The following is a 104,297-nucleotide window of genomic DNA, read 5'->3' as shown; positions in this document are numbered from 1 at the left end:
TCCTCGGAAGGCCTCGGCCACTATCCGGGCACCGACGCGCCGCGCCCTCCCACCACGGCTGCTGCGTCGCCTACACCCTCATCTGGGAAGAGCCCTTGAAGTGGAGCAGATGGTGGTCGTTGCTGTTCGTGCTCGTACTGTTCCTGCCGAATGCCCTGGTGACCCAGTTTCAGCTGGTGCTGCGTTTGAGCTTGTACGACAGCCGGCTGGGCTACATTCTCATGGTCGGTGTAGGCGTCGGGGTCGGCCCTCTGCTCTTCAGCGGCTACGTGAAGTCGATCCCCTTTGAACTGGACGAGGCGGCGGCTCTCGATGGCGTCGGCTACTGGCGCTATCTCACGAGGTTCGTTCTCCCGTTGTCACGTCCTGCGCTCACCACAGTCTTCATCCTCCAAGCCGTGTGGATCTGGAACGAGATCATCCTGGCAACCGTCCTGCTGTCGGATCAGTCCAAATTCCCAGTCACCGTCGGGCTGTTCGCATTCAAGGGCACCTACTCCAACCAGTGGCCGCTCCTTGCCGCCGCAACGTTCATCGTGGCCGCACCCCTCATGCTCGGCTATGTGTTTATCCAGCGCTATCTCGTCAACGGAGTCACCGGGGCAGTCAAGGGCTGAACCCGAGATTCAGTTCGGTCATCGAAAGGAACCACATGTCAGCCACCGCGAGGCCTTGCGACAAGCGCCTCATCAGCACCCGCGTGCCGTACCGCATGACGCGTATGGGCATCATCATGGAGCCCGAAGTCGGCAACCCTCGCGAGGAGGAGGGGGTGTTGAACCCCGCGTGCGGTCGCGACTCCGAAGGAAACGTGATTCTGTTCCCGCGCCTGGTTGCCAGGGGGGACTGGTCCACGATCGGGACGGCAAGGCTGATCGTGACCGATGGGATCCCGGTCGGCGTTCAACGCACCGGCTTGGCACTCGAGCCCGAGCGCGGGTGGGAACACGGCGAGCACCATGGCGGGGTTGAGGATCCGCGGATCAGCTGGATCGAATCGCTCGGTGTGCACGTGATGACTTACGTGGCCTTCGGCCCCACCGGTCCACGGCCCGCGCTGGCCGTCTCGAGTGACCTGCGTACCTGGCGACGCCTGGGGCCGATTCTGTTCGACTATGTCGACGAACTGGACTCCGATCTCAACTTGTTCCCCAACAAGGACGCCGTGTTCTTTCCCGGTGTGGTGCCCGGTCCTCACGGCCAGCCGAGCTACGCCCTGCTGCACCGACCCATGTGGGAGATGAGCTTTGTGCGGGGTGATCCGACTCCGCCGATTCCGGCGGGGCTGCCTGACGATCGTGCCGGGATCTGGATCTCCTACATACCGGCCGACGCCGCCCAGGCGGACGTTCGCGCGCTGACGCGCCCTGGTGCCCACCGCTGGCTTGCCGGCCCGGAGTTCTCATGGGAGGAACTGAAGATCGGTGCCGGGCCGGCTCCCATCCGGATCGAAGAGGGATGGCTGCTGATCCATCATGGTGTCACCGGGAAGATCGAAGGGGACAGCTTCCAGCCCCAGCAGGCCGTTCGCTACTGTGCAGGAGCGATGATCCTTGACGCCGAGGACCCGAGCAAGGTTGTTGCCAGGACCTCCTCGCCCTTGCTCGCGCCGGAGACCTCGAACGAGACCGATGGCACCGTGGCAAATGTCGTGTTCCCCACAGCTGTGGAGAACATCGGAGGTCAGGACTTCGTCTTCTACGGCATGGCGGACTCGCGGATCGGCGTGGCCCGTCTCGACCGGTTGCCGTGAGCGGGCACACGGGGACGAGGCGATCAATGACGTACAAGCTGGCCCTGTTCGATCTCGACGACACTTTGGCGCCGTCGAAGAGTCCAGTGCCTCCCCAGATCATCGGCTGAGGTTGACCCCGGATTCCGGACAGGTGGTTGTTTGGTCAGGCGGCCTTCAGGGCCGTCTGGTGGGCCTGAAGGGCGTGGTCGTGGAGGGTGTGGGTGAGTGTGCGCGTCGAGGTGTCGGAGAGGTAGCGGCGTTCGCCGTAGCTCCATTCCTCGTGCTGCTCTTGGAGGAGGGCAGCGATGAGGCGGGTCACGGAGTCGCGGTCGGGAAAGATCTGGACCACGTCGGCGCGGCGTTTGATCTCCCGGTTGAGCCGCTCGATGGGGTTGTTGGACCAGACCTTCTGCCAGTGCTCGCAGGGTGACGGTGCGAAGCCGGTGCGGTCGGGTTCGGCGGTCTCGAGCATGGCGGCGATCTGCGGGAACGGGCTGCGGAGACTGTCGGTGACGGCTTTGTACTGGGCCAGCACGGTCTCCGAGGTGGTCTGCGCGAAGGTCGTCGAGATCGGTGCGTTGACGGGTTTGGAGGGGGCGGAGCCGATCTTCTGGGTGGCGGTGCGGGCGAAATGGTCCCGGCATCTTTGCCATCCTGCGCCGGGCAGGATCGCCTTGACGGCGGCTTTCAGGCCGGCATGCGCATCGGGCGTGACCAAAGTGACGCCGAGCGGGTCGGCGTCGCTGGCGACCTTCAACCTGCGGTCAGGCAGATCGCGGAGGAACTCGGTCCAGAAGTCCGTGGTCTGCGCGTCACCGAGCGCCATCCCGAGGATCTCTCGGCGCCCGTCGCTGGAGACGCTCGTGGCCACGACAAGTGCCTCGGACACGACGCGGCCGCGGTGGCGGACGTCGAGGTAGGTGGCACCCAGGACCAGGTGCGGGAACCAGGTGTGATCGATCCGCCGGTGCAGGAAGTCATGGACAGCTTCGTCGATCTCGGCGCAGATCCGCGGCACTGTGGAGCGGGAGATGCCGGTGCCGTTGCGGCGCGTCGTCCGCTCCGGGGGTGCGCTGGTAACGGCTGGACCCGATCCTCGCCGTCGCTTCAGCGTTGATCGGGCCTGCAGCCCGGCCTGCAGCATCCGGCGGAACACGTCCGAATGGGCGCGGTCGGGATCGGCGAGGACTTCGCTGATCAGGGGTGTCAATCCAGACTGGTTGTGGGTCATCGTGGGATCACTTCTTTGCTTCCTGGCGCACACAACAGGTCTCTCACGGCGGCCCCGGCGTCAACGACGACGAGGACCCCGCAGGAAGTAACACCACGCCATGGGACTCACCCCTGAGCGATGTGGTGCTGGTTCGGGAATGGTGTTGTCCCGATGAGTGCGGTGGGTGGTTCGTGCACACAGTGCGGGTGACTTCCGCACAGGGCGGATGTCTCCGGGAAGGAACAGCAATGATCAATTCTCAAGCCACCTGGTTCTGCTCGAGTCGCGGAGTCGGCACGCCTGCTCATCTGGCAGTGGCATCCAGATCCGGCGAGCCTGCCGGATCCTTGCACGAGGCGGTGGGCGTCACGCCGGATATCCGATCTGCTGGGCTGCCAAACCAACAGTCGCGGTGCACTGGCCGCGTGAGGCGCGCGTACGAGCGGGGAATGGCCACCGCGGAATACGCCGTCGGGATCCTCGCGGCCGTTGCACTGGCTCTCGTCCTGCTGAGGATCATCACGGACAACAGCTTCTTCAGCAGGCTGCTGCGCCTCGTGTTGGACATCCTCCAGCGTGTCGGGGCAATGATCGGCTCCTGAGGAAGTCCGTCCCCATCCACTACGCAGCCCAGCGAACTGGTGGGTCCGCTGCTCATCGAGGCGGCGGATCCACCAGTCACGGATAAGCACCCGTAGTGACCCGGACAGGAGAGGGGCCGCACACTGTGCGCCTCGCATGGACTGCGTACCCATCGGGAGGGGCAGTGCAGTGAGGGACTCGTCGGGTGAGGCAGTGCAGTGTGGGGTGAGGCAGTGCAGTGTGGGGTGGGGAGCAGTGAGGGGAATGGGGAGCAGGCAGGGAGGGGAGCCAGCCGTGAAGGAGCAGGAAGTGGGCACCGAGAAGCTCGAACGGGCCTGCGCGAGGGCGCGGCCTGTCTCGAGAGGTGGGCAGTCGGTGGGAATGCGCCGAGCCACTGCGAGTACGAGCCGGGCGTGGTGCCAGTGCCGTCAAGATGCCGAGAGCACCAGGAGCTGCGGCCACTGTCCGTGCGGCTCGTCCTCCCGACGGTTCGCCGGCGAACAGCGGGGGATGGTGACGGCTGAACTCGCCGTCGGGATACTGTGCGCAGCCCTTGTCGCGGGGATGCTGTGCTGGGTACTCGCGCTCATTGGCCTGCGCATCACCTGCCAGGACGCCGCGGCGCAGGTGGCGCGGCAGATCGCCCGGGGAGATCGGCAGGCAGCTCAGCGCGCCAGCGATGGAGTTCCCGATGCCGAGGTGAGCATCGAGACGGCTGGCGATGACATCCGCGTCACTGTCCGTGCGCGGGCCAGCTGGGGCGCGCTCGGCCCGGTCAGCGTCCAGGCCGTGGCGCAGGTAACCGCCGAGCCAGGCACGGGTGGGCCCGATGACGGCCCATAGGAGAACCATCGCGCGGCGCTCGCCACGCAGCGGTCAGCCCGGCACCGGTCAGTCGGGCACAGGCGAGCGTGGCTCGGGCTCGGCACTCGCAGCGGGGGTGGTGGTGTGCATCGGCGTCACCGCGTTCTGGGCCGGTCTGTTCGGGGCCTGGATCGGGTGCTCGCACCACGCACGCTCGGCCGCCGACCTCACCGCCCTGGCTGCCGCCCATGCCTATGCGCGGGGAGCCGAGCCCTGTCCAGAAGCTATCCGGATAGCCCGCTCCAACGCGGCGAGTCTTCACCGGTGCTCACTCACAGTGGGCGGCCAATGGCAGCCCGGGGATCGGCCGGCCGAGGAGTTCATCATCGAGGTCACGGTCGAGGTGCCGCTGGCGCCGCACGTGCCGGGGGCCCCGCAGTCACTGCAGGGGCGCGCCACAGCCGGGCGTGCAGATCTACGAGAGGGCTGAGGCCGCTTGACTCGGTCTGGAGCACGCGAGATCAATTGCGCCCCAGCACGGCAGCCAGCAGCGTGCGGCCCGCATCTTTGTCGAGATGCTGATTGGCATTCCCGCACTTGGGCGAGACGATGCAGGCAGGGCAGCCGTTCGCGCACGAGCAGTTCGTGAGCCGGTCCAGGGTGGCTCCCATCCACCGGTCGGCCACCTCGAAGCCGCGTCTGGCGAAGCCTGAGCCGCCCGGCTGGCCATCGTGCACGATGACGGTGCACGCGCCCGTATCGGGGTGGACCACCATCGACACGCCGCCGATGTCCCAGCGGTCGCACGGCGCGAAGGCCGGCAGCAGCCCGATGGCGGTGTGCTCCACGGCGTGGGCGGCGTTGCCAAGATCCACTGCGGTCATCTCCAGACGGCGGGCGAGCTGGTGCGGAACTGTCCACCACACACCCTTCGTGACCATCGTGTGCACCGGCAGGTCCAGCGGGTTCTCGTCCCACACCTGTCCGCTCCACTCGTCGCGGCGCAGATAGCCGATCACCTGGGTGCTCAGCTCGATGTCTCCGACGCTCATGCGCGTACATCCGAAGGCCTGGTGGGCGTCCTCGCGCATGAGATGCGCCTGGGTGAGGGTCCGGGGCTGAGTGACATAGCCGGGACGCTCGCGGTGCACGAGCGCCTGGCGCTGGTCGGGCAGCATCTCGTCGACCAGGTAGTGCTCACCCTGGTGGAGGTACACGGCACCGGGGAACACCGTGCGATCCGCGTCCTCCAAGCTCACCTGACCGATCACCGTGCCGGGCCCGTCCTCCACGATGTCCAGCGGCTTGCCGCCGGTTCCCCTGAGGTCAATGGCGTCCACCGCGCGTTCGGGCCTGGGCCAGAACCAGCCTGTCGGGCGCCTGCGCAGCAGCCCTGCGGCGCACAGCCCATCGCACAGGCCGGCCATCGATGGCCCGAACCAGCGGGAGTCCTGGGACGCCAACGGCGACTCCTGCGCCGCAGCAGCGAGCTGGGGCCCCAGCACATGAGGGTTGTGCGGGAACAACACGGTCTTCTCCACCGGCGCACGGAAGATGAGATCCGGGTGGTCGAACAAATAGGCATCGAGCGGATCGTCTCGCTGGAAGATCACCACGAGCGCGTCGTGATCGCCACGACCTGCCCTTCCAGCCTGCTGCCACATCGCGGCCAAGGTGCCTGGGAAACCGCAGATGAGCACGGCGTCCATGCCCGTGATGTCCACGCCCAGCTCCAGCGCATTGGTCGCGCAGACCCCTCGCACGCTCCCGTTCTGCAGATCCTGCTCGATCATTCGGCGGTCCTGCGCCAGATAACCCGAACGGTAGGAGCGGATGGCGCTCGCGCTGTGCAGCAACTCCCGGGCGCGCACAGCCATCACCTCCGAACCTGCCCGGCTGGCCACGAACGCGATCGTCTGGCACCCGGCGTCCACGAGGCGTGCCATGAGCCGGGCAGATTCCGTGCCGGTCTCTGTCTGGGGGCGCCACAGCACCACGTCGCGCGCCGGGTGGGGCGAGGTGTCCTCGTCCACGACCGCCACCGCGCCGTCCTCGCCGATGAGCGCGGCGCCCGAGGCGCCGGCCTCGGAGGCGGTTGCCGACGAGATGACGAAGACCGGATCGGCCCCGTAGAGGGCGCACAACCGGCGCAGTCTGCGCAGCACGCATGCGACCTGCGCGCCGAAGACCCCCCGATAGCGATGGGCTTCGTCCACCACCACGACGCCCAGGCTGCCCAGCAGCCGCGACCACCTGGCATGGTGCGGGAGGATCGAGTGGTGCAGCATGTCAGGGTTGGTCAGCACGAAACTGGCCTGCTCCCGGGCGAGCCGGCGTTCGGCCGGGTCGCTGTCGCCGTCCAGGGCGGACACCTGCCACCCTGCCGGGCCAAGGGAGCGCGCCACCCGCTGCTGGTCGTGGGCGAGAGCCTTGGTCGGGGCCAGATACAGGGCGGTTGGGCGGGCGGACAGGCCCAGCGCCGCCCGAGCACTCAACTGGCGCTGCCGGGAGGGGGCCGATGCTCGCCGGTTCGCGCCTGGCTGGGTGGCGCCGAGGGTGGCGCATGGCTGGATGGCGCCGAGGGTGGCGGCCATGATGGGCATGAGATAGCCAAGCGTCTTGCCCGAGGCGGTGGGCGTGCACACCGCCACGTGCCGGTGGTCGTGCACGAGTTCGGCCACCCGCACCTGGTGCAGCCACGGCCGCTCGATACCTCCCGAACGGATCGACTCGACGCATCGGCTCGGCAACCAGCGCGGCCAGGGCGCCTGCTGGCCCGCGACGGCGGCGCGGTGATCGACATGGACCACCGCAGGGTCCCGCGCCAGCCACTCGGGTATCGCCACCCTCCCATTCTGCACGCCGTTATTGTTCACATGTTCTATTTCTCCGCCGGTGATCGGCTGCCCGGACATCCCGTTCCGGGACCGGATCGCCCTCAGTCGTGTCACAGTGGGCTCATGGCGACCAAGACCCACGTGGCGAGACTGCGCGATGACCTCGAGCGCGCCGGCTATTGTGAGCAGGCAATGCGTGAGCGGCTCGGGCCGGAGGGCCATGCCGGCCTGACACGCAACTGCACCGTTCCCGGGCTCAGCCGGCTCGGCGCGGACGACGATCCCCTGGCCCTGCTCATCAAGCTCTTCCCACTGCAGCAGACGGTGCCACGTCAAGCCCTGGACGATGTGCTCGACGTGACCGCGCTGCTCGAGGCCGGCATCCTGGGGCCGGCACGCCCCTCGCCGAGCGCAACCGAACAGCTGCGCGCCCTCGTCGACGTGCGCCCGATTGCCTTCGAGGACGAGCTCGGCGCATGGTCGGGCTGGGTGGCCGCCGACCCGGTTCCCGGCATGGACCACACCACGACACGCACCCGGCCCGACTATGTCCTGAGCGTCAGCCCCGCGTCCATCTCGCTGGCCCAGCTGACCATTCCCGACCGCCTGGGCAGTGCGCTGGACCTGGGCACCGGCTGCGGAATCCAGGCTCTTCACCTGGCCCGGCACTGTGCCAGGGTGGTGGCCACTGATCTCAACCCCCGAGCTGTCCGGATGGCCCAGCTCACCGCACAGCTCAATCGCCTCGACGTCGATGTGCGGGCCGGAAGCCTCTACGAGCCGGTCAGCGACGAGCGCTTCGAACTCATCGTCAGCAATCCGCCCTATGTCATGAGCCCCCCGGTTCCCGAGGACAGCCGGCTCGCCTATCGCGAGGCTGGCTTCGAGGGCGACGGCCTGGTGCGAGCGGTGGTGCGCGGCGCCGTTGCTCGCCTTGCCCCCACAGGCACACTCCAGGTGCTGGCGAACTGGGCAGAGAGTCCTCAGCGCAGCTGGCAGGAGAGGCTCGCTGCATGGGTCCCGGACACCGGATACCAGCTGTGGGTCGTGCAGCGCGAGCGACTCGACATATACCAGTACATCGAGTTGTGGCTCACCGATGCCGGCCTGGACGGTGACCCCAGCTGGGCGCGCCGCTACCAGGAGTGGCTCGACTACTTCGAGTCGCTGGACATCACCGGCGTGGGAATGGGCTGGATCATGCTCCGCAACAGCGGCGTTGGCCCCACCGAGGTGACCATCGAACAGTGGCCCTACCAGATCGCTTCGCCCGTCGGTCCCGCTGTCTCGCGTGAGCTGCGCGCCCGCCGCTTTCTTCACGAGGACGCCGAGGAGCTGTGGGCCAGACGCTTCCGGATCAGCCCCGAAGTCATCCAGGAGAGCGTCTCGCAGCCCGGCGCGGCCGACCCGAGCCACATCGTCCTGAGGCAAAGGGCCGGCCTGCAACGCGCCATGCAGGTGGACACGGCCCTGGCCGGTGTGCTCGGTGCCTGTGACGGCGAACTGACCCTGGGGACAATCCTCGATGCCGTGGCCCGGCTGCTCGGCGAGGAGGCGTCGGCGCTGCGCGCGCGACTGCTGCCTGAGTTGCGTCGGGCCCTCGCCCAGGGCTATCTGCTCGACCCGGCAGCGTAGGCGTCCTGCCGCCAGTTGGATCCCCGCGCGGATGAGTTCTCCCGCCAATGCGCTAGCGTGGGGCGCTGATCGGCCAACGGCGCACCGGCCGGACGCATGGCACGGGGCGCTAGCATCTGGGCGACCGGGCGAGGCAGACCCGATACCCGGATCGGCCGACGGCCAGACCGCAGCAGCTCTACCATCCACAATGCGCAGCTCCAACCCATCGAAGGACAACCGTGGTACACACTCCGCGCCGACTCGTCATCGTCGAGTCACCGACGAAGGCGACGAAGATCGCCGGCTATCTCGGCGCCGGATACACCGTGGAGTCGAGCCGCGGTCACGTACGTGACCTGCCGACCAGCGCCTCGGAGATCCCGGCGAAGTACAAGGGTCAGGGCTGGGCTCGGACAGGGATCGATGTCGATGCTGATTTCTCCCCGATCTACGTCGTGAGTGCCGACAAGAAGGCCACCATCCGGCAGCTGAAGGCGGATCTCAAGGACGCCGACGAGCTCTTCCTCGCCACTGACGGCGACCGCGAGGGCGAGGCCATCGCCTGGCATCTGCTCCAGGAACTCAAGCCGAAGATTCCGGTCAAGCGGATGGTCTTCCACGAGATCACCCCCCAGGCGATCCGTGAGGCCGTCGAGCATCCGCGCGCCTTGGATGAGGACCTCGTGAAGGCCCAGGAGACCCGGCGCATCCTCGACCGGCTCTATGGCTATGAAGTGAGCCCTGTGCTGTGGAAGAAGGTCATGCCCCGGCTCTCGGCCGGTCGTGTCCAGTCCGTTGCCACTCGCCTCGTGGTCGACCGCGAACGTGAGCGAATGGCCTTCCGGGCAGCCGACTACTGGGACATCGAGGCCATCCTGGACGCCGGCGAGAAGGCCGATCCGCGCCAGTTCGGAGCCCGGCTGGTCAGCCTCGACGGCCAGCGCATCGCCCAGGGCGCCAGTTTCGATGCCAAGGGCGAGACCAAGCAGGACGTCATCGTCCTCGGCGAGGCGGCCGCCAGAGCTTTGGCTGCCGCGCTGGAATCCGCCGCCTTCGTCGTCAACACCGTGGACTCCAAGCCCTACAGCCGCCGCCCGGCGGCGCCCTTCCGGACCACCACCTTGCAGCAGGAGGCCGGTCGCAAGCTCGGGTTCACCACGGATCGCACGATGAGGGTGGCTCAGGAGCTCTACGAGGACGGCTTCATCACCTATATGCGGACCGACTCCGTGACGCTGTCCGATCAGGCCATCGCTGCAGCGCGAGACGCCGTGGGCCGGCTCTACGGAGCTGACTACCTGCCCGCCGAGCCGCGCATCTACACGAGCAAGGTGAAGAACGCCCAGGAGGCCCACGAAGCCATCCGCCCCGCAGGTGAGCATTTCCGCACCCCAGCGCAGACCGGCCTGGCACACGAGAAGTTCCGGCTCTACGAGCTGATCTGGCAGCGCACCGTGGCCTCCCAGATGGCCGACGCCCGCGGCGAGCAGGCCAGCATCCGCATCGAGGCCACCACGGCCCGCCGAGTCGCCCTCGACGGTCTCACCGCAGAGCCGGTGCGCACCGCGCAATTCAGCGCATCGGGGCGTACCATCACCTTCCCGGGCTTCCTGCGAGCCTACGTGGAATCCACCGACGAGCCGGGGGAGAGTTCCACCCGTCTGCCGCGGCTGGCACCCGAGCAGGCCTTGCAGGTCGCCGCGCTCAACCCCGACGGGCATCGCACCAAGCCCCCGGCCCGTTTCACCGAGCCCAGCCTGGTGGCCAAGCTCGAAGAGCTTGACATCGGCCGGCCGTCCACCTACGCCTCGATCATCCGCACCATCACCAGCCGCGACTACGTCTTCAAGAAGGGCACTGCGCTGGTGCCGACCTGGCTGGCCTTCGCGGTCACCCGGCTGCTCGAGACGCACTTCACATCGCTGGTGAACTACGACTTCACCGCCGAGCTGGAGGAGCGGCTCGATCAGATCGCCCGCGGCGGCGCCGACCGGCTGCAGGTGCTGCAGTCCTTCTACTTCGGGCAGCCGGACGCCGATGGGCACGAGGGCCTGCACGAGCTCGTCAATTCGCTGGGTGATATCGACGCCAAGGCGTTGTCCACCTTCCCGCTGGGGGATCTCGACTCGGGCATCTGCGTGCGAGTAGGGCGCTATGGCACCTATGTCGAGGACGAGCAGGAGCATCGGGCGAACGTCCCCGAGGACCTTCCCCCCGACGAGCTGACCGTCGACGTCGCCCGCGAGCTGCTGGCGCACTCCGGGACGGACGAACGCGAACTGGGTCTGGATCCCGACAGCCATCTGGCCATCGCGGTACGTGCCGGGCGCTATGGCCCCTATGTCACCGAGGTCTTCCCCGAGGACGAGCCGCCGACGAAGAAGCACAAGCCGCGCACTGCGAGCCTATTGCGGACAATGGACCCCGCCACGGTGAGCCTGGACGATGCCCTCAAGCTCTTGGCGCTGCCGCGGGTGGTCGGAGGTGAGGGTGAGGATCAGATCACTGCCCAGAACGGGCGCTACGGCCCCTATCTGAAGAAAGGCAATGACACCCGTTCGCTGGGTGCGGAGGCCGAGATCTTCACCGTCAGCTACGAGCAGGCCCAGGAGCTGTTCGCCCAGCCCAAGAAGCGCGGACGCCAGGCCGCTGCACCCTTGCGCGAGCTCGGCGAGGACCCGTCCACTGGCAAGCCTGTCGTGGTGAAGGACGGCCGGTTCGGCCCCTATGTCACCGATGGCGAGACGAACGCCACCCTGCGCAAGACCGACTCCGTCGAGCAGATGACCATGGAGAGGGCCGCCGAACTGCTCGCCGAGAAGCGTGCCAAGGGACCAGCACCTGCCCGGCGGAGCGCGCGGCGCACCCCCGCCACGGCGAAGAAGTCCGGCGCCGCTACGACCGCTGCCACCAAGGGCACTGCAAAGAAGAGCACCACAAAGAAGGGCACCGCGAAGACGAGCGTTGCTACGAAGAGCACCACGAAGAAGAGCACTGCTACGAAGGTGGCTACGAAGCGCACCGCCGCCGGTGCCGCCTCGACAGCCGCGAGCGGGAGCGACTAGGCCTCCGCACGGCGTCCACCTCTGGCACTGACACTCGAGGAGCAGACATGGCAAAGCAGCCGGTGACCGGGTACTTCGCGATGCCGTGGCATGTCGAGATGCCCATAGCCCCGGCTGGCAGCCCGTCTTTCGGACAGCTCGTCTGCAAGGACGAGGGGGTGCCCCGGCAGCTGAGCGTCGAACTTCTCGACACCCCTGACGAGCGGCTACGACGCTGCGGCGTGAGATTCGCCTGTACCACCGCGGATGCGAGGGTCGGATGGTTCGTGTGGGCGGCCGGCTGGCAGCCGTGGATCCCTGCTGAGAGGTCTGCCAGCCTCAGCTCGGATGCCGAGATGCCCGACGAAGTGGCGGAGATGGTGCGCCCGTTCGTGCGAGGGGCCGCGCTGTCGCCGAGGACCCGGATCGTCAGGCTCCGCAGCCGCTATGTACTTCAAGACCTCGACGGACAGTGCCTGGCGCGAATCCTCGATGACCGGATCACGCTGAGGCGAGAGGGAGAGAGCGCCAGCCGGGTGCGGGAGATGACGCTGGACACCACTGGTCTGGGGCCGGCACGCCGGCAGGGCCTGGTCGCTGGGCTCGAGGCCGCTGGCGCCACGCCGATCGCTGCGCTGTCCGAGCTGTTCTCCTGCCTCGAGAAGGCCGCACCGCTGCCCGCCGCGCCGAAGGACGCACCCGAGGAGGCAACGCTCGCGCAGTTCGTCGAGGCCCTGTTCGCCAGTCACCTGCACGCATTGCTGGTGGCTGCACTCACCGTGCGCAGCGGAGTCGTCGCCACCACCACCCCGCTCGTGGAAGCGCTCACGAGTCTTCGGGCCGCGCTGCTCGGACTGCGCGGCGTACTCGTGGAGGACTGGCGCGCCGCGCAGCTGGCGGTGAGCAAGACCCTGCTCGGCCTGGGCGTTGGCGAGGTGGACTTTCGCGGTGACTTCCAGAGGCTGGCCGACGCGCTCGACCAGGCATCTCTGCATGCTCCAGTCGAGATGGACCCTGCCACGAGGGCCTCGGCGCTGCTGGGCCAGCGGGTACGGCAGTCGGTGGAGCGACTCGATGCGTCCGCCGCCCGGGCGCTGTCCGAGCAAGGAGGTGCACAGGACTGGATCGTTGCGCTGGACAGCGCCCGTATCGCCTTGTCGCGCGCCGAGCTGGCTCATGCCTTCCTTCCGCACGGCGCGCGAACGCTGCGGGCCCTGGCAAAGATCGTCGCTCTGCTGGCCTGTGCGGCGCCGGGCAGCCCCGAGCCCTCACCTGCCCGGCTTGCTCAGCTCAGCCCACAGGAGGCCTTCGGATTGGGGCAGGCGGTGGAACGAAGCTTCGGCGCGGGGCAGGCTGGGCGCGAGCGGTTCCGTGAGCAGTGGGCCCACCGGCGGTCCCAGCTCGCCAGGAGCCTGACGAGAGAGGACACCAGGCACCGATGACTTCCACGACTGGGCATCCCGGCTGGTTCGTCGTCTTCGAGGGCGGTGACGGCGTGGGGAAGTCGACCCACGTACAGCTTGCCGCCCAGGCCCTGTCCAAGGCCGGCGTCGACCATCTGGTCACCCGAGAGCCAGGCGGAAGCCGGCTTGGCGAACGCATCCGCGAGCTGCTCCTCGACCCGGCCACCGGCTTCGTCGCGCCACGCGCCGAAGCCCTGATGTACGCGGCGGACAAGGCCCAACATCTCCACGACGTGGTGCTTCCGGCACTGCGGCGCGGCGCTGTGGTGATCTGCGACCGCTATCTCGACTCGATGATTGCCTACCAGGGAGCCGGAAGGGTGCTTGATGTCGACGATATCCGCGGGCTGGGACAGTGGGCAACGGAAGGCCTGCGCCCGGATCTCACGGTATTGCTCGACGTGGACCCACGTGAGGCGCTCGCCGACAAGCAGGCCAAGGATCGGCTCGAAGCCGAGGACAGCGCATTCCATGCCCGCGTCAGGCAGGGCTTCCTCGATCTGGCTGCCGAAGATCCGCAGTCCTATCTCGTGCTGGCGGGGCGAAGGCCCAAGGAGGAGACCGCCGCGGACATCCGTGCCGCCCTGGGACGCCTGGGCGTGCCCGGCCTGGGCTGCGGCCCGGCCGATGTGTCACACCAAGCTGGCAGTATTGCTCCCGGAGCCGGTGGCTCCGAGAGTTGACATTTCCCGTCCGGAGGGAGCCGGCGATGACAGCGCAGACGAGCGGCCTTGCTCCGGTGCAGGGGGCCGGTCCCGGTGAGCCGCTGGCCGGTGTGTGGCGCGAGCTGGTCGGCCAGCAGCCGGCTGTCGCCACACTGCGGCGCGCCGTCGCGGGCGATGCGCACTCGATGACCCACGCCTGGCTCGTCACCGGGCCGCCGGGGTCGGGGCGCAGCAACGCCGCCAAGGCCTTCGCGGCGGCCCTGCAGTGTGCCCGAGGCGGCTGCGGCAGCTGCACGGATTGCCGGACCAGCTTGTCGGGTGCCCACCCCGATGTCACCCTCGTGCGCACCGAGATGCTGTCCATCGGAGTCGACGAGGTCAGGGATCTGGTGCGCAAGGCCGCCATGAGCCCCACACTCGGACGCTGGCAGGTGATCGTCGTCGAGGATGCGGACCGCATCACCGACAGAGGCGCCGACGCGCTGCTCAAGAGCATCGAGGAGCCGCCGGTGCGCACGGTGTGGATTCTGTGCGCTCCTGCGCCCGACGATGTGGTGGTGACAATCCGCTCCCGTTGTCGTCAGCTGGGCCTGCGCACTCCTCGCGACGAGGACGTGGTGAGCCTGCTCGTGGAGCGCGATCACATCGATCCGGCGATGGCCCAGTACGCCGCACGAGCGGCCCAGGGGCACATCGGGCGAGCCAGGGTGCTGGCGCGCAGCGAGGCGGCCCGCAACGACCGGCATCGGGTTCTGCAGGTGCCGAGCAGGCTGTCGAGCCTGGGTTCCTGTCTCCAGCTTGCTGCCGAGCTCGTGGACCAGGCCGAGCAGGAGGCTGCCCGGATCAGCGGCGAACTCGACGCGAAGGAGCGCACCGCGCTCGAGGACGCGCTCGGCATGCGGACCAAGGGGGCACGGCCCCGCAACGCAGGGGCTGCCCTCAAGGACATGGAGGACCAGCAGAAAGCCCGTGGCAAGCGATTACGCCGCGACGCCGTCGACCGCTGCCTCACCGAGCTGACTACCTGGTATCGGGACGTGCTTGCCGTGCAATGCCATGGCGTCGACCCCACCGACCTGCACTCGGCCACCGGATGGCGCGAGCTGGGGCTCGATGGTCGGCGCGTGCGAGTGGTCGGACTGATCAATGCCGACATGCGCGAGGAGGTCGCTCGGGCGGCCCGGTCGTCCACACCGGAGCAGACGGTCCGCTGCCTGGACGCGATCCTCGAATGCCGCGCCGCTCTCGAATCGAATGTGCCCCCGCTGCTCGCAATGGAGTCATTGCTCATCCAGCTGGCGGGGCTGGGGTGATGAACTGGGGCCCGACTCCGGCATAGGATCAGCCCGATCGGTGTGTCAGTGCTGTTGGCGGCGCGCTCGAACAGGAAAGATGGCGGTTGTGGAGCCATGGCCACTCGATGGCCGCACTTCGAAAGGACATGCCTGTGAGTACGACTGACAGAACCGAGAGCTTGTACGACTCCCCGAGCAGCCCTGTGGACGCCGATGAGGCATCATCCCAGCAATCGATACCTCAGCAGTCGATTCCAGAAGCGGTCAGGGACTCGGCACATCCCGTGCAGGCGCCTTCCATCGTCCAGGCTCCCGTCGATCAGGCTCCGTCCGGGCCTGCGACCGCTGCGCAGCGTAGCCCTGACGTGCCGATGCCCGCATCACAACCCAGCGCGCCACAGGCCTCGCCCCGTGACTTCGCACCAGGGGAACCGGCGCCGACCCCGCCGACACAACCCTCTGCCTTCTCGACACCCGAGCGTCATGGCGGCCCCTCGCACGGCCAGCCGAGCGATGCCGGCGGCCCCCTTGGATGGCCCGGCGCTCACCAGCTGGGGCACGGATCCTATGACCGCCCCGATGCGCCGCACATTTCCGGTACTCCGCGCCGTGCAGCGCACAGTGTGAGCTTCAATGAGCCGGTGGGCCCGCAGGCTCAGGTCCGAGATGAGGACGCCGCGGAGCCAGCCCAGGGCCAGGTGACGGCTGCCAGCGCCGTCCAGGAGGGCGAGCGGGTACAGGCGACTGCGAGGTCCGAGCAGACCCGGCCCCTTCCGGGGCCCGAGCAGACCCGGCCCCTTCCGGGGCCTGCGGAGCAGGAGGTCGCCCGCCCCGAGGCGCAACAGCGCGAGGCGGGCCAGCGCGAGGCCGAACAGCGCGAGGCCGAACAACGGGCTCGCGAGAGAGCCGAACGTGATCGGCGGCTGGGGACCGTGCATCCCGAGGAGCAGCAAGCGGATGTCGTGGCCCCTACGATCCCCAAGCCCACCACCGACCGGTTCGCCGGTTCGGTCGGCTTGTTCGTGCTGCGGCTGGTCACTGCGGCTCTGGTCGGCGTATACGGGTTCCAGGCACTCACGCAGCGTCAGCCCGTGATCGACACGGTCGCCCGGATCGGTGTCCCGCAGGCCAATCTGGTCTCCTGGGGCTTCGCGGGCCTGTTGCTGCTCGTGGCACTCATGGTCTTGTTCGGCTTCGGCACACGGGTGGCCGGCTTCGTGATGGCCGCACTCGCTGTTGTCTCGCTCGTCTTCGTCAAGTGGGGTGCCTTCAACCCCTTCCGTGCCGGGCAGGCGGGTTTCTCCGGCGACATCGACCTGCTCCTGGTGGGTATCGGCTGGGCCCTGCTGTTCGTCGGCGCCGGCGGATGGTCTCTTGATGCCGGGATGCGCCGCTCGCGGGCCAAGAGCAAGCTCGACAACGGGCTGTGAGACCCCGGCTCGGTGGTTCTGGGCACAATTCGCCGCGCAGCAGGGTGACCGGTATAGTGAACCCGCTGCCCAACGGCATGCCGTCTTAGCTCAGTCGGTAGAGCGACGCTCTCGTAAAGCGTAGGTCTCGGGTTCGATTCCCGAAGACGGCTCCATTGTCCTGCCGGTCAGGAGTCGCTCACCCGCGTCAGTCGCTGGCCCGGTGCCCATCGGGCGAAGGAGAAGCATGGTCACTCAGGAATCAGGACCCGTCCAGATTGCGCATCTCGACCCGGTGACGGGCTGCGGTCCGAGGTTGACCACTGCCGCAGGCCAGCTCACCGTTGGGATGGACGGCCTAGACGATCTCGTGTTCTCGATCGGCGATGCGCGCGAGCAGATCGGCCTCCTCACGGAGTATCGCACTCAGGTGACCACCCCAGATGGCGTGGACACGGAGTACCGCGGCATTCTCCTGCGCTGCCTCGACGGCCGCGCTCACGTCTGGCTCACCAACGTGCCCGCCGATGTCGTCGTATACCGCCACGAGGATGTCGTGCAGTTCTGCGAGCAGGCGGGACTCAGGCACGACGAGATGCGGTTCGACTACGCAGCGCTGCTGCGGATCAGCGCCAAGGCCCGGCGCGTGGGGCACGGCACCGGCCAGGTTTCCCGCTACGCCGAGAGCCTGGGACGAGCCGGTAGCGCATTCATCGTGCTCGGTACGTTGCTGGCCTTCTCCGCTCTGGCGCTGGGATTGATTCCGCATCCCACCAACGCGCCCGGACCGATCGCCGCCGTGGCTGTCGGCTTCATTGTCGTGGTCTTCGGCTTCAGCTGGCTGGGACTCAGGCTTGCCGCCCGCCCAGTAGCCCGCCGTCGCGCCACGCTCTGGGTCGGTGCGGCCGTCGTGGCGCTCATTGTCACGATCGCCTGCGGGTTCGCCGGCGTGCATCTCGCCGCTCTCAATGTGCTCGCCACCTGCCTGATACCTGCGGGCGTGTTCCTGTGGCTGATCGGTATACCGCTGCTCCCGTGGTCCCTCGACGCGATCGCCCCCACCGATCCGCAGAGCCCTACCGGCCGGTCCTGAACCGAGCCGGGCCCTCCCAGGAGTAGTCCTCCCCGGCACCGGGCGCGCTCGTACCGCAAGTAAGGTGTGGACCGTGATCCAGATGGTTCGAGGTCCTAGGGGGCACTGTGCTTGATTGCGTGATCGTCGGTGCGGGATTCGCCGGTCTCAGCGTGGCGACCGAACTCGCACGGCGGGGCGAGCAGCTCGTGGTCCTCGAGGCCCGTGACAGGGTCGGCGGGCGTGTGGCCAGTGTCACTCTCAGTCAGGGCGAAGTCGTCGATATGGGGGGCCAGTGGATCTCGCCCAGCCATGACCGGATGCTCGAGCTCGTGGCGGCTGCGGGCCTCACCACGGTCCCGGCCAATCCTGGCAAGCTCACCGTTGTACGTCATGGTCAGATCCGGGCCGTTGAGGGCTCGGCCATGAGCGCACAGTACGGTTCCCCGTTCTCCATCGCCGATCTCGGGCAGGGCCTCATGCGCCTGCGTCGGCTCTCGGATCGGGCTGCCAGTGACCTGGCCTGGTCCCAGGCGAATGCCACGTGGCTCGACCAGACCATCGACCAGTGGATCGACTCGAATCTGCGCACCCCCTCCGGGCGCCGGGACATCCGTGCCGCCATGAAAGCCGTCTTCGAGAGCTCTCTCGACAAGACCACGCTGCGCCAGGCACTGGTCAAAGTGCGCGAGGGCATCGACATGGAGAATCTCATCGCCGCCAATGGCGACATCGGCCAGGTGCGTGTGCCCGGTGGCCTGTGGCAGGTGTGCCATGGGATTGCCGAGGGGCTGGGGGATCGCGTGCGCTACAACCAGGTGGTCTCCGCGGTGCACCAGCGCGGTGAGACGGTCACCGTCATCACCGCGGACGGTCAGCGTCATGAGGCGCGGAGCGCCGTGATCGCCCTGCCGCCATGGCTGGCGCAGGGCATCGAATACTCCCCCTCGCTGGAATCGTGGCGTGGCGAGACGGTGAAAAAGACCTCACCGGGCAATGTCATCAAGTGCTGCCTGGTCTACCAGCGGCCGTGGTGGCGTGACGAGGGCCTGTCCGGCCAGATGAGTGCGGACGAGGGTCCCGTCCGCGTCACCTTCGACGTGACCGATGATCCCTCGGGTCGCGGCATCCTCACCGGCTTCTTCGAAGGCGGCGAGGCCTCCATGCTCACAAAGTTCTCCAAGAGCATGCGCGAACGGGTCTTCAAGGACGCGATGGTCTCGGTCTTCGGTGAGCAGGCCGCCCGGCCGGTCGAATACGTCGACTGCGATTGGGGTGCCGAGCCCTTCACGAAGGGCAGCCATGGGGCGCACTTCGCGCCGGGCGTGTGGAGTGTCACCGGTCAGAAGCTCGCCGCGCCCTTCGGGCGCGTGGAGTTCGCCGGTGCCGAATATGCCTCGAAGTTCAACGGCTACGTCGAGGGTGCGGTGCGTCGTGGTGCCGAGGTCGCCGCATCGGTCGCACGTACGCTGCACGGCTGAGCAGTGCATCTGGCGCCACTGGCCCTGCTCGGGTACCCCGACCGGGACGTGAACTGGGCCCCGTCCGAGTACCCGGACGGGGCCCAGCCTCCAAATCACCGGTGGATTACAGGGCGGCCTCTCCCCGCTCACCGGTCCTGATCCGCACGACGTCCTCCACCGGGGAGGACCAGACCTTGCCGTCACCCTCGGCTCCGGTCCGAGCGGCCTCGACGATGGCGTCGATGATGGCGTCGACCTCGGCATCGGCGGCCAGGATTTCGATGCGTACCTTGGCGATGAACTCGATCGTGTACTCCGCGCCACGGTACATCTCAGTATGTCCGCGCTGGCGGCCGTGACCGCTCACCTCGGAGATCGTCAGGCCTCGTACCCCACCGAGATGTGCAAGGCGGATCTCGACATTGTCGAGCGCATTGGGCTGCAGGATTGCTGTGATGAGCTTCATGGCTCAGGCCTCCTTGCTGGCGCGTGCGCCGTCGGATCCGGTACCAACGCTGTCCTGGGGAAGCAGGATCGTGCGATTCACATGGGGGGTTGAGAAGGTGATCGGGCTCAGGTCGTAGCCGACTTCGGCGTGCTGATCGACGTCGAGACCGTTGTACTCCACGGCCTCGCTCACGCGCAGGCCGATGGTGGCCTTGAGGAGATGAGCCAGGATGAAGCTCACCAGGAACGACCATGCACCGACCGCAAGCGCTCCGACCAGCTGGCGTCCGAACTGCTCGAGCCCGCCGCCATAGAACAGGCCGTTGACACCATTGGTGAAATCGGCCTTGCAGAACAGGCCGACTGCCAGGGTGCCGATCACGCCGCCGACCAGGTGGACGCCGACGACGTCGAGGGAGTCGTCATAGCCGAGCTTGAACTTCAGCCCAATGGCGTAGGCGCAGCCGACGCCGGCCAGGATACCGATGGCGGTTGCTCCCAGCGGTGAGACGAAGGCGCAGGCCGGAGTGATGGCCACCAGGCCGGCCACGATGCCCGATGCTGCGCCGAGGCTGGTGGGGCGCCCGTCGCGCAACCGTTCAGTGACGCACCAGGCGACCATGGCGGCGCAGGTGGCCACCATCGTGTTCACCCAGGCCAGTGTGGCCGTGTAGTTGGCGCCGAGGGCCGAGCCGGCGTTGAACCCGAACCAGCCGAACCACAGGCCGGTGGCACCGAGCATCACGAGGGTGAGATTGTGGGGGCGCATCGTGCGCGTACCGAATCCGATGCGCGGCCCGAGGACGATCGCCAGCGCCAGGGCCCCGGCGCCGGCATTGATGTGGATGGCGGTGCCTCCCGCGAAGTCGAAGGCCTTGAGGGAGTTGGCGATCCAGCCGCCCTTCTCCGAGGCATAGCCATCGAAGGCGAAGACCCAGTGCGCGGCGGGGAAGTAGCACAGGATGCTCCAGCCCACCACGAACAGCGACCACGAGCCGAACTTCAGCCGGTCGGCCGGGGCGCCGGAGATGAGGGCCACTGCGATGATCGCGAAAGCCGCCTGGAAGCCTACGAATGCCAATCCCGGAATCTGGTGCCCCTCGGCTCCGAAGGCAACGTCGGCACCCAGATTGCGCAGACCGGCGAACTGGGTGACGTCGCCGATGATGCCGTGCCAGGAGTTCCCGAAGGCTTCCGAGAAGCCGAACAGAATCCACAGGACGCCGACGATCCCCATTGAGATGATCGACATCATGATCATGTTGAGGACATTCCTTGCCCTCACCATGCCGCCATAGAAGAACGCGAGGGCTGGTGTCATGAGGAGAACCAGCGCCGCGCTGATCATGACCCAGGCCGTGTCGCCTGTGTTGATTTCCAGTGCCATCATGGGAATAGCCTGCTGGGCCTGTGTTTCGGAGATGTTCGGTCCGCGTTAAGGATGTGTTACGGCGCGGTGATCACGCGCCGGACCGCCCGGCTGGGGTGGCGCCTCGAGGCGTCGGCGGGGCACTCAGCAGTGTCCGCCGTCCACGCCGCTGGCACCGAAGAAGGCCCGGGAGGCCACCGCATCTGCGGCTGCCCGCGCGTCGGCGAGATCATTCTTCTTGCCGATGACGGCGAGCGCTGCCCCCACCCGGTAGGCCCGGTCGTTCGGCACGATGGCCACCTGGCGAAGTACCGGACGGTCCGCCTCATCGGTGCCCTCCGAGGTCTTGATGAAGCTGCCGATCGTGCGACCGAAGCCGTAGGAGTGCTCGTCGTCGACGAACTGCATGCGCGAGCGGATCATGGCATCCTGGCTCGAGCACCACAGCTGGCTGGCGAAACGGGCCTGTGCACTCACCGACCAGTCGGTCTGCGCGAAGGCGGGCACGCCCTGTCGGCTGCTCGAGGTGCTCACCGTGGTGGCCCGGTCGCCGAAGCTGCGCAACACCTCGTCGGTCTTGGCGGCGGCCGCGTTGGCGTCGCCGAGGAAGCTGTTGAGGGCGTCGTCGGATGACAACGATGACTTGCTGATGCTCTTCGTGAGCATATAGGTGAAGTTGGGCGGCGGGGTGGACAGCCGATTCGCCGCCACCGCGATGGGCAGGTCGATGGTGCCCCAGGCCGGTGCGCTGGAGATCGAGCCAGCCGTCCACGTGGCGGTCAGCTGGGAGCCGACCGGGGACACCCCCGTGACGGCGATGCCGATCTGCACGTCGTAGCGGGCCTCGATGCGGGCAACCTGCGCCTGGAAGGTCTCCAGCCCAGGTCCCGATGCGGTCGGCTCGGGGGTGGCGGGGTGCTGCGGCGTCGGGCTGGGGCTCGCGGTGGTGGTCACCTCGGGGGCGGGTGCCCGCCCAGTTGAGCGGGTGGCGGCATAGCTGACGATGCTGCCCAGTACCACACCCATCACCATGAGAATCATCCACAGCGGGGCGTCCCAGATACGGCGCGCCATGGCACGCCATCTGGCATAGCCGCGTGAGGCGAGCAGCTGTTCCCAGCGCCGGTTGAGCCGGCCCCAGCGCTCGCCGCGGGGGCGGCGGATCCGGTTCTTCACTGCGCCCCTCGCGCCGAATCCAGGCGGGGCGTGCGTGGCCCCCCCAGCGGCGAGAGCGGGCTGTCACGGGGGGAGCGGGGATCGGTATAGCTGTAGGCGTCGAAATCGCCGATCTGGCTCCACGAACCGTCCAGCGAGAAGGCGGCAAGCGTTGCGGTGGGGAAGGGGGCCTGCGCCAAATCCGCCTCGAGACCAGAATGTGCCCAGGTGAATTCCGTGGCGAGCGCGGGGATTCCGGGTGCGTGGGCGATGACGAGCAGCACGTCGACGTCGTCGCTGATCTGTGCGATCCGCTGGCGCAAGGTGGTGGTCCCGCTGTTGTAGAGGGCATCGAGCACCTGCGCCGGAACCGGTGATCCGTCGGGCCTGCGCAGGCCCATGGCATCGAAGGTCTCCTGGGCCCGTGTCGCTGCCGACACCAGCGCGAGATCCACGTGGGCGTCGGCCAGCAGCACCCCGGCCGCTCGCGCTTCCTCGCGGCCACGCCGGGTCAGGGGGCGGTGCGCATCGCCACCAATCGCGGAACTCTTTGCCTGCGCATGGCGCATCAGGTACAGGGTGCGGCTCATGGCACGAGATTAGCCGGGCCAGCTGTCAGGGTGGGCGGGCTCACTGCTCCAGGAGCCTGGGCCAGCGGGCGTACCGCCACCACGATGTCGCGGCGGATTGACGCGTCCACGCGATGGGCGAAGTCGAGCCAGGGCCCGTCGTCGCGCACCTCCAGTCCGCAGGAGCTGCAGATCCTCGCCAACTCCGCGCGGTCCAGGCCATAGGTGTTCCAGCTGATCCCCAACGCCCCGCCGGGGCGCAATTGACCTGCCCACACGGGCACCGCGCGGGCGAGCAGGTCTGCGCTGGAGCGCTCGCGAGGCCCGGCGCCCCGCTCGCGGGAACGGGGCAGCGAGCTCGCCCGCGTCGAGCCGTGCACCACACCGTAGGGGGCATCGGTGACGATCGCGTCGAAGCGCCTCTTGCCGAACAGGCGCGCGCTGTCGGCGGTGTCCCCGCTGAACACGGTGAGGTCCAGCTCGGGGGCGCCGGGCACGCCGAGATGCCCGGCGGTGGTTTCGGCGGGCCTGACATGGGCGTCGAAGCGCTCGCCCAGGGTGCGTCCATCACGGCGCACCGGGGAGACCTCGGCGGAGTGCTTGAGACGCTTGCGGCGCAGATAGGCCTTGAGAAAGGCGCTGAACTGCTCCACGGCTCGCTCGTCGATCTCCACGCCGTAGGCATTCATGCCGAAGGTCCACGCCGCCAGCAAGGTGGTGCCCCGCCCCGCGAGCGGATCGAGGACCGACAGCTGCTCACGTCCGGTGCGCACCTGAGAGCTCGTCACGTGGAGCAGGAGCCGGGTGAACATTTCGTTGGTCCGGCCCTGATACTTCGGGATGGTCAGCAGGTCGGAGTCCATCACCTGCGGCTTCGGCAGTTCCACCGGACGGAGCACATCCCCGATCCGCTCGAAGGCGGCGAACGCGGCCGACTGGTGCGCCAGCAGCCCGGCGTCGACGCCGGGTCCCTCGACGTGCAGATAGTCCACTCCTGCGATGGTGAGCGCCTTCACGGTGACCAGTGGGGACGGCGCGGTCACCGCCAGCTCGGCGCAGGCCAACCGCGGGCTGGTGCCCTGGTAGACGCGATTCGCGGCGGGGGACAGCAGAAGCAGCAAGGCGGGCACCGGCCCATCCTGCCATTGCGAGTCCCCTTCCGGGTGGTGCCTCGCGCCAGCGGCCCGGCCTCAGCTCACTGCAGGTCGACCTTGAGGTGCTCGTAGGGCGTGCCCTTCGCTCGCTGATAGGAGGCTCGGATCTCCGCCTCGGCCTCCGTGCGCCCGACCCAGGAGGCGCCCTCGACGCTCTTGCCCGGCTCCAAATCCTTGTAGACAGTGAAGAAGTGCTCGATCTCGAGCATGACCATCTGCGGAACATCGTCGATGTTGTCCATATAGTCGCGCCGGGTGTCTGCCGTGGGGATGCACAGCACCTTGTCGTCGCCGCCCATCTCGTCGCGCATCTGGAACATCGCGATGGCCCGGCAGCGGATGAGGCAACCCGGGAAAGTGGGCTCTGCCACGATCACCATGGCATCCAGCGGGTCACCGTCCTCGCCGAGTGTCCCCTCGATGAAGCCGTAGTCGTAGGGGTACTGGGTGGAGGTGAACAGCGTCCGGTCGAGCCGGATGCGCCCGGTGTTGTGATCCATCTCGTACTTGTTCTTCGTGCCCCTGGGGATCTCGACCGTCATGTCGAAGGTCAGGCCGAATTGCGGCAGCCCAGTGGCGATGCGGAAATCATCGGTCACGTCGTTGCGTCCTTATGATTGGAAGCCGGGGATTGCTTGCCCCGGTGGCATGGGAAGATGGCGCTGACAATACCCGCTTGGGGAGGACGGCGTGAATTCTTCGAAGAGGCCGCGCTGGTTGCACTGGGTCATCCTTGTGATCGCCGTGGTGGTGGCAGGCGTGATCACGGCAGTTGGCTGGCGTCCGCTGGCCACCTCCTCAGGGTTGATCGTGCCGCCGGCGGCATCGACCGTGCCCGCTTCGCTGTTCAGTCGCAGCCCTTCAGCAGGCCCCGATGGCTCCGGTGCCATCTCCCCGGCTCCGGTTCCGGCCGGGTTCAGGCCTGCTTCCGCACAGAAGGTGAGCGCCGCCGTGGCTGCGGTGGGGGTGCCGCCCGAGGTCTCGCTCGTCGTGCGTGATCTCGGCTCTGGTGCCGTGCTGAGCGCCGATCGCGGTGATGACCCGGTCATCCCTGCGTCGTCGATGAAGCTCATGACCACCATCTCGCTCATCGACAAGGTGGGTCCCGACACCTCCTATCCCACCAAGGTGGTCTCGGCCCCCGACGGCGGAATCATCTTGGTCGGGGGCGGTGATCCGATGCTGGGAAGCACCGATGCCGCGTTCAAGTACGGCAGCGTGTTGCCGCCCACCCTCAAGCAGCTTGCCGACCAGACCGCCTCCGCCCTCAAGGCCGCCGGGCGCACCCAGGTGAGCCTCGGCTACGACGACTCGCTGTTCACCGGCCCGAGCCGTCACCCCGGATGGGTGCCGGACGACATGCAGTACGTCAACGACATCTCCGCGCTCATGGTCGACGAGGGGGCCGGCTCCACGACACCCTCGGCTTCAGCGGCCCAGGCCTTCGCCGACCAGCTCGGGGCGGACGGCATCGCCGTCACCGGGACCCCGAGCGCCCGCACGGCCGGCAACTCCGACACCCAGCTCGCGGCCGTCTCGTCGCTGCCCTTGTGGCAGCTGGTTCAGCAGTGTCTTCGACGCAGCGACAACACCATCGCCGAAGTGCTGTTTCGTCACCTGGCCATCGCCTACGGGCAGCCGGCCAGCTTCGAGGGCGGTGCGAGCGCATTGCACCAGGCGATGGTTTCGCTGGGGCTGTGGAGGGCCGGCGTCGTGCTCAACGACGGCTCGGGCCTTGACGAGGCCGACAGGCTCACGACCTCCGCTCTGTCGCAGGCGATCGTTCTGGCCGCAAGCCGCGACGATCTGCGCAATGTGCTCGCCGCGCTGCCGGTAGCCGCCGTGAACGGGACGCTCCAGACTCGCTTCCTCGACGCCGCCTCATTTGCCGGGGCTGGGAGGGTGCGCGCCAAGACGGGCTCGCTGGACGTGTCGGGGGCGCTCGTGGGCTATACCCCCACCGCCGACGGGGCGATGGTGGCCTTTGCGATCGTCGAACACATCACGGACAGCGATGTTCGGCCCTATCTCGACAGGCTGGCGGCGGCCCTGTCCGCCTGTCCGTGCTCTGGCTGAGCGGCGGATAGGATCGGTCTCCATGGGTTCTGCGATGCCGTGGGTCGACTGGCAGGCCGCCGTCGCCACGGCATGCCGCGTCATGCCGGCGGGCCCAGCAGCCAGCCAGGGCGAGCGGCTCGACTGCGTTGCGGATCTTCGCCAGGCAGCGGCGCATGCACCGGAGCTGGTCGCCGAAGCCGCCCGGCTGCCCAATCGCGGCGAGCAGGTTCGGGAGCTGGTGGTGGATCGCCGCGGCATCGTCGCAGCCAATGTGTCCACTGCCCAGGAGCTCTTGCGCCGGCTCGGCCTGGATGCCCGCCCGCCGGTCAGCGCCCCAGCCAGGACGGCCGGGGCGCTTCGGGGACAAGCGATCGGTGTCGTGCTCGGTGCCGTGGCCCCGCGATTGCTCGGCCAGTTCGATGCCTTCGGCCCCAGCCAGCGGCTGCTGCTGGTCGCGCCGAACATCATGGCCGTGGAACGCCAGATCGGGGCGGTGCCCAAGGACTTCCGCGCCTGGGTGGCCCTGCACGAGCAGACCCATCGTGTCCAGTTCGCCAGCGCGCCGTGGCTGCTCGACTGGTTCGTCCAGCAGCTCGCCCGCGCGATCGACGACGAGCCCCAGACAGATCTGTGGACGGGACTCGAGGCCAGGCTGACGAACTGGCGCCGAGCTCGGGCCCGGGGGATGACGTGGAGCGCACAGCTGAACAATGCGGCCTCGAGCCCGGCAACGGTCGAGGTACTGGACTCGATCGGCGCAGCGATGTCGCTGCTGGAAGGTCATGCCGATGTCATGATGGATCGCGCCGCCCTCCCGGTCGTGCCCACGCTCGCCTCGATCCGCAGCGGCTTTGATCGGCGTCGCGCCCGCAAGGGGCCTTCGAGCTGGCTCGGGCGTCTCATCGGGATGGACAGCAAGCTCGCCCAATATCGCGACGGGGCGAAGTTCTGCCGGGCTGTCATCGCATCGGGACCCGGCGAGGATCAGGGCATCGAGCTGCTCAACCGGGTCTTCGAGGCGCCGACGATGCTGCCGAGTTTCGACGAGCTGATCAATCCGGCGGATTGGATCGCCCGCGTGGGTGCCACCCGGGCGCCGTGATGTCCACGCACGCCCTCAGCCCAGCCTGCCTGGCCATCGTCCAGGCGCTGCGCCCCGTCGTACGCGAAGCCACCCAACGAGGTCTGCGCGTGCGGGTCGGCTGCTCAGGGGGACCCGACTCGCTTGCGCTGGCGGCCGGGCTGGCTCACTGGTGCCGTCACGAGAGTGCTCTGCTGGCCGGCGCCGTGGTCGTGGACCACCAGCTGCAGTTCGGCTCCGGTGAGGTCGCCAGCCGGACTGTCGCGGTGCTGGAATCCCTGGGTCTGGCCGCACGACAGGTGCAGGTGAGAGCCGATCCGGACTGTCCCGGCGGCCCCGAGGCCGCAGCCCGCGATGCCCGCTACGAGGCGCTGCGGGCCCAGGGCCCCGATGGCCGGCGCCCCGCCATCCTGCTGCTGGGTCACACCCTCGACGACCAGGCCGAGACCGTGCTGCTCGGCCTTGCCAGAGGCTCGGGGACTCGCTCGCTGGCAGGCATGGCCGCCAGCTGCGGCCAGGCCCCGCGGCTGGTTCGGCCCTTGCTCGGGCTGCGTCGCTCCCAGACCTGGCGAGCCTGCGCCGACTGGGGCCTGGATCCCTGGCAGGACCCGCAGAATGGCGACGGACGCTTCACGCGCGCACGGATCCGGGCGCGCGTGATGGACTTCCTCAGCGCCGAGCTGGGCCACGACGTCGCTCCCGCGCTGGCCCGCACCGCACAGCTGGCTCGCGCCGACGCCGATCTGCTCGACGAGATGGCCGCCGCGGAGCTGACGAAGGTGAGCCTGCCGGCTCAGGGTCCATCGGGTCTGCCCCGGCTCGACTGCGCCCTGCTCGAGGCGCGTCCTGCAGCGCTGCGGGGCCGGATCGTGCGGGCCTGGCTCGCCGGGCTCGGTGAACCTGCCCCGGATCAGGAGCGCACCGCTGCCGTGCTGCGTCTCGTGCTTGACTGGCACGGCCAGAAGGGCATCGATCTGCCCGGTGGGGCCCTGGTACGCCGTGCCGGGGACAGCCTGGAGCTCGATCCCGGCAGCCGAAGCCCCCGGCGCTGACCGGCCGGAGTTGGATTGGGCCGGTGCAATAGGCTTGGCGCTCGTGGACGCCGCTGACATCACCGCAGACCTGGAGCACGTGCTCATTCCCGCCGACAAGGTGGCCGAACGCATCGAGGAACTCGCTGCGCAGATCGATGCCGATCACGCCGGGGAGGAACTCCTCCTGGTAGGGGTGCTCAATGGCGCGATGATGGTGATGTCTGACCTCGCCAGGGCAATGAAGTCCCAGCTCACCGTCGACTGGATGGCCATCTCCTCCTATGGCTCGGGCACCCAGAGCTCGGGTGTCGTGCGCATCCTCAAGGACCTCACGACCGACATCCACGGGCGCGATGTGCTCATCGTCGAGGACATCATCGACACCGGGCTCACGCTGTCCTATCTGGTCCAGAACCTCACCAGCCGGGGTCCGCACAGTCTTCAGGTGGCCACCATGTTCCGCAAGCCCGAGGCGTTCTCATGCCCCGTCGACGTGAAATATGTCGGCTTCGACCTGCCGGACGAGTTCGTGGTCGGCTACGGGCTGGACTACGCGGGCCGCTACCGCAATCTGCGCGATGTGGCGACGCTGGCCCCCCACGTCTACAGCTGAGCGGGCCGACGGGGCGCTGGTAGTCTCGACGAGCAGCGCTGGCCGGTGCGCAGGCGCCGGACCGGCGTCATTGCGCGGATGCCTGCGTGGCATTCGCGTGACATTCGAGGGTGGCGCCGTCCGGGTGCCGGGAGTGGGTGACCAGGCCACATGCCGAGTCGGCAGAAGATCATGCGGGGGCCACTCGTGTGGGTCGCCTTGGCGCTGGTTGCGCTGCTGGTGGCAGTCAACCTTGTCGGCGTGAACGATTCCTATACCGAGATCCCCACGAGCCAGGCCGTGAGCCTCATCGACGGCACCGAGCCGATGACCGAGGTCATCCTCACTGCAGGCGATCAGACGGTGCGGATCCGGATGAATGACTCCGCCCGCACCCGCTACAAGTCGACCTATCTCGAGGCTCAGACCGGCGCCCTCGCCGATCGGCTCGACAAGAGAGTCGCCGAGGGCTCGCTCACCACCTGGAAGGCAGTGACGCCGACGCCGAGCATCTGGAGCTCGGTCGCCTACATTGCCGTCCCCGTCCTGCTCATGGCGCTCGTGCTGTGGTGGATCATGCGTTCGATGCAAGGCGGCGGCCGGGGGGTGATGGGCTTCGGGAAGTCGAAGGCCAGGATCGCGAACAAGGACACCCCCAGCACCCTCTTCTCCGATGTCGCTGGATGTGAGGAGGCCATCGAGGAACTGCGCGAGATCCGCGATTTTCTCTCCGATCCGGCCCGGTTCGAGCGTGTCGGCGCGAAGATCCCCAAGGGCGTTCTGCTCTACGGACCTCCCGGAACGGGAAAGACACTGCTTGCCCGCGCGGTGGCCGGAGAGGCAGGCGTCCCCTTCTTCTCAATGTCGGGTTCGGATTTCGTGGAGATGTTCGTCGGAGTCGGTGCTTCGCGGGTGCGCGATCTGTTCGAGCAGGCAAAGCAGGAGGCTCCGGCGATCGTCTTCATTGACGAGATCGACGCCGTCGGACGTCATCGTGGTGCCGGGACCGGGGGCGGGCACGACGAACGCGAGCAGACCCTCAACCAGCTGCTCGTCGAGATGGACGGCTTTGCGCCGAACGAGCAGGTCATCCTCATTGCCGCCACCAATCGCCCCGACGTGCTCGACCCTGCGTTGCTGCGTCCCGGGCGCTTCGACCGCCAGATACCCGTGGAGGCCCCGGACATGGCCGGGCGGCTGATGATCCTGCGCGTCCATGCCAAGGGCAAGCCAATGGCCGACGACGTCGACCTTGCCCAGATTGCCCAGCGAACTCCGGGGATGACCGGCGCCGACCTGGCCAATGTGCTCAACGAGGCGGCACTGCTCACCGCCCGGCTCGGTCTTGCGACCATCGGGCGAGCCCAGCTCGCCGAGGCGATTGACCGGGTGCTGGCCGGGCCGCAGAAGCACTCGAGGATCATGGATGAGCACGAGGTGCTCGTCACCGCCTACCACGAGGGCGGGCACGCCCTGGTGGCGGCCGCCATGCCGGGGAACGATCCGGTGCAGAAGATCACCATTCTGCCGCGCGGCAGGGCGCTCGGCTACACCATGGTCATGCCCGATTCCGACAAGTACTCGAACACCCGCAGCCAGCTGCTCGACCAGATGGCCTATATGATGGGCGGCCGGGCGGCTGAGGAGCTGGTCTTCCACGATCCGACTACCGGCGCGTCGAACGACATCGAGAAGGCCACCAAGGTGGCCCGAGCGATGATCACCCAGTACGGGATGAGCGAGCGGGTGGGCAGCGTGCAGCTCGGCTCGGGCGATTCCGAGCCCTTCTTGGGGATGGGTTACCAGCAGGGCCGCGACTATTCCGAGCGCAGCGCCGCAATTGTCGACGAAGAGATCGCCAAGCTCGTCGAGAACGCCCACCAGGAGGCCTTCGACACCCTGGTCGCCAACCGCGCGGTGCTCGACGAGCTGGTGCGACAGCTGGTGGAGCACGAGACCCTCGACCGGGCGGCGGTGGCGCGGATCTTCGCCGGTCTGACGATGCATCCGCCGCGCGGCTCCTGGACAGGTTCGCCCTCGCGTGTGCCCTCGGTGACCGGACCGATCTCGGTTCCAGCGCTGCACGCCCGGGCAAGCGCGAAGTCCTCGCCCCTTGCCCCGCCCGAGCAGCAGGGTCCCTGGCAGCCCCCGAGTTCCTGGAGCCCGCCGGCCGCTCCACCTCAGCCTTCGGCGGACAGCTGATGTGGGCCCAGGCCCCAGGACTGTCACTAGGATTGGCGTCGCGTGTCGTTTCCAGGAGGCCAAGGTGTCAGGTGTGTCGTCAACCGAGATCGACAATTCGGCCTATCTTGCTGCCGAAAGCCCCCTACCCGTCGGCTTCGATGGTGCCCGGGTGGAGGCGGCCGTCCGCGAACTGCTCATCGGCATAGGCGAGGACCCCGATCGGCAGGGGCTGCGGGAGACCCCGGCCAGAGTTGCCCGGGCGTGCGCTGAGATCTTCTCGGGACTGGGCAAGGACCCAGCACAGGTGCTGGCCAAGACCTTCGATATCTCTCATGACGAGATGGTGCTGGTGCGCGACATCAAGTTCTTCAGCACCTGTGAGCATCATCTGATGCCCTTCTTCGGCGTCGCGCACATCTGCTATATCCCCCCCAAGGACGGCCGGGTGACCGGGCTCTCGAAGCTCGCCCGGCTCGTGGAGCTGTACGCCCGGCGTCCGCAGGTCCAGGAGCGGCTGACCACCGAGATCGCCGATGCCCTCGTCGACGTTCTGCGGGCCCGCGGGGTGATGGTGGTCGTGGAATGCGAGCACCTGTGCATGACGATGCGCGGCGTGCACACTCCCAGCTCGCGGACCGTGACCAGCGCTGTGCGCGGGCAGCTGCGCGATCCGGCGACCCGTGCCGAGGCGATGGGCCTGATCAACCGCAGTCACTGAGCCGCTGTCGTCCCCGGCTCGCCGGCCGGGCACGACCCCTGCCGTACCAGGCCCGATGACCGCTAGCGTGACACCCATGTCTCATACCAGGGTCATGGGCATCGTGAATGTCACACCGGACTCCTTCAGCGATGGCGGTCTGTACATGACCCCGGACCGCGCGATCGCCCATGCGCTGGCGATGGTCCGCCAGGGCGCGGAGATTCTCGATGTCGGAGGCGAGTCAACTCGTCCGGGTGCCCGCCGGGTGGCCGAATCGGAGGAACTCCACCGGGTGTTGCCGGTGATCAAGGGCCTGCGCGCCCGCCGGGAACTCGATGCGGTGCCCGTCAGCATCGACACGGTTCGTGCCCGGGTGGCGCGCGCCGCAGTGGGGGCCGGCGCCACCATTGTCAACGATGTCTCCGGTGGACTGGTCGACGCTCAGATGTTCGGGACCGTCGCCCGGCTGGGTGTCGACTATGTCTGCCAGCATTGGCGAGGCTTCGGGGCCGACATGACTGAGCGCGCCCGCTATGGCGACGTGGTCGGCGAGGTGCACGAGGAGCTGGCCGAGAGGGTGGCCGCCGCTCGGCGCGCCGGAATACCCGCCGAGCGGATCATCGTCGATCCGGGCCTCGGCTTCGCGAAGCTGGGCGAGCAGGACTGGCAGCTGCTTGGCCACCTCGACGTCTTCACCTCGATGGGCCACCGGCTGCTCATCGGAGCGAGCCGTAAGCGCTTCCTCGGGCACCTGCTCGGCGGACGCGAGGCCCGTGAGCGTGACGCCGCAACGGCGGCCGTGTCCATGTGGTGCGCACTTCACGGAGTGTGGGCAGTGCGTACTCATGAGGTGTCGGCGCAGGTCGATGCGGTGGCCGTGGCGGAGCACCTCACCGCGATCGCGGCCCCGAATCCGCTCCCCGGCGCAGGCCTCGCGGAAAAGTCCCGGTGCCGAGGTTCGGTTCGGCGCCGATTCGGGTAGCGTGACACCCGGTGGGGCACATTGCTGGTGTGAGGAGCTGGTATGGCTGTTGCGCCCGAATCCGGTTTCGTGGTGGTTCGGCTCAGTGGAATTTCCGCAATCGGACACCACGGCGTGCTGGCGCACGAGAAGACGAACGGGCAACCATTCGTTGTCGATATCAGCATGCTCGTCGCCGAGCCGGTGAGCGACGAACTGTCGCAAACGGTTGACTATTCAAAGGCCGCCCGGGTGGCCGCCGGTATCATCGAGTCGGCACCGGTCAATCTCATCGAGACTCTCGCTGGCCGAATCGCCGAGGCCTGCCTGGGGCTTTCGCGGGTGCGTGAAGTCGAGGTGACCGTTCACAAGCCGCACGCCCCCATCGAGTTCCGCTTCGATGACGTCTCGGCAACTGTCCACAGGAGGGCCTCATGACAGCATTTTCCATCGATTCGGACACGCTGGGCGACCTGTTGCCACTCAACCAGGTGGTGCTCGGGCTCGGTTCCAATATGGGCGAACGCGTCGAGATATTGCAGGGTGCAGTCGATCTGCTGGCGGAGACGCCCAACTTCATCGTGGTGGACGTCTCGCCGATCTACCTCACCGCACCGATCGGTGACCCGGACCAGCCGGATTTCTACAATCTAGTCGTGCTGGCTGACTCGACGTTGGAGCCATTCGTCCTGCTGCAGCGCTGCCAGGCAATCGAGCAGGCCTTCGATCGTCGTCGTGATCCGGCCAGGCCCAAGGGCCCGCGCACTCTCGACATCGATATCGTCGCGGTGGGCTCTCGAAGCTGCGATACCGAGGCCTTGGTCCTGCCGCACCCGCGTGCTCACGAACGGGCGTTCGTGCTCGTTCCGTGGCTCGATGTCGAGCCCAATGCGCAGTTGCCGCAAGGCCGCGTCGCAGATCTCGTCAAGGGCTTGGATGTGGGGGGCGTGCGGCGGCTGGACACCACCATCGTCAAGCCCGGCAACGCCCTCTGAGCGAGGCCGCGCCAGGTGTTCAGGTCTGGTCGCCGGCCTCGGCTGCAGCCCGTCGGGGTGCGAACTGTCGGTGTTGCCGGCCTGTGCGGCGCCCTGGCGGCGGGAGTCCTGCTGGCGATCGTGGCCGACTTGGGGGTTGCGGCGCCCGTGACCCCAGTCGGGCTCGTGGTGCTCGTGGGGATGTGTATTGTAGTCCTGACAATGTGGGCGCGAGCCATGAAGCGGGCGGCCCCGAGCAGTCATCACGGAAACGATCCGGGCACCGCGGTGGCCGCCGTGGCCTGCGCCCAGACGGCGATGATTGCCGGCGCAGCGCTGGGCGGCTTCCACATCGTCTACGCTCTCGCGTTCGTTCGGCACCTGGATATTCCACTGCCCCGAGAAAGGGTGATTTGGGCATCGGTCACGACTCTCATGGCCGCCGCTTTTGGGTACTCGGGCAAGCTGCTGGAAAACGCCTGCAAAGGTCACGACGGTGGACCCGAGGATCCTGTCGATGACGGCAATGACGGGACCACGGGTCAATGATTCCCGGGATACCCGACTCCGTTGGGCAATGTTGGGGGACACGCCCGAAGAACCTGAGAAGGCTGTGAATCGGGCACTGCGGGTGAGTGATATAGTCTCCATTTGTTTGCTCGTGGTGGAATCTTGACTACCATTGACGAGTAACCGACACGAAACTTCTCAAGGGCGTCGGAATTGGACTTCTCGCCCAGCTGGAAAGGAATGACATGGCACGGAACGTCAAGGTCGTACTGACCGACGATGTCGACGGCAGCGACGCTACCCAAACAGTGGGCTTCGCACTCGACGGCGTCACATACGAAATCGATCTCTCCGATGAGAATGCATCGAAGCTGCGCGATGCATTGGCCGAGTGGGTGGGGCATGCTCGGCGGGTGAGCGGACGCAAGAGCTCCGGCCACCGCGCCGCAGGCGCGCCGAGCGACGCCAGCCGGATCCGCGAATGGGCGCACCAGAATGGCTACGAGGTTCCCCTTCGCGGTCGTATTCCCAAGGACATTCGCAAGGCCTACGAGGACGCGCACAAGTAGCGTGTCGGGGGGCGCCGGGACACCGGCGCCCCCTTGGCGGTCATCCGGCCTGCGCCGGGCGACCAGGGTCTCCCCGCCATGCGGGGCCTTTGCGCTGTTCTCAGGCATCCCTTGGGTGGGGCCGGGGGTCACGGACGTCCCCGCTGGCCGGGGGCGGCCCCGGGAGAGCTTGAGCTTGCGGCGAACGACCGAACAAAGGCCCGGTATGGAGCGGTTTATAGACTTGATCACGAGCGAGGGCAGACACGGCCCGACCGGGCCGGCGAGTCCTCGCTCTGGAGAGGCCACCAGGCCTGCTGTTAGGAGACCTCATGTTTGAGCGTTTTACCGACCGTGCGCGCCGGGTCATCGTGCTGGCCCAGGATGAAGCGAAGATGCTGAATCACAACTACATCGGCACCGAGCACATCCTGTTGGGTCTCATTCACGAAGGTGAAGGGGTCGCCGCCAAGGCCTTGGAGCAGATGGGTATCTCGCTGGAGGCGGTGCGCGAACAGGTCGAGGAGATCATCGGCCACGGCCAGACGCCGCCCACCGGCCACATCCCCTTCACCCCGCGCGCGAAGAAGGTGCTGGAGCTCTCGCTGCGCGAGGCGCTGCAGATGAACCACTCCTATATCGGCACCGAGCACATCCTGCTGGGGCTGATTCGCGAGGGTGAGGGCGTCGCGGCCCAGGTTCTCATCAAGCTGGGCGCCGATCTCAACCGGGTGCGCACCACGGTGCTGGCGCTCGTCTCGGGATACCAGGACGAGGGCGGGGCGCAGCCCGCGACGGCTGGTGCCCCTGAGAACAGCCCGTCCTCGGGCACGAGCAATGGGGCGCTGGACCAGTTTGGGCGCAATCTCACCCAGGCGGCCCGCGAGAACAAGCTCGATCCGGTCATCGGCCGCGAGAAGGAAATCGAGCGGGTCATGACGGTGCTCAGCCGCCGCACGAAGAACAACCCGGTACTGATCGGCGAACCCGGCGTGGGCAAGACAGCCGTCGTCGAGGGCCTGGCTCAGGCGATCGTGCGCGGCGACGTTCCGGAGACCCTGCGTGACAAGCAGATCTACACGCTCGATCTCGGTGCGCTGGTTGCGGGCTCACGATATCGCGGCGATTTCGAGGAGCGCCTCAAGAAGGTGCTCAAAGAGATCAAGAACCGCGGCGATGTCATGCTGTTCATCGACGAGTTGCACACCCTGGTCGGTGCGGGCGCAGCCGAGGGTGCCATCGATGCGGCGAGCATCCTCAAGCCGATGCTGGCCCGCGGTGAGCTGCAGACCATCGGCGCCACGACCCTCGAGGAATATCGCAAGCACATCGAGAAGGACGCCGCGCTCGAGCGGCGCTTCCAGCCCATCCAGGTGGACGAGCCATCGATCGCGCTGACGATCCAGATCCTCAAGGGCCTGCGCGACCGCTACGAGGCGCACCATCGCGTGGCTATCACCGATGAGGCGCTGTCGAGCGCCGCCAACCTGGCGGACCGCTATGTCCAGGATCGCTTCCTGCCCGACAAGGCCATCGACCTGATCGACGAGGCCGGGGCGAGGATGCGCATCGCCCGGATGACCGCGCCGCCGGACCTGCGGGAGTTCGACGAGAAGCTCGCCGCGACGAGGGCCAAGAAGGAGGCAGCGATCGATCACCAGGACTTCGAGGCTGCCGCCCGGTTGCGCGACGACGAGCGCAAGCTCATCGCGGGACGCCAGGAGCGCGAGACCTCCTGGCGCGATGGCGAGTCCGATACGCCGGCGGTGGTCGGTGAGGAGGAGATCGCCCAGGTGCTGTCCAGCACGACGGGCGTGCCGGTGGCCCGGCTCACCGAGGAGGAGTCCCAGCGGCTGCTCCACATGGAGGAGGAGCTGCACAAGCGGTACATCGGTCAGGATGAGGCGGTCAAGGCGATTTCGCGCTCGATCCGGCGCACCCGCGCCGGACTGAAGGATCCGAACCGTCCCTCGGGCTCGTTCATCTTCGCCGGTCCTTCCGGAGTCGGCAAGACAGAGCTCACCAAGGCCCTCGCAGAGTTCCTGTTCGGCGACGAGGACGCGCTCATCACGCTGGACATGTCCGAGTACTCGGAGAAGCACACGGCCAGCCGGATGTTCGGCTCCCCGCCCGGATATGTCGGCTACGAGGAGGGCGGCCAGCTCACCGAGAAGGTGCGCCGCAAGCCGTTCAGCGTCATCCTGTTCGACGAGATCGAGAAGGCGCACCCCGACATCTTCAACTCGCTGTTGCAGATCCTCGACGAGGGTCGCCTCACCGACGCGCAGGGCCGGGTCGTCGACTTCAAGAACACCGTGATCGTGATGACCACGAACCTCGGTTCTCGCGACATCAGCCGCACGGTCAACCTCGGCTTCAGCAAGGCCGGTGACTCCGCGTCGAGCTACGAGTCGATGAAGTCCAAGGTGAGCGATGAGTTGAAGCAGCACTTCCGCCCCGAGTTCCTCAACCGCGTCGACGAGGTGGTGGTCTTCCACCAGCTCAGCCAGGAGGACATCCTGCGGATCGTGGATCTCATGGTCGGTCGAATCGAGAGCCGGCTTGCCGATCGGGACATGGGTATCGAGCTCACCCCGGCGGCCAAGCAGCTGGTGGCAAAGCGTGGCTTCGACCCGGTGCTCGGTGCCCGGCCGCTGCGCCGAGCCATCCAGCGCGACATCGAAGACCCGATCAGCGAGGAAATCCTCTACGGCGAACTCAAGCCCGGGTCCATCGTGGTGGTGGACAGTGCCACAGGGGCCGATGAGAAGAGTACTGAACCCTTCACGTTCACCGGTACCCCCAAGGACACGGTGGCAGAGCCCGATCTGGCCGGACTGGCCAGCGGCGGTTCGGAGAGCACGGAGCCCAGCGGGGAGTGACCGGTCGGACCGGGGCATAGGCGCCGCTTGTCACATGGACGCGTAAGTGCCGCTGTCAGGAGGGGCCGCATCGAGGCAGGTGCGGCCCCTCTGCCATGTCCGGACGATGATGCTGCTGGGGGTTCGCCGACTGCCGGGGGCAGCTAGTGGCCCAAAGCCGTCACCACATGCCCGGTCAGCTGCCGGACCATCATGGTGGCGAAGTGCGCAGCTGGCAGGGCGGCAAGCCCGGCAAGCCCGGTCACGACGAAGGTGACCCGGACGCCTGGGGCCGTATGCACCGAGCCCTCGATCCAGGCCGCGACGAGCTGGAGGGCGCCGAAGGCGAGCCAGCAGATCCACCAGCGGCGGGTCAGATCGGTGAACTCCACCTCGTCGGCGTCGAAAAAGCCGTGCAGCTCGCGGATGTCTCGCAGCGGCCACCACCATGCCACTACCGGGATCACCCAGGCCACCATCTGCATCTGCGGGCTGCGGCGCATGTCACCTTCGGCCAGCAGGAGCCGGGCGAGACCGCGTTGCCAGGCGAGCCAGACCACGCCTGTGATGATCAGCAGCAGGCCGGTGGCGGTGGCCAGCAAGGTCCACGAGTTGTCCATGCGCGAGGTCAGTTCCTCGCCGGAAATGGTGGACGGTACCCGGGAGGCCAGCCACAGACTCATGAGGCCCGCGATCGCGCAGACCCCGGCCGTCGCCCACAGGAGCATGGGCAGCAGGCGGGCCTGCGACCACCAGGCGGAGCTGGGGCGGCCTTCCAGCGTCACGACAGCTCCCTCGAGGGCAGGGTGTTGTCACCGAGTCGGGCGAACTCCGCGAGCACCGCCCGCAGTCCCTCGACCGAGGGCTGGCCGGGGGCCGATGACAGATCCCCCAGCGAGGCGAAGGTGGCACACGAACCGAACAGATGGCCCACCACCCTGCTCGCCAGCCCGGCGGGGCCCATCGCCATGGTGAGGAACGGCACGCCGGCCACCTCGTGGTGCTGGGCGCTCGCCAGCAGGAGGCGGGCGGTATCGGCGGCGGAGTGGGCCATGACCGCCAGTTTGACGAACTGCGCGCCAGTGGACTCCAATTGGGCCAGCTCATCGACCATCCGTCCGACCTCGGGAGTACCGGTGACATCGTGGTGGGAGGCGATGACGGCCGTGCCCTGTTCACCCGCGCGCACGATGCAGCGCCGGGCTGTGCTCCGAGCAGCCTCCACATCGACCAGGTTCACTGCAGGAGAATCGGCCAGGGTCTCCACCAGGCGCAGATAGTCCTCGTCGTCACCCTCGAAGCCGCCACCCTCGTGCACCGTGCGCACGGTTGCGATGAGCGGTCGTCGGGAGGCTTCGCGCAGCATGGCTGCGGTGTGCGCCAGGTGCTGGGAATCGAACGGTTCCCCGAATGCATCGACCCGCCATTCCACCAGGTCTCCGAAGCGACCGGCCGCCAGCGCCTGGGCGCCCAGCTCCTCGGCGCCTGCGCCGATCAGGGGGACGATCACTGCCGGGGACTGTCCCTCCTGGCCCAGGATCAGCTCGTCGCGCTCGCATCTCGCCATGGCGTCCACGCTAGTGCCCGGGGACACCGCCCATCCAATGCAGCACCACGTCCGCGAGCTCGCGGGGCCGATCGCGGCGCCAGTGCTGACGCTCCTGAGCGGCCCAGCGCTGCCAGTGGGGCGTGTAATTCTCCCCGTCGCGCGCCAGCGCACGCTGCCTGCGTCGCGCCGGCGCCATCGCCAGCCACATGGTGGTGGACGCGCACTGCGCCGTGGCCGGTGTCAGTGCCCCACAGCCTTCCACGAGGAGCGGCGCCCTGGGATCGATCGGATGCCAGTCGGTGCGCCGATCGAGCTGCCAGTCCCAGCCCCAGTATCCGGGATCGGAGCCGGTGAGCAGGGCAGGCAGGGTCTCGCTTGTCTGTGCCAGGCTGTCCCAGCCCTGGTAGACGTCGTCGAGGCTCACCAGCTGCACGTTTGCCATGGCAGCCCTGCCGAGGCATGCGACCAGATCGTCGGCCAAGCTCGTCTTGCCTGCCCCGGATCCGCCGTCCAGGATCATCACTGGGCGCCGCCCGCGAGCGTCGCCAAGCAGCCGGTCGACGAGCTTGGCCATCCCGCTCGGCAGCCGCAGGCGCGGCTGGTTCACCGGGTCACCAGGCTGAATGTGCCGAAGTACAGCGAGGAGCCGATCGCCAGCGCAGCCAGTGCTGCCGTGATCACCCAGCCGATTGCGTCGGGCAGGCCCAGCCGTGAGACCCGCGCCCAGGTGCGCCGCCCTGCGGTCTGGGAGGAGAACCCACGGGCCTCCATGGCAGTGGCGAGCTTGGTGCCGCGTCGAATCGCGAAGACCAGCAGCGCGAATGCCATGGTGGCGAACCGCCGTAGCCGCCCGCTGTCGCCCAGTCCCCGGGCGCGCCGCGCCTGGGCCAGGGTGCGCCAGTCGTCCACGAACAGCCCGGCGAGCCGAAGCCCGGCGAGCGCGCCGAGCACGAAGCGGGCGGGCAGCCGGCAGATCTGGGCCAGTCCGTCGGCAGTCGCCGTGAGATCGAGGCCGCCGAGCAGCTCGACTGCGGCCACGCCCAGCGCCAGGATGCGTACCACGACGGCGATCGCCATCGTCACGGAACGCTGCGTGACCCAGATGAGGCCCCAGTGCCAGTAGACCTCGCCGCCTGGCTTGCCGTAGAGCGCCATGCTCACCGCTGCGAGCGGCGCGACGAGCAGGACCGGACGCAGGCGGCGTGCGAGCCGGCGGACCGGCACCCCGCAGGCACGGAGTATGAGCACCGTACCGACGAACATCACCGCTGCGCTCAGCCAGTCGAGCGAGATGATCACCGGAAGGGCTGCCAGCACCAGCAGAAGGAAGCGGGTGACGGGGTTGAGCCGGTCGAGGCGAGTGGCGCGTGTCGCGCTGTGCTGCCCGGCCAGCGCCGTCCGGTCCGAGATGTCGAGCGTCGTCATGCGGCGGGCTCCATGGCGACGATGTTCTCGCCGAGCAGGCGCAGATAGGCCTCATCGTGGGTGACGGAGACGATGGTGCACCCCTGCTCGAGGATCCTCGTGATGAGCGACACCAAGTCGGTCCAGGTGTTGTGGTCCTGCCCGAAGGTCGGCTCGTCGAGGAAGATGACAGCCGGACCGGTCGCCAGCACGGTCCCCACGGAGAGCCTGCGCTTCTCGCCGCCGGACAGCGTGAAGGGATTGGCGTCGGCCACCTGTTCCAGGTGAAGCTGGGCGAGCAGCTCGTCGACTCGGCGGGCGCACTCGTCATGGCTGCGGCCCAGCGCCCGAAGGCCCACTGCCAGCTCATCGCGTACTCGAGCCTCGACGAACTGGTGCTCGGGATTCTGGAAGACCGAGCCGATCCGGGTGAGCAGCTCGCGGCTGGGCCAGGTGTTCGGGCGCGCCGGGTCGAATCGGCGCCGGAGGTTTCTGGCCAGCCGCGCGGGGCGCGCCGGGCGAAGCGACGCTGCGGCCTCCACCTGACCTGCCAGTGGCTCCAGCAGCCCTGCCAGTGTCAGCGCGAGGGTCGTCTTGCCCACCCCGTTGGGGCCGGTGATGGCGGTGGACAGGCCCTCGGGGATCTGCGTGCGCACACCGGATGTGACCAGATGAGCGGGCTCGCGGCCGATCGCGAGGTCGCGGGCGGACAGGATCGCCGGCGGCGGGGTGCTGGGCACCCGGCGCCGGCGCAGATCGGAGTGTGCCCCCGGAACCCAGGCCCCGGCCCTCACCAATTCGTCGTGATGAGCAGCGAAGACCTCGGATGGCGTGCCGTCGGCCAGTAGCCCCCCGCCAGATGCCAGCACGATGACCCGGTCCACCAGCTCGGCCCAGATCCTCACCCGGTGTTCGACAACGATGAGCGTGGTGCGCCGGTCGGCGACCACCGAGGAGATCACCTCGCGCACCTCGCGCACCCCGGTCGGATCGAGATTCGCGGTCGGCTCGTCGAGACAAAGCACCCCCGGGGCGCGGTCCTCGCCGTCCTGCATGGCAAGAGCCCCGGCGATGGCGAGCCGCTGTTGCTGACCACCCGACAGCGCACTCGTCGGGTGGTCGAGCGGGAGGTCGAGGCGTACCGCGTCGAGCGCGGCACGCACGCGCGGCCAGATCTGCTCGCGCGGCACGCCGAGGTTCTCGCAGCCGAAGGCCACGTCGTCGCCGATCCGCTCGAGGATCACCTGGGAACTCGGGTCCTGCATGACCAGTCCCACCCGGCCGTGCAGCCGGCTCGGGTGCCGGCCGTCGACGAGCAGCTGGCCTTCCTCCTCGCCCTCGTCGGCCCCGCCGAGGATGCCGTTCACCGCAGACAACAGCGTGGACTTGCCGGCCCCGGATCCGCCGAGCAGCAGGACGCGCTCACCGGTCCCGATCGAGAAGCTGATCCGTCGGGTGGCCCAGCGCGTGCGGCCGGCATAGCGCCAGCCCCAGTCCTGGGCCAGTACGGCAGCTGCCTCAGTCAAGGTTCAGGCCTGCCGGCCCGATGCGAAGCGGTTCAGCGCACCGGTTTTCGCCAGGGCCTTCGTGACGATCCAGCCGAGCAGACCGGCGAGGACAGCCCCGGAGACGAGGTTCGAGACCAGGTAGATCACGTTGAAGGCAAGACCCATGGTGATGTTGGGGGTCTGGCCGATGAACAACTCGTTGGCCCACGCCCCGAATCCGGCAGCGGCTCCGGCGACGATGGCCACCGGCACCGTCCACATCCGGTAGCGCACGATGAGGAAGACGATCTCGGCACCGAGGCCCTGGAAGAAACCCGAGGTGACGGTGGTGATACCCCACTGGTTGCCGATCACCATGGAGACGACCGCGGCAAGCGTTTCGACGAACACCGCGGCGCCCGGCTTGCGGATCACCAGTGCCCCCAGCGGCCCGCCCAGAAACCAGATGCCGGACGCGATTCCGCCCAGTCCCGGAGTTAGCGCGGCCATGGCGGAGTACCAGGCGCTGCCGATGGTGTTCCAGGCCCAGAAGATGAGCCCGACGGCGACCGCGAGCACCGCCCCGACGACGATGTCGACGACCCGCCAGTGATGGGCGCCGAGCTGTACCGGGCGCGTCTCGTCGATTGCAGATGGTGTCTTTGATGACATGTGTGCCCCATTCCTTCGTTTCTGGGCACGGTGCGGGATTTCCCGCAAGAGGCCTCCCTGCGCCGGCATGATCCGGATCAGGTTCGACGGTCGAGAGCTCCTGCTCTCCTCTCAGCCCGGTGTACCGGACTCCCGTGTGCTACCTCGCGCATTCTAGTCGCGATGCGCGCGTGCGCTCGCCCCCAGCCGGTGCCCGGGATGTGTGAGGCGATTGGCGAGCTGGCCGAGCAACCACGCGGACGCGCCGGCGACGACCATCGAACCCAGCGTGGAGCCGACCCAGCCGGGTGTGTGCACTCCCGCAGCGCGACGGATCGCGGCCCACAGCGCCGACCAGCCGGGCACCGAGCCCGGCTGGATCAGTTGGTAGGCAACGAAGCCGAGGAGCCAGGCGAGCGCCGGGGGCCAGCGGAAGGTGGCTGCCGAGGAGGTGTCCCAGCGTCCCCCGCTGACCCAGAAGAAGTCCACCACCGCCACCGCGAACAGGGGGACGAAGGCCGAGCCGATGAGATACAGGAAACTCTCGTACTGGTCGAAGTCGAGCACTCCGGCAAGCGCCGTGGATACCACGCCCATGATGATGGCCGTGGTACGGCGATCGATTCCTGGCGCGATGTTGTGCACCGAGACGGCCGCGGAGTAGATGTCGGCAAAGGCATCGTCCACCTCATCGGTGAGCAGCAGGGCCACTGCGATCGCACCCGCCGGCAGGGCCATGAGCGCGCCCAGCAGGTGCGTCCCGCCCACATCCCCGCCGAGGTGTCCGACAGCCACAACGCCGAGGCAGTAGTAGCCGAAGATCGCCAGCCCGTAGCCCAGGGATGCCGAGCCGAAGGCGGCCCGCCCCGATGTCGAGTGCCGCGAGTAGTCGGCGGCCAGGGGAGCGAATGAGACGACCTGTGCGGCCGCCAGGTCGACGCCGGGCCACAACCCGGCCACCTCGTCCTGGGCGATCGGGTGGGCCGGCTGGCGCAGCACCATGACGAACAGGTAGACCGAACCGGCGATCACCAGCCACAGCATCACCGTGCGCAGGAATGTCACGGTGCCCAGCGGGCGCACCGACATCACGGTGGCCGCCGCTCCGGCCGCCACGACGAAGGGCCATCGCCAGGCCGGGCCCGCGATGGCGGCGGCGGCGCTGGAGATGACGACGATCTCCATCGTCGCCCAGCCGATGTTCTGGGCGATGTTGAGGACGGTCGGCACGATCGAGGCGCGGTGCCCGAGCATGCCCCGCAGTCCCACCATCGACGGCGTCCCCAGCCGGGCACCGATTGCCGCGGCGCCACCCAGCAGGAGGGCCGCGATGAGGGTCCCTATCGCGCAGGCGAGCAGGCCACCGGGGAGGCTGCCGACCGACTCCGTGACGAGTGCCCCGGTGAGCGGGCCGAACAGGGTGACCCCGAAGGATCCCCACATGGCACACTGTGGCCAGAAGCCGAGAACGCGTGCCGGATGGCGGGTGAGCGTCAGCGGCGCCTCGGCGCGGGCAGAGATGGCCGGCGCCGCGCGGGACGCATCGGGGAGCACGGGAGCGCCGGACACGGCTCACCACCACCGGTAGAAGTGATGGACCGGGCCACTGCCTGCGCCGATCTCCAGTTCGTCGGCGCGGCGAAGGGCCCCGGTGAGCCAGTCCTTGGCCTCGCGCACCGTGCTCGACCAGTCCTCGTGCCCAGGGCGCAGGGCTGCGATCGCGGAGCTGAGCGAGCAGCCGGTGCCGTGGGTGTTGGTCGTCTCGATGCGTGGCGCGGTGAGCACCTCCGGTGCGCGACCCGCCTGGGCCAGGACATCGCTCGATTCCGGCCCCGAACCGTGACCACCCTTGAGCAAGACGCGCGCGGCGCCCATCTCCAGGAGCCGGCTGGCCTGGTCGATCATCGACGCCAGATCCGTGGCCTGGGGCTCGTCGAGCAATACCGCCGCTTCGGGGAGGTTCGGCGTGATGAGGCCGGCTCGGGGCAGCAGTCTGCGGATCGCGTCCACGGCGTCTTCGTCGAGCAGGCGGGCGCCAGATGTGGCGACCATGACCGGGTCTACGACGATCGGCAGTCCGGGATGCTGCACAGACAAGGCGTCGAGGCCATCGGCGATAACCGAGACGAGTTCAGCTGAGGCCAGCATGCCGACCTTGACGGTGTCGATGCGCACATCGGAACGCACCGTGTCGAGCTGGAGGCGCACGAAATCCGCCGGTACCTGCATCACTGCGGCCACTCCGGTGGTGTTCTGGGCGGTGAGCGCCACGATGACGCTCATCCCGTACGCGCCAAGCGCGGAGAAGCTCTTGAGATCGGCCTGGATCCCGGCGCCGCCCGAGGGATCACTGCCGGCGATCGTCAGCGCCACCGGCACGCTCATGAGCTGCTCGCGATCAGCTGGGTGCCAGATGTCGCGGCGGCCCAGGCCTCGCGCAGCTGGCGGGTCGCGGCGCCGACATCGGGCTGGCCGCAGATGGCGCTCACTACGCTCATCCCGGAACAACCCACCGCAGCCAGGTCCGCGGCATCGCTCGCCTTGACCCCGCCGATGGCGCAGACCGGCCAGGGGCTCACGTCCACGACACGTGCAATGCGGTCGAGGCCGAGGTTGCCGGCCTCCGGCTTGGTGGCGGTGGCGTGGAGTGCCCCGACTCCCAGGTAGTCGACAACATCGTCGCCCAGGATCTGCGCCACGGCGACGTGCTCGGGGCTCTGGGCGGACAGCCCCAGGAGGGCGTCGGGACCGAGGATGCGCCGGGCCTGCCCCACCGCGAGATCGCCCTGGCCAACGTGGGCGCCCTGCGCGCCGATCGCGTCCACGAGCTCCACCCGATCGTCCACCAGCAGCGGGATCCCGCTCTCGCGAAGCACCTCGACCAGACGGCGGCCGAGGGTCACGAAGTCGTCGTCGGACAGCTCGTGGTCGCGCAGCTGGACGAGAGTGACCCCAGTGCGTGCAGCCTCGCGCACCGTGCGGATCACCGCGTCCACTCCTCCGCACTGCGCGGTGTCGGTGACCAGATAGACCGACAGGTCGAACTCAGGCCTCGACATCGTGGACCTTCGCCGCGGCCGCGAGTTCGGCGGGGGAGACCAGGCTGAGCTGGTCGAGCAGCGCCACGGCGAAGGACCCGGGGGCCCGGCTCTCGGCAGCGGCCCGCTCGGCGGCCACACACAGCAGGGATGTCGCAGCGACGGCGGCGTCGAGGGGCTCGCAGACTGCCGCGAAGGCTGCCATGAGCGCGCCCAGCGCACAGCCGACGGCAGTCACCTTGGTCATCCAGGGGTGGCCGTTGGCGGCGGAGACGACGCGCTTGCCGTCGGTGATGAGGTCGATCGGTCCGCTCACCGCAACGACACAGTGGTGCTCTGCGGCGAGCTGCTGGGCCGAGGCGAGTGCGGCGTGAGCCTCGTCGGTGCTGTCGGGGCCGCGTCCGCCCGAGGCCTCACCGGCCAGGGCGAGGATTTCCGAGGCATTGCCGCGGATGATGGTGGGATTGGCGGCCCGGAGCGTGTCGAGGGCGATCTGTCCGCGCCAGGGCAGGCTTGCGGCCACTGGGTCGAGCACCCAGGGGTGGCCGGCCGACGAGGCGCCGCTGGCGGCCTCGGTCATGGCCTGGGCAGTGTCCGGGTAGGGGGTTCCGGTGTTGACAAGGACAACATTGGCTGCTCCGGCGAACAGCCGCGCCTCGCGGGAGTTGTCCACCATGGCCGGGATCGCGCCGGCGCTGAGCAGGACGTTGGCGGTGAAGTTGGCAGCAACGATATTGGTCAGGCACTGGACCAGCGGGCTGGCTGCCCGCAGCTCGCTGAGAGCGGCATCGAGATCGATCTCGGGACCGGCGCCATGGGAGCCGGGATCCGTGAGATGGCTCACGGGCGTGGCGTGGACGTGCGACATGAAGCAAGCTCCCTTCGCCGGCATTACCCGGGCAGGTTCTGCGGTCGACGCCCGATGCGTCCTCTCAGCCCACCGTTGTGAGCTCCCGCGTGTGCCGGCCAGTATAGGCCGGGGCAGGGCTCACAGCGTGACGACTTCCCCACTGCGGTGCGCCAGCCCGTCTGCGAGGAGACCGTCCAGAGCACGGTGGGCCTGGTCGGGGTCGGCTGGCCACTGTGCCAGCAGCAGGCCGATCTGCACGCCCCCGGGAGCAGTGCGCAGCGCCTCGAGCAGGCGCCCGCGCGCCTGCCGGTCGGTGCCGGAGTATCTCTGTGCGCGCCTCGCCGGGCCGTCGTGGGCGGGACGTCCGGCCCGCAGCCAGGCACAGTGCTGCGCGGCCGGGCAGATGCCGCAGCGCGGCGCCGCGGCGGTACACACCAGGGCACCCAGCTCCATCGACGCGGCCGCCCAGCGCGATGCCGCAGCGGGGTCGGCGGGCAGCCATCGATCCGCCATGGCCCGCTCCGCGGCTGTGGTGGAGTTGGCTGGGAACTGCTGGCCGGCATCGATGCGGGCGAGCACGCGACGGACATTGGTGTCGAGCACGACGGCGCGTGCGCCGAACGCGAAGCTGGCGACAGCGGCCGCGGTGTATTCGCCGACCCCCGGCAGCGCCCGTAGTTCGGGCAGCGTGCGGGGTACCCGGCCGCCGTGCTGCTCGACGATGACGACTGCCGTGGCGTGCAGGCGCAGTGCCCGGCGCGGGTAGCCCAGGCGTCCCCAGGCGAGCACGGCCTCAGCGGGAGCGCTGGCGGCCAGTGCGGCAGGGGTGGGCCAGCGGTGCATCCATGCGCGCCAGGGCTCTATCACCCGGGCCACCGGCGTCTGCTGGGCCATGAACTCGCTCACCACGATGCCCCAGGCGGTGGTGCCTGGCTCACGCCAGGGCAGTGGGCGAGCAGAGGCGGCATACCACTGGTTCACTGCCGCGACCACCGCCGCGCGGCGCATCTCGAAGGTCTGGGACACGCGGTGAGTGTAGTGTCGAGCGCCTGAAGGAGGCTGGTGGTTGGGCCTTCTGACGCACTGTCGGTCACCCTGCGAGGCCATGGTGAGACCGGCGCAGCCGCGAGAGGGATCGGCTGGCGTCGTCTGCCGCCGGGGCTGGTTCGCCCAGGCACATCTCGCCCAGGAAAACTGTGCGAGGCAGGCAGATCCGTGCCAGCGAAGGCGAGCACGATCCTCGCAGAGAACATGCTCACCAGGAGCGCGTACACCGTGGGGCGCAAGCCCTCACACCTGGACCGTGGGGCGCAAGCCCTCACACCTGGACCGTGGGGCGCAAGCCCTCACACCTGGACCGTGGGGCGCAAGCCCTCACACCTGGACCGCCCTCATCCCCGCTGTCTGGGCCTGCCCCCGTTCGGCACGCCGCAGGTCGAGCACCCCCAGGGCCTGGGCGACGCTGGACACCTCGACCACTTCGAGATTGCGCAGTTTCGGCCGTGACGCAGTGCGGTCGCGGCTGTTCGCTGGCACGAGCGCCAGCTCGAAACCGAGCCGGTCGGCTTCGGCGACCCGGCGCTCCAACCCGGGCACCCGGCGAAGATCGCCGGCCAGGCCCACCTCGCCCATCGCGAGCACCCGCCGGGGGAAGTTGCGCTCGACTGCGGCCGAGGCCACCGCAAGAGCCACCGCGAGATCCGCGCTCGGGTCGGTTATCCGCGCCCCGCCCACCGTACTCACGTAGACGTCGTTCCTGCTCAGCGGCAGATGGGCCTTGCGCTGCAGTACAGCGAGCACCATTGCCACACGGGAGAAGTCGATCCCATTGGTCACCCTCCGGGCGGGTGTCTCGTTCGGTACCGGAGCCACGAGAGCCTGGATCTCGGACAGCAGGGGGCGGCGGCCCTCCATCGTCACGGTGACACAGGTGCCTGGCAGCGGCTCCTCATATCGGGTGATGAACAGCCCCGAGGGATCGGGCACTTCGACGATGCCGGCCTCGGCCATCTCGAAGCAACCCACCTCATCGGCTGGCCCGAAACGGTTCTTGGTGGCCCGGACCATGCGGAAACCGGAGTGCCGGTCGCCCTCGAATGCCAGCACGACATCGACGAGATGCTCGAGGGTGCGCGGTCCGGCTATCCCGCCGTCCTTCGTGACGTGGCCGACGATCACCACTGCCATGTCACGCTGCTTGGCGGTCCGCACCAGGGCGGTGGTCACCTCACGAATCTGCGTGGTGCCACCGATGATGCCCTCGGTCTGCGCCGCACCCACCGTCTGGACCGAGTCGAGCACCATGAGACTGGGGCGCACCTGCTCAATGTGTCCCAGGATCGTGCCCAGGTCGTTCTCGGCGGCCAAGTAGAGACTGTCGGCGAGCGCATTGGTGCGCGTCGCTCGAAGGCGCACCTGTGACGCGGACTCCTCGCCGGTGATGTACAGCGTGCGGCGCCCGCCGCGCGCCCATCGGGCAGCCACCTCCAGCAGCAGCGTGGACTTCCCCACTCCGGGCTCGCCTGCCAGCAGCACGACGGCACCGGGCACCAATCCGCCGCCAAGCACCCGGTCGAGCTCTTCCATGCCGGTCAGCGTGCGATCCGCCGCCTGGGTGGACACCTCGCCAATGGGCAGGGCAGCACTGTGGGGGGCAGCAATGTCGACCGCCACCCGGGATGGTGGGCCGCTGCGTTCCACGACGCTGCCCCAGGTCTGGCACTGCGGGCAGCGACCCACCCAGCGGGTGCTCGTGGCACCGCACTCGGTGCACTGGTAGTCGTCCTGCTGCTTCCTGGCCATGGCACCACGCTATCGGCGGGCGCTGACAGGAACCGGTGGCGACGCCAGCCTGGCTCAGATGCGGACGAGCCCTCTTTCGGGCGTCGCGAAGATGGCGGCGTTGATGCCTGGGTGGCCGTTCGGTGAGGTGAAATCGATCGTGACACCGTCGAAGACATCCGGCAGCTGGTGGCCGATCCACTCTTCGACGCGCTGGCGCGAGCCCGCGATCTCAAGGGCAGTCAGCGAGATGTCGCCGGGCAGTGCCGAGGGAAGCACATCTGCCGGGCTGTTCCAGGTGACGAAATAGGGCAACTGCGGATCGGTCATGAGCCCCTTGACGCCGACCTGCCGCCATTCCAGCAGTCGCCCGTCGGGGAAGTGGCGAGAACCGATGACTGCCTCGCGCTCCAGCCGGTGTTCGATCGGGCTCAGATCGTCCACCGAGATCACCCAGCCGAGCCATCCCCCGCCCACCTCGGAGCGGGCCCGCACGGCCTGTCCGTAGACGGCCTTCTCGGCCACCGGGTGGTCGAGCACTTCGGCGACCTCGATGTAGCGGCCCTGGGTCAGCGGCAGGATGTTGTTCCGGGTGCCGAAACGGGGGTGGAAGCCGCCGTCCTTGAAATCCTCACCGAGGAGTCGACCTAGTCGGCTGACTGTGGAGGCGAGGCCTTCGGGTCCAGCGGCGAACGTGAGATGGTCGACATGCATGCCGTCATTGTCTCAATCCCCATTCCGATTCGCGAAATGGGGTGCCTCAAGGGCTTGACAGGGCAGCTGGGGCCACGAATTGGGCGCCACCTTGGCGGGTCGATTACGGTTGAGGGGTGGTCAGCAAACCCCAGCTCGGTTCCGCGCACATTTCGCGTCCGGACGTGGCCCTGAGTACCTCCAGCGTCTACCCGGAGCACACCGCGGAGTGTTTCGCGATCGCCGCGGAGGCCGGCTACGACGGCGTGGAGGTGATGGTCGGCATCGACGCCGCGAGCGCCGACGTGCCCTATCTGGCACGCTTGTCCACGCAGTACACGATGCCGGTGGTGGCCATCCATGCGCCCTGCCTGCTGCTCACCCAGAATGTCTGGGGCCCTGGCCCATGGGACAAGGTGCGCCACTCATGCGCTGCGGCGATCGATCTGGGTGCCGATGTGGTCGTCCTGCACCCGCCGCTGCGATGGCAGCGCGCCTACGCGGCCGAGTTCGTCGAGGGAGTCCGCGAGATCTCCGAACAGACCGGCGTGACGGTGGCCGTGGAGAACATGTATCCGTGGCGCACGCCCGGGCGCTACTTCCAGGCCTATCTGCCCGGCTGGGATCCCACCGAACTCGACTACGACGCCCTCACCCTCGACCTGTCCCACGCTGCCACCTCGAAGCGCCAGGCGCTGGACATGGCGCGCACGTGGGGGCCCCGGCTTCGCCACGTCCACCTCACCGACGGCAGCGGCTCACCGCTGGACGAGCACCTGATGCCCGGCGAGGGTGAGCAGGACGCCTGGGGGCTGGTCGAGTACCTTGCCCGCAGCGAATACCAGGGTCATATCGTGCTGGAGGTGAACACCCGGCGCGCCGAGAACCACGACGAGCGGCTCGCGAGCCTCACCCAGGTGCTCGCCCAGACGCGCGAGCACCTGGCGCGCGCACAGCCGGAGACCCGGACCAGTGTCTGACCGGGTGATCGACCTGGCCCGCAGCGAGCGCGCCCAGCGATTCGTCACACGCTCGCCCGCCGGGCGGGAGCTGTTCCATCGCTATGTTGCCGGCGAGAGTCTCGACGAACTGCTTCTCGTGGTGGCCGAACGTCACCGCAAGGGGCTGGTGGTGAGCATCGATCCGCTCCGTGCGCCGGCCGCGACACCGCAGGAGGCCGCCGCCAGTGCACAGATCTGCGTCGATGTGCTGGGCGCCCTCGAAAAGCACGGGCTGGCAGAGGGCTCCGATCTCACTGTGAAGCTCGACGCCCTGGGCCTGTCGGGGCCGGGTCCGCGCCCGGCCGGAGCGATGGACCGGCTGCGCGCCATCTGCCGGCTCGCGGGCAACAGCGGCGCCACGGTGACAGTCGACACGCCACCCGAGGCGGGCGTCGAGCGGACCCTCGACATCGTCCGCGAACTGCGCATGGACCATCCGGGCGTCGGCGTGGAACTGCTGGCCATGTTGCGCCGAACCGAGGCGGACTGCCGGGCGCTGGCGGGCGAGGGGCTGCGGATACGGCTGAGCAAGGGGGGCTGGCGCACCAGCGACGAGCCGGCTTTCTCGAGGCGCCACGACATCGACCTCTCCTTCGTGCGCTGCCTACGGGTGCTGATGGATTCTGGGGCCCGCCCGGTGGTGGCCAGCCACGATCCGCGCCTGGTGGAGATCAGCCTCGACCTGGCCCGCCGTTTCCACCGGGGCCCCAGTGAGTGCGAATTCCAGATGCTGCTCGGCGTGCGGCCGCTGGAACAGCGGCGCCTCGCCGACATCGGGTGCACGATGCGTACCCAACTGCCCTTCGGGCCCAACTGGTACGACTACTTCCTGCGTCGGGTGCTGCAGCGTCCCGACAGTGCAGCGCTGTATGCCCGCAGCCTGGTCAGCCGGCACTGATGAGCGAGCATCTCGCACCGCTGGCGGTTCCGCACGGCGCCCGGCCGGCCACCGGGCGCTCGCACCTGGGGCTGGAGACGGTCGCCCTGCTGGCCATCTGCCTCGGCCAGTCGGCGGTCTACTCGGTGCTCTCCCTGCTGGACAAGCTGACGGCCGGGCCCCCGCTGAACCAGCAGGTCACCACCATGAACAACTCGGTCACACCCGAGCGTCCCTGGCTGGATCTGGCGTACAAGCTCACCGACTACCTATTCCTCGCCGCTCCGGTGCCCCTGGCGCTGTACCTGCTGATGAACGTCCGGCCACCGGGACGCCCACCGTGGCGGGCCATCGGCTTGGACGCACATCGGCTCGGCCGCGATGGCCTCATGGGTCTGGCGATCACCGCCGCCATCGGCATTCCCGGGCTGGGCCTGTACTTTGCCTCGCGGTCCCTGGGCATCAACACCACCGTCGCCCCGGCCAATCTCAGCGCGCACTGGTGGACGGTGCCGCTGTACGTGCTGGCCGCCTTCGCGAACGGCCTGCTCGAAGAGGTCGTCATGATCGGCTATCTGCTCACGCGCTGGCGACAGTGTGGCTGGGATCCGCGAGCGGCATCAGTGGTGAGCGCACTGATCCGCGGCAGCTATCACCTCTACCAGGGATTCGGCGGTTTTCTCGGCAATGTCGTCATGGGGCTGGCCTTCGGCTGGTACTGGCAGCGCACCCGGAGGCTGTGGCCGCTCGTCGTCGCGCACACCCTGCTCGATGTGTTCAGTTTCGTCGGCTACGCCCTGCTGAAGAGCCATCTGCCGGGCCTGTGAACGATCCGGGGTGCGGGGCCGGGCAGGCCCTGGTGCCCCATGGTGCGCACATGCCCGGCCCCCGGCCGCACAGATAGGCTGTGACCATGCATGTTGGTGTCTTTGGAGCGACTGGGCAGGTTGGTGGCGTGATGCGCACGCTGCTCGACGAGCGGAACTTTCCCGTCGAGCAGATCCGCTACTTCGCGTCGTCGCGCAGTGCCGGGCGCACGCTCGGGTGGAAGGGCACGCAGATCACGGTCGAGGACATGGCCACCGCCGATTTCTCGGGCTTGGATCTCGCCGTCTTCTCCGCCGGCAAGCAGGCCTCGCGCGAGTACGCCCCCAAGGTGGCTGCTGCCGGCGCCGTGGTTGTGGACAACTCGTCGTGCTGGCGCATGGACCCTCAGGTCCCGCTCGTGGTCAGCGAGGTGAACCCCGAGGATGCCAGGAACCCGCCGCTGGGCATCATCGCCAACCCGAACTGCACGACGATGGCTGCGATGCCGGTACTCAAGCCGCTCCACGAGGCCTTCGGGCTGACGCGTCTGGTGGTGTCCACCTACCAGGCCACCTCCGGATCGGGCCTGGCGGGCGTCAGGGCCCTGGAGGAGCAGTCGCGGCAGGCCTGCCGCGGCGATATCCACGAGCTGACCTTCCACGGTGACGCCATCGCCTATCCGAGCGATCCGGCACCCTATCTCAAGCCCATCGCCTTCAATGCCATTCCGTGGGCGGGCAATGCCGTCGATGACGGATCGCTGGAGACCGACGAGGAGCAGAAGCTGCGCAACGAGTCGCGCAAGATCTTGCACATCCCCGATTTGCTGGTGGCCGGCACCTGTGTGCGGGTGCCCACCTTCACCGGGCATGGATTGTCGGTGCATGCGGAGTTCGCCCGGCAGGTGAGCGTCGAGAAAGCCACCGAGCTGCTGGCCGACGCGCCGGGCGTGCGGCTGGAATCCGTGCCGACCCCCCGCGACGCGGCTGGCATCGATCCCAGCCTGGTGGGCCGCATCAGGATCGACCAGTCCGCTCCCGCCGGGCGTGGGCTCGTCATGTTCATCAGCAGCGACAATCTCCGCAAGGGGGCGGCGCTCAATGCCATCCAGGTCGCCGAACTCGTGGCGGGGGCCTGACGTGGCCGCCGGCGAACGGCTCCCCGAACCCACCGATGAGCGGCCAGCAGGCCAGCACCTTGCCTTCCTCGGCGCCGGAACGATGGGTGGGACCATCGCCCGCGGTCTGGTTGCGGCCGGCCGGGATCCGCGCACCATCGGCGTGACGAGCCATGGCGCCGCCACCCGTGAGAAGCTCTCCCGGGAACTCAAGGTGCTGGCATTCGACGACAATCCCTCCGCTGCCCAGTGGGCCGATGTCGTCGTACTGGGCGTCAAGCCGGCACAGGCGCTGGCGGTGTGCGATGAGATCGAGCCTGCCGTGGGGGAGGGGACCATCGTCGTGAGCCTGTGCGCCGGGCTCAGCTGCGCCCTGCTCGAATCGCGGTTGCCGCAGGGCACTGCGGTGATCAGGGTGATGCCGAACACCCCCGCCAGCGTGGGCGCCGCCATCTCGGGAGTCTCGGGCGGGAGCTCGGCCAGCGACGCGGATGTGGCTGCCGCCATCGCCGTGATGTCGGCAGTGGGCAAGGCCGTGGTGATACCCGAATCCCAGCAGGATGCCCTGGCCGCCATCTCGGGCTCGGGGCCGGCCTATGTCTTCTACTTCGTCGAGGCGCTGGTGGAAGCCGGCGTCACCCAGGGCCTGGCGCGACCGCTCGCCACCGAGCTGGCCGTTCAGACCCTCCTCGGCTCCGCGCGGCTGCTCGACGAGACGGGAACCCACCCCACCCTGCTCCGCGAAGCGGTCACCTCGCCGGGCGGCACCACTGCTGCGGCATTGCGCGCACTCGACGATCGCGGGCTGCGCTGCGCCATCCAGGACGCCGTTGCGGCATGTGCCCGCCGCAGCGCGGAGCTGGGTGCCCAGGCCGCCGCGGACGCTGGCTCCCGGTGAGGCGAGCGCCAGGCGCGCAGCCGTGAGTTTTCGCGCCGCCGCGCACACAGGGTAGACTCCTTCCGTTCACCCAGTTGTCAGGACGCGTGATGAGCCGGCCCGCCCGGCGCGCAGCGCGACCGGGCCGGGCAGCATTCCATCCATTGAGCAAGTCGGGGCGGGGTTGTTGCGGGCAGTGCCGTGCGGCACTGACTGTGCGGCAGCCCGATCCGCTCCGGAGGCACGAAAGGTCAACTGTGGGTTCGGTCATCAAGAAGCGTCGCAAGAGGATGGCGAAGAAGAAGCATCGCAAGCTCCTCAAGAAGACGCGCATTCAGCGCCGTCGCGCCGGAAAGTAATCGCAGATCCCGCGAGGAACAGGCCGATGGCCGCGCAGTGACACCTGCCAGTGGTCTGCTCGGCAAGGGCCGAGTGCGCATCTGGCCAGCGAACACTCTGGGAGGCAAAGCGCTCAATGAGCCAGCTGAATGACGAGACGATCAGCGAGACCGAGGAATTCAGCGGGGCGGTCACTGCGACCACCGGCGGGAGAATCGCGTTCATCGGAGTCGACCCCAACTCGGCGGATTTCCTCACCCTTGCCGGTGCCCGAGCGCTTCGCGAGGCCGATCTGCTCATCACCACCAAGCCCTTGCGTGCAGTGCTCGATGATGCCGGTGTAGAACTGCCGACCCGTGAGGACACGCATTTCCTGGCCGAGCTGCCCGATGTCGTCGATTTCGAGGTGAAGAGCGCCTCCGAAGGGCGAAGCGTCGCGCGTCTGGTCGCTGGCGATCCGCTCATCGAGGCGGGCATCGCCGGCGAAGCACAGGCCTGCGCGCGGGCAGGCTGCCCCATCGACATCGTGCCGGGCGTGCCCATGCTCACGGCGACGCCAACCCTGGCCGGTGTGAGCTTCCCGGGCCATGCTGTGCAGCTGGTCGCCGTACCCGACGACGCCCATATGGTCGACCTGCCTGCCCAGGGCAGCGTCACACTGAGCTGCGGGCCCTCCCAGCTACCCGGCGTGGTGGCCGGTGCGGTGCAGGCGGGCCGGGCCAAGGACGAGCCCGTCCTGGTGACGACCGGGGCGGCGACACCGCGCCAGCATTCGGTGCTCGCGACGCTCGGGAAGGTCGAGAAGGTGGCTCGCGAGCAGGCGGTGGACGACGAGCCGATCTTCCTTGTGCTCGGTCCGGCCGCCGAGCGCGACGAGGCACTGGACTGGTACGAGAGCAAGCCGTTGTTCGGCTGGCGGGTGCTCGTTCCCCGCACCGGAGCCGACTGCCGTCGGCTCGTCGAACGCCTGCGTCTGCACGGGGCGGTCAGCGAGGAGGTGGCCACCATCTCGGTGGAGCCGCCGCGCAACCCCCAGCAGCTCGACAAGGCAGTCAGGGGCATGGTCGACGGACGCTACGAGTGGGTCGTGTTCACCAGCGCGCATGCTGTCCGGGCCGTCTTCGGGAAACTCGAGGAATACGGGCTCGACTCCCGGGCGCTTTCGGGACTGCGCATCGCCACGGTGGGGGCTGACACCGCGTCCGCGCTGCATACCTGGGGCATTGCGCCCGATCTCAGTCCCAGCACAGTACAGACGGTCGCCGGGCTCGCCGGCGAGTTCCCGGCCTATGACGAGGTGCTCGATCCGATCAACAAGGTGTTCGTTCCCCGGGCCGATATCGCCACCGAGCCGCTCGCAGTCGGCCTGACAGAATTGGGCTGGGAAGTCGACGATGTGACTGCCTACCGGACGGTCCGGGCTGCCCCCCCGCCGTTGGAGACCCGCGAGGCCATCAAGAGCGGGCGCTTCGACGCGGTGGCGTTCACGTCCTCCACCACGGTGCGCAATCTTGTGGGCATCGCGGGCAAGCCGCACGCCCAGACGCTGGTGGTCGCCATCGGCCCGGCAACCGTCGAGGCCTGCGAGGAGCACGGGCTGAGAGTCGACGCCATGGCCCCCCGGCCCGGCCAGATCGAGCTTGCCGACGCGCTGGCGGAGATGGCGCGCCGGCGCCGCGACGCGCTGGCGGCAGCAGGCCAGACCGTCACCAGGCCCTCGGCGAAGCGTCGTCGCCGGGCCTCACACTGAACTGGAGCCGGCAGGCCCCGAGGAGAGGACACGAGGTGGCGATCGAACGGACACTTGTGCACGTCGTGCGACACGGGGAGGTGCACAATCCCGAGGGGGTGCTCTACGAGCGGCTCCCCGGCTACCACCTGTCGCGCAACGGCATGGCGATGGCCACGCTGCTCGCCCGCCATTTCGAGCAGATGCCGATCACTCACCTGCGGGTGAGCCCGCTGCTGCGTGCCCGCCAGACCATGCAGCCGATCGCCAGCGGCCATTCCGGGGTGGAGGTCGTTGTCGACGATCGTCTTCTCGAAGCCGCCAGCAGCTTCGCTGGCCAGCGCTTCGGAAAGTACCACCAGGCGCTGCTCGCGCCACGCAACTGGCTGGCGCTGCGCAACCCCCTGAGGCCCAGCTGGGGAGAGCCCTACACCGATATCGCCACCCGGATGGTCGATGCCCTGCACGACGCCGCGCAGGCCGCAGGACCCGGTGGCCAGGCGATCATGGTGAGCCATCAGTCACCGATCTGGATTCTGCGGCTCGCCATGGAGGGACGCCGAGTGGCGCATCTGCCGACCGGAAGACGGTGCTCGCTGGCATCGGTCACCACCTTCCATTTCCTGTCCGGTCGCTGCGTGCAGATCAGCTACGAGGAGCCGGCTGCCATGTTGCTCGGCAAGGACGGCAACTCCTCCATCAGCACGGGCAGCTGATCCGCATCGCGCGGCGGGGCAATGGCCGTCGCAGCAATGTCTGCGTGGAATCATGGGCACATGACGCGCGATCACTTCGACCTCTGCATCATCGGCTCGGGCAGTGGCAACACCATCATCGACGAACAGTTCGATGATCAGGCCGTCGCGTTGGTCGACCAAGGGGTCGGCGAACAGGAGTGGTTCGGGGGAACCTGTCTCAATGTCGGCTGCATCCCCACCAAGATGCTCGTCGTTCCCGCCGATTTCGCGATGGCGCCGGCGCAGGCCCAGCGGCTGGGCGTCAGCCTGCATCTGAACGGGGTCGACTTCGCGGCAATCCAGAAGCGGGTCTTCGGGCGGACCAATGCGATCTCCACGGCAGGCCTGGAGTGGCGCGAGAAGAACGAGAACGTCACCGTGCTGCGCGAGCCGGCCGCATTCCTCGATGCCCATCGCCTGCAGGTCGGTCGGCGAACCATCAGCGCCGAGCAGTTCGTCATCGCAGCCGGATCCCGGCCCCGCCACCTCGATGTGCCAGGCCTGGATGACCCCGATCTGGCCGGGCTCATCCATACCTACGAGACCATTACGCGGGTGAAGCGCCTACCCCGTCAGCTGGTCATCGTCGGGGGCGGCACCATCGCCGTGGAGCTGGGCCATGTCTTCTCCGCATACGGATCCCGCGTCACTGTCGTGCACCGCGGGCCGACGCTGCTGCGCAGGCTCGACGGCGATCTGCGCGCCGCAGCGACGAAGCTGGCCAGCGAACGGTATTCGGTCAAACTCAACCAGCAGCTGAGCCGGGTCGAGCCGAGCCACAGCGGGGGCCTCATCGTCTGGACCCACGACGCCGACGGCGTGCAGTACAGCTATACCGCCGATGCCATGCTGCTGGCGCTCGGCAATGTGCCCAACGGTGATCTCCTGGCAGTCGAGAAGGCCGGCGTCGCGGTGGACGACGAGGGCTTCGTCGTCACCGACGCCCACCAGCGCACCAGCCAGCCGCACATCTGGGCGCTCGGCGATGTCTGCGACCACCACCTGCTCAAGCACGTCGCCAACGCCCAGGCCCGTACCGTGCAGCACAATCTGCTTCACCCCGACGACCTCGTGTCAACCAGGCGAGAGGTCATCCCGCAGGCAATCTTCACCGACCCTCCCATGTTCGTGGTCGGCGCCACCCAGCAGGAGCTGGAGGCAGCGGGCCAGCCCTTCGTGCACGTCGTGCAGGACTTCTCCTCAGTTGCCTATGGTTGGGCCCTGGACGACCGCACCAGCTTCGTCAAGCTGCTGGCCGATCCGAAGACTGGCCGGCTGCTGGGCGCCCATCTCATCGGCCCCGAGGCCCCCGAGCTGGGCCAGCTGCTGGTGACCGCCATGAGCTTCGGGATCGATGCCCAGCAGATGGCGCGCGGGCAGTACTGGGCACATCCCGAGCTTGCCGAGGTGGTGGAGAACGCACTGTTGTCGATCGCAGCCCAGTGCGAGGCATATCGAGACGCCTCGTGAGACTGGCGTGCCACGGTCGCCAGGGCCTGCTGGGCATCGCCCTGGCAAGCGTCCTGTGCGCCTGCGCGGTAGCCGATCCGACCCACCCTGCGCCGGTTTCCGCCCCGCCCGGGTCCCCATCCCCCGCCGCGAGCACGGCGGGGCTGAGCTCGCCCACCAGCCAAGCGGACGAATCGTCCGCGTCGCCGGGAAGCTGCCTCGCCGCAGCGAGCGAGCTCGACCTCGACGAGCAGGTGGACCTGCTGTACATGGGGGCCATCACCGTCACGACCGCCAGCCAGGCCAGCGCACAGCTGGCCGCCCAGCAGGTCGGTTCGGTGGTACTCATGGCCGATCCGGGCGGTGCACGAGCCACCGGTGAGCTCACCGCCGCGCTCCGCGCCGCGGATCCGGATCTTCTGGTGGCCGCCGATCAGGAGGGTGGGCAGGTGCAAAGGCTTGCAGGGCCGGGATTTGGCGCCATACCGGCGGCGAGCAGCCAGGCTGCGCTGCCCACCGGCACGCTGCGAGCCCAGTGGGGGATGTGGGGCGGGCAGCTGCGCGACGCGGGGGTGCGCTACGACCTCGGGCCCGTCGCCGACCTGGTGCCCGCCGCCAATACCGCCGCAAACGCTCCTATCGGCCAGTTGGGCCGGGGCTACGGCGCCACCAGGACCGACGTCGTCGCGAATGCTTCGGCGGTCATCGGGGGTCTGCACGACGCAGGCGAGCTGAGCAGCATCAAGCATTTCCCAGGGCTGGGCAATGTGACCGTCAACACCGACTTCGGGGTGGCCCATGACACCGTGACCACGTCTGACTCCCCGGAGGTGGACGTCTTCGCGGACCTCGCCGCACGCACCGACTCGGTGATGGTCGGCTCGGTCGTCTATGACCGCATCGATCCGCAAAACCCCGCGATCTTCTCGCCGGACATCATCACCGGCATCCTTCGCCAGCGTCTCGGTTTCGACAAGGTGATCGTCTCCGATGACCTGGGGGCCGCGGCGGCACTGGCCGATTATCCGGTGGCCAGCCGCGGCACCTCCTTCCTGAGGGCAGGCGGAGATCTTGCCCTCGACGTCGACCCCCTCAGCGTCGCCGCCATGAAGGCCGACACGGTGCGCACCGCCCGGTCCGATCCGGCGTTCGGCGCCCAGCTGGTCACCAAGGCGGCCCGGGTCCTCGCGCTGAAGCACAGCGCTGGACTTGTCGGCTGCCAGCCCGCAGAGTCCCGAGAGCGGACTCGGGCCGACCCGATACCACAGCAGCCCGCGTCGGCCCCGTGACGCAAGGATCCCGCCGGCACAACACCATGCCAGCGGGATCCTTGCGGCTCGATCAGCCGAAGCGACCGGTGATGTAGTCCTCGGTCTGCTTCTCCTTCGGGTTGGAGAAGATCGTCTCGGTGTTGTCGAATTCCACGAGATGCCCCGGCATGCCCGTTCCGTTGATCGTGAAGAAGCCGGTCTTCTCGCTCACCCGGGCAGCCTGCTGCATGTTGTGTGTGACGATGACGACCGTGTAGTCCTCCTTGAGCTCCTGGATGAGATCCTCGATCGCGAGCGTCGAGATGGGGTCGAGGGCAGAGCACGGCTCGTCCATGAGGAGCACCTCGGGCTGAACCGCGGTGGCCCGGGCGATGCACAGCCGCTGCTGCTGACCGCCCGACAGGCTCGATCCGGGCCGATCCAGCCGGTCCTTGACCTCGTTCCACAGATTCGCCGAACGCAGTGACCTCTCGAGCACCTCCTCCTTCTCCGAGTGCGCCATCCGCTTGTTGTTCAACTGGATGCCGGCCAGCACGTTCTCGCGGATCGACATCGTCGGGAAGGGATTGGGCTGCTGGAAGACCATGCCCACTTGGCGGCGGACACGGACCGGGTCCACCGCCTTGTCGTAGAGATTCACATTGTCGAGCAGCACCTCGCCGTCGACCCGGGCCCCGGGAGTGACCTCGAGCATCCGATTGAGGCTGCGCAGCACGGTGGACTTGCCGCAGCCCGAGGGCCCGATGAAGGCAGTGACCGAACGCGGCTCGATCATCATGTCGACATCCTTGACGGCGAGGAAATCTCCGTAGTGGATGTTCAGCTTCTTCAGTTCAATGCGCTTGGCCATGATCGTGGGTCCTTCACTTCTTGGTCTTCGGAGAGAAACGAGCAGAGATGAACCGGCCTAGCAGGTTCAGCACCATGACGATGAGGATGAGCACCAGGGCGCCGGTCCAGGCCCGGTCGTAGAAGGGCTGCTGGGGGACGCCGGGCACCATCACCTGGTTGTAGACGAACACCGGGAGGGTGGTCATCTCGCCGCTGAAGGGGTTGGGATTCTTCCAGTTCACGAATCCGGCGGTGATGAGCAGGGGGGCGGTCTCGCCGATGACTCGGGCGATGGCGATGACCACGCCCGAGACGATGCCGGACAGTGCCGTCGGGATGACGATCCTCACGATCGTCAGCCACTTCGTGACCCCTAGCGCGTAGCTGGCCTCGCGCAGCGAATTCGGCACCAGACTCAGCATCTCCTCTGCGGAGCGCACCACATAGGGGATCATCAGCACGCACAGCGACACGGCTCCGGTGAAGCCCATTCGGGCCTGGGCCACGCCGACGATGAGCACGAACAGCGAGTAGGCGAACAGGCCTGCCACGATCGAGGGGATGCCGGTCATCACGTCGACGAGCAGGGTGATCGCCCGAGAGAGCCGGCCATGCCCGTACTCCACCAGGTAGATGGCGGTGAACAGGCCGATGGGCACCGAGATGATGGTCGACAGCGCGGTGACGATGAGGGTGCCTTGAATGGCGTGGGCGGCGCCGCCTCCGGTATTGATGACACCCCACATGCTCTTCGTGAAGTAGTCCGCATCAAAGCGCACGAGGCCCTGCTTGAGGGTTTCGAAGATGAGCGAGATGAGCGGGATGAGCGCAACGATGAATGCGAGGGTGACCAGATCGCGGGCCAGGCCATCGGTGGCCGGGCGGCCACCCTCGACTGCCCGAGCGACGATGAAGTGCACGATGAGGTAGAGCAGGACGCCAATGACCGCGAGCCGGGCCAGGCCGTTGTGTCCGGTGATCACGTCGAACAGCGCAGCCACTGCGAAGCTGAGGACCAGCAGTCCCAGCGAGGTGAAACGCGGCAGCCGAGCGGCGGTGAGCGAGTCGCTGAACAGTCTCTCGAGATCCGTCGGGGCAGGCTCATGCTGGCGCAACTGCTGTGATGTGGAATTGCTCATCAGTTTGCTCCCGAGAAATCGGCGCGGCGGGCAACGACCCAGCGTGAAATGAAGTTGACCACGAAGGTGATGACGAACAGGACCAGGCCGGTGGCGATCAGCAGGTTTCGGGTCAAGCCGGTGGCCTCGGGGAATGACAGGGCGATGTTCGAGGCGATGGTGCCTGAGCTCGTGGAGGTGATGATCGAGAAGTTCACGACCCGCGCCGCAGACAGGACCATCGCCACGGCCATCGTCTCCCCGAGCGCGCGACCCAGCGCGAGCATCGAGGCGGAGATGATGCCCGACTGGGAATAGGGGAAGACGACCTGGCGGATCATCTCCCAGCGAGTGGCGCCCAGGGCGTAGGAGGCTTCGATCTGCCGATCGGGCACCTGGAGGAAGACCTCCCGGCACATCGAGGTGATGATCGGCAGCACCATGACGGCGAGGACCACGACGGCGGTGAGCATCGAGCGTCCGGTACCCGAGACCCGGCCCCCGAACAGGGGGATGAAGCCCAGATAGTCGCCCAGCCAGCGGTGGACGGGCTGCAGGATCAGCGAGAGCGTCTGGAGGCCCCACAGGCCGTAGACCACCGAAGGCACCGCGGCAAGCAGGTCGATGACATATCCGAGTCCCGAGGCGAACCGTCGCGGGGCATAGAGCGCGATGAACAGGGCGATTCCCACTCCGATGGGTACAGCCAGGACGAGAGCGAGGACCGCCGAGTAGAGAGTTCCGAACAGATAGGGTCCGACATAGCTCAGGATGCCGCCATTGCTGCCGTCACCCAGCGGGAAGTCCTGGTGGGTGAGCGCAGGGGCGGCCTGGACGATGAGGAAGATGGCCACGGCGGCCAGGATGACGACGATGAGGACACCGGAGCCCGTCGACAGGCCCTTGAAGACGGAATCTCCATGGCTCTTGCTCGACGGGCTCAATGATTCATCAGTCATCGCCGGCTGGGCAGTTTGCGACGACATCACATCTCCAAGGTTGTGCGAACGGGTGGCAGGAGCGGGCCCCACGCGAACGTGGGGCCCGCCCGCCCTGCCTGCCGGGCCAGAGCGGGCGCACCCCACAGTGCGCGGTGGAACCGCAGTTGTTCTTGTTACTTGATCGAGTCGATCGCGTCCTTGACCTTGGTCGCCAGGGCGCTGGGCAGCGGGGCGCTTCCGGCATTCTGCTGGGCGACCTGCTGGCCCTCAGAGCTGGACACATAGCCCAGGTACGACTTCACCAGGGCCGCGGTGTTCGAATCCTTGTACTCCTCGCAGGCGAGCAGATAGGACACCAGCACGAAGGGATAGCCGGAGGCCTTGCGGTCGAGCTGCAGCGAGACGTCCTTGGCGGGGCGGTTCGGCATCTGGGGGGAGGCCTCGACGACCTGGGCGGCGGCCTCGGCGGTCGGGCCGACGAAGTTGCCCGAGGTGCCGAACTTCGCGATGCTCAGATCCTTGGCCTGGGACTCATCGGCGTATCCGATGGTGCCGGCACCATTCTTCACTGCGGTCACGACACCGGAGGTGCCATTGGCCGACTCGCCGGCGAAGGCGGTGGGCCAGGTCTGGGAACCGGCCTCGGTCCAGATGTCGGGTGCGGTGACGTGCAGCGTGTCGGTGAAGTTCTCGGTGGTGCCCGACTTGTCGGCGCGGTGCACGACCGAGATCGGAGAGCTGGGCAGGTTGGCGCTGGGGTTGAGGGCCTTGATGGCCGGGTCGTTCCAGGTGGTGATCTTGCCGGAGAAGATCTTGGCCGTGGTGGGGGCGTCGAGATTGAGGTCGGTGACACCGTCGAGGTGGAAGACGATCGCGATCGGCGAGATGTAGACGGGCAGGTTCAGGGCGTTCGAGGAGGAGGTGCACTGGCCGAAGTTGCCAGCCTTCATGTCTGCGTCCGTGAGCACGGCGTCCGAGCCGGCGAAGGACACTGCGCCGCTCTTGAAGTCGCTCTGGCCCTGGCCCGAGCCGCCGCCGCCGTAGCTCACCTTCACGTTCGGCTGGATGGTGGCGTACTTGGCGATCCATGCGGTCTGCGCCGCTGCCTGGGAGGTCGCGCCCGAACCAGCAAGGGTGCCGGACAGCTGCGCGGGGGCCGACGTAGCGCTGCCACCATTGCCCGTCGCGGACGAGGAGGGGCCCTCGCTGCCACAGGCAGCAAGAGCAAGTGAACTGAGTGCGGCAACTGCCGCGATCATGACCTTGCGGTTCATCGACACGATGAAGTCCTTCACGCTTCGTGGGAACCAGGTCTGCAGCGCAGACCCCGGGGGCTTCTGCTGCCCACCGAAGCTCACGGTAGGGGGGGGATGTGTCCTCATGGCGCGCACAAGGTGAACGGAAGGTTAACAATGGGTTATCGAGGGAAGTGGGCTTCCCACCCGGCGGCAGCGAGGCATCCGCGCGAGCATTGGTGGGCCCTCGAGTTGCGCCGCGAGTCCAGCGTCGCTAGATCGGTGATGTGTGGGTCTCGACCGAAACCGGTTCCCCGCGGGTGTCCAGGTGGATCGTCCAGCACTCTGCAGGCGACATCGGTCCCGGAGCCAGCCCCAGGCCCACCTGCATGTCGGCCAGGACTGGGCGGTGCCCGCAGACCACCAGCGGGCGGCCCGGCTGCGCCAGCGCCCGGGCGCGCACGTGCTCCATGAGCTCGATGACCTGCCGCGCGTGGCCTTCGGCGCCCTCCTCGCTCAGCAGTGCCACGAGCTCGGGTTCGATGCCGGCGTCTGCGGCGAAAGGATCGAGGGTCTGGCGGCAGCGCCGCGAGGGGGACGAGACGGCGGTCGAGGTGCCATAGGCGGCGAACAGCCCGGCGAGGGCACGTGACTGACGATGGCCCCGCGCGGACAGCGGCCGATGCGGATCGGCGTGCGGCCAGCTCTTGCGGGATCTGGCCTTGGCGTGCCGAACAAGCAGGATGGTGCCACCGGGGGCTTGGTCCGCCACCGCGACGGCCTCGTCGAGGAGCGTGTGCTCGTCGTCATAGGTGAGCATGCCATGGGCCTCGGCCACGGTGGGCCAGGCGAGCACATCGGCCTCCTCATCGTGGTCGGGGCTGGCCTCACCCTGCTGCTCACCAAGCCACCACCACACCCTCTTGGGGCCGGAACCCACCTCGTAGTCGAGGCAGGGCAGCGGGCGCCCGAGGCACACATGGACGCCGGTCTCCTCCTCGACCTCGCGCACCGCAGTCACCGGGAGATATTCGGCGTGGTTGGGCTTGCCCTTCGGCAGGGTCCAGTCGTCGTAGCCGGGCCGATGCTCCAGCAGCACCTGGCGCGTGCTGCCGGTGCCACGGAAGACCACGGCACCGGCAGCCCGCACGCTGGGCTCGCCCGAGGCAGCTGACTTGCTCATCGGTTCGGCAGGACGCCGGGGCGCTGGAAGTGCAGCGTGCGGCGTTGTGGTGTGGCCGGGGAGCGCCGTCTGCGGCTGGTGCTGTCGATGAGCCACTCCTGGAGATCGCGCTTCGGGCTGCCGTCCTCGTTGGTGGTCCGGGGTGTCCAGGTCCGGTTGTCGAGCCGCCAGGTGACGGTGCGGGGGTCGAAGGCCATGTCGAACAGCTGGTTGATCTCGGCAATGTGGCCGGGGTTCGTAATGGACACGATGGTCTCGACCCGGCGGTCGAGATTGCGGTGCATGAGGTCAGCGGAGCCGATGCCGACGAGGGGGCGCCCGGCATTCTCGAACCAAAACAGCCGCGAGTGCTCCAGGAAGCGTCCCAGGATCGAGACCACGGTGATGTTCTCGCTCAGGCCGGGGATACCCGGGCGCAGGCCGCAGATGCCGCGCACCCACAGCTGCACCTCGACGCCGGCCTGGCTGGCCCGGTACAGGGCGTCGATGATGGCCTCGTCGATGATCGAGTTCACCTTGATCCTGATCCGCGCCGGCAGGCCCTTGGCGTGGTTCTCGATCTCTCCCGAGATGGCCTCGATGAGCCCGGTCCGCACTCCCTGGGGTGCGACGAGCAGCCGTCGGTAGCGCGTCTCCTGGGTCATTCCCGACAGGTGGTTGAACAGCCGGGCGACATCCTCGGTGACGATCGGATTGCAGGTGAGCAGGCCCATGTCCTCGTACTGGCGGGCCGTCTTCGGATTGTAGTTGCCGGTGCCGATATGGGCGTAGCGGCGCAGCCCCTCGGGCTCGTCGCGCACCACCAGCATGAGCTTGCAATGGGTCTTGAGGCCCACCATGCCATAGACCACGTGCACGCCATGGCGCTCGAGCTTGCGGGCCCAGGCGATGTTGTTCTGCTCGTCGAAGCGCGCCTTGATCTCGACCAGCGTCAGCACCTGCTTGCCCGCTTCGGCGGCCTCGATGAGGGCATCGATGATGGGGGAGTCACCACTGGTGCGGTAGAGCGTCTGCTTGATGGCAAGCACATGCGGGTCGGCTGCCGCCTGCTCGATGAGGCGCTGGACGCTGGTGGCGAAGGAATCGTAGGGGTGGTGCAGAAGGATGTCGCGATTGCGGATGGCCTTGAACAGATCGGCTGAACTCGATGTCTCGACCGGGGCCAGATTGGGGTGGGTCTTGGGCAGGAAGTTGGGGTACTTCAGCGACTCGCGGTCGACGTCGGCGATGGCGAACAGGGCTGTGAGGTCGAGCGGCGCGGGCAGCCGGAAGACCTCCTTGGGGCTCACGTCCAGCTCGTCGGCGAGCAGCTCCAGCAGGTCGTCCTGGATGCTCGAGTCGACCTCGAGGCGCACCGGAGGGCGCCCAACCTTGCTGTGCAGCAACTCCTTCTCGAGGGCGAAGAGCAGATTCTCCGCGTCGTCCTCCTCCACCTCGATGTCCTCGTTGCGGGTCACCCGGAAGGTCGCAGACTGGAGCACCTTCATCCCGGTGAACAGCTCGGGCAAGTGGTGGACTATCACCTCCTCGAGCGGCACGAAACGGCAATCGCCGAGCCGGACGAGCCGGTCGAGGACGGTGGGTACCTTGATCCGGGCGAACTGGCGCATACCGGTCTCGGGATTGGCGAGCAGCACGGCGACGTTGAGCGAGAGTCCCGAGATATAGGGAAAGGGGTGTGACGGATCGACGGCCAACGGGGTGATGACGGGGAAGATCCGGTCGGTGAACAGCGTGCGCATGCGCTGCTTCTCCTCGCCCGTGAGCTGCTCCCAATTGACCAGTTCCACACCATTGGCGGTCAGCTCCGGCAGGATCTGCTCGTGGAACACCTGCGACTGGGCGTCGACCAATTCGTGGGTGCGGGCCAGGATGGCATCGTGCAGCTCCCGGGGCATCATGCCGGTGAGCGAGGGCACCGCGACCCCGGCATCGATGCGGCGTTTGAGGCCGGCGATGCGCACCATGAAGAACTCGTCGAGGTTCGAGCTGAAGATGGCGAGGAACTTTGCGCGCTCCAGCAGCGGAATGCGCTGTCGGTCGCGGGCCAGATCGAGCACGCGGTTGTTGAATGCGAGCCAGCTCAGCTCACGTTCGCTGAAGCGGTCCTCCGGCAGCTTGGGGGCTGCGGCGGGCTCTTCGGCCTCATCGGGGCCATCCGTCTCCAGCTCGGTCATCGGTTCAGCTCCTGATCGGCGTATGCGGTGTCGGCGGACACCACCGCGAAGCCGGCCGTGCGGTACATCTCGACCACACGCGGACGCGAGGCCTCGACATAAAGGTCGATCGCATCCACACCCCTGGCTTGCATCTGCACAATACCGGCATCGAGCAGCGCGCGTCCGATGCCACGGTGCTCGTAGCCGGGATCGACCCCGATGACATAGACCTCACCGCGTGGCGTACCGGCGTGGTTCTCGACCTTGGTCCAGTGAAAGCCGATCAGCCGACCGGAGCGGTTGCGGGCCACGAGCAGCCCTGTGAGATCGAACCACTCCTGGGACATCCGCACCCTGGCATCCTGCGCGCTCATGGCACCCTGCTCCGGGTGGTCGGCGAAGGCCGCGTGGTTGACCTCGACGAGCGCCTCGAGGTCCTCGGGCCGGAAGTGGTCCAGCGCGATGCCCGCGGGCAGGGGGAAGTCGTGCGCCGCGGCGGGAGGCATGGCCAGCCGCATCATGAGCAGGCTGCGCACCGGGCGCAGTCCAAGTCGGCTCGCCAGCGCCTTCGCTGCCGGCAGGTCACCGAACGCCCACCAGGAGAGGGCCGGGCCGGCTGCAGCGGGCGAGAGTCGTGGGCCGGCGAGCCCATGGCTCTCGCGCACGGCCCCCGCCAGCGCCGTGCCGATTCCCTGGCGGCGCCCGGTGGGCTCCACCATGAGCTGGACGGAGTGCTCGCGGGCGTCCCACTGCGCGTAGCCGAGCAGATCATTGCCCTGGCTCACGCCACGGGCCAGCCAGTGAAGATGACGCCCGCCTGGCGCGGCGAGCCCGAGCGTCCCCGATTCGTTGAGCGGTTCGACCGAGTCGGCCACCGCGCATCGCCTCACCAAGGCATGGACCGATTCCTGGTCGGAGGGGCTCAGGCTGGTGTGCTCAAGGATCGTCGCGACGCTCATGCCGGCAAGCCTAGGATGCGGCGCTGACAGTGGCCCGCCCGTCCTGGGCTCAGCGCTGCGGGTTGAATCGGTATCCGACGTTGCGCACCGTACCGATGTAGGAGTCGTATTCGGCGCCCAGCTTGGCGCGCAGCCGGCGCACGTGAACGTCCACCGTGCGGGTGCCGCCGTAGTAGTCGTAGCCCCAGACCTTCTTGAGCAGATCCTCGCGGGTCAACACCCTTCCGGGATGGGCCACGAGGAATTTGAGCAGCTCGAACTCGGTGTAGGTGAGATCGAGGGACCGCCCCCCGACGGTCGCGGTGTAGGCCGCCTCGTCGACGACGATCGCTCCGCCGCTGATCGTGCTGTGCGCCGACGAGGTGAGCAGCAGGCGCAGTCTCGCGTCCCACTCGGCGGCCTCGGCGCCGTCGACGACGAAGTCGGTGACGCCCCAGTCCGGGTTGAGCACGGACAGCCCCTGCGGTGCCGCGAGCAGCAGCACCGGCTTGTTGAGGCCTGCCGCGGTGAGGAGCTGACAGGTGGTGCGGGTTGCCGCCAGGTCACCGCGCCCGTCGACGATGATGGCGTCGGCCTGGGTGGCCTCGGCCACCGCCTTGTTGCCCCCCTGCACCCGCGTCATCGAATGGCCCAGCAGGACGAGCTCGGGGGGAATCTCTGCAGGATTCGCAACAGGTGAGACGAACAGAACATCGCTCATCGCTGCCTCTCCCCGCTCTGCCGGTTCTGCCTGGTGTCTTGAATCTGCTGGTGTCTTGAATCCGCTGGTGTCTTGAATCTGCGTGCGTCCAAGGATAGTGGTGCTGCGCCTCGTGGCCTTGCATGGCTCGCCTGATGCCGGCGATGCGTTCACCGCTCGGATTCGAGCAGTATGGTCAGCGGCCCGTCATTGACGAGGCTCACCTGCATAGTGGCGCCGAAGCGGCCGGTCTCCACATGGGCGCCCAGGGCGCGCAAGCCCTCGACGTAGGCGTCGACGATCGGCTCGCTGATCGGGCTCGGCGCGGCTGCCGACCAGCTGGGGCGTCGCCCCTTGTGGGTGTCCGCGTAGAGGGTGAACTGGCTTATCGCCAGGATCGGCGCGCCCAGATCCGCCGCGGACCGCTCGCCGTCGAGGATGCGCAGCGTCCATGTCTTCGCGGCGAGCTTGTGGGCGGTGGCGATGTCATCGCCATGGGTGACCCCCACCAGGGCCACCAGCCCCTCGGCCGGCAGCGATCCCACCACCTGCCCATCGATGCTCACCTCGGCGCGGGCGGCGCGTTGCAGGAGGACTCGCATGGTGGCATGGTGCCACAGGCCCGGTGAGCCGGTCCGCGCATCCGGCCAGCGGCGAGCTGCCCACCTGCCGAACAGGGCTCCTAAGCTTTCGGGGTGGGGATCTTCGATCTGGTGATGCTGCTGGCGGCGGCGGCCGTGGTGGCTGCCGTGGCGATCGCGCTTATCAGCGTGGTGCTGCGCTGGCTGGTCCGGCGCGAGAACCGTCCGGCTCCGATCGAGCACCCGCGCCCGTCGAGTGACAGGAGACGCTTGCATGCCCTTCGAGATTTCCGCTGACCTCAACCCGGCGCTCATGCCACTGGCCTGGCTGATCGGACGCTGGCAAGGCACCGGGCACGGCTCGTGGCCGCAACGAGGTGATTTCGAGTTCGGCCAGCAGATCGAGTTCGCCACCAATGGCGAGCCCTATCTGCATTACATCTCCCAGACCTATACGACCAACGAGTCCGGGGTTCCGCAGTCCCCGCTCGGTATGGAAACCGGCTTCTGGCGTCCCCAGTCCGACGGCACCCTCGAGGTGGTGCTCAGCGATCCGCAGGGCTGGAGTGAGGTCTGGGCAGGCCATATCGACGGCGCGAAGATCGAGCTGGTCACCGACGTGGTCGCCCGCACCACCACCTCGGAACTCGCCTACACCGGCGGTGAGAGGCTCTACGGCAATGTCGAGGGCGATCTGCTGTGGACCTTCGACCGTGCCACGAAGGACGTTGCCCTCCAGCCCTATATGTGGGCGCGGCTGCAGCGGCGGTCGCGATGAGTGGCACGGCAGTGCTGGTGGAGGAGGGTCCCGACACGGGCCTGTTGTGGCATCGCGGTTCGCCCTTCGCCGAGCAGAAGGCCTTCGAGCAGGGCGCCGCGATCATCGAGCTCGCCAGGGGCGGGATCATCGAGGTGAGCGGTCCCGATCGACTCGAGTGGCTCAACTCGCTGAGCACCGGGCGTTTCGGGGAGTTGCAACCCGGGCAGGGTCTGGAGGCTCTCCTGCTCAGCCCTACCGGTCATGTGCAGCATCTGCTGCGGGCCGTCGAGGATGGTGAACGGCTCTGGTTGAGCAGCGATGCCCACGATGCCACAGCGGTGTTCGACTACCTGGCGTCGATGCGCTTCCGCACGAAGGTGCAGGTCGTCGCCCACCCCGAGCTGAGCCTGCGGTGGGTAGGTGCCCAGCTGACCGGCGAGCGGGGGCTGCCCGAACCGGTGGCGCCCGCGGTGCCTGCACCCTTCGGCCCGGGCACGCTGCAGATCGGGGCCGTGGGCCAGCCCGGTCCCGACGACGAGCGGATGGCCGGCATGTGGGCCTGGCACGCCGAGCGGATCGCCGCCGGGGTGCCGAAGATCGGCGTCGACACCGACGAGCGGACCCTGCCCAATGAGCTGGGACTGTACGCAACCGCCCTGGACAAGGGCTGCTACTGCGGGCAGGAGACGGTGGCCCGGGTCCACAATCTCGGGCGGCCGCCGCGCCGGCTGGTGCGGCTGCTGCTCGACGGGTCGACCAGCGAGATCCCGGGCATCGGTTCGGCCATCGGCTACGAGGGGCACGATGTCGGGCGCATCGGTGCCACCGCGATCCACCACGAGGACGGGCCGATCGCGCTGGGCCTGGTCACTCGCTCGATCCCGGTGGACGCCCAGTTCGCCATCGCAGGCGTCCCGGCTGCCCAGGAAGCGCTCGTCGATCCCGACATCGGCCTCCACGTCAAGCCGGCCCACCTGCTGCGCAGGCGCTGAGGCGCTCCCGCGGAGACTCTCGCGTCAGCTCTTGGCGTCCTGGGACTTTGCCCGGGTACGCACCTTGGCGCGGTCTCGTGCGTCGAGCACCACCTTGCGGACCCGGACCGTCTCGGGGGTGACCTCGAGGCACTCGTCGCCGGCGCAGTATTCCAGCGACTGTTCAAGGCTCATCCGGCGCGGCGGGATGAGCCGTTCCAGCTCGTCCCCGGTGCTGGAGCGCACATTGGTGAGGTGCTTCTCCTTGGTGGGATTGACGTCCATGTCATCAGGACGGGCGTTCTCGCCGACCACCATGCCCTCGTAAACCTCGTCGCCGGGGCCGACGAACAGCTCGCCGCGCTCCTGGAGATTGAACAGCGCGTAGCTGGAGACGACCCCCTGACGGTCGGCCACCAGCGAACCGGTGGGACGCGAGCGCATCTCGCCGGCCCACTTGGCGTAGCCCTCGAAGACGTGGTTCATGATGCCGGTGCCGCGGGTCGAGGTGAGGAACTCGGTGCGGAATCCGATGAGGCCTCGCGAGGGGACCACATACTCCATGCGCACCCAGCCGGTGCCATGGTTGACCATCTGGTCCATCGTGCCCTTGCGGGTGCCCATCATCTCGGTGACGACACCGAGGAACTCCTCGGGCACGTCGATGGTCAGCCGCTCCGTGGGCTCCATGAGGACTCCCCGCTCGTCGCGGTGCGTGACCACCTCGGGCTTGCCCACCGTCAGCTCGAAGCTCTCGCGGCGCATCATCTCCACCAGAACTGCCAGCTGGAGCTCGCCGCGGCCCTGCACCTCCCAGGTATCGGGCCGTTCGGTGGGCAGCACCCTGATCGAGACATTGCCGATGAGCTCGGCATCGAGGCGGTTCTTCACCAGCCGCGCGGTGAGATTCTTGCCCGAGCGGCCCGACAGCGGGGAGGTGTTGATGCCGATCGTCATCGACAGCGAGGGCTCGTCGACGTGAATGAGCGGCAGGGGACGCGGGTCGCTCGGATCGCTGATCGTCTCCCCGATGGTGATCTCGGGGATACCGGCGATGGCGATGATGTCGCCGGGTCCGGCGCTCTCGACGCTCTTGCGGTCCAGCGCGTCGTTCATGAGCAACTCGGAGAGCTTGACATTGCGGATGGAGCCGTCGCGGCGGCACCAGGCGACCGTCTCGCCACGCTTGATCGTGCCCTCGACGATTCGGCACAGCGCGAGGCGTCCCAGATAGGGCGAGGAGTCGAGATTGGTGACGTGGGCCTGCAGGGGTGCCCCCTCGTGATAGCTGGGCGCCGGAATGGACTTCTCGATGACATCGAACAGCGGCTGCAGAGTGTCGCAGTCGGGCAGGCCGCCGTTCTCGGGCTTGTTGAGCGAGGCGCGGCCGGCCTTAGCGGAGCAGTAGACGATCTGGAAGTCGAGACCCTGCTCGTCGCCGTCCTCCAGGAGGTCCATGAAGAGCTCGTAGGTCTCGTCGACGACCTCGTCGATGCGGGCATCGGGACGATCGACCTTGTTGATGACCAAGACGATCGGCAGTTTCTTGTTGAGGGCCTTGCGCAGCACGAAGCGGGTCTGAGGCAGCGGGCCCTCGGAGGCGTCCACCAGAAGCAGCACGCCGTCGACCATTTCCAGGCCGCGTTCCACCTCGCCGCCGAAATCGGCGTGCCCGGGGGTGTCGATGATGTTGAGGGTGAGTGTGCGCCCATCGGTCATGGTGTGCTTGACCGCGGTGTTCTTCGCGAGAATGGTGATGCCCTTCTCGCGCTCGAGGTCCATCGAGTCCATGACGCGGGCCTCCACGTCACTGCCTGCGCGAAAGGCCCCGGACTGCCACAACATCGCATCGACGAGCGTGGTCTTCCCGTGGTCGACGTGGGCGACGATGGCGACATTGCGCAGATCCTGACGTACAGGCATGGAACTCCGAACTGGTGGAATCGAGGGGCGGCAGATGGCCGGGCGGTCGCGTGGGCAGACCGCATCGCGTCGATTCTATGCGACCGATCCCCCAAGGAGCCATTTGGCCGGCCATGCCGCGCACCGGGACCAGCCGGCCGGTGTCCATCGCGTCGGACAGGAGGATTCCCGCCGGCGAGAAATCCGCCCTCCCATTGCACGATCGTGCGCGCCTGTGTGCATCCGAGCGCATAGGCTACATGCGCGGCACCCGCTCTCTCGATGGCTGTGCACAGATGCGTTGCGGTGACAGCTCACCGGGCCCTTTCCGTGGTGCCGGGGCGATCGGAGCGTGGCATGGATCGACGATTCTGGCGGCGGGAGCCCTGCGGGTGAGCGCGCCCGTCCCGCCCAGGTGCCCACCACATCCCCCGGCCGGGCACGGCACCCTGCCCCAGCGCCACCCACCCGGGGGGAGGCGGGCCGGTGCCGGCAGCTACGGACGGCGCATCCCGCGGGCCGTGCTGGTGCGGCGCTGGGCCCTGGTGCTCGCAACAGCCATTGCCCTGCTCACTGCGGTGATCGCGCCCTTCGCGCTGCGTTCCCACCAGAGCGAGGCGCGCGCCGAACAGGGCAATGAGCTGACAGCCTGTCAGGACAGCGCACGGCAGTACGACGAACTGGTGACCCGCCTTTATCAGCTGGCCGGCGGTGGCCAGAACGACCTCGCGGCCGGATCCGGTGACCCGGGGACGGTGGAGAACTACCGGGCCCTGTACTCGCAGGTCGTTGCCGACAAGTTGGCACCATGCAGTGCAGCGGGCTCGGCATCGGAACTGTCCGGCCAGGCATCCCGCCATGACGCCGCCACATCCGCGCTGCGCGCGAAGATCGATGCCGTTGCGACGGGCGAGTGCCCCTCGGGCGCCTCGGCGAGCGCCTCCTGCCCATCGCCACACGCCGCGACCATCGACTGGGTCTCGCCCTCGGGAGGCAAACAGCCCGATCTGTCCGGCTATCGACAGCTCAGCGTCCACGTCTCGCTGGCGGACCAGAGGGTCTACGTGATGAGCGGTTCGACGGTGATCTATTCGATGATCTGCTCCAGTGGCAAGGGCGAGGACACTCCCACCGGCACCTTTTGGGTGCAGAACCGCGGCGAGAGCTTCTTCAACGGCACCGAGCAGATGGGAGCCAACTACTGGGTCTCGTGGAAGAACTACGGCGAATTCCTCTTCCACTCAGTGCCCATCGACAAGAACGGGAACTACATCGTCTCCGAGGCGCTCAAACTGGGGCACAAGGCCTCCAGCGGCTGCATCAGGCTGACCGTCGACGACGCGAGGTGGCTCTACGAACAGCTGCCCGAGAACACCACCGTCGTCATCTCCTGAGAACGGAGCATCCCGCCCACCATGCGAGGTGCGCCGCCCGAGCGGGCGCCGCCTACACTCAGTGCCCGTGACAAGCACCACATCTGCCCCCCGCGAGGCCCCCGTCGTCTATGCGGAGACCGGATCCAGGATCTATGCCGTCATGCTCGCCATCTTGTGCGTGGTCATCGTGCTGTCGGGAATCGGAGCCTCCAAGGGAGTCGCCTTCGGGCCCGTCATCACCGACGCGGCATTCTTCATCTTCCCGCTCAGCTATATCCTCGGCGACTCCATCACCGAGATCTACGGGGCCCGCGCCGCGCGGATCGCCATCACCATGGGTTTCGTCGTCAATGCGGCAAGCGCCGCCGTGTACTGGGTGATCATCGCGCTGCCCGGACTGGGCGGCGACTATGCCGACGCCAAGCAGCAGGCCCTCGTCGTGGCGCTCGGTCCGGTGTGGCAGGTGGTGCTGGCCGGGATGGTGGGTTTCGCCGGCGGACAGAGCGTCAACTCGCTCATCATGTGGCTCGGCAAGCGCCGTCACAAGGAGAAGGGGCTGTATGCCCGGCTGGCCAGCTCGACCGGGCTCGGCGAGCTGGTGGACACCGTGCTGTTCTGCACGATCGCGGCGCCGGTGATCGGGCTGACAGGGTGGCGGCAGTGGGCGAACTACACGGTGGTCGGCTATCTGTACAAGATTGCCGTGCAGTACGCCGTGATGCCGATCACGGCGTGGGCCATCCGGGTGATCAAACGGCGCGAGCCCAGCTACCAGGCAGCTTTGCAGGTGATTGCCCGGCAGGGGGCGCCGGCGGCTGCCGTGACGGGCTGATCGCGCTGGGGTGAGCTGGGTCGAGCTGGGTGGAGAGGCTGTTCTCCCGCAGACCGGCCCGGGCAGGTCGCCGGGTCAGTGGGTCAGGCGCTGTATTGCTGCGGTGAAGGCAGCCAGGCTGACGCCGGGTGCGACGTGATCGACGATCCGGGCATTGGCCGGACGGTGCCACAGATTGCGCAGGTCGGCCACCGTGGTGCCCCGGGTGAGCTCGGAGCCGGTTTCCACACCCACCCAGGTCGCCGTGGCGTGGTAGGGCACCTCGCCGAGGGCGATCTCGGCGGCCAGCAGGTCGTGCACCTGGGCCAGATAGCCGTAGCCCCAGTCGGCGTGGAACTCGAAATAGAAGCGCAGGGCGTCGGCGAGCAGGTCGATCAGCGCTGAACTGGTGTCGCTGGGCGGGCGGTTGCGGGCCAGCTCGGGGGACAACTGCGGCGCCAGGGCCCCGGCCGCTGTCGCCAGCCTGTCAAGGTCATCGGGTTTCAGCTCGATCTGTTCGGTGACCCCCAGCGAGCACACCAGTGGCAGCCGTTGCGTGGGCATCCCCTCGTAGGCCCGGTAGACCTCGGCAGCTGCGTGCGGATCGCACCAGCTGTTCCACTCGGCGGTGGGCGTGGTGTTCCCGGGATGGTTGAAGCTGCCGCCCATGATCACCACTTGGGCAGCCAGCCGTGGCAGCTCAGGTTCGGCACGAAGCGCCAGCGCCAGGTCGGTGAGCGGCCCGGTGACAAGCAGCGTGGTGGCGCCGGGATGTGAACGCAGCTCCGGCAGCCACAGTTCCTCGAGGAAATCGCCGCTGCGCAAAGAGGTCAGGTCACCGGGCAACCGGGCGTATCCCAGGCCTGCCGAGCCATGTGTTTCAGGTGTGGTCGTGGCTGGCACCACGAGCGGGGCGCCGGCGCCGGTGTACACCGGCACTTCGGCGCGCCCGCAGACTGCCAGCACGCCCGCCGAGTTGCGGGCGGCGGCCCGGGCCGTGGTATTGCCGGTGCTGGCGCTGACGCCCACCAGCTCCACGTCCGGACGGGAGGCGAGCTGCACCAGCGCCAGGGCATCGTCGATGCCCGTGTCGACGTCCGCGATGATCCGCATGGCCTGCCTCCCGGTGGCTGGATCAAGTCAGCCTCGTGCATCGACCGTACCCAGGGCCGGGCGGTTGCGCCATTGTGTTCGGCGCGGAGCCCCGCTATGATTACATCACCTAATTAGAATGAGAATCATTAGTGTTAGGCGTGTTTCCTGAATGCAGGGTTGGAAAGGCCACGATGTCAAGTATCGACACCCCCGGTGTTGTCCTCAGTGCCATCCAGAAGGCATACGTCCGAGGGGCCGATTCGACGCTGCCGCTCGGTGGTGTCGACTGCATCGCCTATGTCGAGTTCCGCGATGGGACATTCGATGTCGAATCGTTCCCGGCTGCGGTCACCAGCCTGCGAAGGCATCCGTGCCTGCGCGCCGTGCTCCGCGGTGACGTGCTCGTGGACGAGCCGGCCGATGAGGAGCCGACGCAGATCGAAGACCTGCGCGCACTCGACGAGAGGTCCCTACGTCGCCGACTCGCCGAGCTGCGCGCCGGGCTGCGGGGCTTCCGGCCCGACCTGGCGGCAGGTCGGTCGTGGCAGCTGTGTCTGAGCCTGCTGCCGGATGGACACCGGATCGTCCACCTGGCCGTGTCACTCGTGGTGACCGATCTCGCGGGTATCGGCACGATGATGGCCGACTTGGCTGCCGCGTTGAGAGGCGAGTGCCGGCCCCCTGTCAGCATGGATGGACTGTCGGCACGTCTCGAGGAGGGTCGTCCGGCACCCCGCCGAATCCCGGCCCTTGAGGCCTCACAGGAGCACGCCCTGTTCGCCCCGCCGACGCTTCCGAGGACGCACAAGGAGTCTGCGAAGTCCGCGGCCCGGTTCGAGGACATCCTGACGACCGAGGAATGGCATTCGCTCGAGAAGGTGGCCCGCCAGGCGAGGACACCGCTCCCCGCGCTTACCCTGGCCGTGTACGAGGAGTGCCTGCGCAGATGGTCGTCCAACGACCAGTTCATCGTGACAGTGACCGGACTGGACGCCCGGTCCTCCCTTGGCGAGGTGGCCGACAGAACCGTCTCGCACCTTCACCGGGCTCGCCCTTGGGACAGCCTTCCCGCGCTCCTTCAGGACGTAAGGAACGAGTACCGCTACCGGATGTCGCGCGGTGTGCCCGCTCTCGAGGAGCTGAGGGAAGGACTCAGGGCCGGCAGGCATCAAGGCCTGTCGCCCTACGTGTTCACCTTCGGCGCCACCTCGGTCCTGTTCGACAGTGCGACAACCGCTGTGCTCGGGACACCCGAGCATTCGTGGTCGATCACCCCGCAGGTACTGATCGACTGCCAGATCGCCCGTCTGGACGAACGTGGCACGACCGTCTCGTTCGACGTCCGCGTGGGGGCCTTCCCCGAGCCGGTCGCACGGCAGTTGTTCGAGGCGTTCTGCTCGTCTCTGCACCAGATCGCGGACAAGGGTCTCGAGGGCCTCGGGGTGGACGACCTGGTCACTCTGCCCGCATTGACCCTGCAGCGTCGGGCGGCGGCCAACGGGAGTGCGCCGGTGTGTCGCGGATTGCTCCACGGGCAGTTCCGGCGGCGTGTCGCCGAAGAACCGGACGGTCTCAGCCTGATCTGGGATCCGCAGGCCGTCGGTCCGGTGCCGTGGACGACGAGCGTTCCCGGGAAGGCGACGGCGGCCGAACTCGATCGGGCGGCGTTGCGGGTAGCAGCCAAGCTCTCGGATGTCACGAAGCCCACAGACGTGGTCATGGTGCACCTACCGAAGGGTCCGGCTCAGGTGGTCGCTGTCCTGGGTGTGCTGTATGCCGGTTGTACCTACCTTCCCTACGGTCTCGATCAGCCCGCGGAGCGGGCGGCGAAGGTGGCCGCCGAAGCAGGGGCCACGGTGCGGATCACCGAGAGCTGGATGTCGCAGCTGCCTGAGCCCCTCGAGGGTCCGCGCGCTGTCGCGCCCGATACTCTCGCCTACATCATCTACACCTCGGGTTCCACCGGGTCGCCGAAAGGTGTGGCCATCGCGCACCGGGCTGCTGCCAACACGGTTGCCGACGTGAATGCGCGCCACGGTCTCCGGCGCTCGGATCGCACCCTCGCGGTGTCGGCTCTTGACTTCGACCTGAGTGTCTTCGACATCTTCGGGCCGCTGTCGGCCGGTGGCGCAGTCGTCACGATCGTCGAGGACCAGCGGCGGGACGCGTTCGCCTGGGCGGAGCTGGTCGCCCGCAACGGTGTGACGGTCTGGAACACCGTGCCCGCCCTCGCCGAGATGTTGTGCGTTGTGGCGCCGCGCACAGTGGACGCCGGTGATCCGCTACCGCTTCGCCTCGTGATCTGCTCGGGAGACTGGGTCGAGGCAGGCCTTGTGCGTACGCTTCACGCGACGTTCCTCGGGGTCGACGTCGTGGCCATGGGGGGTGCAACCGAAGGTGCGATTTGGTCCAATGAGTTCGTGGTCGACGCCGCGCACCTGCGTGAGGAGTGGACGACCATTCCCTACGGTCTCCCGCTATCGGGACAGCACTACCGGGTGGCCGACGAGCACGGTAGAGATCGTCCGGACCTGGTCCCCGGTGAGCTGTGGATCGGCGGAGCGGGCGTCGCCGAAGGGTACTTCCACAACGAGATCCTGACTGCTGAGCGTTTCGTCGAACGCGATGGGGATCGCTGGTATCGCACCGGTGATTACGGGATGTGGTACTCCGACCCGCTGCTCATCTTTCTCGGCCGTGCCGATACCCAGGTGAAGATCCGCGGACACCGCATCGAGTGCTCGGAGGTGGAGCACGCGCTGCGTCGCATCGACGGACTGTCGGACGCGGTGGTGGTCGACATCCGTGATCGCCGGGCGCTGGGGGCCCTCGTGCGGGGTGACGCCTGCGACGTGGGCTCGATCCGCGAGGCGCTGGCACCCTCCCTGCCTGCCTACATGGTGCCGAGTGAGATCCGGATGGCGGACAGCATGCCGCTCACTGCGAACGGCAAGGTGGATCGTGCACGTGTCCGGGCGCTCATCGAAGAGCCGATGGCCGCTCACGACGTGGCATCGCCGAGCACGGTGATTGCCCGGCTGTGGCGCGCGGCGCTCGGCGTGGCGAAGGAACGGGACACCGACAATCTCTTCGAGCTGGGCGGGGACTCCCTGACGGCCACGCTGCTGTGCCGGCGTGCCCGGGAAGCCGGGTTCGACGTCGAGGTGGCAGATCTGTTCGAGGACCCCACCTTCGCGGGCTTCTCGCGAGCCTGTCACCCGGGGCGGAAAGCCTCCATCACGACCGCTGCGTCCGAGCCGGATGCCGCGCAGACCGGCCCATTCCCGCTGACTCCGCTCCAGCGCGCCTATGCGGTCGGGGCAGACGGGGTCGACGGAGTCACACGCTGTGCACCGTTGCTGGGCGTGATCCTTCGCACCCGGGACGGCTCGCCCGTCGACGTGGACGCCCTGCGCCGTGAGTCGCGCGATCTCGTGGCCCGTTTCGAAGTGCTTCGCCTGGCTCGCACCGAAGAGGTGCTGCAGGAGGTGCGTGCGAGCGGCGAGGTGACGGTCGAGGAAGTCGCGGTCGGCACCATGGCCGATGTGCTCACGGCATGCACGGGCAGCTGGGATGACTGCCCGGCGATCACCCTGCTCGTGTGCCGCCGACAGCCCGAGACCTTCGGGGTCCGCCTCAACTACCTGATGATGGACGCGCGCGCCATCGCAGCGGTAATTGCCGCGCTCGCAGCGACCGCCGTCCCCCAGCAAGGGGAGGTGGTCAGCGCGCCGATCGATCCGTCGGCCGGGGCCTTCCGCCACTTCGCCGTGTGCCGTGCCGGCGACGAGGACGGGCCGCGCGCGCATGTATCTCTGCCCGAGCCGCCGAGGCTCGGACTCGCCGCACCCGCCGTCGCTTCATGCAGCCGCTCGCTGGTCATGACGCTCTCCGCTGCCCAGACAGCAGCGCTCGACGCGGCATCGACCGTCGAGGGCGCCTCGGTGTCTGCCCTGGTTCTCGCGCAACTTGCGGCCGTACTCGCCGGCTCAGCCTCCCAGCGCACCATCGGAATCACGGTGCCGATCTCGCAGCGCCCCGATCCGGGTCACCCGGACATCGGGGAGACGCTCGGGAACTTCACCCGTCTGGGGCTGTGCACGCTCGGCGCGGACGGTTCCGCGACCGAGGCTGCCCGTCAGCTCGGGCTGGCCGTGGCCGGAAAGCTGCCGGACGAGATCGACATCGCGCGGGCCGGACGAGCGGCTTATCCGGTGGTGTTCACCTCGACGACCGGACTCGGCGTGGACGAAACCCTGGCGGTCGGCGGCCTGCGGGTGGTGGAGACGCGGACGAGCACGCCGGGCGTCCTCCTCGACTGCCAGCTCGAACGGCGTGACGGCGTGCTGACGATTCGCTGGGACCATCCCGACGGCGTCGGTCCCCGCAAGGTCCTCCAGCGGCTGTTCGACCGTTTCGTTGCCGGACTTGTTGCTCGGGCGGGTGGGCAGGCCCCTGACCCGTCGCCGGTGCCTATGGCGCAGCCCTCGCAACAGCCGCCAGAGAAGGCCGAGACGATCGACACATGGGCCGAGGAGGTCATCGTGACGGCACTGTCTGCCCTTGATGCGCCGGGGACGCCGGCGGTCCTGCCGCGCTTCGAGGCGACCGTTGCCCGGTGGCGAGAACTCGCCGTCGGGCAACGGTGCGCACCGAGGCATGACGAGGCTGCGACACTGGTGCGCTGTGTGACCGGCTCGATGCCGGTCACACGACTCCTGGAGGACGAGAGCCTGTCCCCCCAGGCACTGATGCTGCGTTCGGTGGCGGGCAGGCGCTTCGTGCAGAGGATTGCGGACGTGATCCGCGGCGTCGCTTGCATCCGCATCGTCGAACTTGGAAGCGGCGACGGTTCCCTTCGCCGCGCCGTCGCCGCGGTGCTCGGCGCCGACGCGCGCGGGGTACCGGCCGGGGCTGACTGGGAGCAGGTGGAACCCGATCTGCTCTTGGCAGACCTCGCATCCGTGCGCGGCGAGCGCGTCGTTCCCGAACCGACCGGCCGGCCCGCCGACCTCGTCGTGGCCTTCGGATCATTGCACCGCGACTCCCGGCTGGTGCACATGCTGCGCCGCACCGGCGGCGCCGAGCTGATGGTGGGCGAACTGGCGACCGCCGGGGCCATCTCGCTGCTGTCCGCGGCACTTCTCGACCCGAGGATCTGCCACCAGGAGTCCACCGCGCTGCGCGATCCCGGACAGTGGTGGGGCATGCTCCGCGACGCCGGATGGCGTCCCTTCGAGGTCACCGAGTTGACGCCCGGTGCATTCTGCCTCAGGGCACGTGGGGCGGCCGAGGCATCGGGCGGCGCATCCGGCCCCGCGCAGCCCCGACCGGTCGCATCGTCGGCGCCGATCACGAATGAGCAGGAACCGGGTGCCCGGTCGGCTCATGCCGAGTGGACGACCACGCGGCTTCGGGGGGCCTGGCGTGCGCATCTGGGCCAGGAGCCGGCGGACGATGCCGATTTCTTCGCCGCGGGCGGCGATTCGCTGCGCGCTACGAAGATCGTCAGCGAGTTGCGCGCCGAAGGTATTGCCGTGCGACTCGTTGACCTGTTCAACGCGTCAAGCTTCACCGAGCTGGCGGCCACGCTCGCCCGCCGGCCTCGCGCTGACACCGGCTCGGCGATGACGGCACCTTCATCCGAGGTTGCGGCAGGGTGGCCGCTCACGGCCGTGCAGCGGGCCTATCTCGCAGGGCGCGCGCCCCACCAGATCCTCGGGGGAGTCGCCTCACATTGCTACTTCGAGTTCAGGACCACGGCCCTTGACGTCTCCGCTCTGGGACGAGCCGTCGAGGCCGTCCGGGCACGTCATGCCGAATTGCGCAGCGTCGTCGACGGCGACCGCATGGTCGAGCTCGCCAAACCGCCTATGATGCTCTTCGCCTCCCCGGACCCGCGGGCCGCCACCGAGCGCGAGGTACCCGACCCCTCGACCGATCCGGGCATGGTGGTGCGATATCGCCAGGGCGAGGAGGCAATCGTCGGGGTGGGGATGGACAACCTTCACCTGGATGGCGCGTCGATGTTCCTCGCGCTCGCCGAGCTCGGCGTCGCTTACACGGGGGGAGAGTTGCCCCCCGCGCCACCGGCCTCGGCCATCCCTCGGCACCTGGCGCAACGGCCCTGGCTGCGAGGCATCGACTCGGCGACGAACGAGTCGATGCCAGACTCGACGCGTGCCTCGATGGCTGACTCGGAACACTGGTGGCGCACCCGGGTACCAGAGCTCCCTCCCGCGCCCGCGATCGCGTCGCTGACGGAGATGGCCGCTGCAGGCGTCCCCGATATCGAGCGGGTCGAACGGGTCATCGCGCGGCCCGCCTGGGAACGCATCCGCACAGCTGCGGCCGCGGGCAGGGTCACTCCCACCGCGCTTGTCCTGGCCGCCTACGCCCGGACGCTGTGCGCGGACACCGGACAGCCCGCCTGCACGATCAACCTCACTCGCTTCGATAGGGAGCCGAGTGACATTGCCCTGACCGGATGTGTGGGAGATTTCACCTCGCTCGTGCCGGTCCGGGCGAGCGTCTCGGACGACCTTCTCGAGATGGCCCGATCGGTGCAGCGCGACATCCTCGACGCCACCGATCACCAGGAGATTTCGCTCGACTGGATCTCTCGTGAGCTCCTGCGTGTCACCGGGGATCCCGGCCGCGCGATGTTCCCCGTCGTGTTCACCAGCGGCTTCGGTCTGCTCGACGGCGGTCGCCTGGATGACATCGGGCGCCTGGGAGAGCTGACCCGGTCGAGATCACAGACCCCACAGACCCTCATTGACCTCCAGATCCACGACGATGCCCGGGGAGTTCACCTGTCCGCCGACTTCACGTCCCAGCTCCTCGAGCACTCACGCGCAGCGGGTTGGCTCGAGGGCATCGCGTCCGCGCTGCTGGCCATCTCGGATGACGAAGAGGCCGGCAGCGACGACATCGAGCGGGTGGTCGGCGATGCGTGGAGCGAGCTGCTCGGCACCGAGGCCGGACCCGCGACCAACTTCTTCCGTGTCGGGGGCGACTCGGTGACGGCCACTCGCTGCATACAGCGGCTGCGGGAAGACCTCGGCACCGACGTCGAACTGCGCCAGCTGTTCCTGCACCCGGTGCTCGCAGACTTCACCGCCGAACTGCGGTCGGCGAATCCGTTGGCGGATCGGGATGACCCGGAGACGGGCGACACACGGATCGAGGAGGGCGTGCTGTGACGCAGACCACCGAGGATGCCAAGGAACTGCTGGACGAGCTCGAGGCCGGCGGTATTGCGATCACTGTCACCGCGGACCGTCGGCTGCGGTTCTCGGCTCCTGTCGGGGCGATGACCGAGGCGCTCAAACAGCGGGTCCGACTCGGACGCGAGAGCCTCATCACCCTGCTCGACGGCGCACAGAGCGGCACGAGCGGGGAGGCGACCTTTCCGACCACCGACATCCAAGCCGCTTACCTCCTGGGGCGTACGAGCGCCTTCGCCGACGGGAGCACCGGCTGTCACGGGTACACCGAATTCATCCTCGATCCCTCGGTCCTCGGCCCCCCACCGGGGCGCCGGGCACGGCTGGACGCCGCCTGGGCGAAAGTCGTCGCCTGTCACCCCATGCTGCGGGCCCAGTTCACCGACGACGGCAGCCAGTTCATCGCCTCTGACCTCAAGGTCCCGGTCCAGTTCCGGGGCGCGGAGGAACGCCAGGAGGTACGGGGCACACTGAGGGGCAAGCAGTACCCCGTCTCGGGCGGACCCCTCATCGACCTGGTGGTCACCACCGGTGACGACAACTGGGTGCTGCACCTGTCGGTCGACCTGCTGATCTCGGATTTCAGCGGCCTTGCCACGATCGTCGCCGATCTCGACCGGGCCCTTCGCGATCCAGGAGCAGTGCTCGAGCGGCCGAGAACGACCTTCGAGGATTATCAGCGGCTGTTGGCGGCCGATCCCGGACGGCACCGCCGCCAGGAGGAGGATCGCCGCTTCTGGGCCGGGCGCGTTCCGACAATGCCCGATCCCCTCGTCCTGTCGTCAGTCTGCGAACCGGGACACGACACCGGCTACCGGCGTCTGTCAGGGCGTCTGGGCAGCCGCTCATGGGCAGGTCTGCGGGCTGTCGCTGCTGAGTGCGCGGTGACTCCGACGGCACTTCTGGTGGCACTCACCGGCCGCATCCTGCACCGCTACGGCAAAGGGACACCGGGAGTCATCGCAATGACCCTTTCCCGAAGAGAACCGGTCGGCCCCGACGTCGAGCGGATCGTCGGGGACTTCACCTCGACGATCCTGGTCGAACTGCCCGGCGGGCATCCCACGCTTCGAGAGCGCACCTGCGATGCCCACGCCCAGATCTTCGAGGCGATGTCGCACGGTGCGATCTCGGGAGTCGAGATCGCGCGGATGGCGGCCAGGGCGCGCGGTGCGGAGCGTTTCGTGACGCCCATCGTGATCACCTCCACCATCGGCATGAGCGGACGCCACGAACTGGGCGCGCTCCGGCAGCGTCACGAGGTCTCCGTGAGCCAGACGCCGCAGGTGCTGCTCGACTGCCAGTTCTCCGAGACGCAGGGTGGACTGGCCGTCGATTGGGACTGCCGTGCGGACGGCTTCGATCCCCATGTCTTGGCGGCCGCCTTCGACGACCTGGTCGCGACCATCGAGGGCGTCGCCCGCGATGCGGCGCTCCCCGAGGCAGACCTGACGCTGCGCGCGCCCGCGCCCACGGGGCCGGCATCTGTCACGCGTCACGCACTGCACGAGCCCTTCTGGAACCTGGCTCGCCACGATCCCCATGCCGTCGCCCTCGTCGAGAAGAACCGGACCGTCACCCGCGGCCAGCTTTCCGCCGGCGCCGCGACGGTCGCGCGCTGGCTCACCGCTCAGAAGGGCACGACCTCACTTGTCGTCGATCTCGGACCAGGAGCAGCACAACTTGCGGCACACCTCGGTGCGCTGGTCGCGGGCATGCCTTACATTCCCGTCGAGCCCGACTGGCCTTCGGCGCGTCGCGACGACGTCGTCGCTCAGGTTCGAGCATGGCACGGTGCCCCGGCAATCCTCTCGGCGGCGAGCCCGGTGCTCGCCGATGTTGTCGCCGCGCTGGAGGGCGAAACGACCGTGCCCCCCGACGAGCTGGTGCAGGCAGGACCCGATGCGCCCGCCTATGTCATCTTCACCTCGGGGTCGACAGGCCACCCCAAGGGGGTTGTCGTGACCCACCGGCAGGCAGCGACGACCCTCGACGCGATGGTCGGGGCCTACCACATCGGGGCTGACGACGCGGTCCTGGCCGTGTCCCGACATTCCTTCGACTTGTCCGTGTTCAACGAGTTCGGGGTGCTGGGCGCTGGTGGCCGGGTGGTCGTGCCGCCCGATGGGCTGTTGACCGACCCCCAGGGATGGCTCACGGCGCTCGTGCGCCATGAGGTGACGGTATGGAACTCGGTGCCTGCCCAGCTCGATCTCGTGCTCGGTGCGTGGGACCGCGAGCGCACGCCGGTGGACGCGCTGCGCCTCGTGCTCGTCTCGGGCGACTGGGTGCCCGTCGAGCAGCCCGGCAGGGTTGAGGTTATGGCGCCGGGCGCCCGGTTCGTCGCCCTCGGCGGTGCCACGGAGGCCGCGATCTGGTCGGTGGCTCACGAGGTGAACGAGCCCGTGGCGCCCGCGACGCGATCCATACCCTATGGCCGGGCGCTGCCGGGGCAGTCGGTGTGGGTGCTCAACGCGGATGACGAGCCTGCCGTCGTCGGTCAGGTCGGCGAGATTGTCATCGCCGGTGGGGGTGTGGCCGACGGCTATGCCGCATCCCCCGAGCTGACAGCGGCCGCCTTCTTCCGTCACCCACGCACCGGGGAGCGCTGCTACCGGACCGGGGACCTGGGCCGGCTGATGGCCTCGGGCGAGGTCGAGTTCCTGGGCCGCCGCGACGGGCAGGTGAAGATCAGAGGGCACCGCATAGAGCTGAGGGAGATCGAGGCGGTCCTCGAGGACGACCCTCGGATCGAGAGGGCCGCCGCCGGCGTTGACAGCTCCGGGGTCGCCTGCAGGATCGTCGCCGGTGTCGTGTCGCATACCTGTTCGCCGGACGACCGACTCGAGCGTGTTGTCACCCCCAGCCTGCGCGTCTCGCTCCGGACCGCGCACTCAGACCGATCAATCCTTGCCGGCGTCGACCTGCATCGTCGGCTCGACGAACTGGCAGTCCACCACATGCTTCGGGTGCTTGCGGGGGCCGCCGGGTCGACAGCAAGCGAAACCGTCGACGGCCCGCCCGTGCTGTCGGGCAGACATGCCCTGCGGTGGATCCGATATCTGGAGGCATCCGGGCTGCTGGCAACCGACGATCGCCTTCCTCGGTCCGCCGACGTTCCTTCGGCCGACCAGCTGTCCGACGAGTGGCAGCGTCTCACCGCTTCAGCGGAACTGACGGCGGACCAGACCGCCGTCCTGGGGTACGTCCAATCGTGCTTCGACCAGCTGGAAGGTCTGCTTGACGGGTCCGTCGATCCCCTGGAGCTGCTGTTTCCCCGGGGCGACCAGAGCCTCGCGCGAGCCACCTATCGGGCGACTCCGGCGGCACTGTGGGGAAATGCCGTGGTGGCTGGAGTCGTCGCCGCGGCCGTGGCGCAGCTCGCAGAAGACGGCGAGCGCGCCAGGATCCTGGAGATCGGGGCGGGCACGGGTGCTACCACGGAGGTGGTCCTCGACGAACTCGATCGCGAGGGCCATGAGGTGGACTACATGTTCACCGACATCTCGCGATTCTTCCTCGACAGCGCACGGGAGCGCTGGCCCCGGCTGGAAACCGCCCTGTTCGACATCAACCGGCCTGCCGGTGATCAGGGGCTCCCCGCGCACAGTGCGGACATCGTGCTCGCTGCGAACGTGCTGCACAACTCCCGCGACATCGCGGTGGCGCTCGCCCGCGTGGCCGAGCTCCTCGAACCGAGCGGGCTTGCCGTGATCATCGACTCCACCTCGGACTCGCCGCTGCTCATGACGACGATGGAATTCAAGGAGGGTCTGCCGCAGCAGCCCGATGATGCCCGAGCCGCAACAGGTTCCCCCTTCCTCACCATTGACCAGTGGCGCTCTGCCATCGACTCATCCCCGCTGCGTCTGGTGGACGTCGCGCCCGGTGAGGGCGACGTGCTGGGCTCCGGACATCAGCACGTGTTCGTGCTGACTCCCAGGGCCCACCGGGCCCGTGTGACACCGCAGATCGTCCGCGGCATCGCCGCTGCTCGCCTGCCGCGCTACATGGTGCCCGATGCCGTCGCGGTCCTCGACGCGATTCCGCTCAGCCCCAACGGCAAGGTCGATCGGTCCGCCATCGCCCAAGGCGTGCGGCCGGTGGGCGGCGCGTCCCGACAGCACGAATCTGGGCAGTCCCACGGGCTCGCCGACAAGAATGAGCGAATCGTGGCACGGGTTTGGCAGGAGGTGCTCGGCCTGCCGGACGCAGCGATCACCTCGCCGCGGGATGACTTCTTCGACATGGGAGGCGACTCGCTGTTGCTCGCCCGCTGCGTGGCCCAGCTGCGTCGTGAGATGCCGGACGGCGACAACACCCCCTGGGACGCCGCCTTGCGCGCGATCGTCGCTGATCCGACGATCGCCGGCTGCGCAGCGGCATTCGCGGGCCCGTCCCCGCGACACCCGGGCGCCGCTGGGACTCCGGTCGTCCCGCTCTCGGACGCCGAGCGCTGGCCTGGCGACGACCTCGTCGTGCTCGTGCACGACGGATCCGGAGGTCTCGAACCCTATGACGACCTCGTGAGAGCGCTCGCCGACCGTCCCCACCCGGAACTGATCGGGCTCAGGAGGGTTCCGGGCGACGGGTTCTCCCAGGCGTCGGCCGATCGACGTCTCGAGACGCTCGCCGCCCGGTACCAGACCGCCCTGACACCGGGCGACCGGCCGGTTCACCTCGTCGGATACTGCCTCGGTGGGCTGGTCGCCGCCTCCCTCGCGGCACGTCTGTCCGCCGCGGGCCGGACGGTGGCGAGCACGACCGTCGTCAGTTCCTACCGTCTCCCCTTTGTGGTCCGTGACGACCTGCTGATCGACTACGCCTTCGCCAAGGTGATGGGCCGTGACCCCGCCCAGGCTGGCATCGTGGTCGACGACGGGCAACTGGGTCACGCGTTGCGCACCGCCAGGCAGGACCACGTGACCGAGATCACCGAACAGGTTCTCGCCGAGTACGGGGAGCCGCCGTTGCGCCTCGCGCTCGGCGCGGCGCCGCGCACCTCCTCCGAGCGCCTGACAGCGATGAGCGAGCAGTGGCCGGGCATGACGCTCGACGGCGTGCGCTCCGTGCGAGACAGCGTCGCTGCCAGCTTCGAGGCGGTCGCTGCGTGGCAACCCCTGCCCTACCTGGGAGACATCGACTTCCTGCGTCAGAACGGGCCGCTGTACTTCCTTCCCGGTCTGGCCGACGACATGACGGACTTCTGGTCCGACCACTGTCTCGGCACGCTGCGGGTGCGCGACATCGCGGGCACCCACTTCGACTGCCTGCGGTCAGGGCAGACCGCCGGGGCCGCCGAGATCCTCGACGGCATCTGGAGGAGACGGTGAGAGTCGTCGTCCTCGGAGCGGCCGGCGCAGTGGGAAGCCACGCCGCCGCGGCACTTCGCCGCGAGGGGCACGAGGTGATCGTCGCGTCGCGAAGACCTGACGCGCTGGCCTGGCCCGCCGAAAGCCGCATCGCGGTGGACCTCGAATCGGCTGCACCGCTCGACGCCGTACCCGATTGCGATGTGCTCGTGAACTGCGCCGGCCCATCTCACCGATTCACCCCTGCTGTCGCCCTCGCGGCAGTCGAGCGGGGCTGGTGCGTGGTCGACCCAGGCGGCGATGCCCAGACGGCCTGTCGTCTCGGCCCGGTGGCGGTCGCCTGCGGTCGCACGCTCGTGCTCGGTGCGGGCGTCCAGCCCGGACTGGCCGTGAGCGCCCTGCGGGCCGTGCTCGCGGAAGCCCGTTTCGATGTCACCGAGGCGCGCGTCGCCTGCGGGGGACTGCAACGGCTGACGATTGCGTCGGTCGATGAGTACCTCGCGGCGGCGCACGATTCCCTGGCCGGTGTCGGACGCCGGCTGCGCGGCGGTGTGGTGGAACGGGTCACGCCAACCGATGCGGGACGCGCCCCCGGCTGCTTTCCCGCATCGGCGACCCAACACGTGAACCTCGACACCGAAGCGCTGACCGCGGCGCGGCTGGCCGGGCTGGACGATCTCACCTGGTTCAACATGATCGACGCCCCTCGCAGCAGCGCCGTCCTCGTGCAGCTGCTCACCGGCGGAGCAAGCCGGGAGGAAGCGCTGCAGGCCGCCCGGGCGGACATCTCGGGTCGAGAACCCTATTTCCGGATCGAGGTCCAGGTCTCATCGGACGGCGGGGAGACGATGCGGCTGACGATCGCGGCGACCGACTCCTACGCTTTGACGGGCGCGATCGTGGCGGCGGCGGTGGCCGGAATCGTCGAGCGTCCCGCGGGTGCCGTTCTCGCCTCGCTCACTGGTGAGGACCCCCTCCAGTGGGTCGATGCGGCGGCTCGGATCGCCGACGTGGCGTGGGCACAGGAGGAGGAGCTGTGAACGCTCGCCCGAACGTCATCGTGGTGGGCGCGCGCTTCGGCGCCCGGTACGCACAGGCTCTCGCCGACGACCCGCACGGCCCTCGTCTCCTCGCAGTGGTCGGCCAGGGCGGTGAGCGCAGTCGTCTTCTCGCCGAGCGGCTCGGTGTGTCCTGCTGGACGTCGGACGAACTCACCTCGATGCTGGCGACGCGCCCGGTCGACGCCGCAGTGGTCGCCGTGCGATCCTCCGTTGTCGGGGGCGCCGGGGACGAGCTCGCCAGGGGTCTCCTGGCTGCGGGTGTCGCCGTGCTGCAAGAGCTGCCCATCCATACCCGCGAGATCGTGCGAAGCCTCCACATCGCCCGCGATACCGGAACCGTGTTCCGTCCCTGCCCGTTCTACGACGTTCTCGCGCCGGTGCAGCACTTCATCCGGCGCACGGCCCAGGTGACGGCCGACCATCCCGCTCGGCACGTGCTGGTGCGCACCTGCCGCCAGACCCTGCACGACGCGATGGTCGTGCTCTCCCAAGTGCTGCCGGGGGCGCCGCCGCGCCGCGCGGAGGTGCTCGTCGGACGGGGAACCGCCCTGGCGAGCACGGACTGGCAGGGCACCCCCGTCGACCTAGCCATCGAGAACCGGTTGGACGAGCACAATCCGGATGCGATGTCCCAGCCCCTCATGTCCTTCGTCGTCTCGACCGACGCCGGGGAGCTCGAGCTGGCCCACGTCCACGGCTCGACGTCCTGGATGCCCATGCCGGGCACGGGTGACGAGAATTCCGCGAATCGCCTCACCGGGTACCGGGAGGGCACCGAGCCGTCATTCGACACGGTGACCCGAAGGATCTGGCCGGCAGGCATGCGCGCCGGTGTCGCCGATCTGCTCGACCGGCGTGCCCGGGGTGTTGCGGGCATGACGCAACGCGAGCTCGGCGTCCTGTACCTGTGGGAGGACATCTCGGCGCGCATGGGAGCGCCTCTGTTCGTCAACTCCGCGCGTTCGGATCATGATTCCTGGCGATCCGTGTGAACGCCCTGCAGACACTGAACAGTCCCACTGCGCAATCGGCCGAACTGATGGTCTTCCCGCACGCCGGAGGAAGTCCGCGCTTCTATCGGCACTGGCCGTCCGCTCTGCCCTGGATCCGGCTCGTGGGTGTGCTCTACGCAGGCCGCGAGCGTCGGCTCGCCGATCCACTCGCCAGCTCCGTCGAGGCCATCGCCGAAGAGGTCGCCGACGAAGCGACACGCCGGCCTGACCCGTGCCCCTTGGTGCTCTTCGGGCACTCCTTCGGGGCATTGGTCGCCTATCAGACAGCCCTCGCGCTGGGACGACGCGGGAAACCTGCGGACCTGCTCGTGATCTCGGGGCATGATGCACCGACCGCGGGGTGCAGGCACGGGGACGGGCGCGGCGACGACGAGCTGCTCGCCGACCTGTTCCGGCTCGATTCCAGGAACCGTCTCGTGTTCGCCGATCCCGAGCTGCGGGCGATCTACCTGCCCGCCGTTCGCAATGACTACGAACTCGCCGACCGCTACGTGCCGGACCGCGGCGCCCCCCGGGTTGCGCGCATCGCCGTTGTCAACGGCGTGGCCGACCCGGAAGTGACCCGCGAAGGCGCGGCCGGATGGGCCGGGTTCGCGGACCGCTTCCTCGGCGAGGCACTCGTCCCCGGGGGTCATTTTCATCACGCTGACCCGCACCTGGGATGCGCACAGCGCGTCACTCAGCTCATCAAGGGCCTCAGGCCGGCACGACAGGACAGGGAAGGTGTGGCATGACACGTCAACGAACCGCGTCCGGCAGTGGGGACAGGTCGTCACCACTGGCCCGGATCCTCAGACCCGTGCGGGGACGCCTCACGGCAGGGGTGGTCCTTCAGCTGCTCGCGTCGCTGTTCAGCCTCGCACCGTATCTGGCACTGCTCGGGCTCGTCTCAGCGATGCGCACAAGCCCAGTTGACCGTTCGGTCGCCTGGAGATGGGTCATCGGCTACCTCATCGCCGTGTCTGTGCAGTCGGCGTTCACCTCCATTGCTCTGCTCATCACGCACTTCGCGGACGTGAGACTCCAGGCGATGCTCCGACGTGACCTCGCGGACACCCTCGGGCGGCTGCCACTCGGCTGGTTCGACTCCACGGGCTCCGGCCGCGTCCGCAAGGTAGTCAACGACGACGTCGAATCGCTGCATCAGCTCGTCGCGCACAGCGTCGTCGAGATCACCGCGGCGATCACGACACCACTGGTCGGCGTCGTGCTGTGCTTCGTCCTCGACTGGCGGATGGGTATCGCTGCGGTGGTGCCCGTCGTCGCCTACGGCCTCACGTACAAGTTGATGGCGCGCGGAGACATGCGGGCCATCATGGCCCGCATCGCCGAAGGTCTTGCCAACGTCAGCCAGGCCATCGTCGACTACGTGGGCGGGGTGGCCGTCCTCAAGGTCTTCGGCAAGGCGAGTCAGGGTTCGCGCAGATTCCGTGCCGCCAGCGAGGCATTCGTGGACGAGTTCGGTCGGCTCGTCGGTCCTCAGATGCGCGCCCAGGCATTCGCCTTGGTATGGCTTTCGGCGCCGGTGGTCGCGCTGGTGGCCATGGCCGTCGGGGTGTGGGGCACTCTGGGTGGTGCCATCGATCCCGCCAGAGCCATCGTGGTGGGAATCGTCGCCCTCTCGTTGCCCTCGACCCTGTACACCGTGGCCGCGAGCAACCAGACCCGCTCCGAGGCGAGCGAGGCGGCCGGGCGTGTGGTGGCACTGCTCGATGAGCCGCCCCTGTCGCGACCGGTCGAACCGCGTCACCCGCAGGGTTCGGCGGTGACCTTCGGGGACGTACACTTCAGCTACCCGTCAGCAGACGGGCAGACCCACGAGGTGCTCAGCGGTATTGACCTGTCCGTGCCGGCGGGCGGAAGCCTCGCGCTGGTGGGGCCCTCCGGCGCGGGCAAGTCGACGCTTGCTCTGCTTGCCGCGCGCTTCCGCGATGTCGGTGCCGGTTCGATCCGGATCGGTGGGGTCGATGTCCGCGACATCGACGAGACGACGTTGCGTTCCACCGTCGGCGTCGTTCTGCAGACGGTGCAGCTGCCCGCTCTGACCATCGCTGAAAACATCGCTCTTGCAAGCAGGGACGCCACACGGGGGCAGATCGTGGCGGCAGCCCGGGCGGCCCACATCCATGATCGCATCCTGCAACTCCCACGGGGCTATGAGTCGGTGATCGGGCAGGACGCGAGACTGTCAGGAGGAGAGGCCCAGCGCATAGCGATCGCCCGGGTCCTGCTGCAGGACACCCCAGTGCTGATCCTCGATGAGGCGACCTCCGCGGCCGACCCGGAAACCGAAGGCGAGATCCAGGAGGCGCTCGCCCGACTCGTCGAGGGCCGTACTCTCATTGTCATCGCCCATCGGTTGATCACCATCGCCCATCTCGACCAGATCGCGATGCTCGACAGGGGACGGGTGGCGGAGCTGGGCACGCACCGGGAACTGCTCGACGCAGGTGGTCACTACGCGCGCATGTGGAACGTCCAGACCGAGGCGGTGGCAGCATGATCGGGGCGTTGATGGCCATCGGCGACGTCATTTCGCGTCGGTCAATGCGTGTTTTCGTGGTGCTCGCCGTTCTCAACGGCGTGACACAGGGACTTGCGCTGGCGACTCTGGTGCCGCTGTTCGTCGCCCTGTTGCGCGGCGATCACGAGGCGGCATGGACCTGGCTCGTGGTGCTGGGCTGCGCGTGCATCGTCAACGCGGTGTTCGTGGTGACCTCCACGCTGCGCGGCTTCGACGTGTCGATGAGCGTGGTACGCGACATGCACCGGCGTCTGAGCGAGCACATGGTGAAGCTGCCGCTCAGCTGGTTCGACTCCACCTCGACAGCCAGGGCATCCACCATCGTCGCTCGGGGCACGATGTATGTGTCGCAGGCCGCGATGGACGTGCTCGTGCCGGTCGTCTCGGCGGTCGCGACTCCGGTGGCGGTCGCCATCGTCTCGGTATTCTTCGACTGGCCGACCGGGCTGGCGTTGCTTGCCTCGATGCCGATCATTCTTCTGGTCACGCGCTGGGGCACAAACCACAACGCGCGCGCTGAGGCCGGGGTGCAGGATGCGGCGCTCGAGACCGACCGGCGGCTCCTGGAGTTTGCCGAGGACCAGGTGACGCTGCGTTCTGCCGGGGTCCTCGGCACCGACTATCTCCCGCTCTCGAGAGCCATCGAGGCCCGTCAGCGCGCAGGGACGAAGGCCCTGTGGTCGTCGGTGATCGGGATGGTACCGCAGAGCCTTGTCATCAATCTGCTGTTCGGGCTGGTCGTCAGCGTGGCCCTGCTGCGGGCGCTGGTCGGCGCATTGGACCCGATCGCAATGGTGGCGATCGTCGCGCTGTCGACCCAGGTGTCGGGTCCTCTCCGGGTGCTCGCCGAGCTCAACACGGCTCTTCGCCGGGCCGAGCTGCAGCTCACCGACGTGACCGATGTGCTGGATCAGCCCGAGATGGCCTCGCCCGAGCGATCTGCGGTGCTTCCTGTCGGCAATGAGGTGCGGCTCGAGGATGTCGTCTTCGGGTACGACGCTGAGCATCGCGTCCTCGACGGCTTCACCCTGACCCTCCCGGCAGGTCGGACCACGGCGCTGGTCGGGCCGTCGGGCTCCGGCAAGACGACCGTGACCCGGCTCATCGCCCGCTTCTGGGACGTCGACTCCGGCCGCATCAGCATCGGTGGGGTCGATGTGCGTGAGCTGAGCGACGAGGACCGGATGGCCCGGCTGGCGCTGGTGTTCCAGGACTCGTATCTCTTCGACGAGTCACTGAAGGCCAACGTCGCGCTGGGTGACGACGCTGCGGGCGACGACGAACTGCTCGACGCGGCTACATCGGCGCAGGTCACACCCATTGCGGAGCGCTTGCCCGATGGCTGGTCGAGCAGAGTCGGCGAAGGGGGTCGGCTGCTGTCAGGAGGGGAGCGGCAGCGTGTCTCCATTGCCCGGGCGCTGCTCAAGCGTGCGCCCGTTCTGCTCCTGGACGAGGCAACGGCCGCCCTTGATCCCGTTACCGCTCAGGCGGTGCAGACGGCGCTGATGGTGCTGCACACAGACGTGACTGTGCTCGTCATCGCCCATCAGGCGGAGACGATCGCACGGGCCGATCAGATCGCCTTCCTCGAACACGGACGCATCCAGGCCGTGGGAACTCACACCGAGCTGGTGGCCTCCAATCCGCGCTATGCGGCCTTCTGGAACCAGCGCGCCGACGCGGAGCGCTGGCACATCACAACCAACGAAAGGGGCACCCGATGAAACCCTCGGGGAAAGAACTCATCCAAGTAGGTATCTTCACTGCGATCTATGTCGTGATCTACATGATCTTCAATGCGGCGGGCGCATTTTCTCCGGTGCTGCAAGTGTTCACTGGGCCGATCGCGACGGTGGTCAACGGCATCACCTTCATGCTGTTCCTTGCACGCATTCACCACGCTGTCTGTATTGAGATCATGGCGCTGATATTGAGTGTGCTCATGGTGGTCATGGGGCACCATCCCATCACCCTGCTCACCGCGCTCATCGCCGGGGGGATCGCCTGGTGGCTGGCATCCGACCGGTCCGCGGTGACGGGTTGGAGGTCCATCTTCTCCTATGCCTTCTTCTCTCTGTGGCCGATCGGCGCATACCTGCCACTGCTGTTCATGAGAGACGCCGTCCTCGCCGAGACTGCCAGTCAGATGGGTGCGGAGTGGACGCGGGTCTACGCCTCCTTGATGTCAGGGCCGATGCTCGCGGTTCTCACCGTGCTGTGCTTCGTCGCCGGTCTGCTCGGTGGCCTGCTGGGCCGGTCGGTGCTCCAGAAGAGTTTCGTGAAGGCCGGGCTTGCTTGAGGTGACCGTCACAGAAACCACGGTCACGACGGAATCCCCGAGTTCTGGCCCCCGGTTCGACCCGAGGTCGCTGCTGCCATGCGTGGTCGCGCTCGTCGGGGCCCTGTTGGCGAACACGCCGCGGGTGTTCGAGCTGGGTGCGCTCGTATTGCTCATCGCACTGCTCTTGGTGCTGGACCGGTGGCGCTGGCTTGTCATCATCATGGCCGGCGGGGTCCTGGTGGCGGCGCTGTCGATTGCCGTGGGACGCGGGGCGGGCCAGGGCGTCGCGGCGCTGCTGGCGGGCACGTTGCTTTTGTGGCGCTACATCATGGCTGCCGGTTTCGGAGTTGTTCTGATATCGGCGCTCGTGCCCGCTCAGCTGCTGGCTCTGCTGCGCGCATACCGCGTGCCCGACGCCGTGACGGTTCCGCTCATGGTGATGATCCGCTACATCCCGACACTGGCCGATACTGCGCGTGCGATTGCGGACGCCATGAGGGTGCGTGGCATCCTGCACGGCCCGCTCGATCTCGTGGTCAGGCCCCTCAGCGTGGGACGCCGTCTCGTCGTGCCCCTTATCGCCGCGGCGGTGCGAGGTGGGGATGACCTGACCGCGGCGGCCCTCACGCGCGGCCTCGGCTGCGGGCAGCGGGCCACCAGCATCACCTGCCCACGGCTGAGCTGGTGGGACGGTGCACTGTGCACCGCAACGATCGCGGTGCTGGCCCTGGTGGTGTGGTCATGACGGCGGTCATCGAGGCAGAGGGGCTCAGCGTGGCCTACCCGGGTGGGGAGCGGGCCATCGAGACAGTGGACATCGCGGTCGAACGAGGGCAGACGGTCCTGGTCGTCGGGAGCTCCGGGTGCGGGAAGTCGACCCTACTGAAGGCCGTGAGCGGGCTGGTGCCGCACTTGACGCCTGCCGATGTCACCGGGTATCTCCGGGTCGCCGGAATCGAGGTCGCCGACAGCGATCTGGCGACGATCGGCAGGAAGGTCTCGAGCGTCCTGCAGAACCCGCGCACACAGTTTTTCTGTGTCGATCCGGTCTCCGAGCTGGCCTTCGCGAGCGAGAACTTCGGTAGGCCACCTGATCTGATTCGCGAACGGATCGGCTCGGCTGTCCTGGCGCTCGGCATCGGTGAGCTGCTCGGCTCGTCCATGCATGCCATGTCCGGGGGACAGAAGCAGCGTGTTGCGATCGGCGCGGCGTTCGTGAACGATCCTGAGGTCTACGTCCTGGACGAGCCCACGTCCAGCCTCGACCGGGAGAGCATCTCCACGGTGCGCGAGATGATCGCGACACTCAGGATGCGAGGTGCGACGATACTCATCGCCGAGCACCGGCTGGCCTATCTCGAGGGACTCGTCGACAGGGTCGTGCTGCTCGACGCGGGCCATCTCGTGGATCGGTGGTCGGGACCCGAGTTCTTCGCCATGCCTGCGCCGCGCAGGATGGGTCTGGGCCTGCGCAGGTTGACGGCCGCGTCGAGCGGCACGCTGCCGGTAGCGGAAGGGGGGGAGGACGGGGTGTGGCTGCACGACCTCAGCTATTCATATCGTCGCGGGATCCCGGCCCTGCGCCTGCGCGAGGCGCATCTTCCCCGGGGAAGGGTGACCGTGGTGAGCGGGCCCAATGGCGCGGGCAAGACCACTCTGGTCAAGGTGATCTGCGGGCTGTTGGAGCCACAGGGAAGCATCACGCTCGATGGGCATCGCATGGGTGCCGCCAGCCGACGCCGTCACTGTTTCTTGGTGATGCAGGACGTCAACCGTCAGTTGTTCGCCGATTCCGTCGCCGATGAGGTCGCGCTGGGTGGCGACATCACGCGGGCACAGGCGGCGATGAGGAGCCTCGGACTCGATGTCCTGGCCGAGCGGCATCCTCTGTCGTTGTCCGGGGGCCAGCAGCAGCGCACGGTGATTGCGGCCGGCCTCGCGCAGCGCCGCGACGTCTACGTTTTCGACGAACCGTCCTCCGGCCTGGATTTCGCGGCGATGACGCGAGTGGCGGCACTCCTGCGTGAGCTGGCCGCCACCGGGGTCGTTGTCGTGGTGGTGACCCACGACGACGAGTTGGCCAGCACCTGTGGCGATGTTGAACTGCGCGTGGTTCCGGCCGGTCGATGATGGGGGTCTCCGTTGTTGTTGCCTGGTGGGCGAGACCGACCCGGTTGCCGTCTGCGGTGGCGCACACGAAGCTCTGGGGCGATGACGCCGAACGTGCCGGGCAGATCCGTGACGACGAGGCCCGGACGGCATTCGTGGCAGCCCACCGGTTGTTGCGTTGGGCTGTCACCGCGACTTTCCCGGGTGTGCCACAGGTGAGGATCGAGCGTACGGCCACGGGGCGTCCGGTCATCGCCGAGCGGCCCGGGGCGTCGGTCAGCCTGTCCCACGGGCACGACCTCGTGGCAGTCGCAATTGGCGTCGGGCCGCAGGTCGGGATCGACGTCGAGGACCGCCCAGTGCCCGAGTGGAGGGACGCCGCCGAGGCCGTTTTTCACCCATCGGAGCTGGCGCAACTGCTCGACATGCCGTGTGAGCAACAGGAAGTGGCCTTTCGTCGGCTTTGGATGGCCAAGGAAGCATGGGCAAAGGCAGCTGGGATCGGCATCGGTCGGCCACAGGCGCTCCCGCCTCTGTCGTTCCGATCAGGAAACTGGCAACCGGTTGACCGGAGCTGGAGACTCCTGTCAGCGCCTCTGCAGATCCCGACGACTCTCGCTGTTCTCGGCAAGTGCGAGGTCATTGTGTGGCACCGGCCAGAATTGTGATCCGAATGGGTGGGGGCTCGCCTGACTGTGGCTTTGGCCAGCCTGACGACGAGATCGTCCAACTCACGCCACAGGTTGGCGGGAGGCCAACTGCACCGGCGCCAGGGCATCGTCGATGTCCGTGTCGACGTCCGCGATGATCCGCGATGATCCGCATTGTCTTCCCTCCCCTGTGAGTGTCCTCTCCCCTCCGACCCCCCGGCGACCCTAGCCCGGTCATGGCTGACCGGGCGCCACCTGCGGGGTCGGGGCGCCCGTTGACCGGTCTCCCAGGCTCGGGACCCGGTTGGTGGTTCTCATCCCGGGGCCTGGTCCGGGTGGCCTCAGGGATTGTTGCCGCCGCGGGCCCTGGCTAGTGGCGATTGCCTGAAAAAGCTACCCCGGTGGCTCGTACTCCCACCGTCCGGCGCGCTACCGTGAAAGTCACTCGGTGCATTGCCATCGCAGAGCCGAGCAGGGGGGCACAGCCGCTCACAGAAGAGCGCCGCTCGTCCCAGTTTTCGATGAAGGAGACGTAATGACCGCAACCATCACCCGGCCCGGGACCGAATTGGTCTTGTCAACCACCAACTACGGGATGTACATCGGCGGCGAGTGGCGCCAGGCCAGTGACGGGGCGACCCTCGAGGCCTTCGATCCCGCACACGGCACGGAACTGGCGAGGATCGCCGACGCCACCAAGAGCGACGTAGACGACGCAGTCGCGGCAGCCAGGTCGGCATTCAGGGGCTGGTCGCAGACCACGGTCCAGGCCCGCTCGAAGGCCCTGCTCGAGATCGCCGATCTCATCGACAAGAACTCTCAATTCCTGGCTACCGTCGAGTCCCTCGACAACGGAAAGCCGATCCGCGAAACCAGCGCCGCAGACATCCCGCTGGCCGCCGACCACTTCCGCTACTTCGCCGGGTGCATGCGTGCCGACGAGGGTGCCGCCACCATGATCGACCCCAACACCCTCAACATCATCCTGCGCGAGCCGCTCGGGGTCATCGGGCAGATCGTGCCGTGGAACTTCCCCTTCCTCATGGCCGCCTGGAAGCTCGCCCCGGCGCTGGTGGCGGGCAATACGGTCGTCTTCAAGCCGTCGAGCTCCACCTCGCTGTCGGTACTGGAACTCGCCCGCCTCATCGACGAGGCCGGCATCCTGCCCAAGGGTGTCCTCAATGTGATCACCGGTTCCGGCGGCAAGTCCGGCGAATACCTGCAGCATGCCGATGTCGACAAGCTGGCCTTCACCGGCTCCACCGAGGTCGGCCGCAAGATCGGGCTGGCGGCGGCGGAGAAGATCATTCCCGCTACCCTGGAGCTCGGTGGCAAGAGCGCCAATGTCTTCTTCGACGACGCCGACCCTCAGACAGCGGTCAATGGCGTGGCCATGGGCATCCTGTTCAACCAGGGCCAGGTCTGCTCGGCAGGTTCGCGCATCTTCATCCAGCAGTCCAAGCTGGATGATTTCATGGGTCGTCTCACCGACTCGTTCAAGAAGGTGAGGATCGGAGATCCCCTCGACCCGCAGACCGAGATGGGCGCCCAGATCAACCAGGCCCAGCTGAAGAAGATCCTGTCCTATGTCGAGATCGGCAAGGGTGAGGGTGCCGAGGTCGCCGTCGGTGGCCAGCGGGCCACCGAGGGTGAGCTCGCCAAGGGCGTCTTCATGGAGCCCACCCTGCTGGTCGGCAGAAACGACATGCGCGTCGCGCGTGAGGAGATCTTCGGCCCGGTGGGCGTGGTCATCCCCTTCAAGGACGAGGACGACGTGGTGGCGATGGCCAACGATTCGGTCTACGGGCTCGGTGGTGGCGTGTTCAGCAGGAGCCTCGAGCGCGCCATCCGGGTGGCCACCAGGGTGCGTACCGGACGTGTCTGGGTGAACCAGTACAACTCCTTCCCCGCCGGGGCTCCCTTCGGCGGCTACAAGGAGAGCGGCATCGGGCGTGAGACCCACAAGATGATCCTCGATGCCTACCAGCAGACGAAGAACATCCTGGTAAACCTGTCCGACAACCCGGCCGGTTTCCCCTTTGCCGGTAGGTGATCTCCTGGAGCGCTGTGCTGATATGTGAGGGACGATGTGCGCTGCGACGCTGCTTTCGCGCCCACCGGCCCCGCCTCTCTGGTCTGGTGTGCAGCGGGCCATGACGGGCCTTGCGGGGGTTCGGGGCGTACGCCCCGAACCCCCGCTGTCCGTCTGCGGTGGATACCTCGTCGATTGATTTCTATTCATCGCTTCCCGAACGAGCAGGCAGCGATGAAATGCCTGTACCTGCTCACCCGGCCCCTTGACCCTGCCTGCGGGGCAGGGCACGCTGGGTGATCAGGTGGAGGCCCCCACTGAACGCGTTCGCGATCACTTTCGCCGGCCGGCTCGAGAGAACCACTCATTGAAACCCGCCGGACCCCACACCGTTTAACTGACACTCCCGCGATGTGGGCGATGCGCTTCACGGGATGTGCTCGACGGAGGGGGTGCCGCCGGACTAGGTCGATCGGATCGGGTCCCAGGCGCAGTGGTAGAGGACGCGGCATGACCCGGTCGAGATCCTCCGTGGCACCGGTGCGGTGGACCGGGATCAGCGCTGCTCCCTGTAGGCGGCGCTCTCGGGTGGTGTCAGTCGATGATGCCGTTGCGGAATGCCCAAGTGATGACCCCGACGCGGTCGACGCAATCGAGTTTGGTCATGATGGCGCGCAGGTGGGCCTTGACGGTGGGCTCGCTGATGTGGAGTCGGTGGGCGATCTGGCTGTTGGTCAGGGAGTCGGCCACGGCGATGAGGACCTCGTGTTCGCGTTCCGTGAGGGGGCTGGTCGCGGTGTTCTTGGGGGCCAGGTTGGTCGTGGGTGGGTTGTTGAGGCTGCCGGCCAGCATGGACGACACCGACCCGGAGAATATGTCCACTCCGTACAGCGTTGCGCGGACGATGTGGGGCAGCGCTTCGGGTGCGTCGTCCTTCATGACATAGCCGCAGGCACCGGCCTGTAGACAGTCGGCAAGGTTGTTACCGACATCGAGCGAGGTCAGCATGATGACCCGCAGCTGGGGGTCGATCTCGCGCAGGGCGACGCAGACCTGCGCTCCGCCCATGATGGGCATGTTGATGTCGACCAGAGCGATCTGGGTGGGGTGGTCGCTTGTCGAGGTGACGCTCAGTGCCTCTATTGCCGAATGCCCGCCGTGGGCGACCCACTGCACCTCGATACCGGCGTCCTGTTGCAGGAGTCGGGCCAGCGACTCGCGGGTGAACCGGTCGTCGTCGACGATGCCCACCCGGATCGGGTCGTAGCGGGTGGACTGGCGTGGTTCTTCCATGGTCATTCCTTTCCCACTGGGGGATTGGGGTCCCGTGAGGGGTTGGGGGGTGTGGTAAAGGGGACGGCCATGATGGTCGACCACCGGCCGTCCTCACAGTAGGTGGACACCTCGCCGCCGAGCTCGGCCAGTCGTTCGGCCATCCCCTGGAGTCCGTGTCCGGAGGGCAGGTCGTCGGCGAGTGTGGCGATCCCGTCAGCGGCCACGTTGGACATGGAGAGGTTCGCAGTGGTGCTGGACTGGCCTACCACGAGGGCCACAGTGGTTCCGGGGACGGCGTGGCGGAGCACGTTCGCGGTGAGTTCGCGCAACCCGAGGGTGAGGGCTCGGGCGACGCGGGGGTTGCCGTTGATCCCGGACAGGTCGTCGTGTTGGTAGATGCTGACCACGTAGCCGGCCTTGACGAGCACGTCGGTGCTGTGGGCGATCTCTCGTTCAAGGCCGGACAGCGGGACGTCCAAGGGATCCTCGGAGCGCAGTAGGTCGAGCAGAGCGCGCAGGTCAGCCAGTGCGAGCTGTGCTTCCATCCCGATGTCTTCGAGCGTCTCGCGGGAGTCGCCGTGGCCGGTGCGGCCTTCCTTGGCCATGAGCACGACGTGGGTCATGGCCAGCGAGATGGTGTCGTGCAGTTCGCGGGCCAGCACGGATTTCTCGTGGGCACGTTGTTTCCGGGCTTGGGCCAGTGCCTGTTCGCTGGCGTTGAACATGCCTTTGTAATAGCGCGCCGCGAGGGCAGGGGCCACCAAGAACAGGCATAGGGCGACGGTGGTTGCCAGTGGTTGCCGATTGGCCTGTGCCAGGACGCCGACCACACCGCAGGCCATGACGGCGTAGCCAATGCGTTGGGATCGGTGTGCGGGCCAGTAGGTGCCGACCAGGGTCAGCAGGTACGTGGCGAGCGACATGGGGATCGACATCGCCTGACCGACGATGAAGGCCAGTCCCACCGCCAGCCAGGCCGGCTGCCACAAGGCCCCCAGGGCTGCCATCGTACATACGATCACATCGATCACCCCGCCCGTGCCGGGGGGCGGCCTAACAGCCCGATCAGCAGGCAAGCGCCCAGCCCGAGGTAGGCCACGGCGTCGACGAGGGGGAGCGCCCGTCTGGTGACATCGCCGATCCGCACGCGCAACCTCCCAGACCTCATGGGTCCCCCGCCGGCCGCTTCGCAGTGGTGGCTGGGAGCCAAACCCTACGGGATCGGCACGTCGCTCGTGGGGGTGGCCAATGGGTGATCGGCCGACGGCGGGCTCGCGGGAGCGGGCCCGGACGCGGACACCTCAGCACATCATCGGGATGTAGTGGCAAGAATCGATGTAGAGCGGGCCGGGGGTCTCGGCGGTGCCGCCGACGGCGGCTGGCGTCGCTGTCTGGGTGGGGGTCTCGGTGGTGGGTGCTGCGAGGGCGGGGGTGGACAGTATGCCGACCAGGGACAGGGCCACGGCGCAGTGGGTAAGGCGCTTCATGGTGATCTTCGTGAGCGGGGAAGTGGTGCTCGAGCGGTAGTCGACTTCGACGGGATCAGTGTTTCCCCGAGCGGGGTCGAGTGCCTCGTCCCATCGGATCGTCCGATCGGCCTAGACATGAGGGATGTCGTCGGGGTGGTGGGTGGTTCCCCCGCCGGGTGCTCGTCCTGTCTGGTGGTCGGCCCGTCGGGGGTGGCGGCGGTCAGGGGCGGTAGCGCAGAACGGCCTTGGGGTGAAGTGTCGTGCACCTCCTTCGAGGGTGGGTGGTGATCACTTCAGGCGGTTGACGAGGTAGACCGCGCTGTTGAGGTCGAGGGACGGCTCGGCGTCTCGCAGTGCCTTTATGGACTTGATGGTGTTGTTGGATGCCGACAGGCCCTTGGCCGATAGCACGTCGGCTGCCCACTGCAGCGGGTCGATCCCCTTGGCAGCGGGGAAGGCCTTGTTGATCGAGTCGAGCGGGTTCGGGTTGCCGAGAATGTTTGCGGCCATGGGTGTGTCTCCCTCTCATTCGGATGTTGTTGCTGGGATGCCGGCCGTGTCCTGTGGCAACTGAGATGCCGACGCCCTCAGTGTGAAGCGCCCCAGGTTTTCGGCCGCTCCTATGCGGGTTGCGGCTCTCGGTTGAGGGCTGCGTAGTGGGCGTGCTCGAACTCGGCGGGTGTGGCGT

At 68.0% G+C, this 104,297-nt stretch carries 87 protein-coding genes, 1 tRNA gene, 2 pseudogenes and 1 riboswitch; of the genes and pseudogenes, 54 read left to right on the top strand and 36 right to left on the bottom strand.

Features of this window, described 5'->3' with window-relative positions; genetic code table 11:
• A partial coding sequence (locus BMX93_RS06030) for a carbohydrate ABC transporter permease (RefSeq protein ID WP_143052831.1) occupies positions 1–617 on the top strand: 617 nt, incomplete at its 5' end.
• 260 nt (positions 618–877) lie between these two features.
• Positions 878–1,753 carry a glycoside hydrolase family 130 protein gene (locus BMX93_RS06025; RefSeq protein WP_245725757.1) on the top strand — a complete coding sequence of 292 codons (876 nt, stop codon included), beginning with the start codon at positions 878–880 and terminating at the stop codon, positions 1,751–1,753.
• A gap of 145 nt (positions 1,754–1,898) precedes the next feature.
• Here the strand turns inward: BMX93_RS06025 and BMX93_RS06020 are convergent.
• Positions 1,899–2,966, bottom strand: a pseudogene (locus tag BMX93_RS06020) (IS256 family transposase).
• Between the two features lie 431 nt (positions 2,967–3,397).
• Here BMX93_RS06020 and BMX93_RS13540 point away from each other — a divergent pair.
• The 3 genes from BMX93_RS13540 to BMX93_RS06005 all read left to right on the top strand — a co-directional run bounded on the left by BMX93_RS13540 (position 3,398) and on the right by BMX93_RS06005 (position 4,824).
• Positions 3,398–3,550: a DUF4244 domain-containing protein gene (locus BMX93_RS13540; RefSeq protein WP_245725756.1), complete on the top strand. Its 153-nt coding sequence runs from the start codon at positions 3,398–3,400 to the stop codon at positions 3,548–3,550.
• A 490-nt stretch (positions 3,551–4,040) separates the two neighbouring features.
• Positions 4,041–4,373 carry a TadE family type IV pilus minor pilin gene (locus BMX93_RS06010; protein ID WP_091969021.1) on the top strand — a complete coding sequence of 111 codons (333 nt, stop codon included), beginning with the start codon at positions 4,041–4,043 and terminating at the stop codon, positions 4,371–4,373.
• Positions 4,360–4,824 carry an Rv3654c family TadE-like protein gene (locus BMX93_RS06005; RefSeq protein WP_091969019.1) on the top strand — a complete coding sequence of 155 codons (465 nt, stop codon included), beginning with the start codon at positions 4,360–4,362 and terminating at the stop codon, positions 4,822–4,824. Before BMX93_RS06010 ends, BMX93_RS06005 begins: the two co-directional genes overlap by 14 nt.
• Positions 4,825–4,855: 31 nt before the next feature.
• Here the strand turns inward: BMX93_RS06005 and BMX93_RS06000 are convergent, their stop codons facing one another.
• Positions 4,856–7,180, bottom strand: a complete 2,325-nt coding sequence (locus tag BMX93_RS06000; RefSeq protein ID WP_245725755.1) for a DEAD/DEAH box helicase — start codon at positions 7,178–7,180, stop codon at positions 4,856–4,858.
• Between the two features lie 114 nt (positions 7,181–7,294).
• Between BMX93_RS06000 and BMX93_RS05995 the strand changes: the two genes are divergently transcribed.
• The 9 genes from BMX93_RS05995 to BMX93_RS05955 all read left to right on the top strand — a co-directional run bounded on the left by BMX93_RS05995 (position 7,295) and on the right by BMX93_RS05955 (position 19,217).
• Complete coding sequence (locus BMX93_RS05995; RefSeq protein ID WP_091969015.1) at positions 7,295–8,806, top strand: DUF7059 domain-containing protein; 1,512 nt, start codon at positions 7,295–7,297, stop codon at positions 8,804–8,806.
• 221 nt (positions 8,807–9,027) lie between these two features.
• Positions 9,028–11,853, top strand: a complete 2,826-nt coding sequence (topA, locus tag BMX93_RS05990; protein WP_091969013.1) for a type I DNA topoisomerase — start codon at positions 9,028–9,030, stop codon at positions 11,851–11,853.
• A gap of 47 nt (positions 11,854–11,900) precedes the next feature.
• Positions 11,901–13,274, top strand: coding sequence for a hypothetical protein (locus BMX93_RS05985; RefSeq protein ID WP_091969011.1), 1,374 nt, complete (start codon positions 11,901–11,903; stop codon positions 13,272–13,274).
• On the top strand, positions 13,271–13,978 hold the full coding sequence (gene tmk, locus BMX93_RS05980; protein WP_091969009.1) for a dTMP kinase: 708 nt from the start codon (positions 13,271–13,273) through the stop codon (positions 13,976–13,978). Before BMX93_RS05985 ends, tmk begins: the two co-directional genes overlap by 4 nt.
• Positions 13,979–14,004: 26 nt before the next feature.
• Complete coding sequence (locus BMX93_RS05975) at positions 14,005–15,273, top strand: DNA polymerase III subunit delta' (protein ID WP_091969007.1); 1,269 nt, start codon at positions 14,005–14,007, stop codon at positions 15,271–15,273.
• A gap of 623 nt (positions 15,274–15,896) precedes the next feature.
• On the top strand, positions 15,897–16,685 hold the full coding sequence (locus BMX93_RS12890; protein ID WP_091969005.1) for a DoxX family protein: 789 nt from the start codon (positions 15,897–15,899) through the stop codon (positions 16,683–16,685).
• Positions 16,686–16,764: 79 nt separating this feature from the next.
• A tRNA-Thr gene (locus tag BMX93_RS05965) sits at positions 16,765–16,840 on the top strand.
• Positions 16,841–16,911: 71 nt separating this feature from the next.
• Complete coding sequence (locus BMX93_RS05960; RefSeq protein ID WP_091969003.1) at positions 16,912–17,757, top strand: hypothetical protein; 846 nt, start codon at positions 16,912–16,914, stop codon at positions 17,755–17,757.
• 107 nt (positions 17,758–17,864) lie between these two features.
• Positions 17,865–19,217, top strand: coding sequence for a flavin monoamine oxidase family protein (locus BMX93_RS05955; RefSeq protein ID WP_091969001.1), 1,353 nt, complete (start codon positions 17,865–17,867; stop codon positions 19,215–19,217).
• Positions 19,218–19,323: 106 nt separating this feature from the next.
• Here the strand turns inward: BMX93_RS05955 and BMX93_RS05950 are convergent, their stop codons facing one another.
• From BMX93_RS05950 to BMX93_RS05925, 6 genes are all read right to left on the bottom strand, one after another.
• Positions 19,324–19,665: a P-II family nitrogen regulator gene (locus BMX93_RS05950; protein WP_091968999.1), complete on the bottom strand. Its 342-nt coding sequence runs from the start codon at positions 19,663–19,665 to the stop codon at positions 19,324–19,326.
• 3 nt (positions 19,666–19,668) lie between these two features.
• The gene (locus BMX93_RS05945) at positions 19,669–21,036 is read right to left on the bottom strand and encodes an ammonium transporter (RefSeq protein WP_218139239.1); all 1,368 of its coding nucleotides are present in this window, start codon (positions 21,034–21,036) and stop codon (positions 19,669–19,671) included.
• Between the two features lie 123 nt (positions 21,037–21,159).
• Complete coding sequence (locus tag BMX93_RS05940) at positions 21,160–22,191, bottom strand: hypothetical protein (RefSeq protein WP_091968997.1); 1,032 nt, start codon at positions 22,189–22,191, stop codon at positions 21,160–21,162.
• Positions 22,188–22,760 carry a SixA phosphatase family protein gene (locus BMX93_RS05935; RefSeq protein WP_091968995.1) on the bottom strand — a complete coding sequence of 191 codons (573 nt, stop codon included), beginning with the start codon at positions 22,758–22,760 and terminating at the stop codon, positions 22,188–22,190. The genes BMX93_RS05940 and BMX93_RS05935 overlap by 4 nt, the downstream gene beginning before the upstream one ends.
• A complete protein-coding gene (locus BMX93_RS05930; protein ID WP_143052828.1) occupies positions 22,757–23,869 on the bottom strand; it encodes a TRM11 family SAM-dependent methyltransferase in 1,113 nt (370 codons plus the stop codon). The genes BMX93_RS05935 and BMX93_RS05930 overlap by 4 nt, the downstream gene beginning before the upstream one ends.
• A 65-nt stretch (positions 23,870–23,934) precedes the next feature.
• Positions 23,935–24,492 carry an inorganic diphosphatase gene (locus BMX93_RS05925; protein ID WP_425438763.1) on the bottom strand — a complete coding sequence of 186 codons (558 nt, stop codon included), beginning with the start codon at positions 24,490–24,492 and terminating at the stop codon, positions 23,935–23,937.
• A 91-nt stretch (positions 24,493–24,583) separates the two neighbouring features.
• Here BMX93_RS05925 and dacB point away from each other — a divergent pair, with 91 nt between their 5' ends.
• The 12 genes from dacB to BMX93_RS05865 all read left to right on the top strand — a co-directional run bounded on the left by dacB (position 24,584) and on the right by BMX93_RS05865 (position 37,417).
• Entirely contained in the window at positions 24,584–25,969 is a 1,386-nt protein-coding gene (gene dacB / locus BMX93_RS05920) for a D-alanyl-D-alanine carboxypeptidase/D-alanyl-D-alanine endopeptidase (RefSeq protein ID WP_091968993.1), read from the top strand.
• Between the two features lie 22 nt (positions 25,970–25,991).
• Complete coding sequence (locus BMX93_RS05915) at positions 25,992–27,053, top strand: zinc-dependent metalloprotease (RefSeq protein ID WP_177170091.1); 1,062 nt, start codon at positions 25,992–25,994, stop codon at positions 27,051–27,053.
• Complete coding sequence (tilS, locus tag BMX93_RS05910) at positions 27,053–28,084, top strand: tRNA lysidine(34) synthetase TilS (protein WP_091968990.1); 1,032 nt, start codon at positions 27,053–27,055, stop codon at positions 28,082–28,084. The genes BMX93_RS05915 and tilS overlap by 1 nt, the downstream gene beginning before the upstream one ends.
• 43 nt (positions 28,085–28,127) lie before the next feature.
• Positions 28,128–28,679, top strand: a complete 552-nt coding sequence (gene hpt, locus BMX93_RS05905) for a hypoxanthine phosphoribosyltransferase (RefSeq protein WP_091968988.1) — start codon at positions 28,128–28,130, stop codon at positions 28,677–28,679.
• A 150-nt stretch (positions 28,680–28,829) separates the two neighbouring features.
• The gene (gene ftsH / locus BMX93_RS05900; protein ID WP_091968986.1) at positions 28,830–30,860 is read left to right on the top strand and encodes an ATP-dependent zinc metalloprotease FtsH; all 2,031 of its coding nucleotides are present in this window, start codon (positions 28,830–28,832) and stop codon (positions 30,858–30,860) included.
• 88 nt (positions 30,861–30,948) lie between these two features.
• Positions 30,949–31,560 (top strand): GTP cyclohydrolase I FolE, encoded by a 612-nt coding sequence (folE, locus tag BMX93_RS05895; RefSeq protein WP_218139240.1) that lies wholly within the window; start codon positions 30,949–30,951, stop codon positions 31,558–31,560.
• A gap of 76 nt (positions 31,561–31,636) precedes the next feature.
• Positions 31,637–32,524: a dihydropteroate synthase gene (folP, locus tag BMX93_RS05890; protein WP_218139238.1), complete on the top strand. Its 888-nt coding sequence runs from the start codon at positions 31,637–31,639 to the stop codon at positions 32,522–32,524.
• Between the two features lie 42 nt (positions 32,525–32,566).
• Positions 32,567–32,941, top strand: a complete 375-nt coding sequence (folB, locus tag BMX93_RS05885; RefSeq protein WP_091968982.1) for a dihydroneopterin aldolase — start codon at positions 32,567–32,569, stop codon at positions 32,939–32,941.
• Positions 32,938–33,498, top strand: coding sequence for a 2-amino-4-hydroxy-6-hydroxymethyldihydropteridine diphosphokinase (gene folK, locus BMX93_RS05880; RefSeq protein ID WP_091968980.1), 561 nt, complete (start codon positions 32,938–32,940; stop codon positions 33,496–33,498). Before folB ends, folK begins: the two co-directional genes overlap by 4 nt.
• 57 nt (positions 33,499–33,555) lie before the next feature.
• On the top strand, positions 33,556–34,026 hold the full coding sequence (locus tag BMX93_RS05875) for a DUF3180 family protein (RefSeq protein WP_177170090.1): 471 nt from the start codon (positions 33,556–33,558) through the stop codon (positions 34,024–34,026).
• A 206-nt stretch (positions 34,027–34,232) separates the two neighbouring features.
• On the top strand, positions 34,233–34,556 hold the full coding sequence (locus BMX93_RS05870; protein WP_091968977.1) for a histone-like nucleoid-structuring protein Lsr2: 324 nt from the start codon (positions 34,233–34,235) through the stop codon (positions 34,554–34,556).
• A gap of 311 nt (positions 34,557–34,867) precedes the next feature.
• Positions 34,868–37,417: an ATP-dependent Clp protease ATP-binding subunit gene (locus BMX93_RS05865; RefSeq protein WP_091968976.1), complete on the top strand. Its 2,550-nt coding sequence runs from the start codon at positions 34,868–34,870 to the stop codon at positions 37,415–37,417.
• A 143-nt stretch (positions 37,418–37,560) separates the two neighbouring features.
• Here the strand turns inward: BMX93_RS05865 and BMX93_RS05860 are convergent, their stop codons facing one another.
• From BMX93_RS05860 to BMX93_RS05800, 13 genes are all read right to left on the bottom strand, one after another.
• Positions 37,561–38,181: a DUF4328 domain-containing protein gene (locus BMX93_RS05860; RefSeq protein WP_091968974.1), complete on the bottom strand. Its 621-nt coding sequence runs from the start codon at positions 38,179–38,181 to the stop codon at positions 37,561–37,563.
• Positions 38,178–38,963 carry a type I 3-dehydroquinate dehydratase gene (gene aroD, locus BMX93_RS05855; protein WP_091968973.1) on the bottom strand — a complete coding sequence of 262 codons (786 nt, stop codon included), beginning with the start codon at positions 38,961–38,963 and terminating at the stop codon, positions 38,178–38,180. Before aroD ends, BMX93_RS05860 begins: the two co-directional genes overlap by 4 nt.
• A gap of 10 nt (positions 38,964–38,973) precedes the next feature.
• Positions 38,974–39,552 carry a nucleoside/nucleotide kinase family protein gene (locus BMX93_RS05850; RefSeq protein ID WP_245725753.1) on the bottom strand — a complete coding sequence of 193 codons (579 nt, stop codon included), beginning with the start codon at positions 39,550–39,552 and terminating at the stop codon, positions 38,974–38,976.
• Complete coding sequence (locus BMX93_RS05845) at positions 39,549–40,370, bottom strand: energy-coupling factor transporter transmembrane component T family protein (protein ID WP_091968971.1); 822 nt, start codon at positions 40,368–40,370, stop codon at positions 39,549–39,551. Before BMX93_RS05845 ends, BMX93_RS05850 begins: the two co-directional genes overlap by 4 nt.
• A complete protein-coding gene (locus BMX93_RS05840) occupies positions 40,367–41,875 on the bottom strand; it encodes an ABC transporter ATP-binding protein (RefSeq protein WP_091968969.1) in 1,509 nt (502 codons plus the stop codon). Before BMX93_RS05840 ends, BMX93_RS05845 begins: the two co-directional genes overlap by 4 nt.
• A gap of 3 nt (positions 41,876–41,878) precedes the next feature.
• Positions 41,879–42,508, bottom strand: coding sequence for an ECF transporter S component (locus tag BMX93_RS05835; protein WP_091968968.1), 630 nt, complete (start codon positions 42,506–42,508; stop codon positions 41,879–41,881).
• 37 nt (positions 42,509–42,545) lie between these two features.
• A riboswitch (TPP riboswitch) is annotated at positions 42,546–42,654 on the bottom strand.
• Between the two features lie 7 nt (positions 42,655–42,661).
• Positions 42,662–44,056, bottom strand: a complete 1,395-nt coding sequence (locus tag BMX93_RS05830) for a purine-cytosine permease family protein (RefSeq protein WP_245725752.1) — start codon at positions 44,054–44,056, stop codon at positions 42,662–42,664.
• A 3-nt stretch (positions 44,057–44,059) separates the two neighbouring features.
• Positions 44,060–44,872, bottom strand: coding sequence for a bifunctional hydroxymethylpyrimidine kinase/phosphomethylpyrimidine kinase (gene thiD, locus BMX93_RS05825; RefSeq protein ID WP_091968966.1), 813 nt, complete (start codon positions 44,870–44,872; stop codon positions 44,060–44,062).
• Complete coding sequence (gene thiE / locus BMX93_RS05820) at positions 44,869–45,546, bottom strand: thiamine phosphate synthase (RefSeq protein ID WP_091968964.1); 678 nt, start codon at positions 45,544–45,546, stop codon at positions 44,869–44,871. The genes thiD and thiE overlap by 4 nt, the downstream gene beginning before the upstream one ends.
• A complete protein-coding gene (thiM, locus tag BMX93_RS05815; protein WP_425438762.1) occupies positions 45,533–46,417 on the bottom strand; it encodes a hydroxyethylthiazole kinase in 885 nt (294 codons plus the stop codon). The genes thiE and thiM overlap by 14 nt, the downstream gene beginning before the upstream one ends.
• 96 nt (positions 46,418–46,513) lie before the next feature.
• Positions 46,514–47,383, bottom strand: a complete 870-nt coding sequence (locus tag BMX93_RS05810) for an HhH-GPD family protein (protein ID WP_091969034.1) — start codon at positions 47,381–47,383, stop codon at positions 46,514–46,516.
• A 366-nt stretch (positions 47,384–47,749) separates the two neighbouring features.
• On the bottom strand, positions 47,750–49,177 hold the full coding sequence (gene radA / locus BMX93_RS05805) for a DNA repair protein RadA (protein ID WP_091968960.1): 1,428 nt from the start codon (positions 49,175–49,177) through the stop codon (positions 47,750–47,752).
• A gap of 54 nt (positions 49,178–49,231) precedes the next feature.
• The gene (locus BMX93_RS05800) at positions 49,232–49,870 is read right to left on the bottom strand and encodes a VOC family protein (protein WP_091968958.1); all 639 of its coding nucleotides are present in this window, start codon (positions 49,868–49,870) and stop codon (positions 49,232–49,234) included.
• 116 nt (positions 49,871–49,986) lie between these two features.
• Between BMX93_RS05800 and BMX93_RS05795 the strand changes: the two genes are divergently transcribed.
• From BMX93_RS05795 to BMX93_RS05750, 10 genes are all read left to right on the top strand, one after another.
• Positions 49,987–50,829 carry a sugar phosphate isomerase/epimerase family protein gene (locus tag BMX93_RS05795; protein WP_091968956.1) on the top strand — a complete coding sequence of 281 codons (843 nt, stop codon included), beginning with the start codon at positions 49,987–49,989 and terminating at the stop codon, positions 50,827–50,829.
• Positions 50,822–51,748 (top strand): proline dehydrogenase family protein, encoded by a 927-nt coding sequence (locus BMX93_RS05790; protein WP_091968954.1) that lies wholly within the window; start codon positions 50,822–50,824, stop codon positions 51,746–51,748. The genes BMX93_RS05795 and BMX93_RS05790 overlap by 8 nt, the downstream gene beginning before the upstream one ends.
• Positions 51,748–52,554 (top strand): CPBP family intramembrane glutamic endopeptidase, encoded by an 807-nt coding sequence (locus tag BMX93_RS05785; RefSeq protein ID WP_091968952.1) that lies wholly within the window; start codon positions 51,748–51,750, stop codon positions 52,552–52,554. Before BMX93_RS05790 ends, BMX93_RS05785 begins: the two co-directional genes overlap by 1 nt.
• Before the next feature lie 86 nt (positions 52,555–52,640).
• A complete protein-coding gene (locus tag BMX93_RS05780; protein ID WP_091969033.1) occupies positions 52,641–53,672 on the top strand; it encodes an aspartate-semialdehyde dehydrogenase in 1,032 nt (343 codons plus the stop codon).
• A gap of 1 nt (position 53,673) precedes the next feature.
• Complete coding sequence (proC, locus tag BMX93_RS05775) at positions 53,674–54,549, top strand: pyrroline-5-carboxylate reductase (protein WP_245725751.1); 876 nt, start codon at positions 53,674–53,676, stop codon at positions 54,547–54,549.
• Positions 54,550–54,785: 236 nt separating this feature from the next.
• Positions 54,786–54,887: a 30S ribosomal protein bS22 gene (locus BMX93_RS05770; protein ID WP_002550589.1), complete on the top strand. Its 102-nt coding sequence runs from the start codon at positions 54,786–54,788 to the stop codon at positions 54,885–54,887.
• Between the two features lie 116 nt (positions 54,888–55,003).
• Positions 55,004–56,617: a uroporphyrinogen-III synthase gene (locus tag BMX93_RS05765; RefSeq protein WP_091968947.1), complete on the top strand. Its 1,614-nt coding sequence runs from the start codon at positions 55,004–55,006 to the stop codon at positions 56,615–56,617.
• Between the two features lie 35 nt (positions 56,618–56,652).
• On the top strand, positions 56,653–57,312 hold the full coding sequence (locus BMX93_RS05760) for a histidine phosphatase family protein (RefSeq protein ID WP_091968945.1): 660 nt from the start codon (positions 56,653–56,655) through the stop codon (positions 57,310–57,312).
• Between the two features lie 60 nt (positions 57,313–57,372).
• A complete protein-coding gene (locus BMX93_RS05755; protein WP_091968943.1) occupies positions 57,373–58,803 on the top strand; it encodes a mycothione reductase in 1,431 nt (476 codons plus the stop codon).
• Complete coding sequence (locus tag BMX93_RS05750) at positions 58,800–60,071, top strand: glycoside hydrolase family 3 N-terminal domain-containing protein (protein ID WP_091968941.1); 1,272 nt, start codon at positions 58,800–58,802, stop codon at positions 60,069–60,071. Before BMX93_RS05755 ends, BMX93_RS05750 begins: the two co-directional genes overlap by 4 nt.
• 52 nt (positions 60,072–60,123) lie before the next feature.
• On the opposite strand, the gene pstB is transcribed toward BMX93_RS05750, so the two are convergent.
• From pstB to dtd, 9 genes are all read right to left on the bottom strand, one after another.
• Complete coding sequence (gene pstB / locus BMX93_RS05745) at positions 60,124–60,903, bottom strand: phosphate ABC transporter ATP-binding protein PstB (RefSeq protein WP_091968939.1); 780 nt, start codon at positions 60,901–60,903, stop codon at positions 60,124–60,126.
• A 13-nt stretch (positions 60,904–60,916) separates the two neighbouring features.
• On the bottom strand, positions 60,917–62,023 hold the full coding sequence (gene pstA, locus BMX93_RS05740) for a phosphate ABC transporter permease PstA (RefSeq protein WP_091968937.1): 1,107 nt from the start codon (positions 62,021–62,023) through the stop codon (positions 60,917–60,919).
• Positions 62,023–62,961 carry a phosphate ABC transporter permease subunit PstC gene (pstC, locus tag BMX93_RS05735; RefSeq protein WP_218139237.1) on the bottom strand — a complete coding sequence of 313 codons (939 nt, stop codon included), beginning with the start codon at positions 62,959–62,961 and terminating at the stop codon, positions 62,023–62,025. Before pstC ends, pstA begins: the two co-directional genes overlap by 1 nt.
• Before the next feature lie 155 nt (positions 62,962–63,116).
• Entirely contained in the window at positions 63,117–64,325 is a 1,209-nt protein-coding gene (gene pstS, locus BMX93_RS05730; protein ID WP_245725750.1) for a phosphate ABC transporter substrate-binding protein PstS, read from the bottom strand.
• Between the two features lie 127 nt (positions 64,326–64,452).
• Entirely contained in the window at positions 64,453–65,361 is a 909-nt protein-coding gene (locus BMX93_RS05725; protein WP_091968933.1) for an NUDIX hydrolase, read from the bottom strand.
• The gene (locus BMX93_RS05720) at positions 65,358–67,538 is read right to left on the bottom strand and encodes an RNA degradosome polyphosphate kinase (protein ID WP_091968931.1); all 2,181 of its coding nucleotides are present in this window, start codon (positions 67,536–67,538) and stop codon (positions 65,358–65,360) included. Before BMX93_RS05720 ends, BMX93_RS05725 begins: the two co-directional genes overlap by 4 nt.
• A complete protein-coding gene (mshD, locus tag BMX93_RS05715) occupies positions 67,535–68,479 on the bottom strand; it encodes a mycothiol synthase (protein WP_091968930.1) in 945 nt (314 codons plus the stop codon). Before mshD ends, BMX93_RS05720 begins: the two co-directional genes overlap by 4 nt.
• 49 nt (positions 68,480–68,528) lie before the next feature.
• Positions 68,529–69,179, bottom strand: a complete 651-nt coding sequence (locus tag BMX93_RS05710) for a winged helix-turn-helix transcriptional regulator (protein WP_091968928.1) — start codon at positions 69,177–69,179, stop codon at positions 68,529–68,531.
• 149 nt (positions 69,180–69,328) lie between these two features.
• Positions 69,329–69,760, bottom strand: a complete 432-nt coding sequence (gene dtd, locus BMX93_RS05705) for a D-aminoacyl-tRNA deacylase (RefSeq protein ID WP_091968926.1) — start codon at positions 69,758–69,760, stop codon at positions 69,329–69,331.
• A gap of 93 nt (positions 69,761–69,853) precedes the next feature.
• Between dtd and BMX93_RS05700 the strand changes: the two genes are divergently transcribed.
• From BMX93_RS05700 to ygfZ, 3 genes are read left to right on the top strand one after another with little or no spacing between them, the layout of a single operon-like run.
• Positions 69,854–70,036, top strand: coding sequence for a hypothetical protein (locus tag BMX93_RS05700; RefSeq protein ID WP_091968924.1), 183 nt, complete (start codon positions 69,854–69,856; stop codon positions 70,034–70,036).
• Positions 70,014–70,517, top strand: a complete 504-nt coding sequence (locus BMX93_RS05695; RefSeq protein ID WP_091968922.1) for a heme-binding beta-barrel domain-containing protein — start codon at positions 70,014–70,016, stop codon at positions 70,515–70,517. The genes BMX93_RS05700 and BMX93_RS05695 overlap by 23 nt, the downstream gene beginning before the upstream one ends.
• The gene (gene ygfZ, locus BMX93_RS05690) at positions 70,514–71,491 is read left to right on the top strand and encodes a CAF17-like 4Fe-4S cluster assembly/insertion protein YgfZ (RefSeq protein ID WP_091969030.1); all 978 of its coding nucleotides are present in this window, start codon (positions 70,514–70,516) and stop codon (positions 71,489–71,491) included. The genes BMX93_RS05695 and ygfZ overlap by 4 nt, the downstream gene beginning before the upstream one ends.
• A gap of 24 nt (positions 71,492–71,515) precedes the next feature.
• On the opposite strand, the gene typA is transcribed toward ygfZ, so the two are convergent.
• Entirely contained in the window at positions 71,516–73,393 is a 1,878-nt protein-coding gene (gene typA, locus BMX93_RS05685) for a translational GTPase TypA (protein WP_091968920.1), read from the bottom strand.
• Between the two features lie 371 nt (positions 73,394–73,764).
• On the opposite strand from typA, the gene BMX93_RS05680 reads away from it, so the two are divergent.
• Complete coding sequence (locus BMX93_RS05680; RefSeq protein WP_218139236.1) at positions 73,765–74,766, top strand: L,D-transpeptidase; 1,002 nt, start codon at positions 73,765–73,767, stop codon at positions 74,764–74,766.
• Positions 74,767–74,833: 67 nt separating this feature from the next.
• Positions 74,834–75,580, top strand: a complete 747-nt coding sequence (locus BMX93_RS05675) for a queuosine precursor transporter (RefSeq protein WP_245725749.1) — start codon at positions 74,834–74,836, stop codon at positions 75,578–75,580.
• Positions 75,581–75,655: 75 nt separating this feature from the next.
• Here BMX93_RS05675 and BMX93_RS05670 read toward each other — a convergent pair whose 3' ends face one another.
• Positions 75,656–76,672 carry a nucleoside hydrolase gene (locus BMX93_RS05670; RefSeq protein ID WP_091968919.1) on the bottom strand — a complete coding sequence of 339 codons (1,017 nt, stop codon included), beginning with the start codon at positions 76,670–76,672 and terminating at the stop codon, positions 75,656–75,658.
• Positions 76,673–76,845: 173 nt separating this feature from the next.
• Between BMX93_RS05670 and BMX93_RS05665 the strand changes: the two genes are divergently transcribed.
• The 13 genes and pseudogenes from BMX93_RS05665 to BMX93_RS13255 all read left to right on the top strand — a co-directional run.
• Positions 76,846–83,859: a non-ribosomal peptide synthetase gene (locus tag BMX93_RS05665; RefSeq protein ID WP_091968917.1), complete on the top strand. Its 7,014-nt coding sequence runs from the start codon at positions 76,846–76,848 to the stop codon at positions 83,857–83,859.
• Complete coding sequence (locus BMX93_RS05660; RefSeq protein ID WP_091968915.1) at positions 83,856–89,216, top strand: non-ribosomal peptide synthetase; 5,361 nt, start codon at positions 83,856–83,858, stop codon at positions 89,214–89,216. Before BMX93_RS05665 ends, BMX93_RS05660 begins: the two co-directional genes overlap by 4 nt.
• Positions 89,213–90,235: an NAD-dependent epimerase/dehydratase family protein gene (locus BMX93_RS05655; RefSeq protein WP_091968913.1), complete on the top strand. Its 1,023-nt coding sequence runs from the start codon at positions 89,213–89,215 to the stop codon at positions 90,233–90,235. The genes BMX93_RS05660 and BMX93_RS05655 overlap by 4 nt, the downstream gene beginning before the upstream one ends.
• Positions 90,232–91,248, top strand: a complete 1,017-nt coding sequence (locus tag BMX93_RS05650) for a Gfo/Idh/MocA family oxidoreductase (protein WP_177170089.1) — start codon at positions 90,232–90,234, stop codon at positions 91,246–91,248. Before BMX93_RS05655 ends, BMX93_RS05650 begins: the two co-directional genes overlap by 4 nt.
• Positions 91,245–92,003 carry a thioesterase II family protein gene (locus BMX93_RS05645; protein WP_091968910.1) on the top strand — a complete coding sequence of 253 codons (759 nt, stop codon included), beginning with the start codon at positions 91,245–91,247 and terminating at the stop codon, positions 92,001–92,003. Before BMX93_RS05650 ends, BMX93_RS05645 begins: the two co-directional genes overlap by 4 nt.
• Positions 92,000–93,772: an ABC transporter ATP-binding protein gene (locus BMX93_RS05640; protein ID WP_177170088.1), complete on the top strand. Its 1,773-nt coding sequence runs from the start codon at positions 92,000–92,002 to the stop codon at positions 93,770–93,772. Before BMX93_RS05645 ends, BMX93_RS05640 begins: the two co-directional genes overlap by 4 nt.
• A gap of 44 nt (positions 93,773–93,816) precedes the next feature.
• A complete protein-coding gene (locus tag BMX93_RS05635) occupies positions 93,817–95,517 on the top strand; it encodes an ABC transporter ATP-binding protein (protein ID WP_177170087.1) in 1,701 nt (566 codons plus the stop codon).
• Positions 95,514–96,092: an MptD family putative ECF transporter S component gene (locus tag BMX93_RS05630; RefSeq protein WP_091968905.1), complete on the top strand. Its 579-nt coding sequence runs from the start codon at positions 95,514–95,516 to the stop codon at positions 96,090–96,092. The genes BMX93_RS05635 and BMX93_RS05630 overlap by 4 nt, the downstream gene beginning before the upstream one ends.
• Before the next feature lies 1 nt (position 96,093).
• On the top strand, positions 96,094–96,819 hold the full coding sequence (locus BMX93_RS05625) for an energy-coupling factor transporter transmembrane component T (protein ID WP_177170086.1): 726 nt from the start codon (positions 96,094–96,096) through the stop codon (positions 96,817–96,819).
• Positions 96,816–98,204: an ABC transporter ATP-binding protein gene (locus BMX93_RS05620; RefSeq protein ID WP_091968902.1), complete on the top strand. Its 1,389-nt coding sequence runs from the start codon at positions 96,816–96,818 to the stop codon at positions 98,202–98,204. The genes BMX93_RS05625 and BMX93_RS05620 overlap by 4 nt, the downstream gene beginning before the upstream one ends.
• Positions 98,201–98,851, top strand: coding sequence for a 4'-phosphopantetheinyl transferase family protein (locus BMX93_RS13535; protein WP_091968900.1), 651 nt, complete (start codon positions 98,201–98,203; stop codon positions 98,849–98,851). The genes BMX93_RS05620 and BMX93_RS13535 overlap by 4 nt, the downstream gene beginning before the upstream one ends.
• Before the next feature lie 517 nt (positions 98,852–99,368).
• Positions 99,369–100,886, top strand: a complete 1,518-nt coding sequence (locus BMX93_RS05610; RefSeq protein WP_091968898.1) for an aldehyde dehydrogenase family protein — start codon at positions 99,369–99,371, stop codon at positions 100,884–100,886.
• A 192-nt stretch (positions 100,887–101,078) separates the two neighbouring features.
• Positions 101,079–101,236, top strand: a pseudogene (locus tag BMX93_RS13255) (IS256 family transposase); the annotation flags it as partial.
• Positions 101,237–101,459: 223 nt separating this feature from the next.
• Here the strand turns inward: BMX93_RS13255 and BMX93_RS05605 are convergent.
• From BMX93_RS05605 to BMX93_RS05590, 4 genes are all read right to left on the bottom strand, one after another.
• Positions 101,460–102,158, bottom strand: coding sequence for a response regulator (locus BMX93_RS05605; RefSeq protein ID WP_177170084.1), 699 nt, complete (start codon positions 102,156–102,158; stop codon positions 101,460–101,462).
• 2 nt (positions 102,159–102,160) lie between these two features.
• Positions 102,161–103,147 carry a sensor histidine kinase gene (locus BMX93_RS05600; RefSeq protein WP_143052826.1) on the bottom strand — a complete coding sequence of 329 codons (987 nt, stop codon included), beginning with the start codon at positions 103,145–103,147 and terminating at the stop codon, positions 102,161–102,163.
• A 294-nt stretch (positions 103,148–103,441) separates the two neighbouring features.
• Positions 103,442–103,627 (bottom strand): hypothetical protein, encoded by a 186-nt coding sequence (locus BMX93_RS05595; protein WP_091968895.1) that lies wholly within the window; start codon positions 103,625–103,627, stop codon positions 103,442–103,444.
• Positions 103,628–103,897: 270 nt separating this feature from the next.
• Positions 103,898–104,119: a hypothetical protein gene (locus BMX93_RS05590; protein ID WP_091968893.1), complete on the bottom strand. Its 222-nt coding sequence runs from the start codon at positions 104,117–104,119 to the stop codon at positions 103,898–103,900.
• Between the last annotated feature and the right edge of the window lie 178 nt (positions 104,120–104,297).

It is taken from the genome of Propionibacterium cyclohexanicum (genome assembly GCF_900111365.1).
GTDB classification, from domain to species: domain Bacteria; phylum Actinomycetota; class Actinomycetes; order Propionibacteriales; family Propionibacteriaceae; genus Propionibacterium; species Propionibacterium cyclohexanicum.
This window is presented reverse-complemented; position numbering and strand designations above follow the sequence as displayed.

Excerpts from the sequence above, each read along its gene's own strand:
- BMX93_RS13540 (WP_245725756.1), top strand. The coding sequence starts at position 3,398 with ATGGCCACCGCGGAATACGCCGTCGGGATCCTCGCGGCCGTTGCACTG.
- BMX93_RS06010 (WP_091969021.1), top strand. The coding sequence starts at position 4,041 with ATGGTGACGGCTGAACTCGCCGTCGGGATACTGTGCGCAGCCCTTGTC.
- BMX93_RS06005 (WP_091969019.1), top strand. The coding sequence starts at position 4,360 with ATGACGGCCCATAGGAGAACCATCGCGCGGCGCTCGCCACGCAGCGGT.
- BMX93_RS05995 (WP_091969015.1), top strand. The coding sequence starts at position 7,295 with ATGGCGACCAAGACCCACGTGGCGAGACTGCGCGATGACCTCGAGCGC.
- BMX93_RS05985 (WP_091969011.1), top strand. The coding sequence starts at position 11,901 with ATGGCAAAGCAGCCGGTGACCGGGTACTTCGCGATGCCGTGGCATGTC.
- tmk (WP_091969009.1), top strand. The coding sequence starts at position 13,271 with ATGACTTCCACGACTGGGCATCCCGGCTGGTTCGTCGTCTTCGAGGGC.
- BMX93_RS05975 (WP_091969007.1), top strand. The coding sequence starts at position 14,005 with ATGACAGCGCAGACGAGCGGCCTTGCTCCGGTGCAGGGGGCCGGTCCC.
- BMX93_RS05960 (WP_091969003.1), top strand. The coding sequence starts at position 16,912 with ATGGTCACTCAGGAATCAGGACCCGTCCAGATTGCGCATCTCGACCCG.
- BMX93_RS05950 (WP_091968999.1), bottom strand. The coding sequence starts at position 19,665 with ATGAAGCTCATCACAGCAATCCTGCAGCCCAATGCGCTCGACAATGTC.
- BMX93_RS05945 (WP_218139239.1), bottom strand. The coding sequence starts at position 21,036 with ATGATGGCACTGGAAATCAACACAGGCGACACGGCCTGGGTCATGATC.
- BMX93_RS05935 (WP_091968995.1), bottom strand. The coding sequence starts at position 22,760 with ATGAGCCGCACCCTGTACCTGATGCGCCATGCGCAGGCAAAGAGTTCC.
- BMX93_RS05915 (WP_177170091.1), top strand. The coding sequence starts at position 25,992 with ATGGGTTCTGCGATGCCGTGGGTCGACTGGCAGGCCGCCGTCGCCACG.
- tilS (WP_091968990.1), top strand. The coding sequence starts at position 27,053 with ATGTCCACGCACGCCCTCAGCCCAGCCTGCCTGGCCATCGTCCAGGCG.
- ftsH (WP_091968986.1), top strand. The coding sequence starts at position 28,830 with ATGCCGAGTCGGCAGAAGATCATGCGGGGGCCACTCGTGTGGGTCGCC.
- folP (WP_218139238.1), top strand. The coding sequence starts at position 31,637 with ATGTCTCATACCAGGGTCATGGGCATCGTGAATGTCACACCGGACTCC.
- folB (WP_091968982.1), top strand. The coding sequence starts at position 32,567 with ATGGCTGTTGCGCCCGAATCCGGTTTCGTGGTGGTTCGGCTCAGTGGA.
- folK (WP_091968980.1), top strand. The coding sequence starts at position 32,938 with ATGACAGCATTTTCCATCGATTCGGACACGCTGGGCGACCTGTTGCCA.
- BMX93_RS05870 (WP_091968977.1), top strand. The coding sequence starts at position 34,233 with ATGGCACGGAACGTCAAGGTCGTACTGACCGACGATGTCGACGGCAGC.
- BMX93_RS05865 (WP_091968976.1), top strand. The coding sequence starts at position 34,868 with ATGTTTGAGCGTTTTACCGACCGTGCGCGCCGGGTCATCGTGCTGGCC.
- aroD (WP_091968973.1), bottom strand. The coding sequence starts at position 38,963 with ATGGCGAGATGCGAGCGCGACGAGCTGATCCTGGGCCAGGAGGGACAG.
- BMX93_RS05845 (WP_091968971.1), bottom strand. The coding sequence starts at position 40,370 with ATGACGACGCTCGACATCTCGGACCGGACGGCGCTGGCCGGGCAGCAC.
- BMX93_RS05835 (WP_091968968.1), bottom strand. The coding sequence starts at position 42,508 with ATGTCATCAAAGACACCATCTGCAATCGACGAGACGCGCCCGGTACAG.
- thiD (WP_091968966.1), bottom strand. The coding sequence starts at position 44,872 with ATGAGCGTGCCGGTGGCGCTGACGATCGCCGGCAGTGATCCCTCGGGC.
- thiE (WP_091968964.1), bottom strand. The coding sequence starts at position 45,546 with ATGTCGAGGCCTGAGTTCGACCTGTCGGTCTATCTGGTCACCGACACC.
- thiM (WP_425438762.1), bottom strand. The coding sequence starts at position 46,417 with ATGCCGGCGAAGGGAGCTTGCTTCATGTCGCACGTCCACGCCACGCCC.
- BMX93_RS05810 (WP_091969034.1), bottom strand. The coding sequence starts at position 47,383 with ATGCGCCGCGCGGCGGTGGTCGCGGCAGTGAACCAGTGGTATGCCGCC.
- radA (WP_091968960.1), bottom strand. The coding sequence starts at position 49,177 with ATGGCCAGGAAGCAGCAGGACGACTACCAGTGCACCGAGTGCGGTGCC.
- BMX93_RS05800 (WP_091968958.1), bottom strand. The coding sequence starts at position 49,870 with ATGCATGTCGACCATCTCACGTTCGCCGCTGGACCCGAAGGCCTCGCC.
- BMX93_RS05785 (WP_091968952.1), top strand. The coding sequence starts at position 51,748 with ATGAGCGAGCATCTCGCACCGCTGGCGGTTCCGCACGGCGCCCGGCCG.
- BMX93_RS05780 (WP_091969033.1), top strand. The coding sequence starts at position 52,641 with ATGCATGTTGGTGTCTTTGGAGCGACTGGGCAGGTTGGTGGCGTGATG.
- BMX93_RS05765 (WP_091968947.1), top strand. The coding sequence starts at position 55,004 with ATGAGCCAGCTGAATGACGAGACGATCAGCGAGACCGAGGAATTCAGC.
- BMX93_RS05755 (WP_091968943.1), top strand. The coding sequence starts at position 57,373 with ATGACGCGCGATCACTTCGACCTCTGCATCATCGGCTCGGGCAGTGGC.
- pstB (WP_091968939.1), bottom strand. The coding sequence starts at position 60,903 with ATGGCCAAGCGCATTGAACTGAAGAAGCTGAACATCCACTACGGAGAT.
- pstA (WP_091968937.1), bottom strand. The coding sequence starts at position 62,023 with ATGAGCAATTCCACATCACAGCAGTTGCGCCAGCATGAGCCTGCCCCG.
- pstC (WP_218139237.1), bottom strand. The coding sequence starts at position 62,961 with ATGACTGATGAATCATTGAGCCCGTCGAGCAAGAGCCATGGAGATTCC.
- pstS (WP_245725750.1), bottom strand. The coding sequence starts at position 64,325 with ATGAGGACACATCCCCCCCCTACCGTGAGCTTCGGTGGGCAGCAGAAG.
- BMX93_RS05725 (WP_091968933.1), bottom strand. The coding sequence starts at position 65,361 with ATGAGCAAGTCAGCTGCCTCGGGCGAGCCCAGCGTGCGGGCTGCCGGT.
- BMX93_RS05720 (WP_091968931.1), bottom strand. The coding sequence starts at position 67,538 with ATGACCGAGCTGGAGACGGATGGCCCCGATGAGGCCGAAGAGCCCGCC.
- mshD (WP_091968930.1), bottom strand. The coding sequence starts at position 68,479 with ATGAGCGTCGCGACGATCCTTGAGCACACCAGCCTGAGCCCCTCCGAC.
- BMX93_RS05710 (WP_091968928.1), bottom strand. The coding sequence starts at position 69,179 with ATGAGCGATGTTCTGTTCGTCTCACCTGTTGCGAATCCTGCAGAGATT.
- dtd (WP_091968926.1), bottom strand. The coding sequence starts at position 69,760 with ATGCGAGTCCTCCTGCAACGCGCCGCCCGCGCCGAGGTGAGCATCGAT.
- BMX93_RS05695 (WP_091968922.1), top strand. The coding sequence starts at position 70,014 with ATGCCCTTCGAGATTTCCGCTGACCTCAACCCGGCGCTCATGCCACTG.
- ygfZ (WP_091969030.1), top strand. The coding sequence starts at position 70,514 with ATGAGTGGCACGGCAGTGCTGGTGGAGGAGGGTCCCGACACGGGCCTG.
- typA (WP_091968920.1), bottom strand. The coding sequence starts at position 73,393 with ATGCCTGTACGTCAGGATCTGCGCAATGTCGCCATCGTCGCCCACGTC.
- BMX93_RS05670 (WP_091968919.1), bottom strand. The coding sequence starts at position 76,672 with ATGCGGATCATCGCGGACGTCGACACGGGCATCGACGATGCCCTGGCG.
- BMX93_RS05665 (WP_091968917.1), top strand. The coding sequence starts at position 76,846 with ATGTCAAGTATCGACACCCCCGGTGTTGTCCTCAGTGCCATCCAGAAG.
- BMX93_RS05640 (WP_177170088.1), top strand. The coding sequence starts at position 92,000 with ATGACACGTCAACGAACCGCGTCCGGCAGTGGGGACAGGTCGTCACCA.
- BMX93_RS05635 (WP_177170087.1), top strand. The coding sequence starts at position 93,817 with ATGCGTGTTTTCGTGGTGCTCGCCGTTCTCAACGGCGTGACACAGGGA.
- BMX93_RS05630 (WP_091968905.1), top strand. The coding sequence starts at position 95,514 with ATGAAACCCTCGGGGAAAGAACTCATCCAAGTAGGTATCTTCACTGCG.
- BMX93_RS05620 (WP_091968902.1), top strand. The coding sequence starts at position 96,816 with ATGACGGCGGTCATCGAGGCAGAGGGGCTCAGCGTGGCCTACCCGGGT.
- BMX93_RS13535 (WP_091968900.1), top strand. The coding sequence starts at position 98,201 with ATGATGGGGGTCTCCGTTGTTGTTGCCTGGTGGGCGAGACCGACCCGG.
- BMX93_RS05610 (WP_091968898.1), top strand. The coding sequence starts at position 99,369 with ATGACCGCAACCATCACCCGGCCCGGGACCGAATTGGTCTTGTCAACC.
- BMX93_RS05605 (WP_177170084.1), bottom strand. The coding sequence starts at position 102,158 with ATGGAAGAACCACGCCAGTCCACCCGCTACGACCCGATCCGGGTGGGC.
- BMX93_RS05600 (WP_143052826.1), bottom strand. The coding sequence starts at position 103,147 with ATGGCAGCCCTGGGGGCCTTGTGGCAGCCGGCCTGGCTGGCGGTGGGA.
- BMX93_RS05595 (WP_091968895.1), bottom strand. The coding sequence starts at position 103,627 with ATGAAGCGCCTTACCCACTGCGCCGTGGCCCTGTCCCTGGTCGGCATA.
- BMX93_RS05590 (WP_091968893.1), bottom strand. The coding sequence starts at position 104,119 with ATGGCCGCAAACATTCTCGGCAACCCGAACCCGCTCGACTCGATCAAC.